Here is a 115343-nt window from a genome sequence, read left to right as displayed (position 1 = left end):
ATCCGCAGCATCACCTGCATCGCAAACGCCAAGGCCGGCACAAAAGGATAATAAGATCGCCGATCAAACAGCCAAATAACAAGCATCGAAAGCGAAGCCATCAAGATCATTGCCAGCAAGCCGCCAAAGCCAAACATCCAGCAGCTGATCCAGATCAAGATAATATCCGCGCTGCCGATCATTTTACGAAAATGATTGCCAATTATAAAGAAAAGCGGCAATACGACCGAAACACTTAGATCAAGCAGGCATGCGCCCTGCATATACCAGTAAACAAAAGCAAGAAAGCACATCACATCCAGTTTCCATGCATCTACTTTCATCGAAGCAAGATCCTGTGCCGCTAACACAAGCATCCAAATGCCGATGCACCAAGTCCATGCCTCTTTTACCGTTTCAAAAGGAGCATAACGCATGCTAAAGCTAACACACCATGCCATCATCATCTTTTGATAAATAGGTGCTAAGGACGCCTTATGACTGATTTGATCGGCGATCCACAGTGACAACAAGATCATGCAAAACACGCTCCTTATAGAATAGATACGTGAACATATAGCTTCTTCCTAAAAAAGAATCTCCGTCTGCCGACAGAGATTCATTTTATTTTTTAATTTGCGACGATATTGACCACTTTGCCTTTTACCACGATGATCTTGCGGATCGTTTTTCCTTCTAAATGCGGTTTTAATGCATCAAGTGATAATGCTTTCTTTTGGATCGCCTCTTCTTCGCTGTTTGCCGGCATGATAAATTTTGCCCGCAGCTTGCCGTTTACCTGTACGATGACCTCTACTTCCTCTTCCACTAACATCGCTTCATCATAAACCGGCCATGGTTCATAAGCGATCGTTCCTTCATGATGCAGGATGCTCGTCCAGATTTCTTCTCCTAAATGCGGGGCAAAGCAGGAAAATACTTTGATAAACCCTTCCGCATATGGGCGATACAGTGTATCTGCTTTATAAGCATCATTGATAAAGACCATCATTGCGGAAATCGCCGTATTCAGATTCAGTGTTTCAATATCTTTCGTTACTTTTTTGATCATCGCATGATAGCTCTTATCCAGCGCGTGATCATTTTCCTCATCCAGTTTATCAAACTCAGTGAATAAACGATATACACGATCTAACCATCTTCTGCTTCCATCTAAGCCGGTCGTAGACCAAGGCAGGCTTGCTTCCAGCGGTCCCATAAACATCTCATAGACCCGCAAAGCATCAGCGCCATGGCTTTCCACGATATCATCCGGATTGACGACATTGCCTCTTGACTTTGACATCTTTTCATTGTTTTCCCCTAAGATCATGCCCTGATGGAACAGCTTTTGGAACGGTTCTTTGGTCGGTACGACCCCACAATCATAAAGTACCTTATGCCAGAAACGCGCATACAACAAATGCAATACCGCATGTTCGGCGCCGCCGACATACAGATCGACCGGCAGCCAGTGCGCTAAAAGCTTTGGATCAGCAATCGCTTCTTCATTATGCGGATCTAAATAGCGCAGATAATACCAGCAGCTGCCTGCCCACTGCGGCATCGTATTGGTTTCCCGTTTGCCTTTTACCCCGTCGATCTCCACGTTGATGAAGTCATCGACATGCGCCAATGGACTTTCTCCGTCTCCTGTCGGCTTGAAATTTGTCGTTGCCGGCAGTTCCAGCGGCAGTTCGCTTACATCGACCGTACGCATTGTACCATCTTCCATATGAATGATCGGGATCGGTTCGCCCCAGTACCGCTGTCTTGAAAACAGCCAATCACGCAGCTTATACGTTGTTTTTGCTTCTCCGCAGTGATGCGTCTTCAGCCAATCGATCATCTTGCTGATCGCATCTTCTTTATTCAAACCGTTTAAGAAATCGGAATTGATGTGAATGCCGTCTTCACAATAAGCCGCTTCTTCAATATTGCCGCCTTCCAAAACCGGGATAATTTCAAGATCGAATTTCTTGGCAAAAGCATAGTCGCGTTCATCATGCGCCGGCACCGCCATGATCGCGCCGGTTCCATAGCTTGCCAAAACATAGTCGGAGATCCAGATCGGAATTGCTTTTTGATTGACCGGATTGATCGCATAAGCGCCGGTAAAGACACCTGTTTTATCTTTATTCAGTTCCGTGCGCTCCAGATCGGATTTTGATGCGCATGCTTCCTGATACGCCTTGACCGCCGCTTTCTGCGCTTCTGTCGTAATCTCATTCACATAAGGATGTTCCGGCGCCATCACGCAGTACGTTGCTCCAAATAAAGTATCACAGCGGGTCGTAAAGGCGGTAAACTGTTTGTCATGGCCCTTGATGTCAAAAACGACGTTTGCCCCCTTGCTTTTACCGATCCAGTTGATCTGCATTTCTTTGGTGGACTGCGGCCAGTCGCATAACTCCAGATCTTCCAACAAACGCTCCGCGTACGCTGTGATCTTCAAAACCCATTGGCGCATCGGTTTGCGGATGACCGGATAACCGCCGCGTTCGCTTTTCCCATCAATTACTTCTTCATTGGCTAATACCGTTCCTAACTGCGGGCACCAGTTTACCGGAATTTCATCGACATAAGCCAAGCCTTTTTCATAGAGTTTGGTAAAGATCCACTGCGTCCATTTGTAATACTGTGGATCTGTCGTGGAGATTTCACGGTTCCAGTCATAAGAGAATCCCAAAGCGCGGATCTGATCCCGGAAGTGATCGATATTTTGTTTTGTAAATTCCGCCGGATGATGTCCGGTGCTGATCGCAAACTGCTCTGCCGGCAAGCCAAACGCATCCCATCCCATCGGATGCAGGACATTGTAGCCCTGCATGCGTTTCATGCGGGCAACGATATCCGTTGCGGTATAGCCTTCCGGATGTCCGACATGCAAGCCATTGCCGCTTGGATAAGGAAACATATCCATGATAAAATACTTCGGTTTAGAGAAATCCCATGTGTCACAGGCAAAAGTATCATGCTTCAGCCAGTAATCCTGCCATTTTTTCTCAACCTTTTTGTGATCGTAAGAAGCCATTGTAATCCACCTTTCTCAACATAAAAAAACGTCCCTCTCTAAGGACGTAATCATTACGCGGTACCACCTTAGTTCATATACATCCGTATATGCCCTTCATTGACCGATAACGCCGGTATGCGGATACCTTTTATTCAGTATCGGCTCCGCGAGCCAATTCATCTGTGCGCCTACTCTGATTTCCACCAGCCATCAGTTCTCTATGCTATTTGCATCAGACTACTATTTCGCATCATTGCCGCTGTCATCAAGTATAAACAAAAATATTGAAAAAAGCAAGAGGCGATCCTTTTTTTCATCTATAAATCGTAAGTGTAAAGCAAAAGTGCGCTCCCTTTTATAATAGGCAACCCCCAGTATAGGCGCCGCTGTAATAGCGTGCTGTTAATGAACGCTTTGATCGTGTCATCGCATGGTTCGATCCATTGCAGGAGCATAGTTTTTTCAAATAAGCAGCGTTTTGAAAACGCTTTGTTTGAAAGCATCAGATCGCCCATGCTGCAAACATTTCTCCTTTTTCTTCAGTAAGACAACGCTTCTTAAAAATATAGAAACGCAGAATTTCTTCTGCGCTTCTACCATTGTTTCATCTTATACATTTAATTGAAAGGAAATATGAATAAGAAACAATAATTGAATCTCTGTCGGTTACACAAAAGGAAGGAATGTAATGTCTGACAGAAATTCCTTCTTTATAACATTGCCTAAGTGTTATAAAGAAAAGGGGTGTTAGAATGAAAAAATGATGGTTAGAAGAAGGTGTTTCCTATCTTCTGATTTCATTATAGCACGTTTTTTGAAAAATGAAAGCGATTTCAATATTTTTTATACAATTTCTAAAAGAAATCTATTGAATCGTAAAAATCCTACATATTTTTGCTATGAATTGCCTGTTCCTGCACATAGGCGTCAATGGCAGCCGCTGCTTTTTTGCCTGCTCCCATCGCTAAGATCACCGTAGCGGCGCCGCTTACCGCATCACCGCCCGCGAATACGCCCTGCTTGCTGGTAGCGCCGTTTTCATCGGTAATGATGCCGCCCTTAGCGTTGGTTTCCAAATGCGGCGTGGTTTTATGCAGCAATGGATTTGGCGAAGTGCCGATCGCTACGATCATGCAGTCTGCTTCGATCAAAAAGGCGCTGTCTTTGACTTCCTGCGGCCGTCTGCGTCCGCTTTCATCCGGTTCTCCTAATTCCATGCGGACACATTCCACCGCTTTGATCCAGCCGTTTTCATCGCCGTGGACACAAATCGGATTATGCAACAGATCAAAAATAATGCCTTCTTCTTGTGCATGCTCCACTTCTTCCTTGCGGGCCGGTAATTCATCCATGCTGCGGCGATAGACGATATGCACTTCCGCGCCAAGCCGTCTGGCACAACGCGCCGCATCCATTGCCACATTTCCGCCCCCGACCACGATCACTTTCGATGCGTGCTGGATCGGTGTTTCACTGTCTTGCTGATAAGCCTTCATCAAATTGATACGCGTTAAAAATTCATTGGCGCTGTAAACGCCTTTTAAGTTTTCACCGGGCAGGTGCAAAAAGCGCGGCAGACCGGCACCGCTGGCAAGATAGACCGCTTCATAGCCCTCCTCTTCCATCAGTTCATCCACACTGATGACACGTCCGATCACCATATCGGTCTCAATGCGTACCCCCAGCTGTTTCAAACCTTCGATTTCATGCTGAACGATGGTCTTCGGCAGACGAAATTCGGGAATGCCATAGACCAAGACCCCACCGGCTTCATGCAGCGCCTCAAAGATCGTAACTGCATAGCCTTTCATCGCGAGGTCCTTTGCACAGGTAAGGCCTGAAGGACCGGCGCCGACGATCGCGATCTTATGACCGTTATTCTGTCTTTTTCCATCCATCTGTTTTCCCTTTTGCAGGTGCGCATCTGCCGCATATCGCTCCAATCTGCCGATCGCAACTGCTTCCCCTTTGATTCCCCGCACACATTTGCTTTCACACTGACTTTCCTGCGGACATACCCGGCCGCACACAGCCGGCAGCGCACTGTCTAATGCAATGATGCGATAAGCCTCTTCCTCATTGCCCTTAGCGATCTGTTCGATAAAGCTGGGAATCTGGATCCCGACCGGACAGCCGCTGATGCAAGGTGCATGCGCACAGTGCAGACAGCGCATCGCCTCCTCCATCGCTTCTTCTTTCTTGTAGCCAAGCGCCACTTCTTCAAAATTATGACAGCGGATCTCTGCATCCTGCAAAGACATCGCTGTTTTCGTTAATTTCATATTTGCCATCTTACGCTTCCTTCTTTCCCATTAACTGACAGTATTCTTCCCGCTTTCGCGCTTCAAAAGCACGATATGTCGCGCTGCGGGAAATCGCTTCATCAAAATCAACGAGATGTCCATCGAAATCCGGTCCGTCCACACAGGCAAACTTCACTTCACCGCCGACGCTGATGCGACAGCCGCCGCACATGCCGGTGCCGTCGATCATGATCGGATTCATGGAAACGATCGTTTTTATGCCATAGCGTTTGGTAAGCAATGATACAAACTTCATCATGGCAAGCGGACCGATCGCAATGACTTCATCATAGCGTTCTCCCTGTTCGATCCATTCCCTTAGCACATCGGTTACAAGACCTTTGCGCCCGGTAGAACCATCATCGCTGATCAGTTCATAACGATCGCTCACTTTTGTAAAAGCTTCCTCCAAAATCACCAGATCACGGTTTCGAAAACCGGTAACCGTATGCACAATCGTCCCTTGCTCATGCAGCGCTTTTGCTAAAGGATACGCAATCGCACAGCCGACCCCGCCGCCGATCACCGCCACCTTTTTCAAACCTTTGATCTCACTGGCACTGCCCAGCGGTCCTACAAAAGTAGGCAATGGCTCCCCAACCGAAAGATCCTGTAAACGCATCGTCGTTTTGCCGACGATCTGAAATATAATCGTAATCGTGCCCGCTTCCCGATCATAATCAGCGATCGTAAGCGGGATCCGCTCGCCGTTTTCCTCAGCACGTAAAATGATAAACTGTCCCGGCTGCGCTTTTTTTGCGATCAGCGGCGCTTTGACGACCATTTTCGTAACAGTCGGATTCAGCGATTCCTTTTCCAGTATTTCAAACATCTTCTCTTCCTCTCTTTCCACAATTACACTTAGTAAATCGTATGGCTGCTCATTTCTTTTCAGCACCTGCTTATTTTTATATTTTAGCACAAATCATCACGGAAACAACAAAAAAACCGCAGTGATTGCGGTTATCCTTTCACAAGCTTGATCCGCTGGCGGTAATCGGGCATAAACCCGCCTACCAGCCGGTAGAAGTCATGGGAATGATTCGGCACGACAAGATGTGCAAATTCATGCAAGATCACATATTCAATAAAATCGATCGGATAGTGGATCAAAGAACGATTCAGGGTAATACGTCCTGCCGCAGGATTACAGCTGCCCCAGCGCGTACGCATCTTTCTGATGCGGATCGTCGGCATAGCAATCACATATTGCCCTTTCATACGCCGATACGTAACTTCGGCGATATCCGCAAAAATAATGCGGCAAAGCTCCGTAAGCGCCTGCTCCAGCGCCGTTTCCTCATCCATCTTTGCTTTTTTCGGCACATAAAGATATTCACTGTCATAGCGCAGCGTACCGCTCTTACAGTATTTTACCTTCCGCTCTTTCCCAAGAAACAGCAGTGCATGCGTATTCATGTGCTGCACCGACAGCCGTTTATTGATCTCCTGCTTCTTGCGGCAGATCCAGTCCGCCTTTTCCGATACGAAGCGATCGATATCCTGATGCGCAAGAAAATAGTTGGCGGATACGATGACCGCACCTCCCGCATCGATACGCATATTGATATTTTTCACCTGCTTGCGGACGCACTGATACTCGATCAATCCTTTACTGGTTTCGACAATTCGTTTCTCGCCCTCCACGATCCTGCACCTCGTTTCCTCTAAAAAGCAGTCAAGAAAAAAGGAATCCGCGCAAAGCCAATGCTTCTTCCCTGATCCATGTTTCACGTTTTACTGATCTCATTTCATTCGGTACTGCTGTCATTGCCTGATAACTTTAACATAAGTATAACGCTTTTTCAATCATTTGAATACTGTTTTTCGACTTTTTTTTTTTATTTTACTTGGTAAAAAAACGGGCTTTTATGCTACAATAGAAACGGTGATCCACATGAAAAAAGACAATCCTTTTCCATACAGCGATGACAACAAACGCTATTATACATGGAACTATTATCTCAAACACACCTATCATCAAAAAGTATTCAAGGTGCCTTTAGATGCGGGATTTACCTGTCCGAACCGTGATGGCACAAAGGGGTACGGCGGCTGTTTATTCTGTGGGAGCGCCGGCAGCGGAGAATGTGTAAAAAGCGGGATAGATCTGCAAGAACAATTTGAAGAAGGATTGGCGATGATGCGAAAAAAATGGCCGACCGGCAAAGCAATGGCTTATTTTCAGGCCTTTACCAATACCTATGGCACACTAGAGCAATTAAAGGCATGCTTTACCCCGTTTTTAGAGCGTGATGATGTCATTGCGATCTGCATTGCCACCCGTGCCGACTGTATCAGCGATGAAATTCTTTCTTATCTGGATGAAATGTGTCAGACAAAGGATATTTGGATCGAACTGGGATTACAGAGCGTCTATGATGAAACCGCCCTGGCGATGAATCGCGGACATACTTATGAAGAATTTACCGACTGCATTGCCCGCTTACAAAAAACGCATGTGAAGATCTGTGTGCATTTGATCAACGGTCTTCCTAATGAAACCGAGGAAATGATGATCCATTCCGCAAAAACAGTCGGTGCCTTGCCCATCCATGCCCTGAAGATCCATATGCTGCACTTATTAAAAGGCACCGCCCTTTATGCCCGTTATCAGGAAAAACCGTTTCCTTTGCTAAGTCAAGAGGAATATGTGGAGCTGGTAGTAAAGCAGCTGGAAGTGATCGATCCACATATCATCATACAGCGTTTGACCGGTGATGGAATCGATGCTTTGCTGGCAGCGCCGCTTTGGACCAAACGGAAAGTATGCGTTCTCAATGACATTGATAAACGCATGCGCAGCCTAAACACATGGCAGGGCAAAAAATACAAATAAAGACAAGCGTGTTCTCTTTGCTTGCTTTTTTCGTAAAAAAGATCGTTTCCTTTTTAGGGAAACGATCCGTTTTTATTATTTACAAGTTCCTTTCAGATCCGATTCGACCATTTCTACAAATTCGTCCATCGACATCTTCTGCATGCCGCCGTCAACCTTTTCACCGTCGATTTCCAGTTTGATGATCAGATTAGAACCGTCCAGATCACTTTCCGCCGTTACCGCTTCGCTGTCAGATCCGAATTCATCTGCGATCGAAGTTTCCATCTGTTCTGCCATCATATCTTTGAAAGTTGCTTTATCCTCATCGCTCATATCGTCAAAGTTGATAGAAAAGGCGGTTTCTTCCAGCAATGCATTCATGTCCATGGTAAAATCAAATGTCATTTTCTTGACTTCTTCCTCAGATCCCGTTGCCGTCAGGATAATTTCTACACCATCCATATCCAACATTTTATTGACTTCACAGACTCTTTTTCCTTCTTCGGAATCACCGCCGCCGCCACAGCCGCTCAGCAATTAGATCCCCACTAGCAATGCACTTAACTTTTTCATAAACTTTCACTCCTCTTCGTCATTAAGACTTCCTGATTTTATTGTAACCCTTTTCACATCGTTTTACAAGTAAAATCCCATGATTCTGAATAAATCCTGAAAAGATCCTTCTGCAGCAAGAAAAAAAGGATCTCACGATCCTTATTTGCCACGACGAGCTTTGCGTGCCGCTTCTGATTTCAGCTTACGACGTACGCCCGGTTTTACGTAAAACTCTCTTTTACGAGCTTCAGCAAGGGTTCCGTTTCTTGACACCTGACGCTTAAATCTGCGCAGCGCATCATCAAGAACTTCATTTTCTTTAAGAACTACTTTTGGCATAACTTACCCTCCCTTCTGATGCAAGCAATGATATTATATATAAAAACACGATAAAATGCAATCAATTTTCATAATATTTCATGATTTTTACCACATTTCTCACATATTTAGGATCGATCAAGATTCACTTTCATTACCAAAATAGTAGTGTTTCAGCGCATGACGCGCGGCTTTGTGGTCGCCCATGTAGAACTGTGTACCGTTTTTGCGGTCCATAAATGTTTCATCGCCCTTTCCCAAGATCAAGATCGTATCGGAAACATTAGCGGTTTCAACCGCTGTGCGGATCGCGTCATAACGATCGGCGATAAAGACGCAGTTGGCGTGCCGCATGCCTTTCTTGATGTCTTCGGCGATCTCTTTTGGATCTTCATCACGCGGATCTTCTTCGGTCAGATAGATCAAAGAACTGTACCGATCTGCGATTTCTCCCATCACCGGCCGTTTTTTCATATCCCGTTTGCCGGCGCTGCCAAACACGGAAATGATCTTCCGATCGGAAGGCGTAACCGCTTTGGCATAACTGTATATCTTTTCAAAGCCATCCGGCGTATGCGCATAGTCGACAATGACCAAAAAAGGCTGTCCTTCATCGATGCGTTCCATGCGCCCATCGACTTGTGCCAGGGTATCCAGATAGGGAATCAGATCCTTTAACGCATAGCCGCTTTCACATATGCAGGCAATGGCACAGAGCAGATTGGAGATGTTATAAGTTGCGACCAGATTGGTCGTTACCCGATAAGATTCTTCATGATGGACCAGGGTAAACGTCGTGCTGGTCGGATGCAGTTCGATCTCATCGGCACGATAATCACATGGCTTCGTAATGCCATAAGTAACGACGCGTGCTTCACATTCTTCCCGCAGCGCTTCAAAATGATCATCATCGACATTCAGCACACAAACACCGTCCGCTTTTACCAGATGAAACAGTTTGGCTTTGGCCTGAAAATAGTTTTCGATGGTTCCATGGTAATCCAGATGCTCATAAGTCAGATTGGTAAAGCCGACCACATCGAAATCGACCCCCAGCACTCTTCCCTGCTCTAAGCCATGGGAGCTGACCTCCAGTGCAACATTTTTCATGCCGGCATCGGCCATTTCTTTCAGCACGCCCTGCAGGATCAAACAGTCCGGCGTTGTATGAATCGGTTCTTTGTCCACTTCCCCATAGCGAATGGCAATCGTACCGATATAGCCGCATGGCGAAAAATGATTTAACAGATCACGGATCAGCGTCGTCGTTGTGGATTTGCCATTCGTACCGGTAATACCGAACATCCGCATTTGTCTGCTTGGATAACCGTTGAATTTATCGGCTACCTGATTCATCGTTTCTACGACGTTGGCAACGCGAATATAAGCAACGCCGTTTTGCAGATCATGCAGTTCCTTGCTGTGAACGATACAGACTGCACCGCCGGCGATCGCCTGTTCCACAAAATCATGCCCATCGCAGTTCATTCCTTCTAAGCAAAAATACATACAGCCCTTTTTCACTGCGCGGGAATCAGAACAAAGCGAAGTGATCTTGATATGCGGCGCTTTTTCAAATATTTCTGATAAATACATGGTTAAACCTCCTTCGCATTTCCCATCAAAATGCCCTCTTTTGATAAATGCGTGATCGAAACATCGCAAAATTTAGAAACCAGAGAAGCGTCGGCGCCTACTTGCAGATATTCACTGCTGTGGCCGATCGCAATTCCATCTTGGACGCGTTCAAATAGTACGCTTAAAGTTTTCCCGATAAACTGTTTTTTATAAGCGAGCAGCAGCTCTTCACTGAGCGTTAACAGCGCCTTTGCGCGCGCTTTCTTCACATCGCCCTTAATTTGTCCGTCCATGGAAGCCGCCTTGGTGCCGCTGCGCTTAGAATAAGGAAAGACATGCAGGAAGCTGAACCCCACCCGTTTACAAGTGCACAGCGTTTCCGCAAACGCTTCCTCGCTTTCCATCGGAAAGCCGACGATGACATCGGTACTGATCGACACATCTGGGATTTTCGATCGGATCATTTCGACCCGCTTTTCAAACTGCTGCGTATCATATGGTCTGCCCATGCGTGCCAATACCTCATCGCTGCCGCTTTGTAATGGAATATGCAGATGCCTTGCGATCTTAGGCTCCTTTTCCATAAGCGCGATCAAACGATCGCTGATCTCATTGATCTCAATAGAAGAAATACGGATGCGCTGCAGTCCTTCGATCGTACAAAGCGCACTGATCAGCGTCTCCAGATCCGTGCCGATATCGCGTCCATAGCGGCCGGTATGAATGCCGGACAACACGATTTCACGATGTCCGTTATGTACTAATTCTTCGGCGATGCCAAGCGCCTGCCGCAAAGGAAGCGAACGCTCCGCCCCACGGGTAAAAGGAATGATGCAGTAGGTACAAAATTGATTGCAGCCGTCCTGTACCTTCAAATAAGCACGTGTTTGGTGCTGAAAGCGATGGATCGGCAGCGCTTCAAATGCCCGGATGCTGCGGATCGCTTCGACCACATGCGTTTTGCGATGCATCGTATAGGCATCGTGGATCATCTGCGGAAGCTGATCTTTGTGTGCGGAACCGATCAGGACATCTACCCCTTCCTCGATCAGTTTTTCACTTTCCATCTGTGCATAGCAGCCGACGACCGCAGTCAGCGCATCGGGATTGATCGCTTTGACCCGATGGATCATCTGCCGGCTTTTAGAAGCGGCGGTATTGGTAACCGCACACGTATTGATGATGTAAATATCGGCATATGCCTTGCTTTCAACTTGGGTATAGCCAAGTGCAAGCAGTCCTTCCTCATAGCGCTTTGTTTCATAAGTATTGACTTTACAGCCAAGGGTTATGGTCGCAAATGTTGCCATGTTCATTCTCCTTTATGTTTTTTACGGTGCTGCTTTTCTGCTTTCCTGCGCTTTTTCTCAAGCAGCCGCGCCAACTTCTTTTCCATTTTCGCATCACACAGATGGTATTCCAGTAAATGACGCAAAAAAGCGATCTCATCCGCTTTGCGATAATCCTCCACCAGCAGTAAAAGCGTTTCCCGCTCACATGGTTCACTTGGTTTAAGACAGATCGTTTCCACGATCGTATCGTGCTGGATCAGATAAAGCGTCGTCGTTCTTTTCTCATACAGCACCCAGTCTTTTCCATCATCAAGCAACAGCTCTGCACTGCAGAAATCACTTGCATAAGGCGCATGCCCATACAGATTTCGATGCAGATAAGGCTGAAAGGCATGCTTGAAGCGCTGGTACTGCTTTAAGGCGAACAACACCATTTCCTCGCGGTACAGCTGATTCATACGGCGATCGAACATCGGCAGATAGATCACTTCTCCCTCATAGACAAAGCAGCACATCTGTTCCAGATAGGGCTGTAGATCGACATTGACCTGATGCTTGCGCTGCTGATAGTCAAGATCCTGCCAATAGTCATACATCTTGACATAAGCATCTAAAAACATCTCTTCCAAACACTCTTTATTACAAATGCCTCGATACAAGATCTCCAACTGGTAGTACACAAGATCATCATTGATCTCACGCATCAGATCATATGCTTTCAATTTATCTGTCATCTGCGCCGTAAACACTTTGTTTGCTTTTACTTTTTTTAACGGCGTATAATATTTTTTCGCCAACTTGCGGCATACTTTCTTCATGATCGTTACTCCCATATCGCATACATTTTAATACAATCGTGTCAAATATTCAACAAGTATCATTTTCCCGATAAAAAAGAGCAGGTTTCCCTACTCCATATTGATCAGTTTTCCTTTTTCCGCAAGCGTGCGCAGCTTCTTTACCTCAAACGGCTTCAAACGCCGATATTCGCCCTGGCTCAGATCATCTACCCGCAAAAAGCCAAGCTGCTTGCGATGCAGTCTTCTTACCTCAAATCCCAGCGCTTCCATCATTCGTTTGATCTGGCGATTGCGTCCCTCATAGATCGTCAGATCAAAAGACATCTGATTTTTCTTTTCATCTTTCTCAGTGATCTTTAATTTAGCCGGGAGCGTCTTGATGCCGTCATCCAGCACGATGCCGTTTTGGATCGCCTTCATGTGTTCGCCCTTCAAGATGCCGTTGATCGTCAGGTTATACGTTTTGGCGATATGATAGCGGGGATGGATGATCTGGTTGGCAAAATCACCGTCATTGGTCAACAGCAGCACCCCGCTGGTATCATAATCCAATCGTCCCACCGTATAGATGCGCTGTGGGCAGTCGATCAGCGAAACGACCGTCTTGCGGTCAAAGGCATCTTCGGCCGTGCACAGCGTCTTTTTCGGCTTATTCATCACATAATAAACTTTATCTTCTTTTTGGATCGCCTTGCCGTCTACCGTAATCAAATCTCCTTTTTTGACTTTGAAGCCCAGCTCGTTTACGACTGCATCATTGACGCAGACCCTTCCTTCCAAGATCAGCTGTTCCGCTTTGCGTCTGGAAGTAACCCCGGCAGCGGCGATCACTTTCTGTAATCGTTCCATAATCAATCCTCTTTCTTTTTCTTTTTCTTTATTGTATCGTAAAAAAAGAAAATTGAAAAGATAGGATCGTTTATGCAAAGCATAGCCATGCCAAAAAGATCGCCATGCCCATTCCCGCTATATCGGCAATCAAACCGATCGTAAGTGCATTTTTGATCTTATGCACCTGCACATGGGAAAAGTAAAGAGAGATCACATAAAGCGTCGTATCGGTGGATCCCTGTAAAATAGAGCCCATGATTCCCACATATGAATCGACGCCCTGATTTTGAAACAGATCGACCAGCACGGCAAGGGAAGCACTGCCTGAGATCGGTCGAAACAAGATCATCGGCCACATGGCGGAAGGGACAAAAGGAATATGAGAAAAACACGCGATGAGCGCATCCATCAGCCCGCTCGTCCTTAACAGCGAAATGGCGCACATCATCGCCAAAAGCGATGGATAAACAGATAAGAATAAAGACAGTCCTTCACTTGCCCCTTTCACGAAAGTACTGTAAGCATTCACCCGCTTTCCTAACGCATACAGCATGATCCCTGCCAGAAGCAAAGGCAATATCCAATCAGTCATGATAATTCCACACCCGATCGACAAGCAATCCGACAAATGAGGCAAAGACAGTCGCTATCACCGCATATGGCATAAAGTCCGCTGCCATCTGGGAATGGAAGGATACCCGCAGCGCCAAGATCGTCGTCGAAAACACCGTAACACCGGCAGTATTCAGCACAAGAAATGTCACCATAGAACGAGTAGCAGTGTGTGCACTTTGATTATGCTTCTGCATGCCCTCCATCGCCTTTAATCCAAAAGGGGTTGCTGCCGAACCAAGTCCGAAGAAATTAGCCGATACATTCGCAGCAACATAGCTGAGCGTTTGTTCATCCTCCTTCAGATCAGGCAATAGCCTTCTTAAAAACGGCGCCAGCAGACGTTCCAGCTTCCTTAATAAGCCGCATGCCTCGGCAATGCTCAGCACCCCATTCCAAAAAGAAGTAACGCAGATGAGCGGTAAAACAAAATCAAAAGTTTCCTTGCCCACCTGCAAGATGCTCTCATTGATCATCTGCGCATTGCCGCTTATGAGTCCATAAACGATCGAAGCGCTGATCATCCCCATCCACAGTACGTTCATGACGTTTTCCCCTTTTCCAGTTTCCAGCGATAAAGCAATTTGCTTTCTCCATTGCTTTCTAAGATCATCTCATTCCCCTTACGATATAACTGCACCGAAGGAAGCGCTTCTTCCACGCGCCGGGTGATATAAATATCTTCTTTTACCTGTGCATAACGGTCCATGATCGTATAAGTGCCTTTTTTCAAAATAAGATCTGCGCGATAAGCGTTCAGATATTCCTGATGCTTGGCTTTGTGAAAAGCAAAATCATCATGGTGATCCAGGGTAACCACAGTGATCGCAAGCTGTTCCTTTTTCGCCGTTGTTACCAAAGTGCGCCCAGCCTGTTTTGTAAAACCGGTCTTGCCGCCGACCGCAAAAGGAAAATCAAACAGCAGCCGATTTTTATTTTTCCAGCGAGCGCCCCACGATGTCGTATAATACTTTGATCCTGTGATCTTTTGAAAGTCCTCGTTTTGCATCGCATAGCGCATCAAAAGCGCCATATCGCAGGCGCTGGATACATTGCCGATCCCATCTTCATCCAGACCGCTCGCATTATGAAAGAGCGTATTGCGCATACCGATCGCTTTCGCCTTTTCATTCATCAGTTTCACAAACGCTTCTTCACTGCCTGCCGTATGTTTGGCGATCTCATAAGCCGCATCGTTGCCGCTGCGCAGCATCGATCCATATAGCAGCGCTTCCATACTTACTTCCTGCTGCGGCTTCAAATAGATCGAGGAGCCTGTCGCATGCGCATCAATATCCTTTGAAACCTGCCATGTATCCGTTTGATCACTTTGTTCCAGCGCAACGATCGCAGTCATGATCTTGGAAATCGAAGCAACGCTTTGCGTTTCATCGCCGTTGGCGGCTTCTAGAAGTCTGCCATCAGGATTGGCAATGATGCAATAGCGATCACTTGTGCCTGCGCGCTCTTCGATTGGCATCTGGACCATCATCTGCAACAGCATAGCAAAAAACAGGATTGTCTTCATCGCTTCTTACACCCCTGCTACCAGTAAATGAAAGAATGGGTACGAATAGAACCAAATGGATACACGAAAATGCTTCTCTTTTTACGAAGCAAATGATTTCCGGCAATAAATCCCATAATTTATAGTGAACTATCGCAAAAATAATGTTACAATGTAAAAGACATGTTAAGAATATGTTAAGGAAACGTAAATATTAGGAGGAACGTTTATGCCTGCTGAAGCATTTTCTCTCGCATCGATCGGCTGGGACTATATTGTCGGCGGTCTGGCGCTGTTCTTATTCGGCATTCAGTTTATGGGTGATGGATTAAAGAACTTTGCGGGCGATAAGTTAAAAAGTTATATCGATCGTTATACCAACAAGACTTGGAAAGGCATTTTGGTGGGAACGATCATCACTGTTTTTATTCAGTCAAGCTCGGCCACCAGCTCGATTGCGATCGGGTTTGTTCGGGCAGGACTGATGAAGCTGGATCAATCGATCGGAATCATCATCGGCGCCAATATCGGTACGACGATCACGGCTTTTCTGATCGGTCTGAAAATTGAGGAATACGCTTTGTATTTTATCTTTGTCGGCGTGCTCATTACTTTGTTCGCAAATCGCAAAAAGCATAAATATCTCGGCGAGATCTTACTTGGCTTCGGTATCCTGTTTTTCGGATTGAGACTGATGGGCGATGAGCTCTCTAAGATCGGACAGCTGGACTTTTTTGAAAATATGGCAACAGCCATGGGAAATCAGCCGCTGCTCGGTTTTATCGGCGGTACCGTCCTGACTGCCATCGTACAGTCTTCCAGTGCCACGGTCGGCATCATTCAAAAGATCTATGATTCCGGTGCGCTTACGCTGTATGCTTCCCTGCCTTTTATCTTCGGGGCGGCGATCGGGACGACGATCACGGCGGTATTCGCTTCGATCGGCGGCAGTGCATCAGCGAGACGTGCTGCCTATATCAATGTCGGCTTTAATACTGCCGGCGCACTGCTCTTCTTGCTTTTCTTAAATCCATATGCGCATTTGATCGAATATTTGAGCGCGCAATTTCATTTAGCGCCGATGATGCAAATTGCGATCGCGCATATCATCCGCGCCATCACCATTTCCCTGCTCGCTTATCCGTTCATCAAATGGATGGTCGCACTCTCCCGCAAGCTGATCAAAAGCGATCACAGCGAACAGATCGAACTGGATTTCACCGGGCTGGATCCAACCCTGGCGGCGACTTTGCCGGCAGCGGCGTTAGAAGCCAGTGCGAAAGCGACGATCAAAATGGGCGAACTGGCAATCGACGAGATCAAAGAGACCCAAAAATTCTTCAATACGAAAAGTGGAAAATATCGGGCCAGCGCCGCACAGTTGGAAGACGCAGTCAATACCCTTGACAGCAAGATCACCGAGTATCTGACCAGTATTTCGCATAATGCGGTTTCTCCTGATGACATCGACGCCTTTTTGGGCAACATTCAGGTCGTAAAAAATTTAGAGCGCATCGGCGACATTGCGATGAACTTAAATGAGTTTTACGACATGGTCTATGACGATAAAGGCCTATTCACCGAACAGGCGATGCAGGATGTCAATGAGATGTATGAGCTTATTATCCGCATGATGGATTTCTCGATCGGCTATTTTATGGAACCGGATGAATCTTTGCGGATGGTAATGTCAGAGAAAGAAGATGAACTGGATCTGCTTTTTGAAAAAGCCAAGCGACGTCATTTCGCTCGTATGTCGAAAAATGAGTGCAGCGATCCGATCGCCAGCAGCATCTATGTCGATATTCTCTCTAATTTGGAGCGTATGGGCGATCACACCCACAATATCATCAAGCTGCTTCATGATCCGACCCCGCATCATGAACTGAAAGCAGAAGCTTAAGCTGTATGGAAACGTACAGCTTTTTTCATTGCGATCATACAGCACGCTTGCTGAATGAAGCAAATAGGAAAAAAGCACCGCTTATGATCAAACGATGCTTTTTTCATCCACTTTCGCAAAGACGAGCACGCTCTTGAATAAATCACCGTCTAAAATGATCTGAAAAGAGCCCTTTTGTACTTCGGTAAAGCTTTTGATGATCGCTAAGCCAAGACCGCTGCCCTCTTCATGACGAGAACGATCGCCCCTTACAAAACGTTCCGTAATTTCATCCGGATTGAAATGCATCGCTTCCTTCGCAATGTTTCTCAAGGTAACGCGGACCTCATGACCAAGATCCTCCACATCGAGATAAACACGCGTACCGGGGAGTGCATATTTGCCGATATTAGAAAACAGATTTTCAAAAATACGGTACGTCTTGCTTCCATCCAGCAAAACCATGCACGGTGTCTCCGGATAATGACCGATCAACTCCAGCTGATTTTGTTCAAACAGATCCATGTTTTCTGCCAATACCTGCTGCACCAGCGCACCCAGATCTAACTCCGCAAAATCTAAGCTGATGTCGCCGCTGTTTACCTTGCTGACCTCAAAAAGGTCATCGATCAGCGCCTGTAATCGTTTGGCATACAAGTGCAACTGCTTGCTGAATGCAATGCGCTGTGCATCAGGTATCGAGTCCTGCTGCAATAGCTCCGCATAATTCATAATGCCGGTAAGCGGCGTCTTTAGGTCGTGTGAAACATTGCTGATCAGTTCTGTCTTCATATTCTGCGAACGGGTTTCCTCTTCTACCGCATGCGCAAAGCCGATCTGTACGCCTTGCAGCTCCGCTTGCAGGCTGCTGAACATCACGCTGTTGACCGCAATCGGTTCTTTGAAATCAGAGCTGGCGATCTGATGCGCCTGCTGTAAGACTCCTTCGTATTCCAGCTGAATTTTTTGCAGCTTCCGCTTGCACCAGAAAAATAAAACCAGTACGTAAACGAACGCCAAAACAGCGCCAAACACAAAGAAGAAACAAAGAAGCGCAACGAGCAAGCCATGAAGAAGCATCAATTTTAACAGCTTGCGATCCGCATTCTGTGCCAAATCGATCTCGCTGACCGCATTCATCGCATCACCCAAACGCCTGTAAGCCCAGCCGATCACCGTGCGCTCTTTCAAATAGCGTACAAAACCGAAATGAAAGATATATTTGATGGAAAAAACAGTACATGCCACCAAGTATAGATACAGTGTCCATGCGATTACATTGACGACAAGCAGCAGACCTTTGCTGTTGATCATGCCCAGTCCCTTTAACATCGTTTGGAAATTGCCGCCGATGCTGCACCCGCAAAGCACAAAGATACCTAATGCCCCAAGAGAGATCAATGTGCTGTAACCGATGATCAAAAGCTCTCCCTTGATCTTTGCCAGCGTAACAAAAGGTTCACTTTCCTTTAACAGCCGGCATGGCACGACCAGCATGACAAGCAGGATCAGGACGGAAGCACCCAAGATCATGACCGCTGAAAACGGCGCATAGTTTTGCCAGTCCTCGATCAGCGTCTGCATCAACAAATTGTTTTTTACATAATCGCTTGGAACACGAATATTCAAAACGAGATCCTGCGGAAGATAAAAATCAAAGTAACTGCTGTAATTGATCAATGCCGCATCATGATAAAGATAAGAAACATACAGCGAATCAAGTGAAGCACCGTTTTCATCAAATTCGTAATCCTCATCAAACAACGCTTCTTTCTCGCTTACATATGTCTTTGACTGCAGCTGTGTCTTTCCTTTTTCATCATAAATGCGATATTGTAAATTTTCATCCTGTAAGATCGACCGCGCATAGGTGAGGCGGCGATTGATATAGTAATCGACCTCTTCCTTGACTTCATCACTCACATCTTCATGAAAGCGCACTGCCTCATAATCCGGATCGATTTCCCGAAGCAGCGCCATCGCCACATAAGGCAGTTCTTCTTCCAGACGCCTTTCTAAGCTGTCATGCGTGCTTTTAGCGTTTCCCTCTACCCGATCATAAAAGGATAAGATGCCCATGCTTACAAGCGCGCATATACAAACGACCAAAAAGCTGATCCATTTTTTCCCTTTCATTTCCTCACCTGTCTTTCTCTATCTTATAGCCGATTCCCCAAACGACTTTCAAATACTGCGGCCGCTTCGGATCCGCTTCGATCTTCTCACGCAGCTTGCGGATATGCACCATGATCGTTTCCGTATTGATCGCTTCTTCTTTCCAGATCGCTTCATAAATCTGCTGAGCCGAGTAGACTTGTCCCGGATGTGCCATCAACAGCGCTAAGATCTGGTATTCCTTCGGTCTAAGGGACAGCGTATGTCCGTTTACCTTGGCTTGCTTGCTTAACGTATTCAGCTCCAAGGCACCGACATGAAGCACCCCATCATCCTCTTTTTCCTGTCTTAGCGACAAGATCTGTTCATAACGCCTTAAACACGCATGAACGCGGGCGATCAGTTCCATAGAGCCAAACGGCTTGGTCATATAATCATCGGCACCGATCTGCAGTCCGTTGATCTTATCAATATCCTGCGATTTGGCACTCAAAAATATGATCGGAAAATCATAGTGTTCTCTTACCCGTTTTACCATTTCAATTCCATCCATGACCGGCATCATAATATCCACCACTGCCAAATGCACTTCATTCGCTTCAATATAAGCAAGTGCCTCCTCCCCATTTCCCGCTTCTGCCACTTCATATCCCTGGGTGCGCAGATAAATGGCTATCGCTTCACGAATCCCCGCTTCATCTTCTACTACTAAAATCTGATGTTTCATTTTCCTTGCTCCTTTTATTTATTCTACACCATGAATGACGAATCCTGCAAATGTCAGGATCATACAAATACTGATCACACATAGAGACATCATGTCCGTTTCGCTCCTTTCAAGTAACGCAGGTAAGTGATCCCGCTCCCCACTAGTAGCATGGTGATCAAAAAGACAGAGCCTGCCAGGATATAGTTCTGTTCCGCTACTGAGCCGCTTAAATAGGTAGAAGTTATGATGCTTGGGATCCTGCCGATCGTTATGAGGAAAGTCCATTTCCACATCCCCTTCTCTTTCAGTGCCAGCGTATAGGTCATGAGATCCTTCGGTGATCCCGGAATCAGAAACAGTAAAAACATCCACCAATATCCATGATGTTTTCGCATCACCGTTTCCCATTCCCGCAGCTTTTCTTCCTGAAAGAAAAAATGAAGGATCGGGCGTTGAAACAGCTTTACCAGCACCCAGATAGCGAGTGTTCCCAAAGCCGATCCAAACAGACAGATCAAAGTTCCCATTTCCGCACCGAACAGATAACCGGCCGCCAATTCCAGCGGCTCTCCCGGCAGAAACGCAAAAACGATCTGGACGGCATTCGCCAGCACAAAAGCGGCCTCCCGTATGCCTTTTGGCAGCGTATAAAACCAACCGGCACAGGCTTCCCAGTCAATGCAGGTAACAGCAAGCAGCGCGAAAAGTCCAAATAAGATGCCTGCCGACAATAAGTTTTTCCATCTCATGATGACCACCTCTGCTATTAGTTTAACCTGTTTTTCTTAACAAAAAGCGGTGCTATTTCTTAACGATTTCTTAACTGGACGAAAGGCAGAATGCTGCTTGTATGGATAAGAAATCTGCCGATCTTCTGTTTCACTGCTTTTCCATAATGAAAAGATCTGACCGTTTCAAAGGCCAGATCTTACTGCTTACTTGTTTGCTATGTACGTTTCTCATACAGCGCACAAACGCTGTCATGATTGTTCGTTTACATGTTCAAAGCTTATTTTTGAATAGAATCGATCAAGGTATCAGCCAGTGCATCAAGCTCCGTTTTATTGCTTTCCTTCATCGAAGAATTGACGGAAACCTGTTCATCCAGCACCAGACATTCCTTCAGTTCATGCTCGATAAAGCTGCGCATGAGATCTCCGGCCTTGATCGCCCAGGTACCATTTTCAATGATACCGAAGGTGCGCTTCTGGAAGTTCAGTATCTTCAAATGATGAAGGAAATCGTACATCATCGGATAAATCTGAAGATTATACGTACAAGATGCCAAAACGATATGGCTGTACTTGAACGCTTCCGCTACCAGATAGGATACGTGCGTAACGGATACATCATATACCGCAACATTGCATATGCCCTTCTCACAAAGCTTGGAAGCCAGCGCCTGTGCAGCTGCTTCTGTATTGCCATACATAGAGGCATAAACGATCAATACGCCCTTCTCCTCTGGTTCATAGCGGCTCCACTTGTCATGCTTATCCAAATAATAGCCAAGGTCATTGCGCCATACCGGTCCATGAAGCGGACAGAACATCTTGATCGGCACCGTCGATGCTTTCTTCAATAATTGCTGCACGAACGGACCGTATTTGCCGACGATATTACAGAAATATCTTCTGGCGTCGTCGATCCAGTCGCGATCAAAATTCACCTCATCATCAAACAGTTTTCCATCCAATGAGCCGAAACTTCCGAAAGCATCGGCCGAGAACAGGACGCCGTTTGTCATATCAAAGGTTACCATGGCTTCCGGCCAGTGTACCATCTGGGCAAAGACAAAGGTTACCGTATGCTTGCCAAAGCAGAACGTATCTCCTTCTTTTACCTCGATCATTCTGCCATCTAAATCAAATCCAAACTGCCGCATGAACAGAAATGCTTTTTCATTGCTGATAACTTTACAGTTCGGATAGCGGATCAGTACTTCCTCCATCGAAGCCGCATGATCCGGCTCCATATGGTTGATCACCAAATAATCCAGGCTTCTGCCGTCCAATACCTCTTTTACATGATGCAAGAATTCCCGGCAGCCGGACCAGTCAACGGTGTCAAAAAGAACACTCTTCTCATCCAGCAGCACATAGGAGTTATAAGACACTCCTCGAGGAATCGGATGAATGTTTTCAAACAGATGCAGGCGTTTGTCATTGACGCCGACCCAATATAAGTTTTCTGTTACTTTTCTTACACTGCTCATGATCTATTCCTCCTCATCATTCTTTCCCGGACGGGATAAAGCTTGCTTTTTCCTCACCGCATTCCGGACATACCCATTCTTGTGAAAGATCGGCGAATTTCGTTCCCGGTGCGACATCTCCGGCTTCATCTCCCAGTTCCGGTATATATTCATATCCACAGCCCATGCAGACATAGCGTCCGATCGGCGCAGCCGGTGCCTCTTTCACTACTTTGCGTTTCATCTTGACCATCGGCGGTGCCGGTTTCTTTTCTCCGCCCACAGAAAGCGCCTCGCTCAACAAAGGCAAGATCTCATTGACATCGCCTACGATACCATAATCGGCATTCTTGAAGATCGGTGCGCCGGCTTTCTTATTGATCGCCACGATGGTCGCCGCATCCTTGATGCCCTTTAAGTGCTGCACCGCACCGGAAATACCGCAGGCAATATACAGATTACCGCTGAATTTCTGCCCGCTCATGCCCACATAGCGATCGATCGGCAAATAACCCAACTGTTCTGCAACCGGTCGTGAAGAACCGATGGCTGCTCCTGCTGCTAAAGCCAGATCTTCGATCAGCTTCATATTTTTCTTGCTGCCAATGCCCTTACCGGCGCTGACCACGCGTTCTGCTTCAACGATCGGCGTATGCAGATCAATTCCCACAGTAAAGTCATGACCGTCCGCTTTCAGCGCTTCAACCAGCTGCTTCACTTGTTCTTTCGCCGTTCCATCCTTGAATATGATGTTCTTGCGCGGACCGGTTACAGCGGTTTTCTTCTGTACCTTGAGCGGTGCGCTGCTCGGTTTGGCAGCCTTGCCTAAGATATGAGAAGCGATGACCACACTTTGGATCTCATTGGTGCCCTCATAGATCGTACAGATCTTCGCATCACGATAGAAGCGTTCTACTTCCATTCCTTTGAGATAACCGCTGCCGCCATATACCTGCAAAGCCTCATTTACTACTTCTAGGCAGATATCTGAAGCATATTTTTTCGCCATGGCTGCTTCCATGCCATATGGCTCATGATGCTCTTTTAACTCAGCGGCACTATATACCATAAATCGAGCGGCACGTATCTTGGTAGCCATCTCCGCGATCTTGAACTGAATGGCTTGCAGCTGCGCGATCGGCGCCCCGAACTGTTCTCGCTCTTTCGCATAGGAAACAGCCGCTTCATAGGCACCCTGCGCAATGCCGAGCGCCTGTGCCGCGATACCGATGCGTCCGCCATCAAGCGTCGACATGGCGATCTTAAAGCCCTGTCCTTCTTTGCCGAGCAGGTTTTCCTTAGGCACCTTCACGTTATCAAACAACAGCTGTGCCGTTGCTGAGGAGCGAATGCCCATCTTATCGTAATGATCACCGAAGGTAAATCCTTCCCAACCTTTTTCCACGATAAAGGCGCTGATGCCTCTGGTTCCGATACCCGGGGTCGTTACTGCGAACACGACATAAATATCCGCTTCTTCGCCATTGGTAATAAAGATCTTTTCCCCGTTCAAAAGATAATGATCGCCCATGTGCTCTGCTGTCGTTTCCGTACCGCCCGCATCAGATCCTGCGTTTGGCTCCGTCAAACCGAAAGCGCCCAGTTTTTCTCCCTTTGCCAAAGGCACCAGATATTTCTGCTTTTGTTCCTCTGTACCATAAGCGAAAATAGGATAAGCGCCTAAAGAGACATGGGCCGATAAAATGACGCCGGTTCCGCCGTCCACACGCGATAGTTCCTCTACACCGATGGCATAGCTTAAAATATCTTTGCCCATGCCGCCGTATTCTTTCGGATATGGCAGTCCCAAATAGCCGCGTTTTCCAAAATCCTTGATTTGTTCCTTAGGAAACTGATTGTTTTGATCCAGCATAAAGACATAAGGCTTGATCTCTTTTTCTGCCCATTCCCGGATGTCAGCGCGAAGTTTTTCGTGTTCCTGCGTTGTCTTGAAATACATTGTATCCCTCCTTTTTAGAATGCAGCACGATGATCGTTTTTTCAACGATCGACGCATGTAGTTTCTCCCCTGAAAATGATAGGCCGAAGATGTTTACCACCCCCGGCCATCAGTTTGAAAGATTGCTTTTATTTGTTTTTGATCGCTGCCTGTGCCGCTGCCAATCTTGCGATCGGTACACGGAACGGACTGCATGATACATAATCCAATCCTACTTTATGGAAGAACTCGATCGATGCAGGATCACCGCCATGTTCTCCGCAAACACCCAAATGGATATCCTCACGCGTCGCACGTCCTAATTTCGCGGCATTGGCAACCAGTTTGCCGACACCGTGCTGGTCGAATTTCGCAAACGGATCCTGTTCATAGATCTTTTTGTCGTAGTAGTCGTTTAAGAAACTGCCGGCGTCATCACGTGAGAAGCCAAATGTCATCTGCGTGAGGTCATTGGTGCCGAATGAGAAGAATTCTGCTTCTTCGGCGATCTCATCCGCTAAAAGCGCAGCACGCGGAATTTCGATCATTGTACCGACCAGATACTTCATGTCGATTCCGGCTTTTGCGATCAGTTCATCTGCCACTTTGACAACGATGTTTTTCACAAAGCGCAGCTCGTTCACATCGCCTACCAGCGGAATCATGATTTCCGGCGTCAAATGCCATTCCGGATGTTTCTTCGCAACATTGATCGCCGCTTCGATGACCGCCGTCGTCTGCATTTCCGCAATTTCCGGATAAGAGATCGCCAAACGACAGCCGCGATGTCCCATCATCGGGTTAAATTCATGCAGGCTTGCGATAACCGCCTTCAGATCATCTAGATCAATATGCATGTCCGCCGCTAAATTGGCGATATCGTAACTGGAGGTAGGCAGGAATTCATGCAGCGGCGGATCCAAATAACGAATCGTTACCGGGAAGCCCTGCATCGCCTCATAAATGCCTTCAAAATCGCTTCTCTGCATCGGCAGCAGCTTGGCTAATGCACGCTTGCGCTGTTCAGTCGTCTTGGAAACGATCATTTCCCGCATCGCCTTGATGCGATCGCCTTCAAAGAACATGTGTTCTGTACGGACCAGACCGATTCCCTCGGCGCCAAATGACAATGCCTGTAGCGCGTCTTTTGGCGTATCGGCATTCGTACGCACCTTTAATTTACGGGTTTCATCCGCCCACTTCATAAAGCGTTCAAAGTCACCGCTGATCGATGCCGGTACCGTCTTGATCGCGCCGGCATAAACATTGCCCGTAGAACCATCGATCGAAATGAAGTCATCAGCCGTATAACGGACGCCGTTTACTTCAAAATAGCCTTCTTCTTCATTCATGTTCAGATCGCCGCATCCCGCAACACAGCAAGCGCCCATACCGCGCGCCACCACTGCGGCATGCGAGGTCATACCACCGCGCACCGTCAAGATACCTTCCGATACATGCATGCCTTCAATATCTTCCGGAGAAGTTTCCAAACGCACCAAGATCACTTTATGTCCCAAAGCCGCTTCCTGCTGCGCCTGCTCCGCAGTAAACACCACTTTACCGCAAGCCGCGCCCGGTGAAGCCGGCAAACCTTTGGCAATCGGAGTAGCAGCTTTTAGATCCGCCGCGTCAAACTGCGGATGCAGCAGCGCGTCTAACTGCTTCGGTTCCACCTTCATTAACGCCTCTTCTTTGCTCAGCGTTCCTTCATCTACCATATCGCAGGCGATCTTCAAAGCAGCGGCTGCCGTACGTTTCCCATTGCGTGTCTGCAACATATACAGCTTGCCTTTCTCGATCGTAAACTCCATATCCTGCATATCTTTATAATGTGCTTCCAGTTTTCCGCAAATATCGACAAACTGCGCATATGCCTGTGGTGAAAGTTCTTTCAGCTGATCGATGTGCTGCGGTGTACGAATGCCGGCTACGACATCTTCACCCTGTGCATTCATCAAAAATTCACCGTACAGTTTCTTTTCACCGGTGCTTGGATTACGCGTAAACGCAACCCCGGTTCCGCAGTCATTGCCCATATTGCCAAATACCATCATCTGCACATTGACCGCTGTTCCCCAACTGGAAGGAATGTCATTCATCCGGCGATAGAATTCCGCACGCGGATTGTTCCAGGAACGGAATACCGCCTCCACGGCACGGATCAGCTGATCCTTTGCATCACTTGGGAAATCCTCTTTCAAGCTTTCTTTATAGAATGCCTTGAAACGCAGTGTCATTTCCTTCATGTCCTCAGCGTCTAATTCCGTATCCATCGTAACATGCTTGCGCGCTTTCATCTCGTCGATGATCTCTTCGAAGCGGCTCTTCGGCAGCCCCATTACCACATCCGCAAACATCTGAATGAAGCGGCGATAAGAGTCCCATGCAAAGCGCGGATTGTTCGTTAGTTCCGCGACGCCTTTCACGACATCGTCATTCATGCCCAGATTCAGGATCGTATCCATCATGCCCGGCATCGATGCTCTGGCCCCGGAACGCACCGAAACAAGCAGCGGATTGTGCGGATCACCGAATTTCTTGCCTGCCAGTGATTCCAGCTTCTCTAAATAAGCGAAGATTTCCGCAACGATCTCGTCGGCAATCTTCTCGCCGTCGTCATAATACTTGTTGCAGGCTTCGGTCGTTACCGTAAAGCCATACGGCACCGGCATGCCCAGATTCATCATCTCGGCTAGGTTTGCGCCTTTCCCACCTAGAATTTCGCGCATCGATCCATTTCCTTCCGAAAACAGATATAAATATTTCTTGTCCATTTCAAATCCTCCATTTCATTGAAATCGCTTATACATATTATACATCATCCTCCTTTATTTTCCTATATACTTGCCCAACTTTTTTTCACTCGATCACTTTTTACAATCCGACGGCTTCTCTTTGTCTGCTCTTCCCTTGCGCATAAACGACATTACTTTTCTTCACGCTTCTCTTTTCGCAAGCACTCGATCGATCAAAAAAAAGATCCGACCGTGTCAAGATCAGATCTTCTCGTTTCGTTAATTGTTTCGTTTTGCTTCCATCGTTTCCAGCTGCTTGCTTAGCGCATCAAACTGTTTTTGATAATTGCGCAGCTTTTCCTGCTCTGCCGCAACCTTCGCTTCCGGCGCTTTGTTCACAAAATTCGGATTGTTTAACATGCCCTGTGCCCGTTTGATCTCACTTTGTATCTTTTCCTTCTGCGTCCGCAGCTTTACGATTTCCGCTTCCACATCGACTACCTGCGCCAAGGCAACTGCCAGCGTTCCTTCATGGATCGCTCTTACGACCTTTTCCTCGCAAAGATCTTCGCTCAGCCAGTTCGCATGTCCCATAAAGCGCAGTATCGCCGCCAACTGTGCGCTCGGCTTCTTTAACGCACCGCTTTCATCATAGATCGTAATCGCAATCTCGGCGCTTGGCTTCAAGCCATACTCTTTCTTGATCTCACGTACCGCGCTGATCATCGAAAGCAGCTGCTTGACATCACGCATCTCATGCTCACTGATATCACATCCAAAAGAAACCGGCCATGTTTCCAGATTGATCGAAGCATGCGCATGTGGCATCGCCTGATAGATCGCCTCACTCACAAACGGCATAAACGGATGCAAGATTCGCACGATGGCTGATAATACCCATACCAAAGTAGAGCGCGTCGCCTGTTTGACCGCTTCATCTTCACTATGCAGGCCGGCTTTGGAAAGCTCGATATACCAGCTGCAGAAATCATCCCAAACAAAGCTGTAAAGCGCATTGCCGACCAGCGCAAACTCATAGCGATCCATGTTTTCCTCTACCTGCATCAATACTTCATCTAAGCGTTTCAGGATCCATTTATCAATGATGGAGACATGGGTGAAGTCCAACTGTTCTAAAGAAAAATCATCACCCAGATTCATGAGCACAAAACGGCTCGCATTCCAGATCTTATTGATAAAGTTCCAGCTCGCTTCGACCTTTTCTTCGATATAGCGCAGATCCTGTCCCGGTGTCGAATTGGTCGTTAAGAAAAAGCGCAGTGCATCACAGCCGTACTGATCGATGACATCCATCGGATCGACCCCATTGCCTAATGATTTTGACATCTTGCGCCCCTGTGCATCGCGGATCAAGCCATGGATCAGCACATCCTTGAACGGACGGCCGCCGGTAAAATGACGTGCCTGAAAAGCCATGCGCGCCACCCAGAAGAAGATGATGTCATAACCGGTTACTAATACGTCATTCGGGTAATAACGCTGATAGTCAGCCTGCTTGATATCCGGCCAGCCCAAAGTGGAGAAAGGCCACAACGCACTGGAAAACCAAGTATCCAGCACATCTTCATCCTGTACCCAATTTTCGCTGTCAGCCGGTTCTTCACCGACATGAACGGCACCGCTTTCCTTATGATACCATGCCGGGATACGATGTCCCCACCACAGCTGTCGGGAAATGCACCAATCTTCGATATTTTCCAGCCACTGCACGAAAGTCTTTTCAAAGCGCGGCGGGTAGTAATGGATCTTTTTCTCATCGTCTGCCTGATCCTTTAAGACATCTTCCGCTAACGGCTTCATTTTCACAAACCACTGTTTCGACAAATATGGCTCTACCACGACGCCGGTACGTTCCGAATGGCCGACCTGATGCAGGTGTGTTTCGATTTTTGCCACGATCCCTTGTGCCTCAAAGTCCGCTACCAGCGCTTCACGGCAAGCAAAGCGATCCATGCCCGCATACTTCCCGGCCAATGCATTCATCGTCGCGTCCGGGTTCATACAGATCGGCATTGCCAGATCATATTTTTTCGCCAATGCGAAATCGTTTGGATCATGCGCCGGCGTACATTTCATGACCGCCGTACCGAAAGACATATCGATATAGTCGTCAGCCATGATCGGCAGCGCTTCCCCGTTTGCCGGGTTGATCGCTCTTTTCCCGATCAGATGCTGATAACGCGCATCATCGGGATGCACGAAGACCGCCTGATCCGCAAACATCGTTTCCGGACGGGTCGTAGCGATGATCAACTGTTCTTCACTGTCCTCGATCGCATATTTGAAGTAGTACATCTTGCCTTCCACTTCCTTGTGGATGACCTCGATATTGGAAAGCGCTGTCATCGCTTTCGGATCCCAGTTGATGATCCGCTCGCCCCGATAGATCAATCCTTCCTCATACAGATCGCAGAACACCTTCTGCACCGCCTTAGAAAGTCCTTCATCCAACGTAAAGCGTTCCCGGGAATAATCAAGAGAAAGCCCCAGCTTTGCCCACTGTTTACGAATTGTGGAAGCATACTCCTCCTTCCACTCCCATGCGCGTTCCAAAAACTTTTCCCGGCCGATGTCATAACGGCTGACACCTTCCTGCTTTAAGCGCTCATCTACTTTTGCCTGCGTCGCGATCCCCGCATGATCCATTCCCGCTACCCAAAGCATATCATAGCCTTTTAAGCGTTTATAACGGGCGATCATATCCTGCAAGGTCGTATCCCAAGCATGTCCCAGATGCAGCTTACCGGTAACATTAGGCGGTGGAATTACGATACAAAAGGGATCTTTGCTTTTATCTCCGGCAGTAAAATAGCCTTCCTTCAACCATTCATCGTAGCGTCCCGCTTCTACCTGATGATGGTCATACTTGCTCGCGAGTGCTTTGCTCATCCGATTTCCTCCTTTACACGATCCGATACGATCAGGGCATATAACAACATATCCTGATACGCGCCGTTTTGATCTTTGCATACCTCTCTTAAACGGCCTTCATAATGAAAGCCGCAGCTTTTCAATAAAGCGATGCTGGCGGTATTGTCACAAGCGCAGTAGGCTTCGATGCGATGCAGCGAAAACTGCCTGCTTAAACGCTTCAGCCACTCTGCCAGCACTCGTTTCATAATGCCTTGACGCCAATAGGCAGGATGCAGAAAATAACCGATCTCGATCAAATCATCCTCCATCCGCGATACATGAAGCAAACCGATCATCTGTTCATTTCGTTCGATCACCATCGTCTGGGGCAGCTGTTTCTGCCGATAAGACAAATGCACGACCTGAATCTGTCTGGCGCATGCTTCCACGCTTTCCGCCTGCCACCACAGTGCGGCATAGAGCGGCGGCTGCTTCACGATCTCATAAAAGTCAGCTGCATCATCTAAAGTAATCGCTCTTACCACATCTTCACCGCTTTGCCACTTCTCCATCTCTAATTTCATGTTTTCCTCCTAGAAAAAAAGAAAAACGTCCGACAAAGGACGTCATCAACGTGGTACCACCTTATTTCGCATTGCTGCCTCGCACAATAACGCTTGTGATGCGGATATACCTACTGCTTTGTTCAATATATCTGCTCCTAGACTACCTTCACGCACCTTTTCATATGCCCTTTCACCATCTGACACTCGCTTTGATGAAAAATGAACGCTACTCCTTCTATTCATCGCATTTATGTTACTATTATAATGAAAAGCGCAATGAATTGCAATGCTTTTGAAATATATATACAAAAAAACGGTCAAAGTCAGACCTATCAACCGTTTTCATTTATTTAAGGAAGCAGCACCAGCGTCTTATAGGGAATTTCCTTATGATGATTGACTTCCCGCAGATCTGCTTCCGCCACTGCATAGCGCTGCGCGATCGCCGCATACGTATCATTCTTTCGTGCTACGACAAAGCGATAGGTTGTGAGCGTCGAATTATCGTCCTCAAGCAGATCCTCGAATGATTCACTTACATCGATCATTTCCGCTTCATCCTGCTTCTCTGTTTTTGCTTCCTCCTGCTCGCTTTCTTCACACAAGGCCGGCGCGTTCTTCTCCTCCTCGATCAAACCGCTTACCGCAAAGGCGATCTCAATTACGATCTGATCATGCAAGATCTCGCTTTTGACACTGATCACATCGAGATGAAACGCTTCACCTGACAGCTTTTCCTGCGGCGCCAGAACGTCAAACTCCAGCACTTCCGAGATCGGATAGGTGCCGCTTTCCGCACTCCAACTGCCGCTGATGTAAACCGGACCTGACGCATGGATCCCATCACTTTGTCTTTCATAGCGTAAATCTTCTTCTACTTTCAGCTGATGAACGGCCAATACGGGCTCATCCATCTCTAAAAGCTTCTCTATTTTCATTGTTCTCATCTGTATTCCTCCTATAGTAACATATGAAGAAGCTTTCTTTGCTATGCCTTTCAATAAAAAAAGAGGTGTTTTCACACCTCGATCTGTGCATAATGCAGGATCACTTCCCATAAGCGGTCCATCCCTTCCTTATTAGCGGAAGAACACGGGATCAAATGATCCTCTTCGCTTAAAGCAAGCGTTTCACTGATCAGCTTTAGCTGCTTTTGACGCTGCGACGCTTTCACTTTGTCCATCTTGGTTGCCGCAATGATGATCGGCAGTTCAAAATAGCGGGCAAATTCCAGCATCGTTACATCATCGTCAGTCGGTTTATGACGGCCGTCCACTATGAGCAGCAGCGCTTTTTTCTGTTTGCGCTCATGAAAGTAATCTTCCATCATTTCGCCGAAGCGAAGCAGCTGCTGTTTAGAGATATTGGCATAGCCATATCCCGGGACATCGACAAATACCAGCTTGCGATTCAGCAGAAAGAAATTCAACAATCTGGTCTTGCCGGGCGTATTGCCGACATAAGCCAGCTTTTTACGTCCGCACAGCGCATTGATCAGCGAGCTTTTCCCGACATTGCTGCGCCCTGCCAATACGATTTCCGGGTAAGGCGTATCCGGCCACTGCTCTTTTCCCGGTGCAGAAATGAGCAGTTCCGCTTCCTGTATCTGCATCCTACTTCCCTAAAGCGGTGTGCAGCACCTGACTGACATGCTCGACCGGAATGAACTTCACGCTCTTTTTCACCGTTTCCGGAATCTCATCCATGTCCTTCATATTCGCTTTCGGAATGATGATGGTACTGATCCCACAGCGATGCGCCGCCATTGATTTTTCCTTTAAGCCGCCGATCGGCAGGACATTGCCGCGCAGCGTTACCTCACCGGTCATTGCCAGATCCGCACTGACTGCCCGATTGCTTAACGCCGAAACCAAAGCGGTAGTGAGGGTAATACCGGCGCTAGGTCCATCTTTTGGCACAGCGCCATCCGGCACATGGATATGCACATCATGCTTTTCAAACAGCGTGGACGGGATCTGGAACTGCTTGGCATTCGCTTTTACATAGTCGTAAGCGATGGTCGCACTCTCCTTCATGACATCGCCCAGCTGACCTGTCAGCACCAGCTTGCCGCTGCCTTCAAAATAATTCACTTCGATCTGAAGCACATCGCCGCCAAAGGAAGTGTAGGCAAGTCCGGTAACGGTACCGACCTGATCTTTTAATTCCCGTTTGCCATATTCGAATTTCTCATGGCCCAGCCAGCTTTGAATGAGCTTCTTGCTGATCTTGACACTGCGTTTTCCTTCCTTTAAGATGAGCAATACACTTTTTCGACAAAGCGTTGCAATGACCCGTTCTAACTGACGCACACCGCTTTCTCTTGTATAGTAGCGGATCAGATATAGGATCATCTCTTCATCGATCTTCATCTGCGATGCTTTCAAACCGTTTTCCTTTAACTGCTTCGGTACAAGATGCTTCATCGCGATATTGCATTTTTCCAATTCCGTATAAGAAGACAGCTCAATGATCTCCAAGCGATCACGCAAAGCGTTTGGAATATTTTCCAAATAATTCGCCGTTGCGATAAAAAGCACATTAGAGAGATCATACGGTTCCTCCAGATAATGATCTGAGAACAGCGCATTTTGTTCCGGATCCAGCACCTCTAGCATCGCGCTGGCCGGATCGCCCTTATAGTCGCTTGCCATTTTATCGATCTCATCGATCAGAAAGACCGGATTGATCGTTCCCGCTTTTTTCATTCCCTGAATGAATCTTCCCGGCAGAGCGCCTAAATAGGTTCTACGATGGCCGCGAATCTCACTTTCATCTTTTACACCGCCCAAAGAGATCTTGACAAACGCTCTTCCTAAGGCCCGCGCCACCGACTTGGAAAGCGATGTTTTCCCGACGCCCGGCGGCCCTACCAAACATAGGATCGGCGCCCGCAGCGAATTGGTCATCTGCTTCACTGCCAGATATTCCAAGATCCGCTCCTTTACCTTTTCCAGACCGTAATGATCTTCATCTAAGATCGATGCGGCTTCGCTTAAATTCTCATTATCCTGTGATTTCTGCCACCAAGGCAGCTTTAACAGCCAGTCTAAGTAGCTTTTGATCACACCGGACTCACCGCTTGCGGCCGGCAGCAGTTCATAACGCTGCAATTCTTCCTTCGCTTTTTCTTTGATATGCTGGGGATAAGGATTTTCCTCGATCATTTTACGCATGGCGTCTACATCGCTGTCATGCTCCGGCACATCCCCCAGTTCTTCCTTGATCGCCCGCATCTTTTCACGCAGATAGTATTCCTTCTGGCTGTCCTCGATGCGCGTCTTGACCTTTTCATTGATCCGCTCTTCGATTGCCGAAAGTTCTTTTTCACTTTCCATCTCTTCCAAGATCATTAACAAACGATCGTTGATCGCCGCGGTTTCTAACAGCCGCTGCCGCTGATCCAAAGAAATCGGCAAGATCTGCGCGATCTGATCGGAAAGCTGACCGGCAGATACGCCGTTTGCCAGTTCATTGATCACTTCCTTAGGCAAATGCTGGCCCAAAACATCTAATTCCTCTAACTGCTTGGCAATTTTTCTTACCAAAGCGATTTCTTCTTTTTCATCTTGCTTCACATCTTCAATGATTGAAACATGCGCGCTCAGCATCGTATTTTCATCGAGGATCGAATGTAGCGCCACGCGCTTCAATCCTCTGAATTTGACCCGAATATAGCCATCCATCCGGCGAATATGCACGATATTGCATAACGTGCCGACATGGAACATCTGCTGATCGTTTGGATCATCGACCGTTACATCTTTTTGCGCACTCAGGATCACCTTGCCTTCAAAATGCTCCTGTGCTTCCTCCACTGCTTTGATGCTCTTGCTTCTTCCGACATCAATGATGACTTCCTGTGAAGGAAAGACAATGATGCCCCTTGTGCAGACAAGTGGACGCAGGACTTCGCTTTTCATCTCTTCCATAAAAACACTCCTTCCTGTGCTTGTGTTGAAAAAAGACGCATCAGCGTCTTTTCCTTGTTACTTTCCGGCTGATTCTTTTACCAGATCCAGAGCTTTGCGGTTGCAAACATCATATTTTACCTGATCACCGATGCGCTCCCGTACGACCTTTTCATCCATGCCATACAGACCCGCAATACGTTTGATCTCTTCATCGCATTCGGCTTCGCTCGCTTCGATCTTTTCCGCTTTCGCGATCGCTTCCAATACCAAACGGATATTTACTTTAGAAGCCGCATCCTTAGCCAGCTCTTCCCGGATCGATTCTTCGCTTTGACCGGTCATCGCCTTAAACTGATCGATCGTGAATCCCTGTGACTGGATTCTGCTTGCGAAATCACGGTACAGATATTCCACCTCATCATCGATCATCACCTGCGGGATCTCGACTGGGCATACCTCACATAGTTTGCTTAAGATCGCGTTGTTATATTCGTTTTCCGCATTTCTTTTCTTTTGTTCGCTCAGATTTTTCTTTGCGTATTCACGGTATGCTTCTACCGTTTCCACGTCTTTGATATTGGCTTCCTTGATCAGATCGTCATTGATTTCCGGCAGCTCTTTCGCCTTGATCTCATGAACGGTTACCTTGAATGTAACCGGCGCACCCGCCAATTCTTCAGCATGATAGTTTTCCGGGAAAGTTACCTGGATTTCCTTGCTTTCTTCTGCCTTCATGCCTACCAACTGTTCTTCAAAGCCCGGAATAAACTGTCCTGATCCGATTTCCAGCGGGAATTTCTCCGCCTTTCCGCCATCGAACGGAATGCCGTCCTTAAAGCCTTCAAAATCGATTTCCGCAGTATCGCCGTTTTCGACCACTGCGTCATCGCCTTCTTTTACGACCAGCTCTGCATAGCGTTTCTGCAAAGCATTTACTTCTTCATCGACTTCCTTGGCGCTGACACTGACCCGTTTTTTCTTAATGTCCAGTCCCTTGTAATCACCAAGTGTTACCTCCGGACGCACGGTCACGAAGAAGGTCAGCTTGTAGCCGTCTTCATTCACATCATCGATGTTCATTTCCGGACGAGCGATCAGATCCAGTTCATGTTCCTTCACGCCATCTACCAGCAATGCTGTTGCGGTTGCATCGATCGCTTCCATCCATACCGACTGTTTAGAAACGTGTTTCTTTACGATCGCCGCCGGTGCGCTGCCTTTGCGAAAGCCCGGGATATTTACATTCTTCGCTACTTTTTTGAATGCCTTGTCACACGCTTTCTGCCATTCTTCACCGCTCAATGCGACCTTCAATTCACCTTTTGATTTTTCCTTCAATTCCCATGTTGAACTCATTGTTATACCTCCCACTTCAACACTGCTACCTCTTATTATATAAGATCATGCTATTTTTTCAAATCTCATGCTTATCTAATAATAACGCATACGATCCCTTTGATAAAATCCGATGTGTCTCACAAAATGCTTCAAAGCCTGCGTGATCATCATATGCCCGATAGACATAAGCGACGATCGCCAAGGCTATTTCAAACGCTTCCGTTTCCTCGATATTGAACGGGAGCTGTAAGTAAGCCTCTTTGATAAACGCTTCTACACACATCGCCAGAAAACTTGGATCTTCGTTTTCCAGCCACTCTTTTAGCTGCTCGATTACCATGAGTGCGCCATCGCTTTCCATCGGCGCTTCCACAAAAGCCGGAATGAAGGTTACTTCCAGTCCCTCATGCACCATCGTGATCTCTTCGTGGAGCTGCTGAGAGATCAAGATCTCAACCAGATAAGCGCGCACCAAATAATGCAGTTTTTCCCTGCATAAGGCATCCCGCAGCACTTCCATGTGCATCCGTACATTGGCGCCTCTCAACAATTCCACTGCCTGAAACTGCTCGTCCAGCGAACCGTTCAACAGATCCTCCAACTGATCGAGGCTTGCTCTTCTGATCGGTTTTTGTGCGTTTCGCTCCATGCGGCAGCGATTGTAGTAGGCTACCAGCACTTCCTCCTGCTGCTTGGGAATATAGGGCATCTTCAGCTCTACATCCAGCAGTGCAAAAGCTGCATCAAAGTCGCCTGCGTCCATCAACGCCTTAGCCTGCGCTGCGATTTCCTCATAATAATCCATGGCATTCACCTTTTCTAAAAGCTTTTTTATAATAGCACACTTTACTTGTCAGTGCAATTGTCGGTTACCTTTTTCTCATCAAAACAGCTGAAAAAACGTCGCTTTTGACAACTTTCCCATAATTGCCGCGCATTCATACGGTGTTTCTTGACGGCTTGCTTTTCTCACCTTGGCAAATAACCGCTTTTTTGTTATGATGATAGCGGTGATAAAAATGAAACTAATCGTTATGAGCGACAGCCACGGCTTCCATGATAAGATCGATCAGGTCATCCACGCGCATCCTGATGCCGACGCTTATCTGCACTGCGGTGATATCGACGCTGATGAAGACTTATATCCGAACCTGATCACGGTGCAGGGAAACAATGACCTTTTCTATGACTATCCCAAACAGCGGATCCTCACTTTGATGGGACAGCGCATCTTGATGATGCACGGTCATCAGTTTCCTTACGGCAATCGTCTGCGCCATATGGCAAACTATGCCAGAGAACAGGACTGCCGCATTTTCTTCTACGGCCATACGCATGTCGCGGCACACGATGTCATTGACGGCGTACATTTGATCAATCCCGGTTCTTTATGGCGTTCCCGGGATCAGCGTGCCCCCTCTTATGCGATCGTAACGCTGCAAGAGGACATTGTCGATGTCACATTTGTCTTTCGTGAACGTTAAAAAAGATCGGTCGGAAAGCTTTTGACCTACTTTCGCCAATGCTTTCACACTGATCTTTTTTTTATTCGATTTCATTATAAATGAGTTCTGCGGCCGAACAGGATCGATCATTCATGCCATGCAGCGTCACCGCCACATCATCTACCAGTACCTGTACCTGTTCGACGTGATCTAACATGCAAAGCGACAGGATCAAGGTTTCATAGGCCTGCTTTTTCGCGGTCTGATCTTCTGCGAGGATGCGGTTGTCCAAATGCACCTGCAAGACGTTTTCCCGCATGACGCTGGCCGCTGTCGTTTTGACTTTTTCCTGAGCAAGCGGCTGCTTTAGAGAGCTGTTTACGCTCACATCTGCCAAGATCGCATCGATATAGGCATCGACATCGGATAGATTTGCGGATACCCGCTTGGTTTTTGGCACATAGAAAGTTTTATCCATGACTTCCTTCGTATAAAAGACGGTCATCGCATCACTGTCATGCAGTGCGCTTGTCGATGTCAGAAAGTTATTGATGCCGATCTTGCGGTTCAAGACGGCAGGGATCGGGGTTCCGTTAGGCATCGTTTGCAATGTGTCATCTCCTATTGCGATCTGTACCTGTGCCACCCCCTCAAACTGTGTGCCAAGCCACGCTATCGCCTCTAAAACGCGCAGCTCATGCTCCTTTTCATAATTTAAGAATGCTTCATTGAACTGCAGCGTCAAGGTTTGATCGACCAATACCGCATCTTCAAGCTTCGTATCTTTCGCAAATACCGGCAACAGACCTTCTCCCTGCTTTTTGCTCATTTTGGCTACGAGCTGTTGCAGGCGCTTTTTCATATGATCTTTTTCTTCACAGGGAATGCTTAATGGAATCAGCGTATCCTGTTCATCCAGCGCGTACATCTGCATCATACAGCTGGATGTGGAATTGACCCGCAAGGTTTCTTTTGTTTCCTGCCGATTGATAAAGAAGAACCCGCCTGCCAATAACGCCGCTGCCGCCAGTATGCCCAGTGCCTGTTGTTTTCTCATCACTTCCACCTCACCTCACTATATGCGCAAGCTGTTAAAAAAAGACTAGAAGTCCAAGATCAGCGTCTTGACTTTCCAGTCTTGCTTCAATAAGCTCGCAATCTGCTTCTCCATCTGTTCTCCATCGAGTGTGGAATAGATCGTCACGCTCCCTTTCTCCTGCTTGTGAGATACCGGCCACGGATAACGATTTACGATCGCTTGGTTGGAATCATAGATCGGTACATGCAGACACGCCGCAATCGCCTCCCGCAGATAAGGATAGTGCGTACACGCCAGCACGACCCCATCGCAGGTCACGCCCTTTAAGCGCTTTTTTACGGCCTGCGTCAAACGCGCGGCACTGGCATTTCCTTCAATGAGCGGCACAAATTCAGGACAGGCGATCTCCTGCACCGCAATCGCGGGATCAAAGTGTTGGATCGCGTTTTTATATGCATGGGTCTTTGCCGTTGCCTCTGTCGATAAAACGGCTAAGTGGCGATGCACGCCGCGTGGAAGCTGTGCTACCGTCGGATCGATGATTTCAAAAAAACGAAACCGACTAAAACGTGCCCGCAGCTGCGGCAGAATGTTGGCACAGATCGTATTGCAGCCGATGATGATGTCATAAATATGCAAAGAAGCAAAATACTCCATGATGACCGTTACATAATGAAAGATCTTTTCCGCGTCATGCTCGCCATAAGGTGCATGCAGCTGATCGCCAACAAATACAAAATCACATTCAGGATGTGCCTCAACACATGCCTTCAGCACCAGCAGGCCGCCCATTCCCGAATCGATCATACCGATTTTACTGCTCATTTCGTTTTACCCACTCCTCCCATGTCCAGTCATGGTCCCGCATCTCTTTCGCCGCTTCCTCACCGACATAACGAAGCGTGAGCGGCTGTGCCTGCTTCTGCGTGATCGCTTCCTTGCCGCTTGGATAACGGACGATAAAGCCATATTCATAAGCGTGCTCCCGCAGCCATTTCGCTTGTTCGCTCTCTGTTATCGTCTGTAAATCAGATACCCCGGCGATCGCAAAGCGAACCGTATAGCCAAGCTGTTTTTCACTGTGTCCGGGATAATCTTCATATTGTAAAAACTGATCCGCCCCGTATTGCAGCAGTGCGTTTTGATAAAGCTGTTTTTGTTCTTCATATGAAACATAGCCGCTGACGATGATCAGATCATAATTCAAGACCCCGCTGGCCTCGCTCATCGCTTCACTTAATGCTTCCAGCGGTTTTACCATCGCCTCGCGCACATACACTTCCTTATCGGTGCTGTTCACATTCACATGCGGCAGCTCTTTCAAAGCGACAAGATCTGCAGGCACATAGGTATAGACACTGGTTTCCGCATGCAGATCGCTGAGCAGATCACTGGGATCGACCATCAGTGAAGCATGTTCCACAAACGGATCGCCGTTTTCAAAATAAACCGCCAGATCCGCATAAAGATAGGCGCTTAGCAGTGTGTCCATTTCATGAAATGTAAATTCGTTCTTCCAAGTTTCGATAAACTGCACGATATAGGAAGCGTCTGCCGGCTGCAGCTGCATCGCTTTGTCATACCAAAGCGTATGTTCCAGCTGAAAGCCTGCGCACTCCACATAAGGCAAAAACTGTTCCGGCTTCACATTCTGCGCCAACAAAAAATCAATATCCTTCTCATCCAGATAATGCAGGATCAGATCATGGTTTTCTTCGGTCGCATATGGATAGCGCGCCAATTCGTCATAAGTCTGGTTCATGATATAGTAGCACACCAGAAATAAGACACAAAGCGACGCAAGAAACAAATTCCTTTTTACTTTCATGACACACACCTCGTTTCCCATTATAGCATAAAGAAAGATAAATGGAAATAAAAGGCGAACCCCGCGCGCATGCGTGCGATCACCTGCATGCACACTCAAAAGCAATGATGGATACTTCCTCAAAAAAGAAAAGTGAAGCAGGCTTTTGCTTCACTTGCTTGTATTACCAGCTTTTGCGCGTCGCTAAGATCGCTTCTACCGCTTTGCAGGCAGGACAATCGCAGTATCTTGCACCCGCCGCCTTGATCTTTTCGCCATGCGCCGCCACCTGCGCCGCTTTTTCTCCAAAGATCTGCTTGCCTAGATCCGAATTTGCCAAAGCGATCAGATCATCGACCGTAACGAGATCCGCTTCCAGTTCTTCCTCATATCGCTTTGTCATTTCCGCTTCGTTCGGCTGATCCAAAGACGTCAGCCATTTCTGTGCAGTCTCCTTTAATTCCTTGCAGCACGTAGGCGCTGTGATCAGCGCTTTCGTCTGTTCTACGACAAATTCTCTTACTTCTTTGTTCATATGCTCCTCCTTATCGCAACTGTGCCATCGGCAGCATCGCCGCCCCGACAAGTCCCGGCTCTGCTAACGCCGCTTTTACAAAGCGTGTTCCCCGCATGCCCGGGAATACTTTTTCCTGAAAACGTGCTTCCACCTGCTTTAAGAAAGCATCCGATGACTGCATCACCCCGCCGCCTAACACAAACAGATCGGGATTGCAGGTCAAAGCGATGCTGCTGAGCAGTTGAGAAAAATCTTCTACAAAGCGATCACAGAGCAAAGCCGCCTGTTCATTGCCGTTCTTTGCCAGATCAAACAATTCGCCGGCATGGGCGATCTCTACCCCAAGCACTTCTTTGGCTTTCCGCATCAACGCCGGACCGCTCATCTCATTTTCCACCGCACCCGGATTCAAACCGTTTCGCGCCGTGCGATTTGGATCGAGGATCAGATTGCCTACTTCTCCGGCATGGCCATGTGCGCCCGCAATGACCTTGCCCTGAAATACCGGCGCACCGCCTACTCCTGTCGATACGGTGAGATAGTAAACAAATTCTACGCCTTTGCCGGCTCCCTGTATCGCTTCTCCCAGTCCTGCCACATTGACATCATTATCCATAAACACCGGTTTATGAAAGATCTCCTTAAAATGATCCGCAATCGGATAACCGACCAGATCCGGCAAATTATTCGATACGATGATCTTTCCCGCTTTTGTATCGATCGGTCCCGGGATCCCCAAGCCGATGCCCTCGCATTTTTCATGATCCTGTAAAGAACGGATCATATGCTCGATCTTATCTAGGATCTGTTTGGGCCCTTTCTGCGCCTCTGTCGCATCTTTCAGCACTTCCAGCACATTGCCATCCGCATCGACCCGTGCCACACGTACATTTGTACCGCCTAAATCAACACCAATATATGTTTTCATAACAACCTCCTGTTTCCATGCTTTCATTCTACCACATTTTGAAAGCCCTTTCCATAGGCCGCCGCAACTTCGCTTGATTCCAGAAGAAAAGTCTATACCGATTACGATACAGACCTCTTTGCTTAAATATGGATCTCATGCAGCCGCAGCAGCTCCACGACCGCCTGCGCCCGGCCTTTTACGCCTAGCTTCAACATGACATTTGATATATGATTCCGTACGGTTTTGTCGCTGATGCCCAGCATCGCCGCGATTTCTTTCGTGCTGTAATTGCTGATCAGCAGATCAAACACCTGTTTTTCACGCTGTGTTAAGATACGCAAGTGCTTTCCCCCTTTGCCTGTATGACACGCTATTCTATGCAGGCGTCCTCGTTTCGCTCTGGGTGTTGCAGCACTTCATATACATTTTTGGCAACTTTTTCCGGTAAAACCTCCTGCAACTGCTCGATGCTGGCCTGTTTTAATCCTTTCAAAGAGTGGAATCGCTTGAACAGCGCCTTCTTGCGCACTTCGCCGATCCCTTCCACCTCATCTAAGATGGAACGGGTCATCGCTTTGCCGCGCACCTTGCGATGATAAGAGATCGCAAAACGGTGCACTTCATCCTGCATCCGCGTCAATAAGAAGAAAAGCGGACTATCCTTGGCAATGGGAATGCGCGTGCCGTTTCGATCCATCAGGGCATTTGTAGAATGACGGTCATCCTTAACCAAGCCATATAATAAAATCGGTACTTCCAAAGCATCGAGGATCTCCTTTGCCGCTTCGATCTGCAAATAGCCGCCGTCCACGATCAAAAGATCCGCAAAGTTGCCGCCCTCTTTCAGTACGCGGAAATAACGGCGATAGATCGCTTCCTTCATCGAATCCAGGTCGCTGCGATAGCCTTGCAGCTTAAACAGGCGATAATCTTTTTTGCTCGGTTCCCCATCGACATAGACCACCATGCCCGAAACATTGAATGATCCGGAAATATGACTGTTGTCAAACAGTTCGATGCGCCGTATCTTTTTCCCCATGATCTCATCCAACTGTTTTAACGCCGCTTCTTTCTCATCGCTTTTGCGTTTTGAAAGCTCAAACTTCTGCGCATGCGCCGTCTTGGCATTTTGTTCCACCATATCTAACAGCTTGCGCTTATCCCCGCGCAGCGGCTGATAGATGCGCTTTTCCAACACTTCGTTTAACGCTTCCACATCAAGCTGCGGCGGCAAGAGCACCTGTGAAGGCAAAGGATGAGAAGCGTAATACTGAGATACAAAGGATAAAAACACATCCTCTGCTTCATCATACAGCGGCTTCATCATATGGATGCGCCCTTGGATCTTGCCATCTCTCACCAGAAAGCCCTGTATTGAGATATAGCCTTTATCCACATAGTAATGAAAGGCATCACGATCCTTGCGGTCTTTGAAATCGATCTGCTGGGCGCTGGTTACATGCAGGATCGAATCAATGAGTTCTTTTTTCTCCTGCGCCTTTTCAAATGCCAGATCGGTCACCGCTTCCTCCATTTCCTTTTGGAGACGGTCGATGATCTCTTTTACATCGCCCTTCAAAAACTTACGGATATCTGCGATCATCTTCTGATAGATCGTATCATCGATCGTTTGGATGCACGGGGCGAGGCATTGTTGTAAATGATAGTACAGACATGGCTTTTTAGGCAGTGTCGCACATTTGCGCAAAGGGTACAGGCGATTGAGCAGCTGCATCGTCTGATAAGCTTTATGACTTTCCGGAAACGGTCCGAAATACTCCGCATTTTTATCTGAAAGATTGCGGACGACCTTTAACATCGGCGCTTTCCCTTTCGTTAATTTCAGGTATGGATACGTTTTATCATCCATGAACATGATATTGTACTGCGGGGTATATTTTTTTATGAGATTGATTTCCAGCAGCAGCGCTTCTTTCTCACTGCCGGTTACGATAAACTCGAAGTCATCGATATTGGCTACCAGCCGGGTCGTCTTAAAGTCATGTGCGCCGACAAAATACTGTCTGACGCGGTTTTTCAGTTTTTTCGCTTTGCCGACATAAATGATCGTGCCGGCTTCATCCTTCATCAGATAACAGCCCGGCTGTGCCGGCAGGATCGCCAGTTTATCGGCGATCTTTTCCATGTTCGCCATCTTATTTCTTTCCTTTCAGGGTAACGATCGTCGCGCCTAAACCGCCTTCGCCCTCCTGCCCGAGACGAAATTCGCTGACTTTCGGATGCCGCTTCAAATAAGCGTGCACGCCCTTGCGCAGAGCACCGGTACCGGATCCGTGAATGATCCGCACTTGATTGCGGTGCGCCAAGATCGCATTATCCAAGTATTTATCAATGATCGGCAGCGCTTCATCGACATAGCAGCCGATGACGTTACAGGCAAGCGGCAGCGGTTTGGAAAGTCCTTTGGTATGCACATTTTTGGCTTTGGCGCTTTTCGGCTTTTGCATGTGTGTGATTTTGGCAGTCGTCGTATTCAGCTTCATGCCATTGCAAAGCACACACACCCTGTCCTTTTGCATGGAGATGATCTCACCGTGATACCCGAGTTCTACCAGCTTGACATAATCGCCGAGCGCAAAGGAGACATCGTCATGATGCGCCTCATCAGGCGCTGATTCCATCTGGGCAAGCTGCCTTTTCAATTCATGATAGCGGTGCGGTTTGCTTTCATCCGCCTGCTTGGCCTGTTCGATGATCGCGTCCATCTGCGCCTTTGCATCCTCTAACAGATCGTCAAAAGCACGCTGTTCACGCGCTTCCTGCGCTTTCCCTCTTGCTTCCAGCTGCTGCTTCCACGCTTCCAGCTCTTCCTGTTTATGCAAAAGCGCCTGCTCTTGCTTCATCAGTTTCTCTTTTTCTAAAAGCAAGTCCAATTGTTGCTGCTCGATCGTTTCCAAAAGCATTTCTTCCTTGCTGCGATGCGCATCCTTAAAATACTGCGCCCGCTTGATGATTGCTTCATTCAGCGCATAGCGACCGGCGATCGCAAAAGCATTAGAAGTGCCGCTTACGCCTTCCATATAGCGATAGGTCGGCTGCATCGTATCCATATCGAAGGCAACGGAAGCAAGCAGGATGTCATTGCAGTTTTTTCCATAGACCTTGACATTGGAATAGTGCGTGGTTGCCACGATCATGGCATTGCGCTTTCGTAAATGCTCCAAGATCGCAACCGCCAGCGCTTCTCCTTCTTTCGGATCGGTGCCGCTTCCTAACTCATCTAATAAGACGAGGGAATGAACGGTTGCATCCTCACAGATCTGTGCCAGTCGCTTGATATGCGCGGAAAAAGTGGAAAGACTTTCCGCGATCGATTGATGATCGCCGATGTCCGCATAGATCGCATCGAACATCGGTATGATCGCCTCATCGCAGGGTACCGCGATCCCACAATAGCTCATCGCCACAAACAGACCGATCGTTTTTAAGGTGACTGTCTTTCCACCGGTATTGCTTCCGGTGATCAACAGCGCATGGTGCGGCGCTTTGATTTCATAAGTGTTCGCCACGACCTTTTTTTGATCGATCAGCGGATGCCGCGCATTCTTGAAATACAGATGCGCCGTTTCACTCAGCGCTGCGATGACCCCGTCATGCTCCTTTGCCCACCATGCCTTCGCAAACAGCTCATCCAGATGCGCAAACGTATCCAGATTGGCCAAGAGGGCGTCACGGTTTGTTTTTACCTGCTGCGACAAAGCATAAAGAATGCGGTTTACTTCCTCTTGTTCCTGCTGCCTGATTTCACTTAAACGGTTATTGAGTTCCAATAAACACTGCGGTTCCAGATAGACGCTTTGATGAGAAGCGCTTTCGCCATGCACCAGACCTGACAAATGATTTTTTTCACTGACTTTTGCCAATACGCAGATACGATCCCCACGGATCGCCGTGATCGTATCGGTCAGCGAAGCCGCATGTTTGGCGATATAGCGCTGGGCGGTTGCCGCGATCTCTCCCTGCATGCTGCTCAGCTTGCGCCGCAGCCGTGCCAATTCACTGCTCGCCTGATCCATCACTTCATAGTTGCGGTTGATACAAGCCTCGATCTGTCTGCTTAACGGCAGCACTTCGATCAACGCATCGATCAACTCAAAAACACTTTCCCCATCGACCGCCGCCTTGCGATAAGCAAAGGCTGCGCGTACCGCATGTCCCTGTCTGGCAATCTCATATAGCTCATATGCACCCAAGGTCGCATCTTTGCCGGCTGCTTCCACATAAGGCGTGATATCGCTGATACCGGCAAAAGGAATCGTACCGTAGCGATAAAGCAAGCTTAACGCATCATTGCTGCGCTTGAGCTGCGTTTCAACATACAGCTTTTGAAAGCATGGAGTCAAGGCGTCGATGCGGGCTTTGCCAAGGGAAAAAGCACAATAGCGCTTGATTTCTTCTTTGATTTGATCTAATTCCAAGGTGTGTTCATCCATCTTATCACCTCCTGATCGCTTAAACAAATAAATCCATTACATCCTGCTCGTTAATGTCATGTTCGTTTAGCCATGCGCGAATCGCCTCTTTATCAGCTTCCTTTAGCTGCGTGCTTGGCGTCATGATCTTCTGCAAAGAACGCAGCGCATCGATTTCCTCTTTCTGCAAGGTCGTCAGATTATCGGCGATCGCCGCAAACGGACGCAGATAACTGCGTTCTACGACCAGCGAGCCATTGGCGAAAAACGGAGTTTGAAAGACGACCGCAAAGATCACCAAAAAGGCAGTTCCCTGCACAAAGCCAAACAGCACACCGAGCAAACGATTCACCCCGGCTAAGATCGGCACATGACGCACAAAGGAAAAAAGCGGGTGAAGCAAACGGATCACGATATTCAGCAGAATAAAACATACGACAAACCAGCTGATCTCATTTAACAAAGAAGCCAGCGCATCGCCCAGCGCCAGATCCGCAAACGGCACAAACGCTTTCGGATAAATCTGGATAAAAGAAAGCAAACGTGCGAATCCCCAAGCCAAAAGCGCGGATACGACGATCCCGAAGCAATCCAGCACCTTCAGTAAAAAACCTTGGCGAAAACCGCTGTAAAGGCACAAAAGCAGCAGTGCGATCACGCCGATATCTAATAATTTCACATATGCAATCGGAAATAACATTTTTTCATCACCTTTGTTTATGATATAGTATTTTGCGGATTATTGCAACTTTACACGTTTCCATTCCGTTTTATTTATGATAGAATAGGACAAACGAAATAAAGGAGCGCACGCATGAATGAAACGATCACCGTAAAACTGAATCCCGCACAGATCCAATCGCTCAAGGCACATTATCAAAGTTATCTTGCCGCGAAAACACCGCCTTATGCGCATTATCAAGTGAAGCTGAGCGACTGCACCATTACCGCCTATACCTCCGGAAAAGTGGTGTTTCAGGGAGCGGGCAGCACGTTTCATGCCGCGCCTTATCAAACATCGAAAACGATGAATCCTGCCGCTAAGCAGATATGTTATCCTCATATCGGCAGCGATGAAGTCGGCACCGGCGACGTCTTCGGACCGGTGTGCGTTTGTGCCGTATATGTCGAAGAAGCAGATATCGACTTTTTGAAAGAGCTGCAGGTGCAGGATTCTAAATCATTGAAAGATGAACAGATCAAACAGATCGCACCGTTGCTGAGAAAGCGGCTGCCGCATTCCTTGTTGATCTTGAACAATGATAAATACAATGAAGTGCATAAGCACAGCCATCTCAATGCGATCAAAGCAAAGCTGCATAATCAGGCTTATCTGCATCTGCGTGATAAACTGCATGCGCTGCCGACGATCTATTTGGATCAGTTCGCCCCGCCAAGCGCTTATTTTCGCTATTTACAGGGAGAAAAGGAAGTGGTGCGCGACATCTGCTTTGCGACCAAGGCCGAAGATAAGTATCTGGGTGTTGCCTGTGCGAGCATCATTGCCCGCTATGCGTTTTTAATGACGATGGCGGATATGGAAGCACGCTATGATTTCACTTTTCCCAAAGGTGCCGGGAAAACGGTCGATCTGGCGATCCTGCAATTTCTTAAAACACACGGCGTCAATGAGCTGCATCATGTCGCCAAGCTGCATTTTCGCAATATCCAAAACGCTCTGCCAAGTGAAACACGGAAACCTTTTCTTTGAGATTTGTTAAAAAAAGAGGCTGTAACCGCAAGGATGATCACACTGATAGGATCACTTGCGGCTGCAGCCTTTTATTTTGTGTTTGCTTCCTTATGAACGCTTAAATAAATACGCTCCGGCAGCTGCACCAGTTCTACGCCGGCTGATCTCAGCATGCGCTTGCTGGCGATGACGCTGTCAGTATCCGCATATTTATCACATTCGTATACGACGCGTTTGATACCGCTTTGAATGATCGCCTTCGCACATTCATTGCATGGAAACAGCGATACATAAATGCTGCATCCATGCAGATCGCGCGAACTGTTTAAGATCGCGTTTAATTCCGCATGAACGACAAACGGGTATTTGGTTTCATTGACCGCCCCTTCCCGCTCCCATGGATATTCATCATCGCTGCATCCATTGGGAAAGCCGTTATAGCCGATGCTGACAACCTTGTGCTGATCATTGACGATTGCCGCTCCGACCTGTGTGGAAGGATCTTTAGAACGCAGCGCGCTTAGATGCGCCAGTCCCATAAAATATTCATCCCAAGTCAATACATCTGTCCGTTTCATTATTTGCCCTCCTCATAAAATGTATTTATCTGTCCTTCGACCCATTTCGCATAATCATGCAGGCCGATGTTTTCATAAGCCTTGATGAGCTTACTGTCTAATGTTTCACTGCGATTGCTGATCATCTGATTGCGGTTTACCTGATACCAGCAAAGCCCGCCCGCTAAGATCGCCGCCGCAATGAGCACATGGGGACGCAGCTGTTTACAGATCGCTTCATCGCTTAAGACAATGCCGCAAAGCACACCTGCCGTAAAGCCTGCCAAGACCCCGAGGTAACTGATGCCCGGCGCCAGCAATAAGATCGCAATGACCAGTACCGAGCGAATATAAGCGCTTTTGATCGGCGGGATCCGCATCATCTTCTTCGCAAAGATCGCCACGCTGTACGCGCCCCAGATCCCCAAAAGTCCCGGTACCATGCCAAATGCCAGTTCATTGTCAACACCGATATAAGAAACGCCATAGCCGCATAAAGAAGCGATCATAAAGATCAAAAACAGCTTATGCGGATAAAACGTATCGACCGATTTTGCCAATAAATACAATACATAAAGATCGATCAGCAGCTGAAACAAGGAATAATGCGCAAACGGTGCGGTAAAAAAACGCCAGTATTCATAAGCTGCCATCATGCTGGGCTTATAATAAGCACCGCCTAACAACACCCCCTGATAGATATCACTACCGGAAAGCGACACATAGGTAGTAAGCGCAAACAGAAGCAGCGACAGCGCCATTATGATCCAAAATGCCCGAGGCGGCTGTCTCAGCGAGCGCAGCAGCTGTTTCTGTCTTTCTAACTGCACATCGCGGATCCGCTTGCCGATCGTTTTGATTTCCTGATCAGCATTGTTTACCGAATGAACCACCTGCTCGATACCATGAAAGACCTGCGCGATCTTAGAAGGCACCTGCGCATTCGGCAGGATCGAAACGACCTCCGCCTGTTCCCACTGGATCGTTTCCGCCAATGGCGATGTTTGGATCATTAACAGCGGCTTGGCGATCTGTAACTGTTCACAGATGCGTTCGTACACCTCTTTGATATAATCCCGATCAAAGAACTGCTGTCCTTCGCTTTCCGCACATAAACGAATGATCGGATACTGCGGCTGATCGACATTTGCCAGCCAAATATCGTTTTTGCTGTTTTGTACGATGACCATCTGATAATCCTGCTGTTCGATAAAATAACGCACCAGCTGCATCACATATACTTCTTGTTGTTTGATTTCCATCATTATCCTTCTCTCTTTCTCAGCTCATCAAGCACCGATGCAAACTGCGGCGGAAGCGGCGCTTCAAAGGTCATGGAAGCCTGACTTGTCGGATGCACAAAGGTCAGTTGATGCGCATGCAGCAGCTGTCCACCCGACACCTCTGTTTTTCTTCTTCCGTATTTCGGATCGCCGACGATCGGAAACTTGATATATTGCAGATGAACGCGGATCTGATGCGTTCTGCCGGTCTCTAAGCGGCATTCCAACAGCGTATGCTGCGCAAAGCGCTCGATTACCTGAAAATGCGTGATCGCCGGTTTGCTGTTATGCGCCGTTACGGCCATTTTTTGACGATCCTTCTCATCACGGCCGATCGGCGCGTCGATCGTGCCATGATCATGCGGCATGACGCCGTGCACCAGCGCATAATAGCGCCGGTTCATCGTTTTATCTTTTAACTGTTCCGCCAATAGCTGATGTGCGCGGTCATTTTTGGCAGCCACCAGCAAACCGCTTGTATCCTTGTCGATGCGATGCACGATCCCCGGACGCAGCACCCCGTTGATCCCCGAAAGATCCTTGCAGTGATAAAGCAAGCCGTTTACCAGCGTATGCGCTTCATTCCCAGGTGAAGGATGCACCACCATTCCCTTTGGTTTATTGATGACGATGACATCTTCATCTTCATAAACGATATTCAGATCCATCGCTTCCGGCTGTGCATTTGCCTCCTGCTCTTCCTCGATCATCACTTCGATCACATCATCGTTTTTCACTTTATAATTCGCTTTCCCCAGCTTTCCATTTACCGTGATCGCTCCCTTCGCAAACAGCATTTGAATGCGGGAGCGGGAAAATGGCACCAGCTGTTCTGTCAAATATTTATCTAAGCGCAGGCCTGTATCCACATCTTTTGCGATGATTTGCTTATGCTCCATTTCGCTTCACCCCTATCATGCCCCGTTTTTCCAATTCTTCTCGGCCGATCTCGATCAAGATCAACAAGACGCCGATGCAAAGCGCCATATCCGCTACATTAAATACCGGAAAATCATAGCCGAAAATCACAAAATCCAAAAAATCACGTACATATTGCCAAGCCAGCCGATCGATCAGATTACCGATCGTGCCCGCCATCATCAGCACCAGACCGATGCGGGTCAGATGATCCTTTTCCCTGCATTGTTTATAAAAGCAGCCCATCGCGATCAGCGCCACGACCGCGATCCCATAAAAGAACAGCATCTTCCCTTCAAGCAGGCTCCATGCCGCTCCGGTATTGCGCGTATAGGTAATGGAAAAAAAGCGGTCGATCACCGGAATGCTCTCATATAGATCCAAGTTTGCCTCCACCGCAAATTTCGTAAGTTGATCAAGGCCGATCACTGCCGCCAATAACCCAAAATGCCATCGTTTCATATCTTATCCATCTACTTCCTTTATTTCTATGTTCCCTATTATAACACAACCACCATATCCTATGCCAGCCGCAAGAAAAAAACGTCATTTAGACGTTTATTCTGACATTTAAGAATATAGGAGATTAATTAACAAGGAGGCCAATGAACAATCGGTTATTCTTAAATATCTGATCCATTGGATGCGTTCATTATAACATACCTATTTATTTTTTCAATACTTTTTCTGAATATTTTTTCAAATATTGTGAAAGTATTTTCAAAAACATTTGCCTATCGCACCATACTGCCTTTATATTCGATCACGACCGTATGTTGGTCATAATCATCCGAATAATACCACACCTTATTTTTCAAATTGCTTAACAACGGATCATAAAAGCGCTGAAAATCGTGAAAATCAAAGCCATCATAGTCGATTTCCAGTTCATTCCCCTTTTCCTTTACCCGCATGCTGACCGGTGCATAGATCCGTATTTCATTATCGGCAAGCGCATCATTTTGCACATATCTGACCTTGATATGATCATCGATATCTAACTGATGATCATTGCGGTACGTATAAGCATTGACATAGCTGAGACGGCGGTAGTCATCTGTTTCAATGAAGCGAAAGTCTTTCAGGTCGTAGACCATCATCGCAATGCCTACGCCGACCAGGATCGTACCGATCACAAATGCCACTAAATACTTTTTCATTCTTTATACCCCCTTCACCACGTGCATGAGCGCACCGATCACAGCCGCGCACATCACGATACCGCCGATCACCAGCAGCCAGATCCCCGGCAGGATCACACCTTCCATCGCCATAAACATCAATACTCCGCTGGTAAAGCAAAGTGCGATCAGGGCGAAGAAAAACGGCAATGCGACGATAAACAATAATAATTTCACTAAAATTGCGACGATCGTGCTCGCTTTTTTGGGATAGGGCGCATCACTGTAAGGATGTGCGAATTCCCGCTTATCCACCTCTTCACTGCGGCTTGGCTTGCTGCGCTCAAAATGGAATACGTCCTTTACATCGTCGATGACGCTTTCACTCCCCTCATGCGCGCGGTAATAAAGCAGCCGGCTGCGCATGATATGAACGATTGCCAACAGCGCTGCCACGACATAGAATGCATTGACCAGTCCATACCACAGACTCCCTAAAAGATCGCCGGTCGAGGAAAAATTCAAAATATCCGATAACAGCGAATCCCCAAGCGATGCGATCAGTTCTACCGGGATCTTCAGCAGCCAGATGATCAGCAGCACAATAAAAAATTCAAATACGAGCCTTACCACATTATCGATATCCAGACTGGTAAAACGCATGATGAACTGCTTGCATTCATCGAAAAAACGGTTCAGTTCCTCATTGAAACGCTGTTCCTTGCTTTCTTTTTTCGCCTGTTTGACATCGATTTTATAAGCGTCTAAGATCTCATCGATCAAGGCGTCAAGATCCCCGAAATCCGCAATCGCTTCTTCCTCGCTTTTCCCCTCTGCCATCTTCAGATCGATATGCGTTACATATTCAGCGATCACATCTTCGCGTTCCTCTTCACGGATCATTCGCAGTCCTTCTCTTAATTTCGCAATAAATGCATCCTTCTTCATCCTTTTTCACACTCCTTGATAAACAAATCCACCTGTTTGGAAAAAGCCAGCCAGTCCTTTAGCAGTTCTTTCGCATAGCGCTTCCCTGTCTCGGTCAAATGGTAATATTTGCGCGGCGGTCCTTCGCTTGACTCAGACAAATACGTGTCAAAGTAATGTTCATTGGTAAGCCGCTTCAATAAAGGATAGATCGTACCTTCATTGACATCAATGACTTTAGAGACCGATGATACGAGTTCATATCCATACATATCCCGTTTTTCCGTTTCCAGCAGCACGATCAGCTCCAGCACCCCTTTTTTCATCTGAATGTTCACCGCACTCACCTCTTGCTATTATATTACATTCAGTATTATGTATTGTCAAGTAGTAAATGATATAGAATAGAAAAAAGAGGCAGTTTGCCTCTTAGGAATGCATATGAAGTTCGCTCAGCTTACGCTGCTGCTCCTCTTTCATGAACTGACTCGTATAGAGTTCATAGTAATAGCCTTTTTGGCGCATAAGCGTCTGATGGGTTCCTTTTTCCAAAACTTTTCCGTGCTTCATGACGATGATCTGATCAGCATGTACGATCGTGGATAAACGATGGGCTACCACAAAGCTCGTTCTGCCCTTCAATAATTCCTCGATCGCCTTTTGAATCATCTTCTCGCTCTGCGTATCAATGGAAGAAGTCGCCTCATCCAAGATCATGATCGCCGGATCATGCAGGATCGCTCGGGCAAAAGAAAGCAGCTGCTTTTCACCGGTCGATAAACGATTGCCGCCTTGACCGATCAGCGTATCATAGCCATGTTCCATACGCATGATAAATTCATGGGCATTGACCAGTTTCGCCACGGCGATGATCTCCTCATCGCTTGCATCCAGTTTGCCATAGCGGATATTTTCCTTGACCGTACCGGAAAACAGCGTCGGCGTCTGCAGTACATAGCCGATATTTTCATGCAGCCAGCCCAGTGAACGCTTTCGATAATCCACGCCGTCGATCAAGATCTGCCCGCTGATCGGTTCATAGAAACGGCACAAAAGATTCACGATCGTGCTTTTCCCGCTGCCGGTCTCTCCGACGAGCGCCACCATTTCCCCCGCCTTTACATCCAGTGAAAAATCTTCCAGTACCGATTCCTCTTGCAGATAGTGAAACGATACATGATCAAAGCGTACATTGCCCATCAGCTTCACATCCTGCTTAGGCGTTTCTAAGATCGTGCCATATTTCGCGATCACTTCCGCAGAATCGACGACACTTGGCGTTTCCTCCAGCAGTGATAAGACCCGTTCCGCGCTCGCCTGTGCCATCTGCAGCTCTGCCATGACCCGCGCAATGCCCTTTAACGGATCAAAGAAGGTGCCGGTGTACTGAATAAACATCGCCAACGTACCGAACTGGATCGTTTCTAACAGCACCTGCTGTCCGCCGATCTGTAACAACAAAGCGATCGCCACTGCTGAAAGCAGATAGACCACCGGCTGAAACATTGCGTTGATCCGCGTCGCATAAACCGATTTCTCACGCATTTTTTCACTCAGCTTCGCAAACTCCGCAAAATTATCCTTCTCTAATCCCAAAGTCTTTGTCGTTTTGACCCCGTTGATCCCTTCCACAAACGAGGCGGTCAGCTGTGAATTGATCACACGCGTTTCCCGGTGCGCTTTCAAGATCTTATTTTGAAAATAATAGCTCGCATAAGCCAGTACCGGCACGACCACAAAGATACAGCATGCCAGCTTCCAGTTATAAGAAAGCATGACGATGCTTACGCCGATCATGACCATGAGCCCCCAACCGATATCGATCAGCGACCATGACAAGATCTCTGCCAAACGGCTGATATCACCGCTGACCCGCGCCATCAGCCAGCCGTTGCTCGTCTTATCAAAATACGAAAACGACAATACCTGTAACTTCGTAAACGCCTTTTCCCGCAAACGCTTACCAAACGACGCTTCCAAATAAGCCGCCAGTCTGAAAAACAGATAAATGCTGAGACATTGTACTGCCACAGTGATCAAATAAGCTAAAGCAAACCAGACGATCTGATCGTCATTTCCCTGATTGAGCACCAGTTCATTGATCGCATACTGAGAAAACATCGGCAGTGCCACATCGGTAGCCGCCACGACGACATTTGCTAAAATCAGCCAGATCATCGTTTGCTTAAACTCCATCAAATGGTGCAAGATCCGCTTCCAAAGCGATACCTCTAAAGAACGTCCATGAAACGTCTGCTCTTTCATGACTGCTGCCATGCTTCCTCACCTCCTTCATTTTGGATCATCGCGATGCGGCGATATAAGCCCTCTTCTTTCATCAGCTCTGCATGCGTGCCGGACTGGACGATACGGCCGTTTTCCAGCACGATGATCTGATCCGCATGCATCGCCGAAGACACCCGATGAGTGATCATGATCATCGTCAGATCTCCCTTCAAGGCCTGTAACGCCTGCTGGATCCGCGCATCCGTCTGCATATCCAATGCACTCAAAGAATCATCGAAGATCAACACCGGAGGCTGATCCAGGATCGTGCGGGCAATCGCAATACGCTGCTTCTGTCCCCCCGACAGCGTTACCCCTTTTTCCCCGACCGCTGTGGCATAGCCCTGATCAAAGCCTTCGATATCCTCATGAATGCTGGCAATACGCGCCGCATGGCGAATCTCCTCAAAAGACGCGTCTCGCTTTGCCAAAGCGATATTCTCTTCGATCGTTTTAGAGAACAAAAACGGTTCCTGCAGCACGATCCGAATCTGAGAACGGATCCACTCCTTCGCAATATTCCTCAGCTCCACCCCGTCGATCTTGATCGAGCCTTCATAATCCTGCATCCGCACCAACAGCTGTACCAGCGAAGATTTACCGCTTCCCGTCGGTCCCATGATCGCCACTCGCTGCTTGGCATGAATGGTAAAGGAAAGATCACGCAGCACATGGTTTTGATCATCCTCATAAGCAAACGATACATGATCAAACACGATCTCACCGCGGATCTCATTGCGTTCTCCGCTTACCAGATCCTCAGCCGGCGCATCTAATACTTCACTTAAACGTCCGACCGCCACGCTGACCTTGCCCATATCAGCCAAGATCCGTCCTAACTGACGCATCGGCCACACGATCATGCTTTCATACGTGACAAAGACAAACAGATTGCCGACGGTGATCTCGCCCGAACGCGCCATAAAGATACCGACCACCGTTACCAATAAGATCTGCCCCATACATAAAAAGTCCGTCGCGCTCCAATAAATTCCCAGCGCATGCATCAATTCAAAGAGCTTCTTGCGAAAGCTCTCATTGACTTCCTCGAATTTCTCGATTTCATAGCGCTCCCGATGAAACGCCTTGACGACCCGCGTCGCATTCAAGTTTTCCTGCAAGACCGTCGTCATGGCGCCTTCTGCTTCATCTACCGTTAAAAAGATCTTTTTCGCCTTCGTGAAAAACACATAGCCGATGAACATCAAAAGCGGCATGATCGAAACCGCAACCCCCATCAAACGCAGATGCAGGTTTCCTAAAATAAAAGCCGCACACAGTACCATGAAAACCGCATTCATCATTTCCGCGATCTGTACGCCTAAAAATCTTCTGATCTGTTCAATGTCCGAAGTGCTGCGCTGAATCAGATCCCCGCTGTCATGACTTTTATGATAAGCATCAGGCAGTTTCTGCAAATGATCATACATCGCCAAACGCAGTCGATTTGCCAAATGCTCTCCCAGCTTCCCGCTTAAATAGCTCCTGCGAAACATCGCCAGCGCACAAAGACCGTTTACCAAAATGATCGTAACCGCACCGACCCACATATGCTCCTTCAAAAACGCCGTTCCGCCGAGCAACTGTCCTAATACGGCGATCATGCCGTTTTCCATCGGCGCATTGCCGATCACATGATCGATCATCAGTGAAATGATGAGCGGATACACCAAACCGCATATCACATAAAGCAGGACATTGCCAAACACCTGCAGCAGGTAGCGCCTGCATCCATGCGCATGCTTCATCAAAAATGCAATGACTTTCATTTTCTCACTCCTTCCCTCATAAAAAAATAGGCTTTCGCCTATTTCCTACTGACTGTCTTCTTCCTCCTCGCAGGGCTGATGCGGTTTTATCTGCGTGATGATCTCCACAATTTCATCACTCATCCCCATTTCGCTCAGCACCTCCGCTATTTGGAGCTGTTCCTTTGCTTTCACTTTCATCACCTATTTCTAGTATGTGTGAAAGCGCACGCAATTATACCTGTGTCTGTAAATATTCTTTCAATGCACAGGCAATCTGATCAGGGCAGGATGTCTGTTTCCCACCGCATCGCACCCCTTCAAAAGCAGCAATCGTTTCGGCGATCGTTTTTTGTTCTAAAATTTTTGAAATACCCAATAAATTACCCGGACATCCGCCGGTAATCTGTACCTTGACGATCTTATCCCCGTCAACGGTAAAATCCATACGCGATGAACACACGCCCTTCGGTCGATATGTAAATTGCTTCATTCCTACCCCTCCTTCATCGGCAGCCGCTTTAATACCAAAGCAGCGATCCATGCGATCGCGATCCCGGTCGGGATCCCGGTAACAAGCAGCAGCGGCAAAACCGCAATCATGCGCCATTGCTCATATAATAACATAATAACAGCGACTTGTGCAATCACATGTGCACTGCTTCCCGCCATTCCGGTTCCATAAATCGTACAAGGCGTAAAACGCTTAGTGAACCACATTGCAAGCGAAGCACAGATCGCCCCTGCAAAAGAAAGCCAAAATGAGATCTGAAACAGCGTGCCGCGCATCAAAGCCGCCAGCACCACCCGCATCAGATTCACAAAGGTCATCGTCTTGTTATCATAGCGATAAAGCGCGATCATGGCGACACAGTTTGCCAAGCCCAGCTTAAAGCCGGGAATGACATAAGGCAAAGGAATGCTTGCCTCGATCAGCTGAAACAAGATCGCCATTGCGATCAACAGCGCACATTCACATAACTTCCTTACTTTCATTGCATCACCACATCCACATCGCCGTCATCCGCTTCAATACTGATCACGATCTCATTAGGCAAACAGATGATCGGCTCAGCTCCCGAAGAAACAAATCCCTGCAGTGAACAAAGATGATAAGGTGAATTTTCTTCGATTACCGCAACCGCTCCATCCTTTACTTCGATCTCCACTGTTCCATTTGTCCCTTTGACATGATAGATGCCGTTTTGATGCAGATCCAAGCGCAGCACTTCTTCATTACGATAACGCACCACCGCAATATCGCCCGCTTCTTTTCCATAGGAAAAATAAATCGGCACATAGGTACAAACCGCCGCTAACAGGATGATCAAGATCAAGATCTTATCTGCTTTGTTCATCGCATTCCTCCGTATTGCACTATGATGCCATGTTTCCAAGCGATTGTCAATATGCGCACTTTGTTCTTTGACGCATCAGCTCAACTGCTTCTTTCCCGCTCATTTCTTCCACATGCAGCTTCAAGATACAGACTGACGCAAGCGCACCCTCAATTTCCTTTGCCAAGTGTGCTTCACTTTCCCGTGGACTGTATTTTGCCGCAAGCAGCCTTAATGCACTGCGCAGCTGTGCTTCCTCCTCAATGATCTCCACCGTACCGAATACGATCACACTGCGAAAATAAGTCGTAAATTCCTCACTGATCACCTGATCTTTCCCGATCACACAAAATGAGGCACGCGCACACGCTTTTAATAAATCCAGCTTATGTCCGCTTTTGGCACAATGAAAATAAATCGCTCCTTCCTCATATACATAACTGAGCGGCACCGCATACGGATATTCGCCATTTAACGCCAATACCCCTGATGTACCTTCTTTCAACAGCTTCAAAGCATCTGCATCGCTTAATTGTTGTTTTGCTCTACGCATTTGTTTCATTCCTTTTCCACCTTTCTTCCTCTTATCCTTTATCACTGCGGCTTCTTCTTTCGCAGCTGTCTGCGCAGTTCCTCTAACTGCTTCATCCGCATACCTACCTTAGCCTCGCTTCCCTGCGTGGTCGGGGTGTAATAAATCGTCCCTTCCAGTGCCGGCGGCAGACAGTACATGCCGGTGATCTTTTCTTCATGATCGTGCGCATAATCATAGTCTTTTCCATAATCCAGCTCTTTCATCAACCGCGTCGGCGCATTGCGAATCTGTAACGGCACGCCTTCTTCACTTGTCTTGCGCGCATCTGCGGCGGCTTTTTCATATGCCACATATAATGCGTTGGATTTCGGTGCAAGCGAGAGATAGGTGACAGCATGCGCCAGATGTACGCTGCACTCCGGCATCCCCAAATCATGGCAGGCATCAAAAACCGCCACACAGATTTCTAAAGCACGGCTGTCTGCCATACCGATATCCTCACTGGCAAAACGCACCAGTCTTCTTGCCACATAAAGCGGATCTTCCCCCGCTTCCAGCATTCTCGCAAGCCAATACAGCGCCGCCTGTGTATCACTGTTGCGCATACTTTTATGTAAGGCGGAGATTAAATTGTAGTGTTCTTCCCCTTTTTTGTCATAGAGCATCGATTTTACACTGATACACTGCTTCAGGTCTTCTTCCTCAATGAAGATCGCATCATCTTTGCGCTTCGCATTCAGCACCACCATTTCCAGTGTATTCAGCGCCATGCGCGCATCTCCTCCCGCAAAATCCGCGATCATGCGCAAATAGCGTTCATCACAGCGCACATGCAGCTTTCCAAAACCGCGCTCCGCCTGCAGCGCATGCTTTAATACCTGCACCAGATCTTCATTGCTTAATGCCTTTAAGACAAATACCTTACAGCGGCTTAACAGCGCAGAATTGATCTCAAAAGAAGGATTTTCCGTCGTTGCCCCGATCAAAGTAATCGTTCCCTTTTCCACAAAAGGCAAAAACGCATCCTGCTGGGCTTTGTTGAAGCGATGAATTTCATCAACGAACAAGATCGTCTTTTCGCCATAAGCATAAGCCTGTGTCGCATCTTTCATCACTTCTTTGATTTCCTTCATGCCACTGGTAACCGCACTGAACTCTATAAAACGGGCATGTGTCAGCGTTGCGATCAGCTGCGCAAGCGTTGTTTTCCCAACGCCCGGCGGCCCCCAAAAGATCATGGACGGCACCTGATCGGCACAGATCATCTGACGAAGCAGTTTCCCTTCATCCATCAAATGATGCTGCCCGATATATTCTTCTAATGTTTGCGGACGCATCCTGCTTGCTAAAGGATCTTGTAATTCGTTGGTAAACAGTGTCTGCATCTTCATCACCCTCTTTCCAGTATTTTATCATAAATTGATAAGAGCAGGTAGCCTTTCCTACCTGCTCATTTGCATTGTTTTACTACTGTTCGCTGCTTCTGTTCTTGCGTAACATTGCAGCGAATACGATCACACTTCCCCCTAGCAGTACATAGTACATTCCCTTGCTTACTTCATCTCCTGTATGTACTGTTTCATTCTCCTCTTTCTTGATCTCCTCTATACTGCTTTCTCCCTTATTCTCTTCCGGTTTTGTCGGTTTTTTCTCTGGGATTTCCGGCTCTTTCGGTGTTTCTTCTTTATATCCTGCATATAACTGTAACGTACCATTTTCTAATGTCATAAAATCGATCAGATCGGTTTCCGCTAATGGCATCGTACACGCTTCATCTAAATACCAGCCATTGAATATGAATCCCTCTTTGCTTAGGCTAGCAGATGGGTTATTGGTTAATATGGTTGTACCGGTTAAGGTAAAATCTTGTTTTGCTTCTGCCATTGTGGAGTAGATGAAATGATCTGCTTGATATACGATCGCTTCACTTTCTGTATTCCCATTATTAAAAGTACCGTCATTTCCATGATATACAACTTTTGCATAGTATGGGGTTCTATTATAATAAGTCATCCACTTATCCTCTGGATCAATATTATCAATAATTCTTTTATCTTCTGTTATGATCATTAATGGAATCGGGTCATCTAACGGTATAAGTTCAATTTCTGATTCATTGTAATAAAACATACCATTGATATAACAGTTTTCATTAGAATTCCAATTACTTAAATCAATAATATTGAATTTCCCACAATTCTGAAACATGCCCGAAAACCTTTTGCAAGAACTTGTATCAAGAGTTTCTAATCCTTTTACATGATTCAGATTGGTACAACCAGCAAACATATAACTCATATCTGCAACTTTTTCTGTATTGAAGTTGCTTAAATCCAACGTCTCTAAACTACTGCAACCGAAAAACATCCAATTCATTGTTGTTACTTTGCTTGTATCAAAATTACTAAGATCTAGTCTTTCTAAATGATTACACCCTTGAAACACAGATCCCATATCAACAATATTACTAGTATCAAATGTATCTGAAAATTTAATGCTTTTCAAATTTGTGCAGCCACCAAACATTATAAACATATATTCAAGTTTATAAGTATTGAAATTACTAAGATCCAAACTTTCTAAACTGGTACAGTCTTGAAACATGTTACTCATAGTTGTTACATTTTTTGTATCAAAATTACTAACATCTATATGTTCTAAAGATTTGCACCTGAAAAACATCCCACTCATATTTGTTACCTTGCTTGTATCTAATGTCTCTAATCCCTTGATGTTTTTTAGGTTTTCACATCCTAAAAACATCCCACACATATTAGTAACATTACTCGTATCTAGTCCACTCAAATCTACTGTTTCTAACTCAGTAAACCAGTAATTTGCTTCATAAAATACACTGTTAATCGAATCTATCCCCAGTGTTACTTTCTGATCCGTTGTTCCTACTTTCAAGGATACTAATTCATTATAGTATTTTGGATTTCCTGATGAATTCTCTTTTTTAAGATTATCAAACATTCCATCAAAAGTTGCAACCTCTACTGATACACCTGGTCTTTCTTCAAACTCTGATGGAATGACAACATTTACGGCATTCCCTTTGTACTTCGTTAATGTGATCTTATCACTTGTTTCTGTATAATCCCAATCACTTAGCGTTAGGCCACCTGCCTCAGTTTCAGAGTACTGATTTACAGTACCCCCCCCCCCTGGGCAAAAATCATGTTCGGTTTTACTGCCATGCCCAACATCAGGCATAGACTTGCCAAAAGCAACGATACTTTCTTTTTCATCTATTTTCCTCCTTTCGTCTGTTTTTTTTACAGACGCTATCTTTGCTTGCTTACACTATATCATATTTTCTCATATTTATCTACTTTTATCAAAAATGTCATTCTTTCCAATCATTTACATATCCCACAGTATTGTTCTTCCCTCATATCTCAACAAACCACTGTTCCATAACAAAAAGCCTTACCTCTGTTCTACAACAGGTGCAAGACTTTCTTAAACGATCTTGATGTTCTATCCCTTTGCATCGGCGATGGCTGCTTCTACGAGCGGGATCATATGTCCCACATAGATGCTGCATCCGCTTATGACATCAGGATTCTCCAACACGCCGTATTCATTCATTTGCAGATCGGCAATGCTGTAATCCTTGATAAAGGTTTCCAAGTAATGGATCTGTTCATCCCATTCACGGCCGACTCCCGATACCGCTTTTAAGCCATAATCATCGCCCATTGATTTTTTAGAAACGCCGTTCTTGTACTCATCAATGTTTACATCTACTACTTTATCCTTGCTTTTGGAATATTCCACGGTAACGACCGTATAGTTCCCCTCCTCATCCGGTTCGCTCTGAGCTGTTCCGGTTACGATATCCTTGCTGCTGGTGCAGCCCATGCACAGCAATACGCTTACAACTGCCAATAGTTTTTTCATCTGATTACTCCTTTCCTTCCTCTTCACCCATAAACGCTCGATAGGTGAACATCACATCGACTTTTTCATTGATTTTCTCCAGTGCCTGATAAAAGGCTTTTTTATCAAATATCGCCATGTCGATATACGCATATTTGGTGCCGATCGCGCCGCCGATCGTTCTGGCGATTCCCAAAGGGGATAACAGCTCGTGAATTTGTTTTTCATACTGGGCTCGGATCATGCTTTCCTTTCCCTTTTCCGCAAGCGGTTCATAATACAGATACCCATATTCTGCCCCAAAAGTGCTAAATTCATGCAGCTGGTCGTAAGTCTGATTTACCAGTTCCTCAAACAGCAGCGGATGACTGGTTACGATCGCCACCATATCTTTGCGCAGACTTTCATTTTGCACAGGCTGATCCAACTGATAAGCAAAATAGATCTGGGTTGGATCGCGGTATTCCAGCCAGTTGCGATCGATTACGATATCACAAATATCCTCATAGAGATTTGGCAATAGCACCACATCTTGTGCATCGGTCGGTGCATCCAAGATCGAAACATCACCGATGCGTGCTTCCAGTTCCAGCTCACCGATATAAAGCTCCAACAAATACATGGCCATTTCCTTCGCCGCTTTTTTCTCTACATAACAAAAGCCTTCACAGTAAAGCTGCAGATGCAAAAGCTTCGCGGCATCGTCGATCGTATAATACACCTTGATATCGTGACCGCCATAGCGTTTTCCCTTTAGTTCAAAATACGCATGCTGCGCCATTTCTCCAAGCGGCTTGCGAAATGCGTTGAAGATCCAGCGAGAACGCAGTTCCTGCGGTGCACAGGTTTCCCATAAGCCGCATAAATACTGGATATTCTTACGGGCACCGCTCTCACAGGTCATTTCCATGTAGTGATCATCGACCTCATATACCGCTTTACAGCCGCATAACTGCTCCATCTTTTGATTGATCATTTCTTCATAGCGATTTCTTTCTTCGCTTTGCTGCTTTTGTAAAGCAGTATAGAAAGCGCCTTCTATTCCCTGAAACCAGCGCCAAAACTGTACCATGCGTGATCTTGCGTCCATCTGCTTCTTCCTCTCTTGAAACTAACATCCACAAATGCGTTCCCATTATACCAAATACCATTGTAAAAAGCAAAAGAAAAGCAGGGATTTCCCTGCTTCCTATGTATCTGTTAGTGAAGAAAATCAGTTCAGTTTTTTCTTCAAAGCGATCGTGCCTGCTAATCCTAAGCTCAACAGTGCCAATAACGCATAGGCACCTGCAGTCGTCGTATCACCGGTATTCGGTGCAGACGGTGTTGTATTCGGTGTCTGTGGCTTATCCTGCGGTGTTGTCGGATCGACCGGTGTAATCGTCGCTTTTTTGTTCCAAATCATGTAAATGGTCGTATCTTCATTGATCGCTTCATTTGCCTTTAATGCTTTGGTTCCTTCCTGATCTAAGAAGAATCCTTGGAATACATGGCCTTCAAAATCAAGATCTTTCGCGATCGCTGACAGTTCTTCCAGATCCGCTTCGCTGAATACATAGCCTTTTAACGCTTCTACGGACAGCTCGCTTGGATCCACGACATCACTCAGGTCTACTACTTTGCCATCTACGACAGCGGCAATCGTAATCATGATATGAGGAATGATCTCACCGTCTTCACCCAGCGTGAATGTATCGCCGTTTACCGTCATCGTCGTATCAGCTTTGATATCCACCGTATCATTCAGATCGATCGCATCAGCCTTATCTTCATCTACATAGAACAGACTGGTTGATTTTCCTTCCGGTGCTTCTACTTTCACTGAATCGGCAATCGTTAACTTCGGCTCTACACCGCTGCGGTTATCCACATTGACTGCGCCCCATGAATTGTCTCCTAACAGGAAGGTCGCGTTGCTTGTTTCCAGCGTACCGCCGTTTAATACCACTGCGGCGCCGCCTGCTGTTTTCGTATTGTCGATCACAAGATCATTTGCCGTTACGTTTCCGCCGTAAACATGCAGACCGCTCTTGTTAAATTCTGTTGTTACGATTTGCACATCATCTAAAACAACTACTTCATCTTTTGCCATGGCTGTAACCACATTTTCCTTGCCAAGGGCTTCGCTGCCTTTGAATGCATGACCATTTCCTTTGATCGTCATGCCTTCCTGCAAATACAGCGGCGATGTCAAAGTAATATCAGAATTTAATACCACTTCGGTTACATCTTTGTCTTTTTTTGCCATGATGAAATCGCCGAGATCATCCGCATTCACATATGCCAGCTGACCATCTTCCGTCGCTACTGTGGAAAGGGTGCTGTCTTTCGGCATGACCACCGTATTCGCATCGCTGTCATCAATACAGAGAGCTGACTGTGTTTTGTTATTGTCATGTGTCTTGACAACAAGATCTGCATCGCTTAAATCAACTTTTGCCCCGCTATCCACATTGATTCCATACCATGATCCTTCACTAAGTGTCAGATCCAGTTTGCCGTTAAAGTCCGCTTTGGCATTTCGATTGGCAATGATCGGCGCGCCTTTTGCACTGTTATGTGAGATCGTCAGATCATTTACGCTCAGATCTGCACCTGCTCCGACATATAACCCACTTTTGCTTGTTTCCTCTGCCTGAATGGTTACATTGTTCAAGGTTACCTCGCCGTTGATCCACACGACATGTGCATTTTGGATCCCCTTATCAACAAAGGTAACATTGCTGATGCTGGCTTTTTGATTAAGCTCCAGCATACTGGTTACTTCCACCACCACTGCTTCATCAAACTGATAATTGCTTTGTTTCAGTTGTTCCATAAAAGCAGTTTGGCTCAATGCGCCGTCTGCATGAACCGGTACTGTGCTGGAAAACATAGCAGCCGCAAGTGCAAACGACGTCAGTGTAGTAAATACTACATTTTTTCGTTTCATATATCTTCCTCCTCGTATGTGAAGCCCCGATTCTCTTTGTTTATAAGACAATCAGATAGCTTTATACTGTAAATATTGTACCCCCCCCCCCCCAGCGTTTTTGTCAATAGTGCGAAACCGATATTTTACATATTTTGACAAATCTGCTGTTCGTCCTTGAAAGCGCTTTGCTATATCCCTGTTCACGAAAAAATACCCGATGCTTTCTTCGGGTATCTTTATGCCTGCTCTAATAATGCCATGCGCAGCTTTTCGATGATCTTCTTTTCCAGTCTTGATACTTGCACCTGCGAGATCTGTAAGCGTTTTGCCGTATCTTCCTGCTTCATCGACAATGTATAGCGATAATACAGCAGCTGCTGTTCTTTTTCACTTAACCGTTTGATTTCATCACATAAAGCGACATGCAGTGCGACATCGCGTTCTGCACTGCTCACACGATCAGAAAGATGAATCGTGCTGCCGTCTTTTTCATAGACCGGTTCATCCAATGAATACACAAACTGATTCGCTTCAAACGCTAAGATCACATCTCCTACCTCTAAATGCATCGCATCGGCAATCTCCTGATAGCTGACTGCCCTTCCATGCTGCTGAATCAGCTCTTCCTTGACCTTTGTCATTGCCACATAGCCTTCTTTTAAGCTGCGTGAAATGCGCATATTGCCGTCATCGCGAAAAAAGCGTTTGATCTCGCCCATGATGATCGGCACCGCATATGTAGAAAAACGTACCTGATAGTCCGCATTAAAATGATGGATCGCTTTCATCAGACCGACCATGCCGATCGAAAGCAGATCCTCATCAATACCGCTGCGGGAAAAGCGTTTGACAATGGAAACGACCAACGGCTTATTTTGTTCCACAAACTGTACCAAGGCGCTTTCATCACCCGTTTTGATGCGTGCAAGCAGCTCGTCATTGCTGATCTTCGATGCCATGGATCTGTTTGATGATCGTTACCGTCGTACCGCAGTCCACCTTAGAATTCACATAGAATTCATCGGCAAACGCGCTCATGATGCTCATTCCCATCCCGCTGCGCTCCAAATGGGCTTTTGAAGTATAAAGCGGCTGCATTGCCAGATCAATGTCAGGGATACCGCATCCCTGATCCTCGACAATGATCGTAACGATCTTTTGTTCATCGTAGGAAACGCTGACGATGACTTCTCCGTCCTCTCTTCCCTCGTAGCCGTGGATCATCGCATTGACGATTGCTTCTGCCATGATCGTTTTGATCTCCATCACTTCTTCTACGCTCATCGAAAGCGGCATCAGAAAGGCAATCACGCTCGTACGGGCAAACGCTTCATTTTCCAAATGAGAGCAAAAAGACAGCTTCATCCGGTTCATATCAACACCTCGCTTTGTTCTAATCTGATGATGCGAAAGATGCCCGACATATGAAACAGCCTTTTCTGGCTGCTTGATAAATTACATAATACGAGTTCTCCGTCATATTTTTTTATTTGCTTGTAGCGCGCCAAAACGAAACCGATACCGGTGCTGTCCACAAAATCGACCTTTTGAAAGTCCAGCTTGACGAGCTTAGGGCGATGCGTTTCGATCAGCGCCGCGCACGTTTCTTTTACTTTGCCAACCGCCACATTGTCAAAGTCTCCCTCAAAGTGAAAAATGAGGGTCTGATCCTGTAATTGATAGTCCACATGATCCCTCCTGTCCGCTATCTTAGCACGTTTTATTTTCCTTTTGGGAATCCTCGACAAAACCTCTTATCCATCAACAAAAAAAGCATGCGCTAGGCAAAAAATAATGCCAGCAGCGTATGCTTGCATAAATCAAAGAAGGTGCGTTTTTCAACATTGCGATCACTGTAAAGAGGTACTTTGACTTTTGTTTGATTGTCAAGTGTCAAGGTCAATGTGGCAACGGTTTCTTTTTTCTGATAGGGCAGTTCCTTGGTCAAAGTGATTTCCTTTTTTACGACTGCCGGCTGTTCCCCTTTCGGATAAACGGCGATCGCATCTTCCTTTAATTTCAACTTCACGATCTGCGGTTTACCGTTCTCTAAAGTAATCGTTTCGGCAACCGTATCTTTCTTCATCAAAATACCTTGGGTCATCTGCGAAAAGCCATAATCCAGCAGCTGCTTTGCTTCCAGATTGCGCTGCTTGGAATTTGGTTCTTTCATGACGACCGCGATCAGCCGTACACGCTCTTTTTTAGCGGTAGCGGTGATGCAGCTCATCGCCTCTTGGGTGAAACCGGTCTTCAAGCCGTCTACCCCGGGATATTGCTTTAACAGTTTGTTGGTATTGACGAGCCAGAATTTATCATCGCCGTCCTCGCGAATATATGCGTCATAAGTACCGGTGATCTTCAACAGATCATCTCCTCCCTTCGCAATGAGTGCCTGTGCGATGATCGCCATGTCTTTGGCGCTGGAGTAGTGGTCTTTATCATGAAGGCCGGTCGCATTGACAAAATGGGTATTGGTCAAACCAAGCGTCTGTGCTTTCTCATTCATCATTTCCACAAAGTGTTCATGACTGCCGCCGATCTTTTCTGCCATCGCTACCATGGCATCATTGGCCGATCCGATACAGATCGCTTTTACCAGATCTTCCACAGTCATCGTTTCATTTTCTTCTAAGAAGATCTGACTGCCTCCCATCGAAGCCGCATGCGCGCTGGCACTGACCGTATCATCCCACTTTAAGCTGCCCTCATTTAATGCCTCATAGATCAAAAGCAGGCCCATCATCTTCGTCATGGAAGCCGGATATAACTTTTCATCCGCATTTTTTTCAAATAGGACAGCACCGCTTTCATATTCCATCAAATAAGCTGACTGTGCACTGGAAGCGAGGGTCGTCTGCGCTTGGGCTTTTGGCGAGGCCGGAAAGAGCCATAACTCGAAAAACAGCACAAAGGCCATGAAAAAACCAATTTGTTTTTGTATGCGTTTCATTTCTATCTACCTCACTTCAATGTATGAGGAAACGGCAGAAAATATGAAAAAGATGGCGCTAAGCCATCTTTTCATGAAAGACGATTACCAAATCATCCTTGATTATTGATATTCAGACTGCCTTTCAAAGCGGCGCCTTTTTGAATTTCAATGCTGCCGGCGTTGATCTCACCGATCAGATCAGCCGTACTGCCGACGATCATATCGCCCTCAATATGACAATCTCCTTCGATCTTGCCGTTTACGATACAGTTTGCCACTGCCACCTGTCCATAGATCGCCCCGGCTTTCCCATTGTTCTCCGCCTTTCCATGGACCCGCAATTCTCTGGCCTCGACATCGCCCTCGACGCTGCCGCCTACCACCATATCGTTTACGCAATTCACATTGCCTTTTACTTCTCCATATACCAATAAATCATCATTGGCGCTGATCTCACCTACGATCTTGCACTTGCGGGCGATGATCGTTTTATTGTTTGCAGTTTCATTCATCATACTATCCATTCCCCTTTATTCAACAGCCGCGTCCTGCGTAATATCCAGATGACCTTTGATGACGGCACCGGCTTCGACTTCGATCACTTTCGCGCAGATATCGCCGATCACCACAGCCTGTGCGCCGATATGACAGCGTTCATTCACGCTCACATTCCCTTTTACTTTACCTAAAAGATTGACCGACTGCGCCGTAATATTGCCGACTACGACGGATACTTCACTTCCCAGCGTGATTTCTTTTGCACAGCGGATATCGCCCTCATGCTTGGCATCGTGCAGCACAACGCTCTCCGCTTCGATCGTACCGTTTGTTTTACCGCCGGACATCACTTTTCCGCTTACCGCTAAATCACCGTTGATCACGCCTTTGACATGCAGATCGCCCTCACATTCAATATTGCCGTAAACCGTCGTCTTGGCTTCAATCACCGACACTTCTCTTTCTGCAGGCGTTTCTAAATTGCTTCCTTCCTCATAGCGATTGATTGCGGCCATCAGCTCATCGCTATCATTTACAGGAATATCATTTGCAAGCATTTCATCCAATTTTTCTTCCGTGCGCAATGCTGCTGCATCTTCTTCCAGATCTTTATTCTGTCTGTTTTTGTTGATATTGTTCATCATCTTGTTATTTACGTTCCACTTCACAAATCCATCTCCTTCTAATTCTTACAGATCCAGCATTCTGTAATACTTTTTTTCCTGCTGGGATCCTTCCAGCAAAACCCTCTTTATTCTACATAGTGATATATGATTTGTCTTATTTTGTCAATTTATTCCATCTTTTCATACGTTCCTAGTGAAATGCTGAAAAAAAGGAGATCTATTCGATGATCTCCTCGATAAGCTGTGGTTTTTCACAGGCAGTTTCATGAAACGTATATGCCGCAAGACACGCATCCATGAAATCCTGTGAAAGCGGTGTACGATGGTGGATCGTGGCAAGGGAATCGCCTTTTTCCACATGATCGCCTACCTTTTTATGCAATACGATGCCGACTGATGGATCGATCTGATCTTCCTTTAACGCTCTGCCGGCGCCTAAGCGCATCGCCGCAACACCAAGCGACAGGGCGTTCATATCGCAGATATAGCCGCTTTCCTGCGCTGTTAATTCACATGTAACAGGTGCCTGCGGCAGCTTTTCAGGATGATACAGTTCTTCTACATCGCCCGACTGCGCCTTTACCATTGCCGCGAATTTCGCAAATGCACTGCCGTCTTGAATCACCTGTTCCAGCATCTTTCTGGCGCTCGCATGATCGTTTGCAAGCTTTGCCTGCATCAGCATCACGCTGCCTGCTTCCAAACACAATTCCGTAAAATCCGCAGGCCCTTTTCCATGCAGGGTGTCGATCGCTTCTTTTACCTCCAGCGCATTGCCGATCGCATTGCCCAAAGGCTGATTCATGTTTGTGATCATCGCTCGTGTATCCTTGCCCAGTCTTTTGCCGATGGCGATCATCGTCTTTGCCAAGGTGCGTGCCGAAGCCACATCGCTCATAAAAGCGCCTTCTCCGTACTTGACATCCAATAAGATCGTATCAGCACCGCTTGCCAGTTTCTTCGACATGATGCTGCTGGCAATGAGCGGGATCGCATTGACGCATGCGGTTACATCTCTCAGTGCATATAGTTTTTTATCTGCCGGTACAACCTGGGTCGTCTGTCCGATGATCGACAGACCGATCTCATTGACCTGTTCGATGAAGCGGCTTTCCTCCATATCGATCTGAAAACCGCTGATGGATTCTAACTTATCCAGCGTCCCGCCGGTATGCCCAAGACCACGGCCGCTCATCTTTGCGACCTTTGCGCCGCATGCCGCCACCATCGGGGTCAAAGCAAGCGAAGTCTTATCCCCCACTCCGCCGGTGGAGTGCTTATCTACCTTTACACCGTTGATCTTGCTTAGATCGATCACATCACCGCTGTGCAGCATGGCATCGGTAAGCCAAACGGTCTCATCGATCGTCATGCCTTGGAAGCAGATCGCCATCAACAGCGCCGCTACCTGATAATCCGGTATTTCCTGTGCCACATAGCCGTTGATCCAAAAGTCGATCTCCGCTTTATTGAGCGCCTGTCCGCTTTTCTTTTTTTCAATGATATCTACAAAACGCATCGTGTCATCTCCTCACTTTGTTTTCCGCTGCAGCTGATACGCGTCAAATGTCTCATACTGCCGTTTTTCGATCAGTTCCCACATTTCTTCATCAAATGCAGGAAAGAAGCGATCGCCTTCATAATTCGTTTTCAATATAGAAAGATAGAGCCGCTTTGCATAAGGCAGAAACTGCTCGTAAATACTGGCGCCGCCGCACACCATCAAGATATCATCACTGTCTTTCCAGCGATCCAGCACCGCCGCTTTCTCGCTCCATAAAGTGATCGCTTCTTTCTGAATGATGTTTGTATGGCGGGTCAAGACATGGATCTTTCTGCCCGGTAACGGGTTTGGCAAATGCGCATAGGTCACACTTCCCATCAAAATGTCTTTTCCCATCGTCTGCTCCTTAAAATAGTGCAGTTCCTGTGGATCATGCCATGGCATGACGCCATCTTTCCCGATCACGCCGTTGGGACTCATGCAGACGATACAGGCGATCATGATCTTTTCCCCTTTCCACACTCACGCAGCTGTGCAAGCTCCTCGTCAGTTAATAGACGATATTCCCCCTCCCCCAGCGTTTCATCCAGCGTGAGCGGTCCCATCGCCAATCGTTTCAAAGAAACGACCTGATTGCCGCAATGGGCAACCATGCGCTTGACCTGATGGAATTTCCCTTCGGCGATCCGCATCCACATACAGTGCGTATCACGCACCTCGACCTTTGCCCCGCGGTAACAAACATCTTTTAGCTGTATGTCTGCAGAAAGCATTGCCACCTGCGATGAAGTGATCGCTTCCGCCGTATGCACTTCATACAGCTTATCGACATGATGGCGCGGTGACAACAGCTGATGCGCCAATTTTCCATCATTGCAGATCAGCACCAGACCGGTCGTATCTTTATCCAGTCTGCCGACCGGAAAATAATCGTTTGGAAGCGGTGGCTCAAATAGATCCATGACGGTCATCTGATCGGGATCGGCAGTTGTGCAAATACAGTCCTGCGGCTTATGCAGCATGATATAGAGATGCGCTTCATAAACGACTTCCTCCCCATCGATCATGATCACATCATGATCTGTGTCGATCTCCAGATCGCTTTTCACTGTGACCACACCATTGCAGGTTACGCGTTTTTTGCGCACCAGTTTTTTCACTTCGCTGCGCGTACCGATCTGCGCATGTGCCAAAAACTTATCTAATCGCATCTGATTATCCTCTCTTCAAAATCTTTTTGAAATCAATATGAAAGATCGTCTGCGGCAGGCGGAAATAACAGGACAGCGCCGCATAAGCACCTACTGATAAAAGTCCGGCAATGCCTAGTTGGATGAGCGCCATAAACCGTCCACAGTCATAGCCTTTCAAACCGATGAATGGGCAAACAAGTGAAACTGCATACAGTGCGCCGGTACAGATCAGCATTAAAATCATACGGCGATTGACATAGCGAAAGGAAAAATGAAAATATTTTTTGAAGGCATACACATCCAACAAGATATTGATCGCATAAGCGATGACGGTGGAAAGCACGGAACCGCTGTAACCAAACAGCATGATCATCGGATATGTCAAAATGATCTTTAACAAGGCGAAGATTCCCAGATTGCGCAGATTTAGCTTTGCCAAGCCGCCCGCCATCATAAACGCGTTAAAGATCGGTCCGATCGTATTCAAAAACGCCTCCAGTGCATACCAGCGCAAAATATCACCATAGATCGGCAGCATTTCCCCGCCGCCATACATCACATAATAGATCGGCGTGGCAAAGGCAAACAGGCAGAAAGAGATCGGAATGCCGATATAGAGCACCGAACCTAAACAATCGTCAATGTTGCGGCGCACTTGTTTCCAATCTTTTTTGGCGATATTGACCGTCAGATAAGGAACGATCGCTGCGGAAAACCCCGGTGCCAACACCATCGGGATCGACATCAGCTTCTGGATCTGTCCGGTAATCGCGCCGCTGATCAGACTGCTGGCAGCTTCGCTATAGCCATACGCAAGCAGTCCTTGATTCAAAAACAGCGAATTGACGATCATATCACTGTAGCCAAGCGCTGCCATGAGCAGATAAGGAAACGCGATCCACAGCATTTCCTTTAACAGTGCCTGCTTATCGTCATTGCCCTTTGTTTCCTGTTCTTTGGCTAATTTTCTAAGCCTCGGCATCTGCTTGCGGTCATAAAAGCGCAGATGAAGCAGCGCGGCAATCGCCGCTATGCCCGTAGACATTACGCCGAAATAAGCTGCCCAGATCTGATCCTGATGGAACACATACACACAGAGGGCGCCTGCACACAAAACAAAGGCAACCCGCACGATCTGTTCCAGCGTCTGCGACAAAGCATTGAGCTCCATATCCTTTAACCCCTGATAAAAGCCTCTGCCCGCACTGAGCATCGGCACAAAGATCAGCGCCGCTGCCAAGATCAAATAACTGTTGCGCAGCTGATCCGCATATTCTTGCGCAACCTGAAAGGAAGAGATCAAACCGGAACAAAGAACCAGCAGCAGCATCGATACGACGCCAAACGCAAACATGACGATATGCGCCAGTTTCTTGATCAGCAGGCTCGTCTTATAATCATCAAAGGTAACGGAACGCGCCACCATCGTCGCCACCGCAAAAGGAAGTCCCGCAGTCGCCACATTCAGGATATACGTATAAACATTGAGCGGCAGTGAATAAAAGATCATATTTTCCGAACCGACAATAGCGGTAAAAGGCACCATATAAAGCAAGCCGATCAGCTTGGATACAAAAATACCTGCGGTACTGATCAGTCCACCGGCCAGGATCGACTGCTTCCGCTTTTCCCTATTCATATGACATCACTCTCTATTCCTCTTTTTCCTGCGCTTCATCATTTTGATAAGCATACGTAAAATACACGCGATGGGTATTCAGTTTCGCATAATCCTTCCATGCGACCATCACATACAGCGATCCTTCGCTTTTCTTTACCTTCCCTTTCAAGGAAAGCGAACGATAAAAGCCTTTTTCTTTATCTTCCTGATAAGGCACCATATGATACACCTCATCGCTGTCCAAGATACCTAAGCTTGGATGGGTCACATCATCCGCCTTGATCTGTTCGCCGTCCACTGCCATGAATTCAATCTGATACATGGCGGTAATAGGCTCTTTTATCGTGATCTCATAAGCATAGCCATCTGTTTCCTTTTCCATCGTTATATCATGTGCAAACGGAATATCACTGCTTTCCGCACCTTTATTCGCTGCGATCGCCGCTACATATTCCTGATATTTTTCCTGTGCTTCTTCATCATAGCGCTGTGTGCCGGAACAGGCGCACAATAAGCATGCCAATACAATCAAACCGATGCTTTTTCGCATAGCGTTCACCTCATTTTCTATTATAGCACACTTATTTCTACACCTTCATGTATTTCTTACTATTTTACTATAAAAAAGTCAAACGTCTGCCAAGACACTTGATTTCATCGGTGTTCGAGCACCTCACGACGCTTGACGCTTTGGCGCAGAGACGTGATTAAGACAAAGGCCAATCCTTCGCCAATGAAAAAAACAGCAGTCCAAACAAAAATCAAATTGCGATACATTTTCAGTATTTCACGTTGATCGCTATCAGGACGTATAGACAATCCCACCTCATACTAAAAGAAGACTACCCTATTTTCAAAGGTTCTTTATCCATACCGAGACATTCCCCTTTTTCATGGCATATTACATGAAAGTATATCCGCGTTACAGATAAAGAAAAGCCTATCTCTTCGATTCATAGACATAGGCCTTCTTACATTTTTATTTATTGTATTTTCTCTGCTTTGTCATTGCGATGCTCATTACCGCCAGTGACACAAGCATCAGGATTCCCCACATCATCAAATGGCTGTTTGCTCCTGTCTCTATGATGGAAAATTCCTCTTTGTTTCCATCCTCGCCACTACTTGGTTCGTTTGGCTTCGTCGTTTTCTCAGTAATCGTAAACGTCTTGCTTGCGGTAGCTTGGGTGTAATTGCGATCCGGTGCCAATGTTGCCGTTACGCGATAGTGTCCTGGATTTGTCGGCGCACCATCTAAAACTTTCCATGTACCGTCTTGCTCCACTTCCCACGTAAAAGTAACTTTACCTGTGCTTCCGTGTGTGTCCACCTGCGGATCTTTTACCGCTTCTCCATCATATAACTTATCCAAATCTTCGATGATTGTCACTTGACCGTTTGCCTGTTTAATGACAAAGGAAACCGGATCACTTTCCAATCCCTCATACTCATCGGTGGCTTCCACCGTTGCTTTCACATAATATGTTCCCGCTTCCGTAGGCACGGTTGTTGTCCATGGACCATCTTCGCTATCACTGTACCAATAGGTAGGCTCTCCATATTGGGATTCAATCTTCGGCGCATTTTCTATAGCGTCATATTCTCCATACGTCCAGCCATCGATTGTCAGTTCAGAGTTCCAATCATTTGTTGCTTTTTGATTTGATAAATCAATTGGTTGAAGCGGACTGGCATAATCGGTTTTCTTTGCATCGTTGCATTGTTCATTGAACACATACAAAGTTTTATTACTCATATCCACACCAGTCAGATCGACTCTGACTGTTCCATTTTCTCCGGTTACTTTCTCTAACTTTACATAATGCGTATATTCCTTGGTCGTGTTATCTTGCACAATCACGGAGATATAACCGTTGGTATCGGTAGTATTGGCATTCTCATAAGATATCTTAACCGTATTGCCATCCGTACTTTGATACTCTGCTTTGAAGTTTGCGTGTGCATCATCTAAAACGGTTAATTTCCATTCGTTGGTATCGTTGGCTGACTCGTTTTCGAAAATCGGATTGTTTCCTGCCAATACATCTGACTTTCCGTTATCTGCAGCTGATGCAAACAAGACTTGATTCAGATTCAAATAGAAAGCAGGACGTACTCCAAGTACATTGATGTCGGCGACTAATCGACCATTTTCATCAACAACACCCGCACCGGAGACAGCGCCGGCAAGAGCATTACCAAACATGGGATTACCGGGGGAGCGAGTCCACCAATCGAAGCTCGCCTGTAAAATTGAACCACCGACAGCGGTGTTCATGCTCATCACCTCTTTCGTTGATAACGGCCATAACAACTGGTCATCCACCGGTTCTCCTGCTATTCCGTCTGTATCATACTTGTTAAACTCACTCACCGTTAAATCTCTTTTGACAACGGCAGTCTTTTCTGCTGCGCTTAATTTAGCATCGGCTATTGCTGTGATCGCCTGATGCAAATAGCTGTCCTTATAGGCATTGGTATTCGTTGGTCCAAACTCAGTCATCCCCTGGATATCTAACGATAACAGAGTAAGCTGACCATCTCCTGCTTCAACGACACGCCATTTAATTGGATCGCCCTCACTTCCGAAATACACCATCGCCGCATCGTTTGTTGCTGCATTGATTGCAAGCACGCTTTTATCCGCGATGTGCGACGTGCCACCTGTTGGTCCCTGTGCCAATACTATGCCCGGAAGCAAGCATAGTACCATACCTACTCCTAGCACGATCGCCAAAATTTGTTTTTTTACTTTCATCATTTGATTTTCTCCTCTCTTTATATAGCAAATCTTTATATGCGCCTATTTACAAAATGCGGACAGGCGCATTTATTGAAACTTTCAATCAGGCATAAGGTATGCCCGTTACCAAATTCAGCGCAAAAACCATTCTTGCGTTGTTACAGCCTATTTTTTATCCACACTGTCCTTTAAGCCCTTGCCAGCTTTGAAAGCCGGTACGGTAGCAGCGGGAATGGCAACAGGTTTCTTTGTCTGCGGGTTCATGCCGGTGCGTGCGGCGCGCTGGCGGGTTTCAAAAGTTCCAAAACCCGGAAGCTGTACCTTGCCGCCCTCTGCCAGACAATTTGTGATTGCGTTTAAGGCCGTATCCAAAGCCGCCTTTGCAGAGGCTTTTGTAATTCCGGCTCCTGCTGCCATTTGTTCAATCAATTCGTTTTTCGTCATAGTTATTTCCTCCAATCGTTTTTTATTGCGGCGGTCAGGTATGGAATGTTTTGTACCTGTAACCGCTACGTCGTGTTACCGTCTGTGTTTTGCGTACTTTTTCTGTTTCCTATTGAGGAAAAGGCTTGCGATAAGGCCAATCATTCCTGCACCCATGAGAGCAAAGTACAAAGCTGGATTGCTTTTATCACCAGTTTGGGGTACGTCCGAATTGCCCGACTCACTCGGATTTTCAGGGTCGCTGGGTTCCGGGTCGGTCGGTTCTTCCGGATCTACCGGTGGTTGTTCCTCGTCCGCTTTGTAAACTGGTGTGGTTGCCCTATCCTCCTGCGGATCTAACGGATTTGTGCCGTCCGGGTTGTCCGGGTACTGTGTTTCGCCGTCCTTTGGATCGGGGGAATAGACAATGGTTTTGTCATTCCCTTGTTTATAGATCCCCTTGACGTTGGACGCTTCGGCAATGTTTTCATACCCTTTGCCATCGTCTGTGGCAGCATTGGACAAGATTTCAATGTCCGTTGCTACTACAGCACTAAAGGTAATCGTCGCAGTTTCTCCGACTTTGACGGTGATGTTTACGCCTACCTTATCGGTAAGGTCGCTGTTCCTTGTTGCACCCTCTACTTTGGTTACTTTCAAATCAGTAAATTTGTCCGCGTCAGTGAATTTATCCGTTACGTCCATCGTAAGCTCACAGTCGCCGGTGTTCTTAATGGTTATGGCATACTCTACCGTATCGCCTTTTTCTAAACCATACTGGTCTGTTGTTCCGGGCTTTAACTTCGCCAGAGTGAGACGGTTTTTGTCCATTGTGTAGGACAGCTCTGGGATTTTGATATTCACAAAGTCCGCGCTGGTCGCCGGTTCCGCTTTTCCCTCCGTTACCTTGTCCGCTTGGGTAACGCCGGAAATGCTTTCCTGTTCGGCCTGCCAGCCCTCGATTTTGTTTTCGGTCACTGTGTACTCGGTGCCCTCGTCCAGACTGCCGATGATAACGCTTTCGCCGCCTTTCAGCGATACCTCAAAGCTACCGTCCTTATCCGTTCCGGCTTCGCCGTCAATGGTATAGTCGCCGGTATAGGGCTGCCCGTCTTTTTCAAGCGTTACCGTGAAAGAAAATTCCTTGTCCTTATCTTCCTTTGCACCGCCAACTGTTTCCTTTGTAATCTCAAAAGAACTGGAAACCTTGTCGCTCTGTGTTGCCGTGGCGTCCATTTCAAATTCAGCGGAAACCTCCACATGAGCGTATTCCGTGACCGCCTTTGACCGCCTTGTTGATAAATTCCAACGCCGCTTCTTCTACTTCTTCTACGGAACCTGTGAAAGTTTCCTCCATCCCCTGTTCCGTAATCGTGGTATTGTTGCCTTTGGTACGGGTGACGGTCAAGGATTTTAATGTACCCTTTTGCCCGTTGACTTCCGGCAGGATAATTTGTAAATCCAGCCCAGCCGGGTCTACGGTTATACTTTGTCCGGGGTTATTCGGGTCGGGCATAGTGAGCATACCCCCGCCAATGGCAAACACGCCGTTGTCGCCTAAATCATGTTCTTGCGTGGTGCTTCCAGTATTTTCCGTCACCTTGCTGCCTGTTTTAGAAGCGAGTGCAATCGAGCCGTTTTTCAACGTCAGTGGGATTTTTTCAGGATTTAGCTGGTGTCCCACCGGCGCGGTAATCTCTTTCAGGTAAAATTTTTCGCCTTGCAGCTTGTCGTTGGGAATGGAAAAGGCTCCGTCGTCGTCGGTGGTATAGCTGCCGATCAGCTCGTCTGTTCCGTCCCGGTACAGGCCGTATGTCGCGCCCGGCAGGACTTGATTCGTTTTCGCGCTGGTCTTGGTGAAATCAATGCTAAAATCCGATTGCAGCGTCCCTTTTTCCACCTTGCTTATGATTTGGGTGGCAATGGGGAGCAGCCATTCCCTTGATTTGCTATTAGGCGTTACATTGCTTATTATTGCTTTTTGCCAGTTGACTTGTAGTACGCCGCCAGTGCTCGCATTAACTTGCGAAAACCCTCCAAAACCGAAACCGGTCGATTTGATATGATTCAAAATATATAAATGGTCTGTATTGATTTGGGTACGATCAATCTCAGCATTGGTTTTCGACAGGTTTTCATAAAGGTCAAAATTTGTCGTCACAAATTGACCGTCTTCAAAATATAAACTAAGGGGTGCTTCATTTATTGTGGCATAACCGTCGCCAATTTGGATGCTCGCATCAATATTTGCGTTAAAATCGGGGGGTCTCCCCGGTTGAGATAAAGGTGTATACTTCGGAAATAAACCCTGCATCGGAAAAATCGGGAAAATCCAAAGCGCCTCCGAAATTTTCAGGAAACTTCGTTGCCGGATTCCCGGCGATATATACCTCTGTATTTCTGTACTCAAATCTTTTTCTTACATCGCCATAATAATTTTGTTCTTCCACTGCGATAGGTGTGAGGTCGTTAATCTCGTTGTTCTCCACATGCACTTCCAGCGCATGGCGCAGGTTGGGGAACCCTACCAGCGATGTAATTCCTCTATCCCTTGCGTCAATAACGCCGGTGAAGTTTTGCAATACATCTTCCAACGTATCGTAGCTTTCAATGGTTTTACTGGTATCGCCGTAGTAGTCCCCGTAAAAATTATCCGTATCTGCCATAATGGATTCTGCAATCGCGTTGGCAAAGTTGATGTCCTCGATCAGTCCCTCGTTCACCAAATCCTGCCCGGTGAATGAGGTAATGCCTTTGGGCTGTATCGCCTGTGCAAATACCGACACGGGGATAACCGTCAGGCACATCACACAGCAGAGCAACAGGCTTAACAGTTTCTTGTCTTTTTTCATTGTCATGATACATCTCCTTTTTTCTGTTGCAATAAAGCAGCAACCGTAATAGAAGAAAGTTTGCTTTCCAGCTCGTCCTGCAAAACACAGTAGAACTGCCTTACCGGGCAGGTTTCCGTTGCAAAGCGGCTGCAATATTTGTCCTTCTCCAAATAGCGGTTAATTTTGGCCGTGCTTTCCATGGTTTGAATAATGTCCAGCAGGGAAATATCGCCCGGCTTCTTATTCAAAGATATACCCCCGTAAATCCCCGTGCTGGTCGTTACAATCCCCGCCGCTGCTAATTTACGGACGATTTTCAGCACATAACCGTAAGGAATACCCATGCTGCCGGATATATCCCTTGAAGCCGCAAAACCGCCTGTCATTCCCAAATAAACAACAATTCGGATTGCGTAGTCTGTTGTGATATTAAGCTGCAACATATCCCTCCTTTGCAAAACTCAATCCACACTGGTCTTGGTTTGATTTTTAGACAAACAAAGGCGCGTCGCGTCCGTGATAGTTTCTACACGGGCGCAACACGCCTAATAAGCTATTAAATAATGTAACTACGTAAAAAAGGGCGCAAAAAAGCGCAGACTTTACCTTACTGTCTGTCTGTCTGTCTGTCTGTCTGTCTGTCTGTCTGTCTGTCTGTCTGTCTGTCTAATTGTCGCAACCATCTGCATTGCTGTCAACCCCTTTTCGCTTTTTTTTGGCAAGATTTCTCTCCCAGTGTTATTCTAACATTTTTTACACCCTTTTACAACCAAAATTTTACAGTTTAAGTAGAAAATCAATCAATTACTAAGAAAAACTACATCATTCATTTGTGACATAGGACTTCTTACGTTTTTCTTTATTGTGTTTTCGCTGCTTTGTCATTCGCTCATTTCCATCATTCTTGAAAAGTTTTTTACGACTTCTCTTTTCATGTGTACGCCCTCATTATATGGAATATTTGATACACTTATAAGATAGTGTTTTATCCTCGCATCGCTTATGTGCGCTTTCTTAATATCTTTCAATATCTCATATGAAAAAAACGCATCCGTCTGTACCAAGAGGTTGATCCGTTTTGTTTAAGGAGAAAAAATGCACTGCCGCTTGATCACCGCGGCAATGCATTTTTACTGTTCGTTTTTACAGCGGAATGACTGACAGGCAGTTTCCGAAAAACAGTGCGGTTGAATCGCTCGATCGCAGGTAACCGAAATGGTCTTTGCCTGGCAGCGATCATCATCTGTGTGGAAAACACAGGAATGCACGTTACATAAGATTTCTGTTTTCATCTTTTTACGACCTCCTGCCTGTAGTATGCGCAGCGTTTTCGCATTTATTCCTCCTCATAGAGAATGAGTGCGGAAAAACAGTAGATCTGTTCTTGTTGTAAGGCAAACGCACAAGTGGAAAAACGAATTTCACAGATCTTGGGCGCGTTGTCTTCAATCCACGCATTGATCGCGTTGGTGAGGTCGTCTTCATGCTGTTCGTCAAATACGATTACTTTCATGTCTCAAGTATGCGCTTAGTCAAAAAAGAATGTTGTCGAAGCAAAGAAAGCATCTAATGTTTTTTGGGTTTGCGCCGATACGCCGACTAAGGGCAGCCGCAGCACATTCTCACATTCTTCCCGCTTGGATAACAGGTATTTTAACGGCGCCGGACTGCTTTCCATAAACAAATGCCGTGCATAAGCCTTGATCTGTAAATGCAGAAGCGGATCGATACAGCTTTGCTCATACTGTTCCATCAGCTTTTTGATCTGTGGCAGGATCAGATGGGCACTGACTGAGATGATGCCCTGCATGCCTTCCTCTAACCCTTCCAGCAGCATTTCATCCTCTCCGCTGTAAATCGTAAGATCACAGTTTTCTTTGACTTTCCTGATCAAAGCGAAATCACTGCTGGCAAACTTAAGCGCCTTGATAGTTTCATGATCGTGCGCCAGACGAATGATCGTTTCCGCTTCCATTGCGACGCCGCAGCGTGCCGGTACCTGATAAAGCATGATCGGCAGTGTAGTTGCCTGTGCGATCGCACTGAAATGACGATATAGGCCTTCCTGCGATGGTTTATTATAATAAGGGGTTACTAATAACACGCCGTCGATCGCTTCCTTTTCGACTTCCTTGCATGCCGCAATCGTCGCTAATGTGTCATTGCTGCCGCAGCCATAATAGATTGCTGCTTTCCCCTTTACCTGGGAGATGACAAAGCGCAGGATCTGCCTGCGTTCTTCCTTGCGCAGCGTCGGTGTTTCAGCCGTAGTGCCGCATACGATGAAGCCATCGCATCCTTCTTTTAGTAAACGTCTGATCAGTCTTGCCATGCTCATGTAATCGATCGAGCCATCCGCATGAAACGGGGTAATCAGCGCAACCATGCAGCGTTTAGTCATCGCTTTCACTTCCTAACAAAAGCGGCTGCAGCTGCTCGTTATGAAATGCCGCATCCAGTGTCTGTTCCAGTTTTTGCCAGTCGGCGACAATGCTGCGTGGCTTTGCGGACGGCGCATCCTGACGAAAAGGCACCGCATAAAAATGCTTCATATTCAATAGACGCATCAAATTGGTACCGGAGATGCCCAGCCCGTCATTGCTCGCAAAGCCAAACACGATATTTTTCTGATTGCGGATCATCGCTTTGGCCGCCAAGGTTACCGGACTATCGTAAAGGCCATGCACCATGCGCGTACACATCGTTGCACTGAGCGGTACGATAGCCATGATATCAAAACGATCCTGCGGTCCTAATACCTCTGCCTGCAATAAATCATCAATGATCGCTTTTCCGCTGATCGTGCGCAGTTCTGTTAAAAAAGCTTCTCTTTCAAAAAAACGCGTGGACAAGTTCTTTACATTTTCACTGATGACAAAGGTAATATCATTATCCACAGCCAGCTTGCGCACTTCTTCCAAAACCGCGCGGTGATTACAAAAAGAGCCGCTGATACCGATCAAGATTTTTTTATTCTTCATGCACTTTCCCCCATATCCACTCAAATAAGATGTTACCGGCGCTCTTTGCCGCAAAGATACTCGGAATGCCCAGTGCTTTTACATAAGGAAAGCCAAGCTTCCCCGCTGTATGTGCGTCCACTACCTTGCCGCTGGCAATGTCGATCAAAAGCGGATGATGCTGCTGGGCGTACAGCCATGCTTCATCAATGATCTCGACCGGCGCAGTTATGATCACCACATCGCCCGCTTTGCTTTGCTTCCATGCTTCGATCGTTATCTCATCTTCCCCTTGCGCCGCTCTTCTCACATAGCGATGGCGAATGCCCAACTGACGCAATAATGTGCCGAATGCACTGCCGCATATGCCCTTGCCGATGATATCGACTTTTAATGCAAAGATCGAAGTCGCAGTATGATCGATCATATAATATAAGATTCCCTCAGCCGTTAAGATCGCATTTTGTTTCTTTAACGCTTCCTCCTCCATGTAATAATAGATCTGATTATCGAGCTGATCTAAAAAAGGACAGCGTGATCCTGCGAAGATCATTCCCTTTTCCGCCTGTTTCCAAAACGCCTCATCGCTTTTTACCAGCGTGTTTGGAAAACACAGGTTTCCTTGTGCATCGACTGCACGGACCGGCAGCACCAATACATCAAACCCTTTTATCTCATGAAGATCGCTTGTTTCATTGATCAAAATGGTTTCCACATAAGAAGCAAAACGGTAATACACTTCCCGCATCCGATAATCACTTCCCATTACCACTACTTTCATGTCTATGCCTCCTCACATTGCTATCGTATGTAGAAAGGCGGGCAATGTGCCTAGAAATAAAAGAAGATGCGTATAATAAAAAGGAGCATTTGCTCCTAATGCTGGCGGATAACGGAATAATTGCGTTTCCCCCGCTTTACCAGATGCAGATCATCCACTAAAGCATCTGCTTTGGATATGATCTGATTCTCATCCTGTACCTTTACCCCATTGATCTGGATCGATCCCTGTTTCAGCCATTCTCTTGCTTCACGACGCGAAGCGGCCACCTTGCCGTTTACCAAAAAGTCAATGCATTTGATCGCATCATCGACATCTACCGCCGCAAAGCTTTTCAGCGCATCTCGACGCTCTGTTAAGTTCAAAGCTTTTACATCACCGCCAAATAAGGCATTGGTAATGCGCAGCGCCGTTTCATAAGCTGCTTCCCCATGCAGAAACGTAACCACTTCTTTTGCCAGAGCTTTTTGCGCTTCCCGCATATGCGGCTGCGTTTGAACCGCTTTTTCCAGCGCTTCGATCTCCGCTTTTGACAAGAAGGTCAGTTTTTTCAGATAGTCGATCACTTTTTCATCTTCGCTGTTTACCAGAAACTGATACATTTCATAAGCAGAAGTCTTTTCCTGATCCAGCCATACCGTTCCCGCTTCGCTCTTGCCGAATTTCGTACCGTCCGCTTTGGTGATCAGCGGCATCGTCAAACCATAGCAGGCGACATCCGCACCATGCTTCTTGCGAATCAGCTCCAAGCCGGAGGTAATGTTTCCCCACTGATCCTGTCCGCCTAACTGCAATGTGCAGTTGTAATGTTCATACAGATGTAAAAAATCCAGTGACTGCAAGATCATATAAGAAAACTCAGTATAGGAAATCCCGCTTTCCAAACGCCTTTTTACCGTATCCTTGCTCAGCATATAGCCGACGTTGAAAAACTTTCCATAATCCCGCAGATAGTCGATCACAGTAATGTCTTTGGTCCAATCTAAATTGTTTACCATCGTAAAACCGAATAAACGCTCGATCTGCTCGCTTAATTTTTCATAGTTGTGCCGCAGAACTTCTTTGCTCAGCATATTGCGCTCTCCGCTTGCCTTCGGATCACCGATAAAGCCGGTTGCTCCGCCGACCAGCATGATCGGATGATGTCCATGCTCCTTTAAGCGCTTCGCACAAAGCAAAGAGGAAAAATGACCGATATGTAAACTATCGGCAGTCGGATCGGTGCCGATATAGAAGGTCAGCCCCCCCTGATTCAGCTTTTCTTCCAGTTCGGGGCTGGTGACATCATTGATCAGTCCTCGCCACTTTAATTCATCATACAATTTCATTTCTTTTCTTCCTTCCTTTTCCATAAAAAAACGTCCCTTTCTAAGGACGTCTGTAACGCGGTACCACCTTATTTCATATGATTGCTCATATGCGCTCTTGTCTGTAACGTAAGACCTACGGCTTTACTTTGCATAAAGCTGCTCCGAGGTGTATTCCCAAAACTTCCTGAATGATTTTCACCGGCCATCATCTCTCTATACATTTCATTTTGGTACTCTTTCTCTTCATTGCATGTACGCTAACAGTATAACCTGTTTCTTTTATTTGTCAATCCTTATTTGGTGGACTGACGCGGTGTATAGATGCTGAACATCTCCAATTCTTTTTCAAACGGCTCACTGTTCTCCGCCAGCATCTTGGTAATCATACGCATTGCCATCGCACCCATGTCATAATCCGGGATCTTATAACCGGAAATCTGCGGACGCGCCATCGCATTGTATTTGCTGTCAAGGATACAAACGACTTCCATCTCCTGTGGAATCGCAATCGGCTGCGCCTGCTCTTTGGCTGAATTCAGCACCGCCAGCGCTTGTGAATCACGATACGTCAGCACCAGCTGATGACGCTTTTTGGCAAAATACTCTTTCAGATACAAGTAAGAGGAGCGATATTCCTTCGGAATCTCAATGAAGTTGTCATACTTCATCCCCCGTTTTTCAAAAGCCTTTGTCAAACCGCTTAACATCTGCGCGATCACCTGCGGATTTTTGCGGTCCTCCACCAATGCGATATCATGCACGCCGCGATCCATATAGCTGTTTACCAGATCATACACCAAGCTTGCATAATCCACATAGACCGAACCGATCATATCATCGTGCATCTTATTACCGATCACAACGATCGGCACCTGATAACGCGTTAAGGTATTCAATTCATCCTTGCATAATTTATCATTGAAGATCACGACGCCATCCACTCTTGACTTGATGATCGTTTCAATGATCTCATTCATCTCGGTGATCCCTTCGGTGGCGGTATGTAAAACAATATTGTATTTATAGATCTTAGCCACATCGATCAAACCGTTGATGATCTGTCCGGTGTAAAAGAAACTAGCTTCCGGCACGATCAAAGCGATGGTCGTCGTTTTCTGCAACGCCAATCCCTGCGCGATCGCATTCGGCTTATAGCCCAGCTTTTCAATCGCTTCCTGCACTTTGACCCGCGTGTCTTCCCTTACGACATCACTGCCGTTGATCACACGGGAAACCGTCGCTAAAGAAACATCCGCTTCCTTCGCAACATCATAAATCGTAATTCGCTTCATACCTCTCCTTCTTCCCGCTACGTGCTCATTTCCGTAGACTTTTACTCATTATCTTCATCTACCGAATGTTCGATGACCTTGATTTCCACCTCGTCATCTTCTTCCTTTAACAGTCGATTTAAGCCCTCGTAAGCATAATCCGCCGCTTTCAGCGTACCTCTTTTCAATTTCTTGATGCCGCTTTGCACCTTTTCATCTGATTTGATCCGCTGTACGCCTGCTTTCGTTTTTTCCAGTGTCTCCTGTACCGGCTCACTGTTCCATACCTTTGCTACGCCGTCTTCGCTCTTGCGGATGACCGTCTGTACTTTTTCATGCTCCATCAGGTCTTCTACACCGTCTTCCAAACGATCTACGACGTTTTTCGTAGTCTTGGCCAGCTTCTCTTTGCTCTGTGAAAATACTTCGCTCCATTTTTCCTTATTGATCTGTTTCATAAAACGGCCTCTTTTCTTTTATTCTGAAACATCTTCATCCTGCTGAGACATTTTGTGATCGGGATTTACCTTAGCCTTGATCCAGTCACGGATCAGTGATAAATTCTCCAGTACCGCCACTAATGCCGAACGCACCAGATTGCGGCTCACATCATGGATCTGATCCACTGTTTCACTTAATTCATTTAAGGTGTGCAGCGGTCCATCCAGCGCATTGATCTGACGATCGGCACTGCGCAGCGTCTTTGACAGATCATCCATCATCAGCGTGCTTTTCTTGACCGCCTTAATCGCATGATAAAGCAAAACGATCAAAAAGATCAAAGCGACCACCGCAACGATCGGCAACAATACGCTGCAAACATTGCTTGCGGCCTCTACCAGTAAATCTAAGCCCATACAAACACCTCTCTTGATTATTCTACACTTTTTTGAAAACGATTACAACAGTATTTGAAAATTTAATGAAACTCTTTCACTTTATTCTTAAACTTATAAATATCCTTGCTGCTCATAAACAGATATACTGCCGGTCCATGCGCCGCCAGTTCCTTTGCAGCCGCCTCATCCTCAAGGGTGATATGACTGCCTTCGATCTTTTCCGCCAGATCCGCGATCGTAATGGAAATGCCTTCCTCATGTGCCGCATTTTGTGGAAAATGGCATAAAAACACTTCATCTGCCTGCTTTAATTCTTCCGCAAAGCGATCCATAAAATAATAAATGCGTGAATAACGGTCCGGCTTAAAGATCGCAATGATCTTGCGGTCCGGATATTTGGTACGTGCCGCTTCGATCATGTATTTGATCGCCGTCGGATGATGCGCATAGTCATCAATATAAACATTGCCGTTTTTTTCCTCGATGATAAAGCGGCGCTTTACCCCGCCAAAACCGGCGATCGCATCCTGAAGCAGCTTTGCGCTCAGTCCCTCCATGATGCCGATGGCAATGACGCCAAGCGTATTCCAAAGCAGCGGTTTCCCGACAAAAGGAAAATCAAAATGACCGAACAAAGCGCCTTTGTAATAAACATCATAGGAAGTGCCGTCTTCTCTTTCCTCCACATTTTGCGCCCGCACATCGTTATGCTCGTTTAAGCCGTAGTACAGATGCGCGGTTTTTACCTTTAGCTGCATGACGTTTTCATCATCGCCGAATAAAACGACGCCTTTTTTTACCTGATTGGCAAAATCCTCAAATGCCTGACGATAAGAAGTCAAGTCCGGATAATAATCAACGTGATCGAGCTCAATATTGGTGATCATCGCATAATCCGGATGATACGCCATGAAATGACGCTGGTATTCGCATGATTCCAGTACGAAATAATGACTGTCCCGCGGCATTTTTCCACTGCCGTCCCCGATCAGATAACCGGTAGGACGCACGTTTTCCAACACATGCGAAAGCAAGCCGGTCGTCGTCGTTTTGCCATGCGTGCCGGCAACCGAGATCGATACATATTCTTCTAACAGCTTGCCCAGAAACTCATGATAATAATAACAGGTAACCGACGGCAGCGCTTTTGCCTTTTTCACTTCCACATTGTCATCGCCAAACGCATTGCCGATGATCACGGTCATGCCCGGCTGAATGTTAGTTTCATCAAATCCGGTAATCCTGATCCCTCTTTCTTCAAGAGGCTTCTGCGTAAAGATATATTTTTCAATATCCGAACCGCTGACCGTTTCACCGCGATCGGCGACGATTTCCGCAAGCGACGCCATGCCGCTGCCTTTGATTCCGATAAAGTGATACATGCCTTATGCCTTCTTTCTTTCCTCATCATCAGGATCATATGCGCTGAACGCATGCTTGACGATCTCATCTTCGCCAAACAGCGAAAACTGTAAAACATCATCGCTTTCCACCGGCACATCTTTTACCAGCATCTGATCCAATGGTATATCGACCAGTGTTTCCTCTACGATTTCCGCACGCTCTGCTTCTTTTTCCTTAACGGCAAGCTCGCTTTGCGCCGCATCGCTCATCGCTTCCAATTCCTTTGCGCCATACATCGGTGAAATGATCGTTCCTAACGGATTCTGTTTCTTCGGCGATTTTCCTTTGCTTTGAGAAATGCCGTCCTGTACCTTGCCAGTGCCGTACATCGGTGAAATGACCGGCGCCACTTCATATTCCTGCTTCGGATTACGCTCTAACGGTTTGCGCTTAACGCTGCTTTTCGCTTTCGGTGCATCAGCCGTGATCGAGCCGAGATGATGCGCAGCCGGCATGCTTTCCACCGGTTTCGCCGCTTCTTTGTTTTCTTCCATACGCATAGAAAGCTCCACCTGTTCCTGCGGCTCGCTCTTTTTTGCTTCTTGGGCAAAAACGACCGGTTCCAGTTCATCTTCCGCGATCACTTCATCTTCCACTTCTTCTTCCTCAAACAAATATGATGCGATTTTCTTCAATACGTTCATACACTCTGCTCCTTTGTCATTAAGAATGGAGAACCAATGGTTGCTGCATCATCAAGGATCAGCAATCCCTTTCCTTTTTCTTTATCAAATCCCAGTTCATAACGGCTGCACAGCATGCCTGCCGAAGCAACGCCGCGCACCGCTCCGCTGCGGATCCATTTGCCATCCGGCATCACTGCCTGATCCAGCGCTGCCACCACATAGCAGTCTGCTTTCACATTGATCGAGCCGCATACGATCTGCACGACATCATTTCCGACATCTACCTCACACACATGCAGATGATCGCTGTCTGGATGAGGCGTACAGTTACGAATATAGCCCACCACGATACGCGGTGTAAAATCATGTACCAATAGTGGAAAGCCATTTTCCCGCAATTCCTCGTTGATCCGCTTTAACAGCGCTTCATCCATCGGCTGATAGCCGTTATGCTCACTTTGAAGATCCATCGTGATATTGTACCCGATCAAATGCATTTGCCGATCATATAAAGCACACACATTGCCGCTTTGTTTTGTAGAAGCGATCATTTCCTCGCTCACTCTTACCAAAACGGTATGCGCAAATGCCTGCGGCACATAAAATACTCTTACGATGCTCATGCCAAACCTCCTAAAAACGCTTCGACTTCCGCTCTGCTCTTACGTAAAGCGGAGACCAAACGCGCACACTCTTTCCCATCGCGATAAGCGATAAAGCTCGGGATCCCTAAAACTGCCAGCCGCTCACACAGCGATGGAAACTGATCACGGTTCACATAAACAAACTCGATCTGCTTCCACTCGGCGACAAGTTCTTCCATAAATGTCTTTAAGAACACACAATCAGGACACCAGTCCGCAGAAAACAAAAACACCTGGATCCCTTGCTTTTCACACAGCGTTTCAAACTGTGTTTCCTTCGTTAATGCCGGCATATATTCCGTAAATGCTTTCAATTTCATCATTCCTCCTAATCCGGCGTGTCGGTTTCACGATGATCAAAATCGATCAGATAGCCTTCTTCATCAAAGGTATCCCGCATCTGCACATCGCTTTCTTCATCACTTCGATACGCGTCATATAAAGAAAAATCCGCAAGTAACCGTTCTTCTTCTATTTTCAATGCACCCGCCATCTTTAACATGACTCTGGCATATTGATCGGCACAAGATCTGTCTACGATCGTAAAGCCATCCATATACTGCGTTTCAAGTGCGATCGCCACTGTATCCGCATCATTTTCCAATACCTTACAGGTAAAAGGATAAACGAAGCCGTCCAGCATCTGGTAGTACCCCGAAAAAGCATAGCCGCCTTCGATCGTTTCATAGCTCGCATGACCGAGCAGTTCTTTCAGCACTTCCTGTTCCACCTCTTGTGCTTCCCTTTGCGAGGAGGAAGTCGCCGCTTCGATTACCGCACGGCTTTTGAAATTCATAACGATCGTATAACCGTCCTTTACCAGCACCTCACTGAAAAGCGTACTCTTTCTTCGCCCGATGTCCGGCGGCAGATAGTAGCCGTAATATTGTTTTTGTTGATTGATCGCAGGATAAGGATCCTCTTTTGCCTGATTGAGGGCAAAGCGAATCTGTTTTTCCATCGTTTCCGCTTTCGCACATCCGCTCAACAACAGTACAAGCAGCACCGCGATCACTTTTTTAGACCACATTCCAATATCACCGTCCGCAACATATACGAAATCATTATACCATTATTTGCAAAGAAATTATCATAAAAATGAAAGAAAATAACTTTTTTTCATCATTTTCTTTTCCTGATAAAAAAGGACCACCTTAATCAAGTGATCCCTGCTGCCGTAATTGAAACACCGCCCGGTAGATCGGCTGTCCCTTTTCCATAAAGCGGCGCTCATATTCGGTAATAACATCTTCTTCATGAATTGCTCTGCGAAAATCCACACTGACATCCGCTAAGCAAAAGCCCTCATTTTGAAATTGTAACAGTGAAAACTCAAACAGATCGCTGTTATCGGTTTTCATAATGATCTGTCCCTCGCTGTTTAAGATCTGCTTGTATTTTGTTAAAAAGCCGGCATGCGACAATCTCCTTTTATGATTGCGGGTCTTGGGCCACGGATCCGAAAAGTTGAGATGGATCACATCGACTTCTTTCGGGGCAAACCATTCGGTGATAGTAGCCGCATCGCCATATATGAATCGCATATGCGATTCTTCTCCCTGATTCACATAATTGCGCATTGCCAAAGCAGCGGCGCTTTCGTTTTTTTCGATACCGATCCAGCCGCTTTCGCTGTAACGTTTCCCCATCTGCACCCAGTAATCACCTTTCCCGCAGCCGATTTCCACATGCAGTGTTTCTTTGTTTAAGAGCTGCTTCCATTTTCCTTTCATCGTTTCCGGTTCTTTGATCAAGTGCGGCTGCTGCTCTAAGAAATCATGTGCCCACTTCAACCGCCGCATTCTCATGCTGTTTCTCCTGCCAGTGCGGCAATGCTTTCCGCATAGATCGCCATCGCCATCATCAGATCGCTGATCTGGATCCCTTCATCTTCCTGATGTGGTCCACCGATCTTCATATTCACATTTTGATTCATGTTTGGCAGTTCCGGTCCATATGCCACAAACTGATCGAAATTGCGGGCATAAGTGCCGCCGCCGATCGTCATGATCGGGGTCGTTTCATCACCGCTGTGCTTGCGATAGATCGCTTCTAAAGTCGATACCAGTTCCGATTTTGGATCGACGTAAAGCGGTGCAGAATCATTTGATACTGCAAGTGTCAATGCAAGCGTGCCTGCCTCTATCTGTTTTGCGATCTGCGCTTTCATCTGTACGGCATCGACATCGATCGGATAACGGATATCATTGACGATCTTGACCTGTCCTTCTTTGATCTCGATCACCCCGGTATTCAGCGTCAGAAAGCCCATGCGCGCACCTTCTGCCGCAATTCCCAAACCGCTTCCCTGCCAATCGCCGAAGAGCGCATAAATTGCTCTTGCGAACGCGTCATCATAAGCCGCTCCGATGAAATTCAACAAGTGCAGGCCGGCATTGACGCCGTGAAAAGGCGCCATTGCATGGAAAGGCTTGCCTTCCATATAAATACGTACGCTGCCGTCTGCTTCACGCCGCAAATTCCCATTTAACTGATGGCTCTTCAAATAAAAAGAAAATAATCGTTCCTGTTCTTCGCTCATTGCATGGACCGTAGCATTCGCTTTGCCGATCACGATATTCGGACGACTTCCCGCCTCCATCGTTTGGATCACCGTATTGACCTTGCCGCTTAACGTAAATACATAAATACCTTTTTCTCCGTAGATCAGCGGGAAATTGGCATCCGGTACAAAGCCCATCGTCGGGATCTCACCATGTTCACGGTAATACTTCATGCACGCCATACCGCTTTCTTCATCACAGCCATAGATCAGCATGACCTTGCGCTTCAACTTGATCCCAGCATCCTTGATCGCTTTCAGCGCATAGTAGGCTGCCATGCCCGGTCCTTTATCATCTAATGCACCTCTGCCAAACAACACGCCGTCCACCAGTTCGCTTCCATAAGGATCACGGCTCCAGCCATCACCGATCGGCACGATGTCCAAATGTCCCAGCACACCGACACTTTCTTCTCCTTCCCCATAAGTGATCACGCCGGCATAGCCGTCAATATCCTGTGTCGCAAAGCCATCACGCTTCGCCATCGCTAACATTTCATCCAACGCCTCTCGGCATTTCAATCCAAACGGCGCATTTGGTCTTGCTTCCATCTTGACACTTTCCACTGCCAAAAGTCTTTGTAGATCCTTGATCAGATCGTTTTCATAAACTGCCGTTGTTTCCTTCCAATTCATTTCATTCACCTCTTTTTACGTTATTCTACCACACTTTCCTGTATTTCACTACGGCGCAAAGCAAAAACTGCCGACAGTTATCGTTTTTGCCATAGAAAAGCACCTGCTTTATGATCGGGAAAAGCAGCTTCTTCCCTTATACTCACAAAACAGATGCTTATTTTCTATTTATGCTTCTTTTGCTTCACCTTCTGAAACTGTCGTTTCTGCTGTTTCTTTTTTCGGCTCTGCCTTCTTTTCCTTTTTCGGACGTTTTAACAGCGCTTTGGCAGATACATTGACCCGGCCTTTGTTGTCGATCTTGATTACTTTGACCTTCACCTTATCACCGAGTTTCAAAGCATCTTCTACCTTTTCCACACGTTCATGTGAAATCTCAGATATATGAAGCAGGCCATCTGTGCTTGAGAACAGGTGTACGAACGCACCAAAGCTTTCGATCCTTACGACTTCGCCTTCAAACACATCGCCGACTTTAGCTTCTCTGATCACATCTTCGATCATCGCCGCCGCATGTTCGATCGGTTCTTTGTCCATATGATAGATGATCACTTTACCATCATCTTCGATATCGATCTGAACATCATTACATGCCTCGATGATCTGATTGATCATCTTGCCCTTAGGACCGATCACATCAGGGATCTTATCCACCGGAATATGCATCTGATGGATCTTCGGTGCATAGCGTCCGACCTCGCTTCTTACTTCGCTGATCGCAGAAAGCATGTTTTCCAAAATCTGCGCTCTGCCGATCTTTGCCTGTGCCAACGCTTCTTCAAAGATTTCTTTGGACAGACCATCGATCTTAATATCCATCTGCAAAGCGGTAATGCCCTTCGGCGTACCGGCTACCTTAAAGTCCATATCGCCAAGGTGATCTTCCATACCCTGGATATCGCTCAAGATCGTATAGTGTTCACCCTGCTTTACCAATCCCATTGCAATGCCCGCAACCGGCGCACTGATCGGAACCCCGGCAGCCATCAGCGCCATCGTTCCCGCGCAGATGGAAGCCTGAGAGGAAGAACCGTTTGATTCTAATACTTCCGCTACCAGACGGATCGTATAAGGGAAGCGTTCTACGCTAGGAATGACCTGCGACAGTGCGCGTTCTCCCAATGCGCCGTGTCCGATCTCACGACGTCCCGGAGATCCCATGCGTCCGGTCTCTCCTACCGAATACGGCGGGAAGTTATAGTGATGCATAAAACGTTTGGATTCTACTTCCGTTACATCGTCAATGATCTGATTATCGTTTAACGGTCCTAAAGTACATACGGAAAGCACCTGTGTTTCTCCGCGTGTAAACAATGCCGAACCATGCACTCTAGGCAAAATATCGACCTGTGAATCCAACGGACGAATTTCATCCAGCTTACGGCCGTCCGGACGAACCTTCTCAACCGTGATCAAGCGGCGTACTTCTTCCTTGGTAATATCATGACAGATCTCTTTTACAAACTTGATCGTCTGTGCTTTGCTCTTTTCACTTTCATATTCTTTGGCTTCATAATGTTCCACCATTTCCGCTTCCAATGCGTCGATCGCATCATAGCGTTCCAGTTTTTCATGAATCTGTACTGCTTTGACCATGCGTTCCTGCACGAGTGCGCGCACTTCTTCATTCAATGCGGCAGGAATCTCATATAATTCGATCTGCCGTTTTGCCTTACCGGCAGCCGCCACGATTTCTTCCTGAAATGCCACCAGCTTTTTAATATGTTCATGTCCGAACAAGATCGCACCCAGCATCGCTTCCTCACTGACTTCTTTCGCACCGGCTTCTACCATGTTTACCGCATATTTCGTACCGGCAACGTGCAATACGATATCCGTGCGCTCCATCTGCTCCTGCGATGGATTGATGACATATTCGCCATCGACCCGACCTACGATCACACCGGCAATCGGTCCATTGAATGGAATATCCGATAAGCACAGCGCCAAAGAAGCGCCCAGCATTGCCGTCATCGCCGGGTCACAGTCCTGCTCTACTGATAAAACGGTATTGACCACCTGCACCTCATTGCGAAAACCATCCGCGAAAAGCGGACGAATCGGACGGTCGATCATACGCGCCGATAAGGTCGCATGCTCGCTCGGTCTGCCTTCTCTTCTCAAAAAGCCGCCCGGGATCTTTCCTACCGAATATAATTTCTCTTCAAAAGTTACGGTCAGCGGAAAGAAATCAATTCCTTCCTTTGCCTGCTTGCTTGCGGTCGCAGTCGATAAGACCACGGTGTCGTTATAACGCACCAATGCGCTGCCGCCCGCTTGTTTTGCGATCTCGCCTGTTTCTACGGTAAGCGTACGACCACAAAAATCCATCGAAAATACTTGTTTAGCCAACTTATTCACCTCATCATCTTCTTTTTTAATTTACGTCTGTATTATCATACCACACAACCGCTCTAATTGGTAATAAAAATATTGATTTTACACACTTTGTCTTCTAAATATTCTAAAACCCGGTCTGTCTGTCATGCCTTTTTCCTTGATCATGCGCTGCGCATTTTCCTAAAAATTACGCTTTGATACAAAAAAACTCCCTGATGGGAGCTTTAGGAAACCAACTATTTACGCAGACCTAAACGAGCGATCAGCTCACGGTAACGATTCAAGTCGTTTCTTTTTAAGTACGCTAACAGATTACGACGACGTCCGACCATCTTCATCAGACCGCGCTGTGAATGATAATCGTGTTTGTGTTCTTTCATGTGTTCAGTCAGACGGTTGATCTGTGCAGTTAAGACCGCAACCTGTACTTCAACAGAACCGGTATCGCCTTCAAAACGCGCGTACTCTTTCATGATTGCCTGTTTTTCAGCTTTTAATAACATTTTCTTTTTCCTCCTGTTCAATAGTCGTTTCTTACCGAGCAACCGGTCGAAGGGAGCCAAGCCCCCAGTAAGAAATCTTCTATATTCTACAATAGACCATCTTAAAATGCAATAGCTTTTTGAAACCTTTTGTTCCTCTTCCGCATACTATAATAATAGACAAATCAGGAAAGAGGTAACGATAAAAACCGCGGCATCATGAGCGAAGCCGTCCGCCAGATTTGTATCGAAGCATTTGCGCTTCTTTCGATCACTCGCATCAGCGCCGATGAATTTTCGCCAAATATCGCATCTCAAAAAGTGCTGCTGCACAATCATTTCAAACAGGAAGGCACCTTAAAATGCCGTCTGTAAAAACACCGAAACTATGTGTGATAAAATCAAACATGTACTGTATCACAGAAGTAAATACAGCGGGTCGGGAGTTTTTCACTCTCGATCCGCTGCTTTTTCAATGAAACAATCATTCAAAAATTCTGCCGGTGTCATAATTGCTGGATTTTTCACGCCAGACTCTAAAAAATCCTTATCACCGGTAAGAAGAACATCGGCTTTTGCCGCAATCGCTGCCCGCAGGATGGGACGGTCATTTACATCCCGGATCTGCATTTCCGACACGTTTTCATCTGTTGGAACTGAAACTAATTCTAAAGTCAACAAAGCTAACGAAAGAAACCTATCCAGAGCTGCGAGGCGGTTTGGGAATTTCTTGTTGAAGATCCGTTTCATTTCATCCACGTTCTGTTCACAGATTAGACCATGATTGGGATGTGAGGTTGCTTTTACATACGCCTGAAACGGTTTTCCATTAGCGCTTAATGCCGCAGAAATAAGAACGTTGGTATCTATCAAAACCCTCATTCCTTTTCATCCTCGCTGCGCAATTCTTTGACTAGCGCCATCACATCATCTTCCGAAGTCAATCCGGTACGTTCTGCATCGTTAACCATTTCCTGCTGAAGCATTTGCATGGCGTACACAGCAGAATTAACGATACGGACAGAGTTTCCTTCCACCACAAAAGTAACTCTGTCGCCGCTTGCTACACCGAGAACGGCACGAACATCTTTCGGGATCGTGATCTGTCCTTTTGCCATAACTTTGGCATTGTCCACAAACGTTTTTGTTAACATAGGTCTGCACCACCTTTCTAGAAATATGGAAATCCCTACTTTCCCTACTTCCATTATACGCAGAAAGACTAAAAAAATCAATGTAAGTCGTTGTAGTTATTTTTTGCAACAGCACAGAACGTAAGGTCGTAGATCTTTATGAGCTTGATCAAAAGTCCTTGACAGTTCATTTCTGGTGCTGCACCATCATTTCAAACAGGAAAACACCTTAAAATGCCGTCTGTAAAAACGGCATCTTCTATGATCTGCTTTTATTCGGCAAACTGAAATAAGCGCATTCACGTACAGAAGTTCTTTGCGCTGATGCGTTTTTTACATGAGTGCCAACAGCACTTCATGTAATAGATGTAATCCCTGTGGTGTGGTCTTGATCCGATCCCCTTCATTTACCAGCAGTCCTTGTGCCGACAGCTTTGCATATGCTTCTTGATACACATCGAAAAAAGAACAGGCAAAGCGATTTTCAAACACTGACAAAGAAATGCCGTCACACAAGCGTAAGCCCATCATCAAAAATTCAAACATTTCCTCTTCTTTGCTTAATGTGATCGTTTCTTTTGCCCGCATTCCTTTCAGATATGCCATCAGATTTCGCTCATTATCATAACGGATATGTTTTTCTTTCCCACTGGCGCCGCATCCGATTCCATAAAAATCATCATAGTGCCAATAAGCCAGATTATGTCTGCTTTCATAACCGGCTTTGGCAAAGTTGGATACTTCGTATTGCCGATAGCCGTGTTCCGTTAAAAAAGCGATCGCCCATTCATATTCATCCGCTTCCAGTTCATCATCGGCTTTCTGCACCTGCTTTCTGCCATACAGGCTGTTTGGTTCAATGCTGAGTGCGTAAAGAGAAATATGCGGCACATCTAATGCAACCGCTTCCCGCAAAGTTTCCTGCCACTTAGAAAGACTTTGATCGGGCAAAGCATAGATCAGATCGATCGACAGATTCACCAGTCCGTGCGCTTTGCACAATTTGATCACCTCGTGCACCATTTGCACATTATGACGGCGGTTCATCGCTTGTAGCAGCGTATCATCCATGCTCTGTACGCCGATCGAAAGACGATTGATTCCATATTTCATGCAAATGCGCAGCTTTTCTTCATCAAAACAGTCCGGATTGATTTCCATCGTAAACTCCTCTAACTGCGGTGTCCGAGAAGCAATTACCGCAAGCAAGCGTTCCAGCTGTGATGGCGATAAAGCGCTGGGCGTGCCGCCGCCGATATAAAAAGTCTTTAATGAAGCAAGATCCAACGCTTCCAGATCTGCAGACACCTGTTTTAACCACTGTTCCTGCAGCGTTTCACTGCTTCCATAGCGAAAGAAATCACAGTATGCACAGATGCTTTTACAAAACGGCACATGAAGATACGCACTTTCTACCATGCCATGCCCTCCTTATAAGCAATAGACAAAACGCTTCCCGATCTTCTGCTTGCGATAAAAACGCGCCGTGCACAGTCCTTCCATCGCCTGTCTCGCTGTTTCATAACAGACTTTCTGCTGTTCCATGTAATCATGGATCGTATAATAGTGTCCTGCTTTCTGATGCGATAAATAAAAGCGCAGCTGCGCCTCGCCAAGCTGCGGCCAGCATTCTTTCAGCGTCATGAGCGATCGGCCCGCATTTTGTTCATGGCTATATGATACCACTCTTTCCGATAGATGCAAACGCACAAATTCTAAAAACCGCAGTAATCCATACGTTAGATCATTTCCATCTTCTTCATGAAAAAGTAAGTCTGCTTCACTTTCCTTGCATGACAGGAAATGATGGCACTGATGATAGGCAAGCATCTGTTCAAACAAGGGAAGCGCCGTTTTTTTAGAGAAGCAAAGACAAAAATAAAGACGCAGGAGCAAGCAATTTCGTTCCTCACATAACAGCCGCAGATGATAAGGATCCAGCGTATCTTTGAAGCGCAGATAGAAATGATGCCACAGCTCATGTTCAGAAATCACCGCTATGCTCTCACTTTGGTAAAACCGTTCACTGAGCAGAAGCAGTTTTCGATAGACAAAGGGATTCATCGTCAATACATACGTTTTTCCATAACAGACGATCTGTTCCTGAAACAGCGCACGATACGTTAGGATCTCTTTCCACAAAGCATCTAATTCCACGCCGGAAAAACGCTTCGCTAACGCTGACTTGCTGAGATAGGCATTTTCCGAATACTGCTTGATCGTTTCATACATAATGATCACCCGCTTTATCCTATCACAAGAACCATCAGCAACTGACATTTTCGACAAAACAGGTAAAAAGAAGTCAGTATCCGTTAAAAAAACTGTGTCTCAACAGGCACAGTTTCTTATTCTTCATCCATGGAAAGCACTGCCATAAACGCTTCCTGCGGCACCTCTACACTGCCGATCGCCTTCATGCGCTTCTTTCCTTCTTTCTGTTTTTCCAGCAGCTTCTTTTTACGGGAAATATCGCCGCCGTAGCACTTCGCCAACACATTTTTTCGCAGCGCTTTGATATCACTGCGAGCAATGATCTTATTGTTGATCGCCGCCTGTACCGGTATTTCAAACTGCTGCTTTGGAATCAGCTGCTTCAATTTTTCGCAGATCGCTTTGCCTCTTGGATAAGCGAAATCACGATGTACGATACAGGACAGTGCGTCAATGACATCACCATTCAACAAAATATCCATTTTTACCAAACGATTGGTGCGATAACCGATAAATTCATAATCAAACGACGCATAGCCACGTGTCGCCGATTTCAGCTTATCAAAGAAATCAAAGACGATTTCACCTAAAGGCAGTTCATAGATGATATTCATGCGGGAATCATCAATATAGGTCATATCTTTGTAAAAACCGCGTTTCTTCTGACACAGCTCCATGATTGCCCCGATATAAGCGTTGGGCGTCATGATGCTCGCTTTGACAAACGGTTCTTCAATGTGATCGAGCTTTGTCATATCCGGAAGCATCGAAGGATTGTCGATCTCCACCATGCTGCCATCACTTAAATAGGCATGATAGACAACCGAAGGCGCAGTTGCAATCAAATCAATGTGATATTCACGTTCGATACGCTCCTGAATCACATCCATGTGCAGCAGTCCCAAGAAGCCACAGCGAAATCCAAAGCCCAGCGCCTGTGAAGTTTCTGCCTCAAAGACAAGCGAAGAATCATTTAACTGCAATTTTTCCAGTGCATCGCGCAGATCGTTATACTTCGCAGAATCAATCGGATACAAGCCGCAGTACACCATCGGATTCATGACCCGATAACCGGCCAGCGGCGCTTTCGCAGGACGCTTTGCATTGGTGATCGTATCGCCGACCCGCACATCTTTGATCGATTTGATGCTTGCGGAAATCCAGCCGACCTCTCCGCATTGCAGTTCCTGCTTTTTGACTTCCTTAGGCGTATGCACACCGACCTCCAGCACCTCATAAACGGCGCCGGTAGACATAAAGGAAATCTGATCGCCGATTTTCACGCTTCCCTCTTTGATGCGCACATAAGCGATGACTCCGCGATAAGCATCATACACCGAGTCAAAGACCAGCGCTTGCAGCGGTGCCTGCGGATCGCCATGAGGAGAAGGGATTTTGGCTACGATCGCCTCCAATACGTCTTCAATATGCAGACCGCTTTTCGCTGAGATCAAAGGCGCATCGCTCGCATCTAATCCGATCACATTTTCGATTTCCTCTTTTACCAGCTCCGGCTGCGCGCTCGGCAAATCGATTTTATTGATGACCGGTATGATCTCCAGATCATTATCAAGCGCCAAATATACATTTGCCAATGTCTGTGCTTCGATTCCCTGTGCCGCATCCACGACCAGGATCGCCCCTTCGCAAGCCGCTAAAGAACGTGATACTTCATAAGTAAAATCGACATGTCCCGGCGTATCGATCAAATGAAACAAATAATCATGTCCATCTTTCGCGTGATAGGACAGCTGCACCGCATTCAACTTGATCGTAATGCCGCGTTCCCGCTCCAGATCCATTGAATCAAGCAGCTGACTTTTCATATCACGCTGCTGCACGGTATCCGTAATTTCCAGGATCCGATCTGCCAGCGTTGATTTCCCATGATCGATATGGGCAATGATCGAAAAATTGCGCACATATTTCTGATCCACAGACATCATTCCTTTCCTTAAAAGCACGCCCTATTATACAGGAAAAAACATATTCCCGCAAGTAAGGCCGCAAAAAGGTATTTCTCCCTTACCAAAACAGCTTCCCCTTGCACTTACATTCCCCATTCCATCGTTTGACCATGAAAAAAAGCATTCGCTTTTACGATACGAATGCGCTTTTATCACTGCTTTGCCTGTTCATTCAGAATTTCTAACATCAACGTTTCATTGATATTACCGCCGGATAGCACAATGGCAATATTTCTCCCTTTGATGTGTTCCCGCTTTTCAAACAGTGCCGCCACACCGACCGCACCGCCCGGTTCAACGACGAATTTTTCATAATTGATGATATGTGCAACCGCTTTTCTGATCGTTTCTTCTTCCACGGTAAGCAGATCGGCGATATAATCCTTTGCCATCTCATAGCAGAGCTTACCGATTCCTCCGATCAGCGCATCACAGATAGAAGGCGCGCTTTTACACTCTTCATAAAAATGGTGCTCTTGATAAGACTTTACCAACGCCGGACAAGCGGCAGTCTGCACCCCGATCACTTGTACCTTTGGATCGATCTGATGTGCCGCAACAGCGATCCCGGTAAGCATGCCGCCTCCGCCCACCGGCACCAGTATCGTATCGATCTGCGGATTTTGCTTTAAGATCTCAAGCGCAATCGTGCCTTGCCCCGCATAGATGAAAGGATCATCATAATAAGAATCAATAAACGTATAGTCATGACTTTTCACATACTGCATGCCCTGCACATGCGCTTCATCATAATTTTGTCCCATCATCATGACCTGTCCGCCGAAATAGCGAATCTTATCGACCTTGCTTTGCGGCGTGGTCTTCGGTACAATGATGACCGCTTCCCTGATCCCCAGTAATTTCGCACCATACGCGACACTGACGCCATGATTTCCACTTGATACCGTAATGACTCCTTTGGCTTTTTCCTCATCGTTCAAGGAAAGCATTTTATTTAAGCATCCTCTGATCTTAAAACTCTTGGTACTTTGTAATGATTCCATCTTCAAATAGACATTCTGCTGTGCATTGCTTAAATACATGGAATGCACAAGCGGCGTTTCCTCAACATAATCAGCAATACGGGCATAGGCATCTATGACATCCTGCCCACAAAATGATCGTTTCATGATGATCGCTCCTCTTCTTTTGTTTCTTGCTTTCATCATAATGAAAATCATCTTGCTTGTCAATGATCGATAGAAAGCGAAAACGGTATTTGCTTTGCTTGTATGGATCGTTTCACCACTTGCTGATCGTCATAAAGGGGCTGTGACAGATAGACAGCACAAAAATAAAAAAACATGTGGACTTCACAAAGAAGAAAACATGTTTTTTTGGTATAATTTAAGTATGACCAGTACACAAATTAACCAAGAGAATTATAGCGTATTTCAACCATATATGCTACTAGATTTTACTTATTCTTATGAAAAAAATGTTGATAAGTGTGATTTGTCAAGAACAGTTATGGAGATTATGGAAAGGATCGATCTAAATAAATATATTGATTTACATAATTATGATAAACGTGCTTATCACCCGGGTATGATGCTTGCTTGTATTATATTGGCTTTCGTAAACGGAGGCTATGCCTCTTTACGTGAATTAGAGGAGTTATGCAAGTATGATCTAAGATTCAGAGCGATCACAAACAATGTCGTACCAAGTTATAAAGCTTTTGAGAGGTTTTGAATAAACAATACGCAAACATATAAGCCATATTCGTAACACTACTAGTATCTAGGCCGCTTAAATCAATCGATACTAATTTATTAAACCAATACTGATTTCTAACTGCATCGCCGGTAGGATCAAAAGCATATGCAAGCGTGTTTGTTCCCAACATTACTTTCTTATCAGTTGTTTCTACTTTCAAGGATACTAATTCATTATAATATGTCGGGCTATCATGATCCGTATGATCCTTTGATGGATTCTCTTTCTTGAGATTATCAAACATTCCATTTACAATATTGTTAGTTAGCATTTCAAAGCCGAAAAAAAGTGAATCATCCTCATAAAATGAGAAAATGATCCACAAGTTTTTACACTATGCAAGATCCGATCAAATTACGACCGGCGCCGTTATAAAAGCTTTTCGCATCCAGCTTGGCTTTCCCTTCCATCTGCAGCTCTTCTACCAATAGATAGCCGCCTTCACAGGCAATCGCCAGCGCTCCTTCCATCATGCCGACCAATTCACCGTTTTGATGCGCATGCGCTTGTTCTTTTTTACGCACCGCATGAAATTTGATCTTTTTACCGTTTAGGAACGCATAACCGATCGGCGAAGGAATCAATCCGCGAATCTGGTCATATACGTTTTGTAACGGTCTGGTAAAATCGATTTTTTCTTCTTCCTTGGAAATATTATAAGCGAATGTCGCTTGACTTTCATCCTGCTCAATAAAGACCGCCTCATCACGCAAGATCAGCGGCAGACACTCTAACAACAGCTTCCCGCCGGCATCGGCTAACTTTTCGCTCAATGTTCCCATCGTATCATCCTGCGTAATCGCCACGGCGACCTGTTTCATGACCGCTCCAGCATCCATCTGTTTGACCATTCGCATAATGGATATGCCGCTTTGTGAATCACCGTTGATGATCGCTTTATGGATCGGCGCACCACCTCTCAGCTTTGGCAATAAAGAAGCATGCACATTGATACTCCCATGCCGCGGTGCATGCAAGAGCGCTTCCGGGATCATCTGCCCATAAGCACAGGTTACGATCAGATCCGGCCTATAACGCAAGATCTGTTCATACGTATCTTTGATCCGTTCCGGCTGAAATACCTCGATTCCATAAGTCTGCGCCAGCGCTTTCACCGGCGTTTCCTGAATCAGTTGTTTTCTTCCCACTTTTTTATCAGGCTGTGAAACGACCAGTACAACATCGTAATCCGCCTCTTTCAAACACTTCAAGATCGCACAGGCAAAAACAGGTGTTCCCATAAATACGATTCTTTCTTTCATCGTATCACCTCATTCCCAAATGAGTATATCACGCTTTTTCTATCACGTAAAGAACGCTATTGCAAGATGCCCCCAAACAAAGAGCCAAACAGATGCGCGCCTTCCTCGGTAACACCGACGATAAACTCCGAAACCCCGCGTGCCGATGCAGACGCCTTGTTTTCTTTGATATCCTGTAAACGCACCGTTTCTGTTTTCGGCTTTACGATCTGTTCGCGTGATACTTCCGCTTCAAAATCACGGACTTGTTCTTCCACGCTTACTTCTTGATCAAAATCATAGTGCATGATCGATACGATCACCAGCACCAGCAACGCATCACAAAGAAATCGTTTCATCCTCTCACCTCAACAGTTCATCAATGCCCTCTGCCAAAACCGGAATGCTCGCTTCGATCTCCGCAAATGTATTGGTATTGGAACCAAGCTCGATCAAGATCATATTCTGTGCCATGCCTTGATTATAATACGCTTCACGGATCATCGGGGATTTCATGATACCATCGACTTTGGCATTCATTATGTCGGTTAATGTCAATGCCATCTGATTCACTTCATCAGCATAAGCCGCCAAACCGCCGATCACACACATGACCTTCGCATAAGTGATTTCTTTTTCTAATATTGCGGCGCTGCGCGGGGTCGCATCACGATGTAGATCAATTACCAGATCAAAACCGCCGTATTCCACAAAAGCGTCATTGATAAACTTATTGGAAACCTGATACAGGGTATTGTAGTCAAAGCCGTTGGCTCTGGCGTAGGCATTAAAATCATTTGTTTCCACGACGACCTGATAGCCTTTTTCTTGCAGGCTGTTCGCCAAAAGCGCTGACGCATCCATTACCGTCGCTTCATTGGAATAATCCTCACTTTGATGGGTGCTGTAAATGTAGATGCGTTTGCCATTGCTTTCCGGATTTGTCTGCTTATCCGATGACGTCGGATCAGGATCAGCGCTTTTTACATCATTGGTCGTTTCAAAGGTAAAAGTCTGCTCATTAACTTGAAGGAATTGACGGGAAGAAAGCACGTTCAGTTCCTCTTTCAATGAGCGTTCTTCATCATCTTTGTCATCGCTATATAAAAGATTAGGAATGCGGTGTTCCATATGTACCATTGAACCGATCGCATCGAAAAACGGTGTCAATGCGAGAAAAGCACAGAGAAACAAACATTTTATAACGATTTTGGCAGTGGTTTTCATGTAGCGCCCCTTTCAACCCACTGTATGCGAAAGCGATGGGAATTATGATGAAAACGCAGTACAATTCCTGTTCTATCTGTCTTTTATAAGCAAAACAAAAGCCCGCAAGGATCGTGATCCCTTACGGACTTCTATTTATTTCTTTCTAACCGTTAATTCAATAAACACATGCGCTTATTCTGCCTTGCGGCGTTTCTTGTTCTTTAAGACGATCACTGCGAAGGCAAGCGTAGAAACGGCTAACAACGACAGCCAGATCGTTGTATCGGTAGCATCGCCGGTCGATACTTGCGATTGTGGTTTTGATTCTGTTGGTTTGATGTTAGAAGGCTGATCATTTGGTTTATCCACAGACGGTGTTTCCGGCTTGCTAACGGATGCTTGCTTCTGCCACATTACTTCAAATGGACCGAATTGCTTGCTTGGTACATCGAATAAGATACCGGTATCGGTTTTTGTTACCTTTAGGGCGTGAGCGTTGCTTTTGGCGATTTCCGCATCTAGATCCGCCTGATCCATATTGACCGTATAATCTCTGGTCAATCCATCAAAATAAGTAACGGCGATCGTATCGTCTTTTGTCATTTCATCTGTATATGGCATATAGATCGTAACATTCTCATTTTCGGTTCCGACCCAAATATTGCCATCATTCATATCGACAAGATCGATATACTGGAATTTTCGAGTGATTGCCTGATCGGATGTAAAGGTATCCGGAAGAGCCTTTAAGCTCTTTTCATGGAGCGTATCCATGCGTGCCTGTGAGCCGAGCACATCATCTAATAGATCATCCCATAACAGACCAATACGCGCATACGCATTGACCGGCAGATCGGTTTTACCGTTTTTCAGAAATTTGGTTCCCGGATAAACATGTGCATGCGGCTGACTTTGATCGCATGTCTCGCTATGGGTCCCGGTCGTTTCGTCAAAGGTTCCGTTTAATGCACTGTTCGCATGATCGCTCAGCAATGCACGACTGAATACCATCATATTGCGCAAGCGTCCCGCTAACGGCGAATGATAGTTATATACTGCCTTGAACATATCGTTTGACAAATCATCGGCGCTTTCATTGTCGGTAATGTCACGCACTTTGATTTCTGCGGCTTTCCAGCCATCTGCCGGCAGATACAACGCCTGTTGATTGCCAATCGACACAATTTCATTCTCATGATCTTTCAGCGGATATACATAAAGACCGTAAACACCTGCTCTGGCCGAATCTTTTACGACCTCTCCGGTTTCCAAATTACGATATTCCCAAGTAAACGGAAGTCCTTGATCGTTTATCGACCATTCCTGATCTCCAACCTTAATATTCATATCCGCGAAGGACATTTGCCAATGCGGCTCCGGCAGTGCATTGCCTACGGCTCCCTGCCCTTTGCTGCCGGTACCTAAACCGCCCTCATAGACACTTAAATCTTCTGCATAGATCTTCTGATAATCATAGACGATCTCACGATTGATCTGCCACATATAGTAGGTAGCGTACTTAACATCGTCAACTCGTTTCAGATAGTGCTGATCATCTGCATTTTCTTTATGTAAGACAAACACGCTTTGCGCCGGTGCATCATCTGCCAGCTTTAAGGCCGCAATGTAATTATCACCGATGACTGAAGCTGTTTCGGTCCAGTTCGTGCGATCCATCAGATAAACCGTGCTGTCTCCTTTCGCTTCGCCAAAGATACGCAAGGTAATCGCATTGCTTGATGCCGTTCCATAATTTTGACCGCTGATCACTGCCGGGATATACAGCTTCGCATGATGCGCGGTATAATTCCCTCTAATTGCCACCGTACCTTTTTTCCACCACTCGGCTTCATTGATTACCACATTTCCTAAAATGGCGCAGGTCACATTACGTGTATTCAATACCGATCCTTTTTCTAAAGTAAGATGATAGCAATAGGAAAACGGATCAGCACCTCTTCCCTCTTCTTCAGATGTAGAGGGAATCGTTACTGGGAAATAATTACTGTTGATTTCGACATTTGCCTGTTCTTTTATGAAAATATTGCCGCATTCCTGAATGGTGCCGACTTTGGCTTGCACACCGCTGGCAAAATTGATTGTATTTTTGGCATTTGCAGTATTGCCGCGTGTATCTGTACGATTACCGCATAAATATCCCGCTTTCACATTAGCGTTAATATTTAATACACAATCGCCCGCTACATTTAAGGTGCCGGAATTGTGGTTGATACTCAATTTTTCAAATTGATAGGTCTGGTCGGTTTTTGATAAATCCACAGTCACATCACCGCCGATATTGGCAGTGCCGCCGCTGATTATTTCTAGGGTTGGAAAACCATATTCGGAAGAAGCGGTATTGATGAACGAATAACTAACATCAACATCGCCGCCGATATTCATCGTTCCCTGTCCGGCCGCATAAATATCATGACCTTTATCACCGCTGCCGGCAACTGATAAATCGACATCTCCTAAAATAGTATTATCATATCCAGCATAAATGGTAGAATTTCCGTTGTCATATACCGCAAGGTTCACATTTTTCACAGTCGTATTTCTTCCTGCAGCAGTAACGGATGAATACGAAATAACATCATTGTTCATGCCTGCATATCCTAATTGCACATTGATATCTCCGTTTATTTCAAGCGGTGCCGCGGACTTTTCCCCATCGCTTCCACCATAAACTAAGCCAGAAGAAACCGTACCGGAATAATACTTCAGATTGATATTACCGTTGATACTGCCATTGAGCGAGCCACCATAGATACGCCGAAATTTCACAAGACTTTTATCTTGTGCTATCATGCTGCCGATCGTTACGTTTACATTACCGGTTACATTGCTGTTTTTACCGCCGCCGTAAACCCAGTTGAACACACCGCCGCGTAAAATGATATTGGTGCCGCCCGTTACATCTTTACCATCCGCACCCCCGCCGTAAATGGTATAAGCTTCAGGAGAAATAGTATCGCTCGTTTTTGTTCGTTCGGTCGTCTCGAATAGATGACCGCCACAATAAAATTCTTTGGTCGTACTAAAGGATCCATCTAATATCACATTATCCAATGTAAGATCGCCTTCCAGAGTAATCTCGCGATTGATCGTAACCTTTGCGTTGACACCGTCTGCGGCCTGATAAGTGATATGCTTTCCGGCAACTCCACGGATTGCAATCTCTCTATTGATATCACTTGTAAACTTGATCGTTGCCTTTGTTTCCGCACTGCTTGCAATTTTATTTATCGCAGTATTATGCTGTGTTTCATTCGCCACCTCATATACAGTTTCCGCCAACGGTGCAGAAAGCGCCTTTGGCATCGCTTGATCTGCACTTTCTTCGATAATCTTTGTTGATTCCTCTTCAATTTCATCTACTGTTACAGAAAGGGTTTCTTCCTCTTGTGTTGTCTGTTTGTTTCCTTCAACAGTTGTCGTTTGCTCATAACGGATCTGGAACGTATATTCGCCGTTCGCTGTTACAGTCAGTTCCGGATGCGCAAGATCCAGCGTTTTATCTCCTGTCGCAATGCTTAAAATTTTTACCGATCCGTCAACATTTGCATCATTACCTGTGATCGCAGCACTTCTTTTCTCTGCATCATACGTAACCACAAACTGATAACCGCTATGCTTCTCTTGGTCTAAAGCATAAACGAAGTAGCCGTTTTTGATTCCGGCGATCAACATCAAAAAAGATATGACAAAAATCGCCAAACGATTCCATGCTTTTTTGCACATATCGTTCACTCCTTTCTTTGATTACATACAATCATCTTGATAACAACTATTACAAAACGAAAACAGGCAAAGCAACTGTTTTAGATAACGATAGCATCGTTACTAAAATAGCGCTTTGCCTGTTCGATTTGCGGATAAATGCTCTGCGAAAAATGGGCAGATTTTACCTGTCTGTCTGTCTGTCTGTCTGTCTGTCTGTCTGTACGATTGTCGCAGCTCTCAGCATGACTGTCAACCCCTTTTCGCAAATTATCGCATAAATATTTGTTATCACAATTGAATTATAGCACGAAGTAAAAATAAAACAATCCATTTGTTCTAATAGTTTCACTTTATGCTTAAAAAATCTATATTTTTGAACGTAATCGAACTGAATGCAGAACGCACAGATAAACAGAAAGCTTTTATAATTTATCAAAGTCAGGATGCAGAAAACGATTCAGCGCCAATGCCAGTATCTCGCATAATTGCTTCATCTCAACATCGATCGACTTCGGCGTAACGACCAAGTGAAAAAAGGGATGTGCCTCTTGCAGCTGTTCAAAATCTAATTGCGGAACACATTCTTTCACGATCGCCGCCACCGAGATGACCGTTGCCACGCCTAGCGATAAAACCGGTACGCCCAGTGTTTCTTCATCCAATTTCATGCGATGGTTGCCGACCCCGCTGCCCGGTATGATCCCGACGCTGTTTAACTGGATCACCCGATTGATGCGCGCCGTACTGCCGGTGGCAAGTGCGTCGACCACAATGACCAGTTCCGGTCCATACGTATCGACAATGCTTTTTACGATCTCTCCCGACTCAATCCCGGTCTGTCCCATTACTCCGGGAACGATCGCCGCAACTTCCTGCGTGCCTTTCATATCAAAACTGCCGTCCTTGTAAAAATGAGCCGTTACCATGATCTCATTAGCCACCAAAGGACCCAGCGCATCACTTGCGACCATACGGTTGCCCAAGCCGACGACAAGAAACTTGTGCGGTGTTACTTCCATCTTTTCCAAAAGCTCCCGTATGCAGAATTGCAGCGTCGAAGCGATCTTCAATCGCGCCTCTCTGTCATCCATCTTCTCATAAGCGAGCGTTACATAAATTCCTTTTTGTTTATGCAGGCTATTTTCTTCTTTCAGGATCTGAATGAAGTGCAGATCGATTCCCTCTTTTTGCATGATATGATGTGTAAAACTATCATCCTCTTGATGATTTAAGATCCATTCATCGGCGAAATCAGTACGGATTTCAAAGTTTTTCAACGGCATTTTTTCACCTCTTTCGGTAGTATGGCTTTTTATTGATTCTTTTATTGCTTTTTTATAGAGTATTTGTTATAATTGGAAAGCAATTAAAAACTAGGAGGTGCAAACATGCCACAGATTCAATCACAGAAAAAACGTGTTTTAACCAATAACAAAAGACATTTAGCGGTTACTTCTCAGAAATCTGCACTGAAAACAGCAATCAAGGCAGTTCTTGCGGCAGTAGATGCAAATGATAAAGAGGCTGCAGTTTCCGCATATGCGGTTGCAAGTTCTAAGCTGGATAAGGCGGTTGCCAAAGGCATCCATCATAAAAACTACGCAAGCCGTCAGAAAGCACGTTTAAGCAAACTGATCAACGGAATTGCTTAAAAAGATACGATTTAGATCCGATCATGACGATCGGATTTTTTTATGCATCTGTTTCTATCATCGGATCATAAAACAACGCTGTTCTTCTTCAGGTGAAGAAAAGCAGCGCTGTTTCAGAAATCAGGAGCAGTACTATAAACCGACTTCTTAAATCTTTATATAGGATAACGGTTGGAAAGAATGATACTTCAATGCGTACACAAATATCGATTCATCAATGACAGCCTGAAACCTTTTGCCCTATCGCTTCGGCGCATGCAGTTTAGACTTCATGCAGCGATATGCCTCTAATAACAGTTGTATATCATTTTGGTCCGGATGGGTGATGCCCGCTTCATAATTCTCTAACTGCATTTGTAAATGCTCATCATCCGGTTTTTGTTTTGCCATGACCCGATAGCGTTCGATCACTTCGGGGCGGATCTTGCCTTGACATAAGTAATGGCCGATCAACTCATTATCGCCTAGCAGTGCTTCCACACGCTGTTTTACCGCATCATAGTAATTTCCGCTGTCCTTTGCCCCGAGCGTGCCAAAGAGGAAAATCTGTTTGCCATGCAGTTTTGTCAAAAGTTTTTTTGTTTCCTCATCGCAATTTCCCTGATTGACCCAATAACCGATCAAAAAGCTTTGGCAGGAGGCGATTTCTTCCTCACTGATTTCCGCAGTCGGGATCGAGCGCACCAGCATTTCTTTTTCTAAGGCATCGGCAAGCTGTTTGGTATTGCCGCTTTTTGACGCATAAACGATCATGGTCTGATTGATGATCTTATCCTCCAGCGGAACGACTGTCGCCAAACCGCCTAACGACGTTTCCTTTAATTCGATTGCCAGCTTGCGGCCGGTGTAGTTCATCGTATTGATGACCATATCCAGTGAAACGCGATTGCCCTTGAGTTCACTCAGCGTGCCGGATAAAAAGGCTGCGTCCATGGCACGCAAGGTTGCCACCGCATTGCGTTCAATGCAGGGGATCATGACATAGCCGCCGACCGGATCACAGGTAAGCCCCAAATGATGCTCGATGCCGATCTCTGCCGCATATTCGATCATCGCGTCGTTTAGCCCCTGTAAAGATGCGATCATGGCTGCTCCCATGGCACAGGCAGCCCCGATTTCCGCCTGACAGCCGCCCTGCGCACCGGAGATCGTCGCATTTTGCTTGATCAGATTACCGATGATCCCGGCAATTTTCAAACCGGTAATGATCTGTTGCTTCGAATAGCCCTTATCATGATAAAAATAATAAACGATTGCGGGCAGAATACCGCTGCTTCCTAAGGTAGGCGCCGTTACCACATAGCCGCCGGCCGCATTTTCCTCTGAAACACTATATGCATAGGCGCATAACAGCATCTTTTCTTTTATGATTGGATCGTTACAGGTAAGCGCCTTGCGATAAAGATTCCTTCCTACTCTTAAAAGGTGCAGCTTCCCGGGCAGATAGCCATCTGCGCCAAGACCGCGCTCTACTGCCTTCATCATCGCATCCATGATTTCGCTCAAATAGTCATCGATCTGCTCATACTGATCGACATAATCACGCAAATAAATCTTGCGCCGCAGACATTCCGCTTTGATCTCCTGGAAGTTTTTCTGCGGATAGATTTCTTTCCCTTCCATTTCATCCTGTATCTCAAGAATATGCAGGGCGCCGCCGCCGATCGAACAGATCGTCCAAGTGTCATAGATCTTTCCTTCCGCATCGATCGCATGCAGCTTCATCGTATTAGGGTGAGGCAGTTGTTCCGCCTGTGAAAAAAGAACGGTGCACGGGATCGGTGCCAGTGTATCAATAATGATCTGGTCGCTGTGATGCCCTTTCCCCGTCAAAGCCAAAGAGCCAAACAATTCTGCCTGAAAGCAGGCAGCGCCTTGATGTGCTTCCTTAAACTTCAAACAGGCACGCATTGGTCCCAGTGTATGAGAGGAGGACGGACCCGGTCCGATCCGATATAACTCTTTCAATGATTTCATAACTGATCTCTCCTTATATCCAGTAGCAGCAGTTCAAAACCGAGACGCTTATCGATCTTTCCCGCTTTCATATTCTGATCGAGCTGTGCACATTTGGCTAACAGCTTCCATAATTGATTCGGCGACAACAGCTGAACGCTTTGCATCGAGAGCTTGACCCGATATGGATGCGCATGCAGATAATCAGCGATTTCCGCCTGCCGATAGCCTTTGCGCATCAACACAGCCACCTGATAAAGAAAACGCAGCTGAGAAGCGAGCACCGCCAACAAATAGATCGCGTCATGATGCAGTGCCTCCAGATCGCGATACAGGGCGAACGCCTGCTTCATCTTTCCGGCAATGATCGCGTTTACCATTGCGAATACATCTTCTTCCAAAGGCTTTGGCACCATTGCCATCGCGATTTTCTCATCGACAAAATCACCGTAAAGCGCCAGTTTATCTAATTGCTGATGAATGACCTGCAAATCGGCAGGAAGGCGCAGTTCCAATACGTGAAATGCAGGTTCATCGATCCTGATCTTTTTTTGCCGGATCAGTTCCCGCAAAACCGCTGATTTACGCTGTTCGTCCAATTTGGCGAAACTGAGGCAGCGACATAGTTTTTGGATTTCCTTTACCCCTTTTTTACGCGTATCCAGCTTATCGTGATGAACCAGCAGCACGAGCACCGTACTTGCCAACGGTTTGCGCAGATAAGCGAGCAGTTCTTCTAAATTCCAGTCGCTTGTCGCTTTTGCACATAGAAAATCACAGTGATCGACGACAATGACCTTCTGTTCCGCAAAAAAAGGGACGGTCATCGCATCATCCAGTACAGCGCGCAGTTTATCTTGGCGGGCGTGATACGTGATCAGATTCATCGCATTTTGATCACACCCTGCTTCTTTTTTGATTTTTTCTAAGGCTTCCTTTAATAAATAATGTTCCTCGCCATACAGCACATAATTCATCACATCACCGCCTGTATTGTAACACATTTTATTTCAGAAAGCCAAACTCATGTGCCGAATTCACAAAGAAAGAAAACCAGGGCGTGTAGTAGATCCGCGGGAGTTTGACACCTAAAAAAATAACAATATTCAAATAAAGGCTTAATCAAAAGCTTTTTTTATACTTTTTTTGTCAATTTTTTAGTTTTTGTATAGCGTATTGTGCCGTATTGTGTTATAATGTCGTTAGGTGGTGATCCTTCTATGCGTATCAATATTGTCAAATCTAAGAATGCTGAACAACTATATATTATTCACTCTTACAGAATAAACGGTAAGAATACTTCCAAAATCTATAAAAAACTTGGCTCTATGGATCAACTCCTTCCTCTTCATAACAATGATCGTGATCAGGTCCTTGCCTGGGCCAAAGAGCAGGCTCGTCTTGCTACCGAACAATATGATCAAGAAAATGAAAAAGTTTCTATATCTTTTCATCCTAATCTACATATCAAGAAAAATGAACAACATTCTTTTAATTGCGGTTATTTGTTTCTTCAATCTATTTGCTCTCAGCTTCGCTTCGATAATATCTTCCGCAACATGAAAACCCGTCATAACTTCACTTTCCCTATTCAATCCATCTTCTCCGATCTGATCTATTCTCGTATCCTTCATCCTTCCAGTAAAAAGAGCTCTTATGATTTCGCTCACACCTTGCTGGAACAGCCTAAATATGATATCCATCATATTTACAGAGCGTTATCTATTCTCGCTCAAGAATCTGATTATATTCAATCCGAAGTTTATAAGAACTCTCACTTCATTCATCATCGTAATACAAAGGTCCTTTATTATGACTGTACCAATTACTATTTTGAAATTGAAGAGGACGATGATTTAAGAAAATATGGAAAATCAAAAGAACATCGGCCAAATCCAATCGTTACGATGGGACTGTTTATGGATACCGACGGGATCCCTTTGGCTTTCGATCTGTATCCCGGTAATCAAAATGAACAGAAAACATTGAAGCCTTTAGAACAGAAGATCATTCGTGATTTTGATTGCAGTGAGTTTATCTATTGCAGTGATGCCGGTCTAGGTTCTCAAGATAATAAACTGTTCAATGATATGCAAGGACGTTCTTATGTTATTGCCCAATCCTTGAAGAAACTGAAGAAAGAAGATAGAGAAATTGCTTTGGATCCTACTCAATTTAGAAAAGTAGGAAGTAATCGATTGATCGATTTGCGTGAATTAGACGAAAGCGATCCATCTGTTTACGGAGAGATTTATTATAAAGAAGTACCTATCGAATCAAAGAAACTATCTGAAACGATGATCGTAACCTATTCGCCTAAATATCGTGCTTATCAAGCAAATATACGTCAAAAGCAATTAGAACGAGCACAAAAACTATTAAATACAAGCAAGAACATTAGAAAAGAGCGGAAGAACCCGAATGATCCGGCTAGATTCATAAAGAAAACATCCGTTACAGAATATGGAGAAGTCGCTGATCAAGTTATTTATGAACTAGATCAGGAAAAGATAGGACAAGAAGCAATGTATGATGGTTTCTATGCCGTTACAACGGATATAGATGGAAGCATAGAAGAAATTATTCAGATCAACCAAAGAAGATGGCAGATAGAAGAATGCTTTCGTATCATGAAAACAGAGTTTGAGGCAAGGCCGGTATATTTACAAAGAGAGGATCGGATCAAGGCGCATTTTCTGATCTGTTTCATATCACTATTGGTTTATCGTTTACTGGAAGAAAAGTTAGATAAGGAATATAGCGTAGAACAGATCATACATACATTACGAGAAATGAATGTATGTGAGATAGAAGGATATGGATATATACCGACTTATAAACGAACCGATCTAACAGACAAATTACATGAATTGTTTGGATTTTATACAGATACCCAGATTATCAAACAGAAGAAAATGAGAAATATTATCCACAAATCAAAGAACAGATAAAAAAATACCACATATCGTTACAAAACGAAAACTCAAGATTAGCCTTTATTTATCAGCTTTTCTTGAGTTTTTTCATTGTCTAGGTGTCAAACTTGGGATTATAACA

Annotated in this window: 114 protein-coding genes and 3 other annotated features (1 of these 117 only partly in view); of the genes, 8 read left to right on the top strand and 106 right to left on the bottom strand. The window is 46.2% G+C overall.

Annotation, left to right across the window (positions count from 1 at the left end):
• The 6 genes from C1712_RS02660 to C1712_RS02635 form a co-directional block, all read right to left on the bottom strand.
• On the bottom strand, positions 1–518 hold the 5' portion of the coding sequence (locus tag C1712_RS02660; RefSeq protein ID WP_102266565.1) for a hypothetical protein. 10 nt of this gene lie to the left of the window's left edge; the window shows 518 of its 528 coding nt (coding positions 1–518); its start codon is at positions 516–518; its stop codon lies beyond the left edge, outside the window.
• Between the two features lie 92 nt (positions 519–610).
• Complete coding sequence (gene leuS / locus C1712_RS02655; protein ID WP_102266563.1) at positions 611–3013, bottom strand: leucine--tRNA ligase; 2403 nt, start codon at positions 3011–3013, stop codon at positions 611–613.
• A 37-nt stretch (positions 3014–3050) separates the two neighbouring features.
• Positions 3051–3258 (bottom strand) — a binding site (T-box leader).
• Between the two features lie 54 nt (positions 3259–3312).
• Positions 3313–3510: a hypothetical protein gene (locus tag C1712_RS12855; protein ID WP_102266561.1), complete on the bottom strand. Its 198-nt coding sequence runs from the start codon at positions 3508–3510 to the stop codon at positions 3313–3315.
• Between the two features lie 369 nt (positions 3511–3879).
• Entirely contained in the window at positions 3880–5286 is a 1407-nt protein-coding gene (gene gltA / locus C1712_RS02645; RefSeq protein ID WP_102266559.1) for an NADPH-dependent glutamate synthase, read from the bottom strand.
• Between the two features lies 1 nt (position 5287).
• Positions 5288–6130, bottom strand: a complete 843-nt coding sequence (locus C1712_RS02640; RefSeq protein WP_102266557.1) for a sulfide/dihydroorotate dehydrogenase-like FAD/NAD-binding protein — start codon at positions 6128–6130, stop codon at positions 5288–5290.
• 131 nt (positions 6131–6261) lie between these two features.
• Positions 6262–7032 carry a M48 family metallopeptidase gene (locus C1712_RS02635; protein WP_102266555.1) on the bottom strand — a complete coding sequence of 257 codons (771 nt, stop codon included), beginning with the start codon at positions 7030–7032 and terminating at the stop codon, positions 6262–6264.
• A 163-nt stretch (positions 7033–7195) separates the two neighbouring features.
• Here C1712_RS02635 and mnmL point away from each other — a divergent pair, with 163 nt between their 5' ends.
• Positions 7196–8137, top strand: coding sequence for a tRNA modification radical SAM protein MnmL/YtqA (mnmL, locus tag C1712_RS02630; protein ID WP_102266554.1), 942 nt, complete (start codon positions 7196–7198; stop codon positions 8135–8137).
• A gap of 75 nt (positions 8138–8212) precedes the next feature.
• On the opposite strand, the gene C1712_RS02625 is transcribed toward mnmL, so the two are convergent.
• From C1712_RS02625 to C1712_RS02585, 9 genes are all read right to left on the bottom strand, one after another.
• On the bottom strand, positions 8213–8656 hold the full coding sequence (locus C1712_RS02625) for a hypothetical protein (protein ID WP_102266552.1): 444 nt from the start codon (positions 8654–8656) through the stop codon (positions 8213–8215).
• Between the two features lie 177 nt (positions 8657–8833).
• A complete protein-coding gene (gene rpsU, locus C1712_RS02620; protein ID WP_002609166.1) occupies positions 8834–9013 on the bottom strand; it encodes a 30S ribosomal protein S21 in 180 nt (59 codons plus the stop codon).
• A 117-nt stretch (positions 9014–9130) separates the two neighbouring features.
• Positions 9131–10588 (bottom strand): UDP-N-acetylmuramoyl-L-alanyl-D-glutamate--2,6-diaminopimelate ligase, encoded by a 1458-nt coding sequence (locus C1712_RS02615; protein ID WP_102266550.1) that lies wholly within the window; start codon positions 10586–10588, stop codon positions 9131–9133.
• Between the two features lie 2 nt (positions 10589–10590).
• Positions 10591–11880, bottom strand: a complete 1290-nt coding sequence (mtaB, locus tag C1712_RS02610) for a tRNA (N(6)-L-threonylcarbamoyladenosine(37)-C(2))-methylthiotransferase MtaB (protein WP_102266549.1) — start codon at positions 11878–11880, stop codon at positions 10591–10593.
• 2 nt (positions 11881–11882) lie between these two features.
• Entirely contained in the window at positions 11883–12680 is a 798-nt protein-coding gene (locus tag C1712_RS02605; protein WP_102266547.1) for a hypothetical protein, read from the bottom strand.
• Positions 12681–12770: 90 nt separating this feature from the next.
• A complete protein-coding gene (locus tag C1712_RS02600; RefSeq protein ID WP_102266545.1) occupies positions 12771–13511 on the bottom strand; it encodes a pseudouridine synthase in 741 nt (246 codons plus the stop codon).
• Positions 13512–13581: 70 nt separating this feature from the next.
• Positions 13582–14085 carry a spore maturation protein gene (locus C1712_RS02595; RefSeq protein ID WP_245858042.1) on the bottom strand — a complete coding sequence of 168 codons (504 nt, stop codon included), beginning with the start codon at positions 14083–14085 and terminating at the stop codon, positions 13582–13584.
• Entirely contained in the window at positions 14078–14650 is a 573-nt protein-coding gene (locus tag C1712_RS02590; protein ID WP_102266543.1) for a nucleoside recognition domain-containing protein, read from the bottom strand. The genes C1712_RS02595 and C1712_RS02590 overlap by 8 nt, the downstream gene beginning before the upstream one ends.
• Positions 14647–15633: a D-alanyl-D-alanine carboxypeptidase family protein gene (locus C1712_RS02585; protein ID WP_245858041.1), complete on the bottom strand. Its 987-nt coding sequence runs from the start codon at positions 15631–15633 to the stop codon at positions 14647–14649. The genes C1712_RS02590 and C1712_RS02585 overlap by 4 nt, the downstream gene beginning before the upstream one ends.
• A 208-nt stretch (positions 15634–15841) precedes the next feature.
• Between C1712_RS02585 and C1712_RS02580 the strand changes: the two genes are divergently transcribed.
• Positions 15842–17515 carry a Na/Pi cotransporter family protein gene (locus C1712_RS02580; RefSeq protein ID WP_102266541.1) on the top strand — a complete coding sequence of 558 codons (1674 nt, stop codon included), beginning with the start codon at positions 15842–15844 and terminating at the stop codon, positions 17513–17515.
• An 87-nt stretch (positions 17516–17602) separates the two neighbouring features.
• On the opposite strand, the gene C1712_RS02575 is transcribed toward C1712_RS02580, so the two are convergent.
• The 13 genes from C1712_RS02575 to C1712_RS02515 form a co-directional block, all read right to left on the bottom strand.
• Positions 17603–19630: a sensor histidine kinase gene (locus C1712_RS02575; RefSeq protein ID WP_102266539.1), complete on the bottom strand. Its 2028-nt coding sequence runs from the start codon at positions 19628–19630 to the stop codon at positions 17603–17605.
• A gap of 4 nt (positions 19631–19634) precedes the next feature.
• Positions 19635–20336 carry a response regulator transcription factor gene (locus C1712_RS02570; RefSeq protein WP_102266537.1) on the bottom strand — a complete coding sequence of 234 codons (702 nt, stop codon included), beginning with the start codon at positions 20334–20336 and terminating at the stop codon, positions 19635–19637.
• Between the two features lie 89 nt (positions 20337–20425).
• Positions 20426–21067: a TVP38/TMEM64 family protein gene (locus tag C1712_RS02565; RefSeq protein ID WP_102266535.1), complete on the bottom strand. Its 642-nt coding sequence runs from the start codon at positions 21065–21067 to the stop codon at positions 20426–20428.
• Between the two features lie 260 nt (positions 21068–21327).
• The gene (locus C1712_RS02560) at positions 21328–22533 is read right to left on the bottom strand and encodes an FprA family A-type flavoprotein (protein ID WP_102266533.1); all 1206 of its coding nucleotides are present in this window, start codon (positions 22531–22533) and stop codon (positions 21328–21330) included.
• Between the two features lie 16 nt (positions 22534–22549).
• Positions 22550–24472: an acyl-CoA dehydrogenase family protein gene (locus C1712_RS13180; protein ID WP_102266531.1), complete on the bottom strand. Its 1923-nt coding sequence runs from the start codon at positions 24470–24472 to the stop codon at positions 22550–22552.
• Between the two features lie 128 nt (positions 24473–24600).
• Positions 24601–27228: a pyruvate, phosphate dikinase gene (gene ppdK, locus C1712_RS02550; RefSeq protein WP_102266529.1), complete on the bottom strand. Its 2628-nt coding sequence runs from the start codon at positions 27226–27228 to the stop codon at positions 24601–24603.
• 240 nt (positions 27229–27468) lie between these two features.
• Positions 27469–30099, bottom strand: a complete 2631-nt coding sequence (locus tag C1712_RS02545) for a valine--tRNA ligase (protein WP_102266527.1) — start codon at positions 30097–30099, stop codon at positions 27469–27471.
• Entirely contained in the window at positions 30096–30647 is a 552-nt protein-coding gene (locus C1712_RS02540; RefSeq protein WP_102266525.1) for a GNAT family N-acetyltransferase, read from the bottom strand. The genes C1712_RS02545 and C1712_RS02540 overlap by 4 nt, the downstream gene beginning before the upstream one ends.
• A gap of 32 nt (positions 30648–30679) precedes the next feature.
• Positions 30680–30881 (bottom strand) — a binding site (T-box leader).
• 98 nt (positions 30882–30979) lie between these two features.
• Positions 30980–31576, bottom strand: a complete 597-nt coding sequence (locus C1712_RS02535) for a LysM peptidoglycan-binding domain-containing protein (RefSeq protein ID WP_102266523.1) — start codon at positions 31574–31576, stop codon at positions 30980–30982.
• Positions 31577–31647: 71 nt separating this feature from the next.
• Entirely contained in the window at positions 31648–32241 is a 594-nt protein-coding gene (gene yihA / locus C1712_RS02530; protein WP_102266521.1) for a ribosome biogenesis GTP-binding protein YihA/YsxC, read from the bottom strand.
• Between the two features lies 1 nt (position 32242).
• Positions 32243–34561: an endopeptidase La gene (gene lon / locus C1712_RS02525; protein ID WP_102266519.1), complete on the bottom strand. Its 2319-nt coding sequence runs from the start codon at positions 34559–34561 to the stop codon at positions 32243–32245.
• A gap of 57 nt (positions 34562–34618) precedes the next feature.
• A complete protein-coding gene (tig, locus tag C1712_RS02520; protein WP_102266517.1) occupies positions 34619–35899 on the bottom strand; it encodes a trigger factor in 1281 nt (426 codons plus the stop codon).
• Between the two features lie 58 nt (positions 35900–35957).
• Complete coding sequence (locus tag C1712_RS02515; protein WP_102266514.1) at positions 35958–36686, bottom strand: hypothetical protein; 729 nt, start codon at positions 36684–36686, stop codon at positions 35958–35960.
• Positions 36687–36900: 214 nt separating this feature from the next.
• Here C1712_RS02515 and C1712_RS02510 point away from each other — a divergent pair, with 214 nt between their 5' ends.
• Positions 36901–37365: a metallophosphoesterase family protein gene (locus C1712_RS02510; protein WP_102266512.1), complete on the top strand. Its 465-nt coding sequence runs from the start codon at positions 36901–36903 to the stop codon at positions 37363–37365.
• 61 nt (positions 37366–37426) lie between these two features.
• Here C1712_RS02510 and C1712_RS02505 read toward each other — a convergent pair whose 3' ends face one another.
• The 9 genes from C1712_RS02505 to C1712_RS02465 form a co-directional block, all read right to left on the bottom strand.
• Positions 37427–38383 (bottom strand): GerMN domain-containing protein, encoded by a 957-nt coding sequence (locus C1712_RS02505; RefSeq protein ID WP_102266510.1) that lies wholly within the window; start codon positions 38381–38383, stop codon positions 37427–37429.
• Positions 38384–38428: 45 nt separating this feature from the next.
• On the bottom strand, positions 38429–39190 hold the full coding sequence (gene murI, locus C1712_RS02500; protein WP_102266509.1) for a glutamate racemase: 762 nt from the start codon (positions 39188–39190) through the stop codon (positions 38429–38431).
• Positions 39180–40193 carry a M15 family metallopeptidase gene (locus tag C1712_RS02495; RefSeq protein ID WP_180963046.1) on the bottom strand — a complete coding sequence of 338 codons (1014 nt, stop codon included), beginning with the start codon at positions 40191–40193 and terminating at the stop codon, positions 39180–39182. The genes murI and C1712_RS02495 overlap by 11 nt, the downstream gene beginning before the upstream one ends.
• Positions 40194–40356: 163 nt before the next feature.
• Positions 40357–40707 (bottom strand): molecular chaperone Hsp90, encoded by a 351-nt coding sequence (locus C1712_RS02490; RefSeq protein ID WP_102266505.1) that lies wholly within the window; start codon positions 40705–40707, stop codon positions 40357–40359.
• Between the two features lie 10 nt (positions 40708–40717).
• Complete coding sequence (locus C1712_RS02485; protein ID WP_102266503.1) at positions 40718–41617, bottom strand: ROK family protein; 900 nt, start codon at positions 41615–41617, stop codon at positions 40718–40720.
• Positions 41618–41739: 122 nt separating this feature from the next.
• Positions 41740–41940 (bottom strand): helix-turn-helix domain-containing protein, encoded by a 201-nt coding sequence (locus C1712_RS02480; protein WP_146003303.1) that lies wholly within the window; start codon positions 41938–41940, stop codon positions 41740–41742.
• A 29-nt stretch (positions 41941–41969) separates the two neighbouring features.
• Positions 41970–43754, bottom strand: coding sequence for an excinuclease ABC subunit UvrC (uvrC, locus tag C1712_RS02475; protein ID WP_102266499.1), 1785 nt, complete (start codon positions 43752–43754; stop codon positions 41970–41972).
• A 1-nt stretch (position 43755) separates the two neighbouring features.
• Positions 43756–46053 (bottom strand): endonuclease MutS2, encoded by a 2298-nt coding sequence (locus C1712_RS02470; RefSeq protein ID WP_102266497.1) that lies wholly within the window; start codon positions 46051–46053, stop codon positions 43756–43758.
• Positions 46054–46072: 19 nt separating this feature from the next.
• Positions 46073–46732: a CvpA family protein gene (locus tag C1712_RS02465; protein ID WP_102266495.1), complete on the bottom strand. Its 660-nt coding sequence runs from the start codon at positions 46730–46732 to the stop codon at positions 46073–46075.
• Positions 46733–46846: 114 nt separating this feature from the next.
• Here C1712_RS02465 and rnhC point away from each other — a divergent pair, with 114 nt between their 5' ends.
• On the top strand, positions 46847–47743 hold the full coding sequence (gene rnhC, locus C1712_RS02460) for a ribonuclease HIII (protein ID WP_102266493.1): 897 nt from the start codon (positions 46847–46849) through the stop codon (positions 47741–47743).
• Positions 47744–47814: 71 nt separating this feature from the next.
• Here rnhC and C1712_RS02455 read toward each other — a convergent pair whose 3' ends face one another.
• The 54 genes from C1712_RS02455 to rpsO form a co-directional block, all read right to left on the bottom strand.
• Positions 47815–48303, bottom strand: coding sequence for a deoxycytidylate deaminase (locus C1712_RS02455; protein ID WP_102266492.1), 489 nt, complete (start codon positions 48301–48303; stop codon positions 47815–47817).
• Complete coding sequence (locus C1712_RS02450; RefSeq protein ID WP_178199994.1) at positions 48303–49544, bottom strand: rhomboid family intramembrane serine protease; 1242 nt, start codon at positions 49542–49544, stop codon at positions 48303–48305. The genes C1712_RS02455 and C1712_RS02450 overlap by 1 nt, the downstream gene beginning before the upstream one ends.
• A gap of 2 nt (positions 49545–49546) precedes the next feature.
• Positions 49547–50464, bottom strand: coding sequence for an RluA family pseudouridine synthase (locus tag C1712_RS02445; protein WP_102266488.1), 918 nt, complete (start codon positions 50462–50464; stop codon positions 49547–49549).
• The gene (lspA, locus tag C1712_RS02440; protein WP_102266486.1) at positions 50454–50945 is read right to left on the bottom strand and encodes a signal peptidase II; all 492 of its coding nucleotides are present in this window, start codon (positions 50943–50945) and stop codon (positions 50454–50456) included. The genes C1712_RS02445 and lspA overlap by 11 nt, the downstream gene beginning before the upstream one ends.
• Before the next feature lie 272 nt (positions 50946–51217).
• Complete coding sequence (locus C1712_RS02435) at positions 51218–51643, bottom strand: hypothetical protein (protein WP_102266484.1); 426 nt, start codon at positions 51641–51643, stop codon at positions 51218–51220.
• Between the two features lie 3 nt (positions 51644–51646).
• The gene (locus C1712_RS02430; protein WP_102266482.1) at positions 51647–52552 is read right to left on the bottom strand and encodes a DUF1700 domain-containing protein; all 906 of its coding nucleotides are present in this window, start codon (positions 52550–52552) and stop codon (positions 51647–51649) included.
• Positions 52549–52869: a PadR family transcriptional regulator gene (locus C1712_RS02425; RefSeq protein WP_102266480.1), complete on the bottom strand. Its 321-nt coding sequence runs from the start codon at positions 52867–52869 to the stop codon at positions 52549–52551. Before C1712_RS02425 ends, C1712_RS02430 begins: the two co-directional genes overlap by 4 nt.
• A gap of 91 nt (positions 52870–52960) precedes the next feature.
• The gene (locus tag C1712_RS02420) at positions 52961–54808 is read right to left on the bottom strand and encodes an ABC transporter ATP-binding protein (RefSeq protein WP_102266478.1); all 1848 of its coding nucleotides are present in this window, start codon (positions 54806–54808) and stop codon (positions 52961–52963) included.
• On the bottom strand, positions 54793–56586 hold the full coding sequence (locus C1712_RS02415) for an ABC transporter ATP-binding protein (protein WP_102266476.1): 1794 nt from the start codon (positions 56584–56586) through the stop codon (positions 54793–54795). Before C1712_RS02415 ends, C1712_RS02420 begins: the two co-directional genes overlap by 16 nt.
• Before the next feature lie 45 nt (positions 56587–56631).
• Positions 56632–56766: a hypothetical protein gene (locus tag C1712_RS13085; protein ID WP_256197559.1), complete on the bottom strand. Its 135-nt coding sequence runs from the start codon at positions 56764–56766 to the stop codon at positions 56632–56634.
• A 34-nt stretch (positions 56767–56800) separates the two neighbouring features.
• Entirely contained in the window at positions 56801–57058 is a 258-nt protein-coding gene (locus tag C1712_RS02410; protein WP_102266475.1) for a TIGR03905 family TSCPD domain-containing protein, read from the bottom strand.
• A gap of 2 nt (positions 57059–57060) precedes the next feature.
• The gene (locus tag C1712_RS02405; RefSeq protein WP_102266473.1) at positions 57061–57561 is read right to left on the bottom strand and encodes a Gx transporter family protein; all 501 of its coding nucleotides are present in this window, start codon (positions 57559–57561) and stop codon (positions 57061–57063) included.
• Positions 57558–57923, bottom strand: a complete 366-nt coding sequence (locus C1712_RS02400) for a NusG domain II-containing protein (RefSeq protein WP_102266471.1) — start codon at positions 57921–57923, stop codon at positions 57558–57560. Before C1712_RS02400 ends, C1712_RS02405 begins: the two co-directional genes overlap by 4 nt.
• 46 nt (positions 57924–57969) lie before the next feature.
• A complete protein-coding gene (locus tag C1712_RS02395; protein ID WP_102266469.1) occupies positions 57970–58464 on the bottom strand; it encodes a pyridoxamine 5'-phosphate oxidase family protein in 495 nt (164 codons plus the stop codon).
• Positions 58465–58496: 32 nt separating this feature from the next.
• Positions 58497–59828 (bottom strand): replication-associated recombination protein A, encoded by a 1332-nt coding sequence (locus C1712_RS02390; protein ID WP_102266467.1) that lies wholly within the window; start codon positions 59826–59828, stop codon positions 58497–58499.
• Between the two features lie 76 nt (positions 59829–59904).
• Positions 59905–61653 carry a BspA family leucine-rich repeat surface protein gene (locus C1712_RS02385; protein WP_102266466.1) on the bottom strand — a complete coding sequence of 583 codons (1749 nt, stop codon included), beginning with the start codon at positions 61651–61653 and terminating at the stop codon, positions 59905–59907.
• 267 nt (positions 61654–61920) lie between these two features.
• Positions 61921–62343, bottom strand: coding sequence for a hypothetical protein (locus tag C1712_RS02380; RefSeq protein WP_102266464.1), 423 nt, complete (start codon positions 62341–62343; stop codon positions 61921–61923).
• Positions 62344–62347: 4 nt separating this feature from the next.
• Positions 62348–63412, bottom strand: a complete 1065-nt coding sequence (locus C1712_RS02375) for a hypothetical protein (protein WP_102266462.1) — start codon at positions 63410–63412, stop codon at positions 62348–62350.
• A 123-nt stretch (positions 63413–63535) separates the two neighbouring features.
• Positions 63536–65254, bottom strand: a complete 1719-nt coding sequence (locus C1712_RS02370; protein WP_102266460.1) for an LPXTG cell wall anchor domain-containing protein — start codon at positions 65252–65254, stop codon at positions 63536–63538.
• Between the two features lie 218 nt (positions 65255–65472).
• The gene (locus C1712_RS02365; RefSeq protein ID WP_102266459.1) at positions 65473–66195 is read right to left on the bottom strand and encodes a sigma-70 family RNA polymerase sigma factor; all 723 of its coding nucleotides are present in this window, start codon (positions 66193–66195) and stop codon (positions 65473–65475) included.
• Positions 66173–66610: an anti-sigma F factor gene (spoIIAB, locus tag C1712_RS02360; protein WP_102266457.1), complete on the bottom strand. Its 438-nt coding sequence runs from the start codon at positions 66608–66610 to the stop codon at positions 66173–66175. Before spoIIAB ends, C1712_RS02365 begins: the two co-directional genes overlap by 23 nt.
• The gene (locus C1712_RS02355) at positions 66607–66924 is read right to left on the bottom strand and encodes an anti-sigma factor antagonist (RefSeq protein WP_102266456.1); all 318 of its coding nucleotides are present in this window, start codon (positions 66922–66924) and stop codon (positions 66607–66609) included. The genes spoIIAB and C1712_RS02355 overlap by 4 nt, the downstream gene beginning before the upstream one ends.
• A gap of 92 nt (positions 66925–67016) precedes the next feature.
• Entirely contained in the window at positions 67017–68189 is a 1173-nt protein-coding gene (locus tag C1712_RS02350; RefSeq protein ID WP_102266454.1) for a D-alanyl-D-alanine carboxypeptidase family protein, read from the bottom strand.
• Between the two features lie 92 nt (positions 68190–68281).
• Positions 68282–68695 (bottom strand): bactofilin family protein, encoded by a 414-nt coding sequence (locus tag C1712_RS02345; protein WP_102266452.1) that lies wholly within the window; start codon positions 68693–68695, stop codon positions 68282–68284.
• Between the two features lie 6 nt (positions 68696–68701).
• A complete protein-coding gene (locus C1712_RS02340) occupies positions 68702–69337 on the bottom strand; it encodes a bactofilin family protein (protein ID WP_102266450.1) in 636 nt (211 codons plus the stop codon).
• 175 nt (positions 69338–69512) lie between these two features.
• Positions 69513–70814, bottom strand: a complete 1302-nt coding sequence (locus tag C1712_RS02335) for a pyrimidine-nucleoside phosphorylase (RefSeq protein ID WP_102266448.1) — start codon at positions 70812–70814, stop codon at positions 69513–69515.
• 12 nt (positions 70815–70826) lie between these two features.
• Positions 70827–71300, bottom strand: a complete 474-nt coding sequence (locus C1712_RS02330) for a dihydrofolate reductase (protein ID WP_102266447.1) — start codon at positions 71298–71300, stop codon at positions 70827–70829.
• Positions 71297–72010 (bottom strand): pseudouridine synthase, encoded by a 714-nt coding sequence (locus C1712_RS02325; protein WP_102266445.1) that lies wholly within the window; start codon positions 72008–72010, stop codon positions 71297–71299. Before C1712_RS02325 ends, C1712_RS02330 begins: the two co-directional genes overlap by 4 nt.
• A gap of 4 nt (positions 72011–72014) precedes the next feature.
• Complete coding sequence (locus tag C1712_RS02320) at positions 72015–73631, bottom strand: polysaccharide biosynthesis protein (protein ID WP_102266443.1); 1617 nt, start codon at positions 73629–73631, stop codon at positions 72015–72017.
• Positions 73632–73644: 13 nt separating this feature from the next.
• A complete protein-coding gene (locus C1712_RS02315) occupies positions 73645–74163 on the bottom strand; it encodes a hypothetical protein (protein ID WP_102266441.1) in 519 nt (172 codons plus the stop codon).
• A 429-nt stretch (positions 74164–74592) separates the two neighbouring features.
• On the bottom strand, positions 74593–76374 hold the full coding sequence (locus tag C1712_RS02310) for an MBG domain-containing protein (RefSeq protein WP_102266440.1): 1782 nt from the start codon (positions 76372–76374) through the stop codon (positions 74593–74595).
• Positions 76375–76521: 147 nt separating this feature from the next.
• Positions 76522–76800 (bottom strand): HU family DNA-binding protein, encoded by a 279-nt coding sequence (locus tag C1712_RS02305; protein ID WP_102266438.1) that lies wholly within the window; start codon positions 76798–76800, stop codon positions 76522–76524.
• A 75-nt stretch (positions 76801–76875) separates the two neighbouring features.
• The gene (locus tag C1712_RS02300) at positions 76876–78015 is read right to left on the bottom strand and encodes a DUF7601 domain-containing protein (protein ID WP_102266436.1); all 1140 of its coding nucleotides are present in this window, start codon (positions 78013–78015) and stop codon (positions 76876–76878) included.
• Between the two features lie 7 nt (positions 78016–78022).
• Complete coding sequence (locus tag C1712_RS02295; protein WP_146003301.1) at positions 78023–79093, bottom strand: prealbumin-like fold domain-containing protein; 1071 nt, start codon at positions 79091–79093, stop codon at positions 78023–78025.
• Positions 79032–79637 carry a hypothetical protein gene (locus tag C1712_RS02290; RefSeq protein ID WP_102266432.1) on the bottom strand — a complete coding sequence of 202 codons (606 nt, stop codon included), beginning with the start codon at positions 79635–79637 and terminating at the stop codon, positions 79032–79034. Before C1712_RS02290 ends, C1712_RS02295 begins: the two co-directional genes overlap by 62 nt.
• Positions 79634–80053 (bottom strand): RrF2 family transcriptional regulator, encoded by a 420-nt coding sequence (locus C1712_RS02285; protein WP_102269702.1) that lies wholly within the window; start codon positions 80051–80053, stop codon positions 79634–79636. The genes C1712_RS02290 and C1712_RS02285 overlap by 4 nt, the downstream gene beginning before the upstream one ends.
• Before the next feature lie 690 nt (positions 80054–80743).
• Positions 80744–80905 (bottom strand): DUF1540 domain-containing protein, encoded by a 162-nt coding sequence (locus C1712_RS02280; RefSeq protein ID WP_102266430.1) that lies wholly within the window; start codon positions 80903–80905, stop codon positions 80744–80746.
• A 44-nt stretch (positions 80906–80949) separates the two neighbouring features.
• On the bottom strand, positions 80950–81126 hold the full coding sequence (locus tag C1712_RS02275; RefSeq protein WP_102266428.1) for a sporulation protein Cse60: 177 nt from the start codon (positions 81124–81126) through the stop codon (positions 80950–80952).
• A 15-nt stretch (positions 81127–81141) separates the two neighbouring features.
• Entirely contained in the window at positions 81142–82014 is an 873-nt protein-coding gene (gene dapA / locus C1712_RS02270; RefSeq protein ID WP_102266426.1) for a 4-hydroxy-tetrahydrodipicolinate synthase, read from the bottom strand.
• Entirely contained in the window at positions 82007–82594 is a 588-nt protein-coding gene (locus C1712_RS02265; RefSeq protein ID WP_102266424.1) for a dipicolinate synthase subunit B, read from the bottom strand. The genes dapA and C1712_RS02265 overlap by 8 nt, the downstream gene beginning before the upstream one ends.
• Positions 82584–83354 (bottom strand): hypothetical protein, encoded by a 771-nt coding sequence (locus tag C1712_RS02260; RefSeq protein ID WP_102266422.1) that lies wholly within the window; start codon positions 83352–83354, stop codon positions 82584–82586. The genes C1712_RS02265 and C1712_RS02260 overlap by 11 nt, the downstream gene beginning before the upstream one ends.
• Before the next feature lie 95 nt (positions 83355–83449).
• Positions 83450–84682 (bottom strand): tyrosine--tRNA ligase, encoded by a 1233-nt coding sequence (gene tyrS, locus C1712_RS02255; RefSeq protein WP_102269700.1) that lies wholly within the window; start codon positions 84680–84682, stop codon positions 83450–83452.
• Positions 84683–84721: 39 nt separating this feature from the next.
• Positions 84722–84920 (bottom strand) — a binding site (T-box leader).
• Positions 84921–84957: 37 nt separating this feature from the next.
• Positions 84958–85956, bottom strand: a complete 999-nt coding sequence (locus tag C1712_RS02250; RefSeq protein WP_102266420.1) for a LacI family DNA-binding transcriptional regulator — start codon at positions 85954–85956, stop codon at positions 84958–84960.
• Positions 85957–85997: 41 nt separating this feature from the next.
• Complete coding sequence (locus tag C1712_RS02245; protein WP_102266419.1) at positions 85998–86393, bottom strand: hypothetical protein; 396 nt, start codon at positions 86391–86393, stop codon at positions 85998–86000.
• A gap of 18 nt (positions 86394–86411) precedes the next feature.
• Complete coding sequence (locus C1712_RS02240) at positions 86412–86792, bottom strand: histidine kinase (protein ID WP_102266417.1); 381 nt, start codon at positions 86790–86792, stop codon at positions 86412–86414.
• A 62-nt stretch (positions 86793–86854) separates the two neighbouring features.
• The gene (murC, locus tag C1712_RS02235) at positions 86855–88156 is read right to left on the bottom strand and encodes a UDP-N-acetylmuramate--L-alanine ligase (protein ID WP_102266415.1); all 1302 of its coding nucleotides are present in this window, start codon (positions 88154–88156) and stop codon (positions 86855–86857) included.
• A 3-nt stretch (positions 88157–88159) separates the two neighbouring features.
• Entirely contained in the window at positions 88160–88822 is a 663-nt protein-coding gene (locus C1712_RS02230) for a hypothetical protein (RefSeq protein ID WP_102266413.1), read from the bottom strand.
• On the bottom strand, positions 88819–89427 hold the full coding sequence (gene ytpR / locus C1712_RS02225; protein ID WP_102266411.1) for a YtpR family tRNA-binding protein: 609 nt from the start codon (positions 89425–89427) through the stop codon (positions 88819–88821). The genes C1712_RS02230 and ytpR overlap by 4 nt, the downstream gene beginning before the upstream one ends.
• Positions 89424–89768, bottom strand: a complete 345-nt coding sequence (locus C1712_RS02220; RefSeq protein WP_245858040.1) for a thioredoxin family protein — start codon at positions 89766–89768, stop codon at positions 89424–89426. Before C1712_RS02220 ends, ytpR begins: the two co-directional genes overlap by 4 nt.
• Before the next feature lie 8 nt (positions 89769–89776).
• Entirely contained in the window at positions 89777–90478 is a 702-nt protein-coding gene (locus C1712_RS02215) for a hypothetical protein (RefSeq protein WP_102266409.1), read from the bottom strand.
• A 124-nt stretch (positions 90479–90602) separates the two neighbouring features.
• A complete protein-coding gene (gene trmB, locus C1712_RS02210) occupies positions 90603–91256 on the bottom strand; it encodes a tRNA (guanosine(46)-N7)-methyltransferase TrmB (protein ID WP_102266407.1) in 654 nt (217 codons plus the stop codon).
• Entirely contained in the window at positions 91253–92647 is a 1395-nt protein-coding gene (pepV, locus tag C1712_RS02205; protein ID WP_102266405.1) for a dipeptidase PepV, read from the bottom strand. Before pepV ends, trmB begins: the two co-directional genes overlap by 4 nt.
• A 168-nt stretch (positions 92648–92815) precedes the next feature.
• A complete protein-coding gene (gene pnp / locus C1712_RS02200) occupies positions 92816–94999 on the bottom strand; it encodes a polyribonucleotide nucleotidyltransferase (RefSeq protein WP_102266403.1) in 2184 nt (727 codons plus the stop codon).
• Positions 95000–95223: 224 nt separating this feature from the next.
• Positions 95224–95490 (bottom strand): 30S ribosomal protein S15, encoded by a 267-nt coding sequence (gene rpsO, locus C1712_RS02195; RefSeq protein ID WP_102266401.1) that lies wholly within the window; start codon positions 95488–95490, stop codon positions 95224–95226.
• A 195-nt stretch (positions 95491–95685) separates the two neighbouring features.
• Between rpsO and C1712_RS12530 the strand changes: the two genes are divergently transcribed.
• A complete protein-coding gene (locus C1712_RS12530; RefSeq protein WP_337554080.1) occupies positions 95686–95844 on the top strand; it encodes a GNAT family N-acetyltransferase in 159 nt (52 codons plus the stop codon).
• A 75-nt stretch (positions 95845–95919) separates the two neighbouring features.
• On the opposite strand, the gene C1712_RS02190 is transcribed toward C1712_RS12530, so the two are convergent.
• From C1712_RS02190 to C1712_RS02165, 6 genes are all read right to left on the bottom strand, one after another.
• Positions 95920–96351, bottom strand: a complete 432-nt coding sequence (locus tag C1712_RS02190; RefSeq protein ID WP_102266399.1) for a putative toxin-antitoxin system toxin component, PIN family — start codon at positions 96349–96351, stop codon at positions 95920–95922.
• Positions 96348–96623 (bottom strand): AbrB/MazE/SpoVT family DNA-binding domain-containing protein, encoded by a 276-nt coding sequence (locus C1712_RS02185; protein ID WP_102266397.1) that lies wholly within the window; start codon positions 96621–96623, stop codon positions 96348–96350. Before C1712_RS02185 ends, C1712_RS02190 begins: the two co-directional genes overlap by 4 nt.
• Before the next feature lie 312 nt (positions 96624–96935).
• Positions 96936–98021, bottom strand: coding sequence for a radical SAM family heme chaperone HemW (hemW, locus tag C1712_RS02180; protein WP_102266395.1), 1086 nt, complete (start codon positions 98019–98021; stop codon positions 96936–96938).
• Positions 98022–98033: 12 nt separating this feature from the next.
• The gene (locus C1712_RS02175; RefSeq protein ID WP_102266393.1) at positions 98034–98834 is read right to left on the bottom strand and encodes a hypothetical protein; all 801 of its coding nucleotides are present in this window, start codon (positions 98832–98834) and stop codon (positions 98034–98036) included.
• A gap of 116 nt (positions 98835–98950) precedes the next feature.
• Complete coding sequence (gene lepA, locus C1712_RS02170; protein WP_102269696.1) at positions 98951–100753, bottom strand: translation elongation factor 4; 1803 nt, start codon at positions 100751–100753, stop codon at positions 98951–98953.
• Positions 100754–100935: 182 nt separating this feature from the next.
• The gene (locus C1712_RS02165) at positions 100936–101913 is read right to left on the bottom strand and encodes a threonine ammonia-lyase (protein ID WP_102269694.1); all 978 of its coding nucleotides are present in this window, start codon (positions 101911–101913) and stop codon (positions 100936–100938) included.
• 94 nt (positions 101914–102007) lie between these two features.
• On the opposite strand from C1712_RS02165, the gene C1712_RS02160 reads away from it, so the two are divergent.
• Complete coding sequence (locus C1712_RS02160) at positions 102008–102478, top strand: transposase (protein ID WP_146003299.1); 471 nt, start codon at positions 102008–102010, stop codon at positions 102476–102478.
• On the opposite strand, the gene C1712_RS02155 is transcribed toward C1712_RS02160, so the two are convergent.
• From C1712_RS02155 to gpr, 7 genes are all read right to left on the bottom strand, one after another.
• Positions 102432–102746 carry a hypothetical protein gene (locus C1712_RS02155; protein ID WP_180963044.1) on the bottom strand — a complete coding sequence of 105 codons (315 nt, stop codon included), beginning with the start codon at positions 102744–102746 and terminating at the stop codon, positions 102432–102434. The genes C1712_RS02160 and C1712_RS02155 overlap by 47 nt on opposite strands.
• An 85-nt stretch (positions 102747–102831) precedes the next feature.
• The gene (gene fmt / locus C1712_RS02150) at positions 102832–103764 is read right to left on the bottom strand and encodes a methionyl-tRNA formyltransferase (RefSeq protein ID WP_245858039.1); all 933 of its coding nucleotides are present in this window, start codon (positions 103762–103764) and stop codon (positions 102832–102834) included.
• Positions 103765–103820: 56 nt separating this feature from the next.
• Positions 103821–104102, bottom strand: coding sequence for a hypothetical protein (locus C1712_RS02145; RefSeq protein WP_102266387.1), 282 nt, complete (start codon positions 104100–104102; stop codon positions 103821–103823).
• A gap of 4 nt (positions 104103–104106) precedes the next feature.
• A complete protein-coding gene (locus C1712_RS02140; RefSeq protein WP_102266385.1) occupies positions 104107–104970 on the bottom strand; it encodes a stage II sporulation protein P in 864 nt (287 codons plus the stop codon).
• 174 nt (positions 104971–105144) lie between these two features.
• Positions 105145–108696, bottom strand: a complete 3552-nt coding sequence (locus C1712_RS02135; protein ID WP_102266383.1) for an autotransporter outer membrane beta-barrel domain-containing protein — start codon at positions 108694–108696, stop codon at positions 105145–105147.
• An 80-nt stretch (positions 108697–108776) separates the two neighbouring features.
• Positions 108777–108944 carry a hypothetical protein gene (locus tag C1712_RS12615; RefSeq protein WP_180963043.1) on the bottom strand — a complete coding sequence of 56 codons (168 nt, stop codon included), beginning with the start codon at positions 108942–108944 and terminating at the stop codon, positions 108777–108779.
• 156 nt (positions 108945–109100) lie between these two features.
• The gene (gene gpr, locus C1712_RS02130) at positions 109101–109961 is read right to left on the bottom strand and encodes a GPR endopeptidase (protein ID WP_102266381.1); all 861 of its coding nucleotides are present in this window, start codon (positions 109959–109961) and stop codon (positions 109101–109103) included.
• A gap of 105 nt (positions 109962–110066) precedes the next feature.
• Between gpr and rpsT the strand changes: the two genes are divergently transcribed.
• A complete protein-coding gene (rpsT, locus tag C1712_RS02125; RefSeq protein ID WP_102266379.1) occupies positions 110067–110330 on the top strand; it encodes a 30S ribosomal protein S20 in 264 nt (87 codons plus the stop codon).
• A 240-nt stretch (positions 110331–110570) separates the two neighbouring features.
• On the opposite strand, the gene bilS is transcribed toward rpsT, so the two are convergent.
• Positions 110571–112307 carry a flavodoxin family protein BilS gene (gene bilS, locus C1712_RS02120; protein WP_178199871.1) on the bottom strand — a complete coding sequence of 579 codons (1737 nt, stop codon included), beginning with the start codon at positions 112305–112307 and terminating at the stop codon, positions 110571–110573.
• Positions 112304–113263 (bottom strand): DNA polymerase III subunit delta, encoded by a 960-nt coding sequence (gene holA, locus C1712_RS02115; protein WP_178199870.1) that lies wholly within the window; start codon positions 113261–113263, stop codon positions 112304–112306. The genes bilS and holA overlap by 4 nt, the downstream gene beginning before the upstream one ends.
• A gap of 243 nt (positions 113264–113506) precedes the next feature.
• Between holA and C1712_RS02110 the strand changes: the two genes are divergently transcribed.
• The gene (locus tag C1712_RS02110; protein ID WP_102266373.1) at positions 113507–115237 is read left to right on the top strand and encodes an IS1634 family transposase; all 1731 of its coding nucleotides are present in this window, start codon (positions 113507–113509) and stop codon (positions 115235–115237) included.
• The last annotated feature ends 106 nt before the right edge of the window (positions 115238–115343 follow it).

This window comes from Massilicoli timonensis (assembly GCF_900199515.1).
GTDB lineage: Bacteria > Bacillota_I > Bacilli_A > Erysipelotrichales > Erysipelotrichaceae > Massilicoli > Massilicoli timonensis.
This window is presented reverse-complemented; position numbering and strand designations above follow the sequence as displayed.

What these genes read in the sequence shown, in the direction of transcription:
- leuS (WP_102266563.1), bottom strand. Translation starts at nt 3,013, where the DNA reads ATGGCTTCTTACGATCACAAAAAGGTTGAGAAAAAATGGCAGGATTAC.
- C1712_RS12855 (WP_102266561.1), bottom strand. Translation starts at nt 3,510, where the DNA reads ATGGGCGATCTGATGCTTTCAAACAAAGCGTTTTCAAAACGCTGCTTA.
- gltA (WP_102266559.1), bottom strand. Translation starts at nt 5,286, where the DNA reads ATGGCAAATATGAAATTAACGAAAACAGCGATGTCTTTGCAGGATGCA.
- C1712_RS02640 (WP_102266557.1), bottom strand. Translation starts at nt 6,130, where the DNA reads ATGTTTGAAATACTGGAAAAGGAATCGCTGAATCCGACTGTTACGAAA.
- mnmL (WP_102266554.1), top strand. Translation starts at nt 7,196, where the DNA reads ATGAAAAAAGACAATCCTTTTCCATACAGCGATGACAACAAACGCTAT.
- rpsU (WP_002609166.1), bottom strand. Translation starts at nt 9,013, where the DNA reads ATGCCAAAAGTAGTTCTTAAAGAAAATGAAGTTCTTGATGATGCGCTG.
- C1712_RS02615 (WP_102266550.1), bottom strand. Translation starts at nt 10,588, where the DNA reads ATGTATTTATCAGAAATATTTGAAAAAGCGCCGCATATCAAGATCACT.
- mtaB (WP_102266549.1), bottom strand. Translation starts at nt 11,880, where the DNA reads ATGGCAACATTTGCGACCATAACCCTTGGCTGTAAAGTCAATACTTAT.
- C1712_RS02605 (WP_102266547.1), bottom strand. Translation starts at nt 12,680, where the DNA reads ATGAAGAAAGTATGCCGCAAGTTGGCGAAAAAATATTATACGCCGTTA.
- C1712_RS02600 (WP_102266545.1), bottom strand. Translation starts at nt 13,511, where the DNA reads ATGGAACGATTACAGAAAGTGATCGCCGCTGCCGGGGTTACTTCCAGA.
- C1712_RS02595 (WP_245858042.1), bottom strand. Translation starts at nt 14,085, where the DNA reads ATGACTGATTGGATATTGCCTTTGCTTCTGGCAGGGATCATGCTGTAT.
- C1712_RS02590 (WP_102266543.1), bottom strand. Translation starts at nt 14,650, where the DNA reads ATGAACGTACTGTGGATGGGGATGATCAGCGCTTCGATCGTTTATGGA.
- C1712_RS02585 (WP_245858041.1), bottom strand. Translation starts at nt 15,633, where the DNA reads ATGAAGACAATCCTGTTTTTTGCTATGCTGTTGCAGATGATGGTCCAG.
- C1712_RS02580 (WP_102266541.1), top strand. Translation starts at nt 15,842, where the DNA reads ATGCCTGCTGAAGCATTTTCTCTCGCATCGATCGGCTGGGACTATATT.
- C1712_RS02575 (WP_102266539.1), bottom strand. Translation starts at nt 19,630, where the DNA reads ATGAAAGGGAAAAAATGGATCAGCTTTTTGGTCGTTTGTATATGCGCG.
- C1712_RS02570 (WP_102266537.1), bottom strand. Translation starts at nt 20,336, where the DNA reads ATGAAACATCAGATTTTAGTAGTAGAAGATGAAGCGGGGATTCGTGAA.
- C1712_RS02565 (WP_102266535.1), bottom strand. Translation starts at nt 21,067, where the DNA reads ATGAGATGGAAAAACTTATTGTCGGCAGGCATCTTATTTGGACTTTTC.
- C1712_RS02560 (WP_102266533.1), bottom strand. Translation starts at nt 22,533, where the DNA reads ATGAGCAGTGTAAGAAAAGTAACAGAAAACTTATATTGGGTCGGCGTC.
- C1712_RS13180 (WP_102266531.1), bottom strand. Translation starts at nt 24,472, where the DNA reads ATGTATTTCAAGACAACGCAGGAACACGAAAAACTTCGCGCTGACATC.
- ppdK (WP_102266529.1), bottom strand. Translation starts at nt 27,228, where the DNA reads ATGGACAAGAAATATTTATATCTGTTTTCGGAAGGAAATGGATCGATG.
- C1712_RS02545 (WP_102266527.1), bottom strand. Translation starts at nt 30,099, where the DNA reads ATGAGCAAAGCACTCGCGAGCAAGTATGACCATCATCAGGTAGAAGCG.
- C1712_RS02540 (WP_102266525.1), bottom strand. Translation starts at nt 30,647, where the DNA reads ATGAAATTAGAGATGGAGAAGTGGCAAAGCGGTGAAGATGTGGTAAGA.
- C1712_RS02535 (WP_102266523.1), bottom strand. Translation starts at nt 31,576, where the DNA reads ATGAGAACAATGAAAATAGAGAAGCTTTTAGAGATGGATGAGCCCGTA.
- yihA (WP_102266521.1), bottom strand. Translation starts at nt 32,241, where the DNA reads ATGCAGATACAGGAAGCGGAACTGCTCATTTCTGCACCGGGAAAAGAG.
- lon (WP_102266519.1), bottom strand. Translation starts at nt 34,561, where the DNA reads ATGGAAGAGATGAAAAGCGAAGTCCTGCGTCCACTTGTCTGCACAAGG.
- tig (WP_102266517.1), bottom strand. Translation starts at nt 35,899, where the DNA reads ATGAGTTCAACATGGGAATTGAAGGAAAAATCAAAAGGTGAATTGAAG.
- C1712_RS02515 (WP_102266514.1), bottom strand. Translation starts at nt 36,686, where the DNA reads ATGGATTATTATGAGGAAATCGCAGCGCAGGCTAAGGCGTTGATGGAC.
- C1712_RS02510 (WP_102266512.1), top strand. Translation starts at nt 36,901, where the DNA reads ATGAAACTAATCGTTATGAGCGACAGCCACGGCTTCCATGATAAGATC.
- C1712_RS02505 (WP_102266510.1), bottom strand. Translation starts at nt 38,383, where the DNA reads ATGAGAAAACAACAGGCACTGGGCATACTGGCGGCAGCGGCGTTATTG.
- murI (WP_102266509.1), bottom strand. Translation starts at nt 39,190, where the DNA reads ATGAGCAGTAAAATCGGTATGATCGATTCGGGAATGGGCGGCCTGCTG.
- C1712_RS02495 (WP_180963046.1), bottom strand. Translation starts at nt 40,193, where the DNA reads ATGAAAGTAAAAAGGAATTTGTTTCTTGCGTCGCTTTGTGTCTTATTT.
- C1712_RS02490 (WP_102266505.1), bottom strand. Translation starts at nt 40,707, where the DNA reads ATGAACAAAGAAGTAAGAGAATTTGTCGTAGAACAGACGAAAGCGCTG.
- C1712_RS02485 (WP_102266503.1), bottom strand. Translation starts at nt 41,617, where the DNA reads ATGAAAACATATATTGGTGTTGATTTAGGCGGTACAAATGTACGTGTG.
- uvrC (WP_102266499.1), bottom strand. Translation starts at nt 43,754, where the DNA reads ATGGCGAACATGGAAAAGATCGCCGATAAACTGGCGATCCTGCCGGCA.
- C1712_RS02470 (WP_102266497.1), bottom strand. Translation starts at nt 46,053, where the DNA reads ATGGATGAACACACCTTGGAATTAGATCAAATCAAAGAAGAAATCAAG.
- C1712_RS02465 (WP_102266495.1), bottom strand. Translation starts at nt 46,732, where the DNA reads ATGTTATTTCCGATTGCATATGTGAAATTATTAGATATCGGCGTGATC.
- rnhC (WP_102266493.1), top strand. Translation starts at nt 46,847, where the DNA reads ATGAATGAAACGATCACCGTAAAACTGAATCCCGCACAGATCCAATCG.
- C1712_RS02455 (WP_102266492.1), bottom strand. Translation starts at nt 48,303, where the DNA reads ATGAAACGGACAGATGTATTGACTTGGGATGAATATTTTATGGGACTG.
- C1712_RS02450 (WP_178199994.1), bottom strand. Translation starts at nt 49,544, where the DNA reads ATGGAAATCAAACAACAAGAAGTATATGTGATGCAGCTGGTGCGTTAT.
- C1712_RS02445 (WP_102266488.1), bottom strand. Translation starts at nt 50,464, where the DNA reads ATGGAGCATAAGCAAATCATCGCAAAAGATGTGGATACAGGCCTGCGC.
- lspA (WP_102266486.1), bottom strand. Translation starts at nt 50,945, where the DNA reads ATGAAACGATGGCATTTTGGGTTATTGGCGGCAGTGATCGGCCTTGAT.
- C1712_RS02435 (WP_102266484.1), bottom strand. Translation starts at nt 51,643, where the DNA reads ATGAAAAAGTATTTAGTGGCATTTGTGATCGGTACGATCCTGGTCGGC.
- C1712_RS02430 (WP_102266482.1), bottom strand. Translation starts at nt 52,552, where the DNA reads ATGAAGAAGGATGCATTTATTGCGAAATTAAGAGAAGGACTGCGAATG.
- C1712_RS02420 (WP_102266478.1), bottom strand. Translation starts at nt 54,808, where the DNA reads ATGGCAGCAGTCATGAAAGAGCAGACGTTTCATGGACGTTCTTTAGAG.
- C1712_RS02415 (WP_102266476.1), bottom strand. Translation starts at nt 56,586, where the DNA reads ATGAAAGTCATTGCATTTTTGATGAAGCATGCGCATGGATGCAGGCGC.
- C1712_RS13085 (WP_256197559.1), bottom strand. Translation starts at nt 56,766, where the DNA reads ATGAAAGTGAAAGCAAAGGAACAGCTCCAAATAGCGGAGGTGCTGAGC.
- C1712_RS02410 (WP_102266475.1), bottom strand. Translation starts at nt 57,058, where the DNA reads ATGAAGCAATTTACATATCGACCGAAGGGCGTGTGTTCATCGCGTATG.
- C1712_RS02405 (WP_102266473.1), bottom strand. Translation starts at nt 57,561, where the DNA reads ATGAAAGTAAGGAAGTTATGTGAATGTGCGCTGTTGATCGCAATGGCG.
- C1712_RS02400 (WP_102266471.1), bottom strand. Translation starts at nt 57,923, where the DNA reads ATGAACAAAGCAGATAAGATCTTGATCTTGATCATCCTGTTAGCGGCG.
- C1712_RS02395 (WP_102266469.1), bottom strand. Translation starts at nt 58,464, where the DNA reads ATGAAACAAATGCGTAGAGCAAAACAACAATTAAGCGATGCAGATGCT.
- C1712_RS02390 (WP_102266467.1), bottom strand. Translation starts at nt 59,828, where the DNA reads ATGAAGATGCAGACACTGTTTACCAACGAATTACAAGATCCTTTAGCA.
- C1712_RS02385 (WP_102266466.1), bottom strand. Translation starts at nt 61,653, where the DNA reads ATGCCTGATGTTGGGCATGGCAGTAAAACCGAACATGATTTTTGCCCA.
- C1712_RS02380 (WP_102266464.1), bottom strand. Translation starts at nt 62,343, where the DNA reads ATGAAAAAACTATTGGCAGTTGTAAGCGTATTGCTGTGCATGGGCTGC.
- C1712_RS02375 (WP_102266462.1), bottom strand. Translation starts at nt 63,412, where the DNA reads ATGGACGCAAGATCACGCATGGTACAGTTTTGGCGCTGGTTTCAGGGA.
- C1712_RS02370 (WP_102266460.1), bottom strand. Translation starts at nt 65,254, where the DNA reads ATGAAACGAAAAAATGTAGTATTTACTACACTGACGTCGTTTGCACTT.
- C1712_RS02365 (WP_102266459.1), bottom strand. Translation starts at nt 66,195, where the DNA reads ATGGCATCGAAGATCAGCAATGACGAGCTGCTTGCACGCATCAAAACG.
- spoIIAB (WP_102266457.1), bottom strand. Translation starts at nt 66,610, where the DNA reads ATGAACCGGATGAAGCTGTCTTTTTGCTCTCATTTGGAAAATGAAGCG.
- C1712_RS02350 (WP_102266454.1), bottom strand. Translation starts at nt 68,189, where the DNA reads ATGAAACGCATACAAAAACAAATTGGTTTTTTCATGGCCTTTGTGCTG.
- C1712_RS02345 (WP_102266452.1), bottom strand. Translation starts at nt 68,695, where the DNA reads ATGGATAGTATGATGAATGAAACTGCAAACAATAAAACGATCATCGCC.
- C1712_RS02335 (WP_102266448.1), bottom strand. Translation starts at nt 70,814, where the DNA reads ATGCGTTTTGTAGATATCATTGAAAAAAAGAAAAGCGGACAGGCGCTC.
- C1712_RS02330 (WP_102266447.1), bottom strand. Translation starts at nt 71,300, where the DNA reads ATGATCGCCTGTATCGTCTGCATGAGTCCCAACGGCGTGATCGGGAAA.
- C1712_RS02325 (WP_102266445.1), bottom strand. Translation starts at nt 72,010, where the DNA reads ATGCGATTAGATAAGTTTTTGGCACATGCGCAGATCGGTACGCGCAGC.
- C1712_RS02320 (WP_102266443.1), bottom strand. Translation starts at nt 73,631, where the DNA reads ATGAATAGGGAAAAGCGGAAGCAGTCGATCCTGGCCGGTGGACTGATC.
- C1712_RS02315 (WP_102266441.1), bottom strand. Translation starts at nt 74,163, where the DNA reads ATGCGAAAAAGCATCGGTTTGATTGTATTGGCATGCTTATTGTGCGCC.
- C1712_RS02310 (WP_102266440.1), bottom strand. Translation starts at nt 76,374, where the DNA reads ATGATGAAAGTAAAAAAACAAATTTTGGCGATCGTGCTAGGAGTAGGT.
- C1712_RS02305 (WP_102266438.1), bottom strand. Translation starts at nt 76,800, where the DNA reads ATGACGAAAAACGAATTGATTGAACAAATGGCAGCAGGAGCCGGAATT.
- C1712_RS02300 (WP_102266436.1), bottom strand. Translation starts at nt 78,015, where the DNA reads ATGGACGCCACGGCAACACAGAGCGACAAGGTTTCCAGTTCTTTTGAG.
- C1712_RS02295 (WP_146003301.1), bottom strand. Translation starts at nt 79,093, where the DNA reads ATGCAGGGTTTATTTCCGAAGTATACACCTTTATCTCAACCGGGGAGA.
- C1712_RS02290 (WP_102266432.1), bottom strand. Translation starts at nt 79,637, where the DNA reads ATGACAATGAAAAAAGACAAGAAACTGTTAAGCCTGTTGCTCTGCTGT.
- C1712_RS02280 (WP_102266430.1), bottom strand. Translation starts at nt 80,905, where the DNA reads ATGAAAACAGAAATCTTATGTAACGTGCATTCCTGTGTTTTCCACACA.
- C1712_RS02275 (WP_102266428.1), bottom strand. Translation starts at nt 81,126, where the DNA reads ATGAAAGTAATCGTATTTGACGAACAGCATGAAGACGACCTCACCAAC.
- dapA (WP_102266426.1), bottom strand. Translation starts at nt 82,014, where the DNA reads ATGACTAAACGCTGCATGGTTGCGCTGATTACCCCGTTTCATGCGGAT.
- C1712_RS02265 (WP_102266424.1), bottom strand. Translation starts at nt 82,594, where the DNA reads ATGAAGAATAAAAAAATCTTGATCGGTATCAGCGGCTCTTTTTGTAAT.
- C1712_RS02260 (WP_102266422.1), bottom strand. Translation starts at nt 83,354, where the DNA reads ATGAAAGTAGTGGTAATGGGAAGTGATTATCGGATGCGGGAAGTGTAT.
- tyrS (WP_102269700.1), bottom strand. Translation starts at nt 84,682, where the DNA reads ATGAAATTGTATGATGAATTAAAGTGGCGAGGACTGATCAATGATGTC.
- C1712_RS02250 (WP_102266420.1), bottom strand. Translation starts at nt 85,956, where the DNA reads ATGAAGCGAATTACGATTTATGATGTTGCGAAGGAAGCGGATGTTTCT.
- C1712_RS02245 (WP_102266419.1), bottom strand. Translation starts at nt 86,393, where the DNA reads ATGAAACAGATCAATAAGGAAAAATGGAGCGAAGTATTTTCACAGAGC.
- C1712_RS02240 (WP_102266417.1), bottom strand. Translation starts at nt 86,792, where the DNA reads ATGGGCTTAGATTTACTGGTAGAGGCCGCAAGCAATGTTTGCAGCGTA.
- murC (WP_102266415.1), bottom strand. Translation starts at nt 88,156, where the DNA reads ATGTATCACTTTATCGGAATCAAAGGCAGCGGCATGGCGTCGCTTGCG.
- C1712_RS02230 (WP_102266413.1), bottom strand. Translation starts at nt 88,822, where the DNA reads ATGAACGTATTGAAGAAAATCGCATCATATTTGTTTGAGGAAGAAGAA.
- ytpR (WP_102266411.1), bottom strand. Translation starts at nt 89,427, where the DNA reads ATGAGCATCGTAAGAGTATTTTATGTGCCGCAGGCATTTGCGCATACC.
- C1712_RS02220 (WP_245858040.1), bottom strand. Translation starts at nt 89,768, where the DNA reads ATGAAATTGAAAGCATTTACGGAATATATGCCGGCATTAACGAAGGAA.
- C1712_RS02215 (WP_102266409.1), bottom strand. Translation starts at nt 90,478, where the DNA reads ATGTGGTCTAAAAAAGTGATCGCGGTGCTGCTTGTACTGTTGTTGAGC.
- trmB (WP_102266407.1), bottom strand. Translation starts at nt 91,256, where the DNA reads ATGAGAATGCGGCGGTTGAAGTGGGCACATGATTTCTTAGAGCAGCAG.
- pepV (WP_102266405.1), bottom strand. Translation starts at nt 92,647, where the DNA reads ATGAATTGGAAGGAAACAACGGCAGTTTATGAAAACGATCTGATCAAG.
- rpsO (WP_102266401.1), bottom strand. Translation starts at nt 95,490, where the DNA reads ATGTTATTAAAAGCTGAAAAACAGGCAATCATGAAAGAGTACGCGCGT.
- C1712_RS02190 (WP_102266399.1), bottom strand. Translation starts at nt 96,351, where the DNA reads ATGAGGGTTTTGATAGATACCAACGTTCTTATTTCTGCGGCATTAAGC.
- C1712_RS02185 (WP_102266397.1), bottom strand. Translation starts at nt 96,623, where the DNA reads ATGTTAACAAAAACGTTTGTGGACAATGCCAAAGTTATGGCAAAAGGA.
- hemW (WP_102266395.1), bottom strand. Translation starts at nt 98,021, where the DNA reads ATGGTAGAAAGTGCGTATCTTCATGTGCCGTTTTGTAAAAGCATCTGT.
- C1712_RS02175 (WP_102266393.1), bottom strand. Translation starts at nt 98,834, where the DNA reads ATGTATGAAACGATCAAGCAGTATTCGGAAAATGCCTATCTCAGCAAG.
- C1712_RS02165 (WP_102269694.1), bottom strand. Translation starts at nt 101,913, where the DNA reads ATGAAACGATCATTTTGTGGGCAGGATGTCATAGATGCCTATGCCCGT.
- C1712_RS02155 (WP_180963044.1), bottom strand. Translation starts at nt 102,746, where the DNA reads ATGTTTGATAATCTCAAGAAAGAGAATCCATCAAAGGATCATACGGAT.
- fmt (WP_245858039.1), bottom strand. Translation starts at nt 103,764, where the DNA reads ATGAAAGAAAGAATCGTATTTATGGGAACACCTGTTTTTGCCTGTGCG.
- C1712_RS02145 (WP_102266387.1), bottom strand. Translation starts at nt 104,102, where the DNA reads ATGAAACGATTTCTTTGTGATGCGTTGCTGGTGCTGGTGATCGTATCG.
- C1712_RS02140 (WP_102266385.1), bottom strand. Translation starts at nt 104,970, where the DNA reads ATGAAAACCACTGCCAAAATCGTTATAAAATGTTTGTTTCTCTGTGCT.
- C1712_RS02135 (WP_102266383.1), bottom strand. Translation starts at nt 108,696, where the DNA reads ATGTGCAAAAAAGCATGGAATCGTTTGGCGATTTTTGTCATATCTTTT.
- gpr (WP_102266381.1), bottom strand. Translation starts at nt 109,961, where the DNA reads ATGCCGTTGAAAAACTTTGAAATCCGTACTGATTTCGCCGATGAATGG.
- rpsT (WP_102266379.1), top strand. Translation starts at nt 110,067, where the DNA reads ATGCCACAGATTCAATCACAGAAAAAACGTGTTTTAACCAATAACAAA.
- bilS (WP_178199871.1), bottom strand. Translation starts at nt 112,307, where the DNA reads ATGAAATCATTGAAAGAGTTATATCGGATCGGACCGGGTCCGTCCTCC.
- holA (WP_178199870.1), bottom strand. Translation starts at nt 113,263, where the DNA reads ATGAATTATGTGCTGTATGGCGAGGAACATTATTTATTAAAGGAAGCC.
- C1712_RS02110 (WP_102266373.1), top strand. Translation starts at nt 113,507, where the DNA reads ATGCGTATCAATATTGTCAAATCTAAGAATGCTGAACAACTATATATT.